Below are 92081 nucleotides of genomic sequence, written 5' to 3'. Positions count from 1 at the left end.
TATAATGATAAATAACAAAAAAAAATATCTTTACAAAGAAAAGTCAAAAAAAATAATAAAATATTTTGATAAATGACTTTTTTGTAATATGATCCTATTAAATTTTCTTTTTTGTAAAGAAGTTTTAATATAATAAAAAAGTGATTTAAAAACATAGAAATTAATTAAAAAATTGATGAATAATCACAACCAATAATGACAAAGTTGTAATAATTAAACTTATAATATCATTATTAAATTTGTCTAGGGAATATAAGGAATAATTAAGATGAGAAATGGTCTTAATTTAAAAATTATCTCAGCTTTCGTAATCGCAATTTTAGGATTGCATAGTGCTTATGCTAGTGATCCGGATGCATCTTCGAATGCTATCGATAGCAATAAAATAATAGAATTAAAAAATGGTACTAAAGCTCGAGAAATGATTAACAATCAGCAGCGTAGTCTTTACCAAATTGCTTTGTTGAGTAGTATTTCTATTTCTGAATTACGTGCGATGAATGCTGGTCGTCTTGATAAAAAAGATGTTGTAGACGTTGGTGAGCGTTTAGTTTTACCTGAAAATTCTCCTTTATTACCTGCTATTAAGATTGATAATGATAAACAAGATAAACATGCTAATTTACCTAAACTAAGTTCTGATAATAATTATAACGTACAACAAGATAAAGATGCTTTAGCTACTCAAGTTGCTTCAACATTACAAACACTCTCTACTCAAGATTGGAAAAAGATAACTTCTTCAGACAATGGTGGTATATCAGGCCATTTAAAGGATAAGGGTAAAGACTATGCTGAAAGTTATGTACGAAATGGTGTTAAATCTCAAGTGGTTGATCCAGTTCGTAATGCTGCACAAGATTTTTTAGGGCGTTTCGGTACGGCACAATTACAGTTTGACTTAAGTGATAAAGGTCAATTTAACAACGTAAATTTAAAATTATTTAGTCCTTGGATTGACACCGAGGATATGTTGATATTTAGCCAAATTTCATTCCAAGAATATGAACATAATCGTCGCATAGGTAATATTGGTATTGGTCAACGTTGGGATATTGCTGATAAGAAATGGTTACTTGGATATAATGTGTTCTTCGATCATGACTTTCAACGTGCACATAATCGATTAGGTATTGGTGCAGAGGCATGGAGCGATTACATGAAATTTGCAGCTAACTATTATCATCCTTTATCGGACTGGAAAGATTCAAGAGATTTTGATGATTACTTAGAAAGGGCTGCTAAAGGTTTTGATATACGTTTTCAGGGCTATTTACCGCAATATCCTCATCTAGGCGCATCATTGATGTATGAACAATATTTTGGTGATAAAGTTGCATTATTTGGTAAAGATAACTTACAAAAAGATCCTAGAGCTGTAACTGTTGGCTTTGATTACACTCCAGTTCCTTTATTTACAATTAAAGCTCAACATAAACGAGGACAAGATAACAAGAAAGCAACAACTGCAGAATTAACTATGAATTACCGTATCGGTACTCCTTTAAAAGACCAACTAGATCCAGATATGGTACAGACAGCACGTTCATTAAAAGGCAGTCGCTATGATTTAGTTGATCGTAATAACTATATAGTTCTTGAATATAAAGATAAACGAATGACTGTCGATTTAGGCTTAGAATCAGTTAAATTGATAGAAGGCTCAATATCTAATATTACTATAGGACTTCACAATGCCAAAGGAGTGGCTAATTTAGAATGGTCTGGTAATATGCAAGATATAGACAATGGAGGTGGTTTCTTATGCTCTACCATTGGTACATGTATATCTTCTTCATGGGCTAATCCCGCAAATGATATTAATAATTGGAAGATTGTCGCTCCTAGATACTTAGATGTAAATGGACAAAGACAACCTGTAAGTACTAATGGTGTTTATTCATTATCTGTGACTGTTACAGATAATAGCGGTAAATCCGCAACATCTAATTCTGTTTCGTTTGAAGTGTTACCAAACACGGAACTTCGTAAAGTTGGCGTTTGGGCTATTGATAAACTTGGTAAACACAGTGTTGAAGTTGAGGCTCCAGCTGATGGTCTAAGTGCAGTGACAGTATTAGCAACTTTAGTAATGCCAAAAGATGGAATAAGTAATAGAGGTTTAGCTGATGATTATGTAGGCTTTTCTGATGACAAACTAATGGATAGTATTGCTAGTACATTTGAATCATCGGTTACAAACATATGGACAGCAACTAGTAATGGTAAATCAGTGAATTTAATTGATGGAACATCTGGGAATATAAAAGCTTGCCCGTCACAAGATCCTTGTGTAATTGTTAAATCATTTGAAAAAGTAAAGAAGGGTCAGCAGTTATCTAGTAATGCGACAACGGCTGTTGGCACTGAAGTGATTGGTGATACTTACACTATTGATGTTGCTTCAAATATTACAGGTGTAGTGGATTTTTCTGCTAAATTAGAATCATATAATCAATCTTTTAACCGTGCAAAAGTTTATTTTAGTGGTGGCCAAGCGGGTAAAATTGAAGTTTATCGAAGTGATAATGTATTAGTGGCTAGTCAAAAAGGTTCTTATCTTGTATTTAGTCCAAATGGTCCGAACGAATGGAGAGTGGGTGAGGAATATTTTGTCAGAGCTTATACACTAGATGGAAACGAAATCCCTGACCCATTCGTTGTATGGTCTCTAGTTGGTTCTAATAATTTGGCTTGCCCTGATTCAGAGACGGTCTTACCTAGCTTCCAAGATGCTCCTGATGGACCATGGTTTAACGTAAGTATGGGGGAAAATGCACATTATAAGATTAGAGCAATTAGTACAGATAGTTATGCATATTTAGGTACAAGTATAGATAAGGATGAAAAAGCGCCTTCATATGTAAGATGGGAACCAATAACTGCCTCACCAAAAGCATGTGCAGGGGATCAAGGCTTTAAACTACAAGTTATTGTTAATTAAAAATTGAAAGGTTTTGATTATTTAGGATGATTTATCTTAAATAATCATGTGGGAACACCAACAAAAGTGGTGTATTTATATAAATACAACATATTAATTTATTAAAGAAAATAGGAAGTTAAACATGAAAAATTTAACAGTAAAAAAAATTGCAATAGGCTTATTTTTAGCCGGCTACGCTGCAAGTGGTGCTTATGCAGGATTAAATCCTACAACTACGGCGGAATCAATATTAGGTAATGCTCCTAGTATTTATTCAAGCGATAAAGATGATGCCGTAGAACATACTGTATCCCTTAAAATTACTGGTGATTCAGCTGCTAACTCAGTAGCTAAAGGTAAGGATAAAAAAGCTGTAGTTGGTGATTATGTTCATATTTCTTATGTGTTAAAAGATCTTGATGGCGATACGGATCCAGATAACGTAGTTGGAAAAACAGTAAGTGTTTGGGTTCAAAAATCTAGACCAAAAGCAGGAGAGAGTTGGAGTACAGTTGACTGGGAAAAAGTTGATGATGTTGTTATTACCACAGATAACACTGGTGAGAATGGACATTTCTACTTCAGAATTACACAATCAATGGCTGGTGCTGAAAGAGTAGGTATACAACTTCAAGAAAAAACTAAATTTGGTAATCCAAATGCAAACCAGTGGTTAAATATAGCTGATATTTGGAGTAATAAAAATCCAGGAACAGATGACAAAAAACCAGACAACCCTGGTGGTGGTGATGAAGGTCCTGGTAAGACAGATCCTGACAACCCAATAGGGCCGATTGAGTCTGATGCTACATCTATTGGTATTTTCAAAATGGATAGTGAAGGTAAGGTAGATTGGACTGTAAACTTAGCAGCACCTAAAACAACGGATGAACTAGCTAAGAAAACGCCTAAATATGGTGATAAGTTAACTGTAACCGTATGGGAGAAGAAAGATGAACATTCTACAGCAACAAGTCCTGATTGGAGTGCTGGCGATTTAGATAAAACTGATTCTCACGTATATACTTGGACGTTAGAGGGTACTGCTGTAACCAATGATGATGGCTCAAGTAGTAATGACCCGGCAACAGCGACCGACGTAGTTACGGTAGGTCTAGACAGCAGTGATGCTACTCATAAAACAATTTTCTTGGGTAGTAAAGATGCCGAAGTAAAACACAATAGTGTATATAGTGAGATGCATAAAGATCAAGGTGGGTTCAAAGCTGGTATCCAAGGCTTTAAACTTAAAGTTAGTGCTGATGTTGAACAAAGTAACAATAATAACAATAATAACAATAATAACTAATTTATCTTTAATTAGTAGATTAAAAAACCACTCAACAGAGTGGTTTTTTTATTAAATCAACAAATGTGAATTAATATATAGTAGCAAATTAAATTGAAAAAAAGTAAATAATTTTCAATCAAATAATATTTGGTATATTATTTATTATTGCTATTTAAGAGATAAGTAACAAATAAAATTGACTATAAAAAATAAAAATGATTATTCCTTGGCAAGCAATTGAACCACATACATTGAATAACCTGATCGAGTATTTCGTATTACGTGAAGGTACAGATTATGGAGAGGAAGAAAAGAGCCTTGAAGACAAAGTAAATGATGTAAAACTTCATTTAATTAATGGTTCCGCTGCGATTTTTTGGTCTGAAATCCATCAAACAATTGATATCAAATATACTAAATAATGATTAAAATCGTTTTAGTGAGTATATGATTTATTGTGTAACTTTGTTATAGTGTTATTGAAGTTAATTCAATGGAGAGGAAAATAATGATTAGTAAGCAGCAATCAGATACAACATTAGAATGGTTTTTATCTCATTGCCATATTCATAAATATCCAGCTAAAAGTACCCTTATTCATCAAGGTGAAAAAGCTGAAACTCTCTATTATATTTTAAAAGGAACTGTTGCTGTACTCATCAAAGATGATGAAGGTAATGAGATGATTTTATCTTATTTAAATCAAAATCAATTTCTAGGTGAATTAGGTCTTTTCGAAGAGGGCACGGAGCGTAGTGCATGGGTAAAAGCAAAAACAAGTTGTGAAGTGGCTGAAATCTCCTATAAAAAATTTAAACAACTTGTTCAAGTTAATCCAGATATCTTAATGCGACTTGCTAGCCAAATGGCAAGTAGATTACAAGTGACATCAGAAAAAGTAAGTAATTTAGCTTTTCTAGATGTTGCTGGGCGTATTGCGCAAACCTTATTGAACTTAACCAAACAGCCTGATGCAATGACACATCCAGATGGCATGCAAATTAAAATAACTCGTCAAGAAATCGGTCAAATTGTAGGTTGTTCACGTGAAACAGTTGGAAGAATTTTAAAAATGCTTGAGGACCAACATTTAATTTCAGCACATGGAAAAACAATTGTGGTTTATGGTACCCGTTGATTATCGAAATTATAATTAACATGATTGAGATATAACGAGATTTTAGATGATACAGCAAAAATACATTCCGAATCATGTGGCTATTATAATGGATGGTAATGGTCGCTGGGCTCAACAACGTAATCAATTAAGGACAATTGGTCATCGAGCTGGCTTGAAAGCAGTGCGAAAAATTGTCATACATGCAGCAAAGATAAATATAAAAGTTCTTACCTTATATGCTTTTAGTAGTGAAAATTGGAAGCGCCCATTGAATGAAGTTTCAGCTTTAATATCACTTTTTATTTATGCATTAAATCGAGAAATCAGAAGTTTGAATAAACATAATGTTCGCTTGAATATTATTGGTGATATATCAAAATTTAATAAAAATCTCCAAGAACTCATTATTAATGCTCAGTGTTTAACACAAAATAATACTGGTCTTATTCTTAATATTGCTGCTAACTATGGCGGTCGTTGGGATATAGTAGAATCAGCAAAAAAAATGACAACTAAAGTTTTAGAAGGAAAAATAAAACTTGAAGATATTAATGAAGACTATTTTGGTTCGATAATTTGCATGAGTGATTTACCGGAAGTTGAATTAATTATTCGAACAGGTGGGGAATTTCGGATTAGTAACTTTTTATTATGGCAAAGTGCCTATGCTGAATTATATTTTACCGATACACTTTGGCCTGATTTTAACCCAATATCTTTGGATGAAGCGATAAATACTTTTAACACTAGAGAACGACGTTTCGGTAGTGTACAAAATGAGGAACTTTCATGTTAATTTACCGTGTTTTAACTGCAATAATACTTATTCCACTGGTAATTATTGCACTATTTTTCGCACCATTATCGTTATTTTCCTATTTGATTATTGTTGTTTGTGGACTGGCTGCGTGGGAATGGACTAATTTTCTCGCTATGACTAAACCAGTAAATAAAATTATTTTTACATTTTCTGTTGTGATGTTATTAAGTTTTCTTTATCTAATTCCAAATACAGAATTAATAAAATATACATTATTCAATTATATAATTTGTTTATCGATAATTTGGTGGTTAGTTGCATTTTTAATGGTTATTGGTTATCCAAATTCAGCAAAATACTGGTCTAATTCATTGCTTATTAAATTACTATTTGCTTTTTTTACACTGGTCCCATTCTTTGTAGGTATGATTGAGCTGCGATCAATTAATTACACATTTAATGCTTATACAGGTGCTGTTTGGTTGCTATATGTATTTGTGTTAGTATGGGCCACCGATACCGGTGCATATTTCGTTGGTAGAGCGTTAGGTAAACGAAAATTAGCAGCAAAAGTATCACCTGGTAAAACGATAGAAGGCTTTTTAGGTGGAGTTGGATCTGCTATTTTAATTAGTATATCTGTTTATTTAACTGGTTATTTTCAATTGAGTTTCATTACCTTTATATTGAGTTCGTTATTGGCTATTTTGGTTTCAGTATTGGGTGATTTGACTGAAAGTATGTTTAAAAGAGAAGCTGGTATTAAAGATAGTGGTAATCTAATACCTGGGCATGGTGGCATTTTAGATCGGATTGATAGTTTAACTGCGGCAGTTCCAATGTTTGCGGCACTATCTTTGTATTTACTTTAAAAGGTTATTGATTTTGCTCTGGTCACTGTTGTTATTTATTATTACTATCAGTATATTAGTCACTGTACATGAGTTTGGGCATTTTTATGTGGCTAGGTTATGTAAGGTTCAGGTGGAATGTTTTTCGATTGGTTTTGGTAAAAAAATATGGGCGCGTAAGTTTTCAAGTGGAACTGAATTAGTTATTGCTATGATTCCACTAGGTGGCTATGTTAGAATGCTTGATAGTCGAGCTAGTGAATTAGGGCCTAATTTTGAAAAATTTGCTTATGACAAAAAGAAATTGTGGCAAAGAGCAGCAATTATATTTGCTGGTCCATTTGCCAATTTTGTTTTAGCAGTGCTTATCTATTGGATTATCTTTTTGATGGGAGTAGTAGAGTACCCTGTTAAAGTCAAAAATGTTATACCTTTAACCCCGGCTGCAACCTTGAATATTCCAGCTGATTCAGAGTTAAAAATGATAGATAATGCAAAAATTGATAGTTGGAATGATGTGAATATTGCATTAATTACTGCGTTAGGCAACCAAAATGTTAATGTTAAATATATAAATAGTTCTAATGGTGATAGTAACCAAAAAGAAATCAGTAAAAATGTTGATATTAGAGATTGGTATTTTGATATTGAAAAAGATTCTGCTATAACAGCTTTTGGTTTTATACCTAAACAGTTGGAAATTTATCCAATTGTGAGTAAAATTGTGACAGATTCAGCAGCTGAACAAGCAGGGTTGCAAATTGGTGATAAAATTATAAGTTATAATGATCACTTATATACAAATTGGAATGATTTTGCTGATATAATAAAAATTGCTGAAATTATCACTTTGAAAGTGGATCGTAATGGTAAAATTATAAATTTAATTCTGGTACCAACAAAAAATAAAAATGGAGAGGGTGTTGCAGGATTTTATCCGACATCTGATTCAATAGTTAAACAGTATAGTTTTTTTGATGGATTTGAAAAAGCGGTCGAGCAAACTATTGTAACAACAAAGTTGACTGTTCGATCTCTTTATCAATTAGTAACAGGTGTTATTGGCCTTAAACATTTATCAGGACCAATAACAATAGCAAAAAGCGCAGGGCAAACAGCAAGTTATGGTTTTATTCCTTACTTATATTTTCTAGCTTTTATTAGTATAAGTTTAGGTGTAATCAATCTTGTTCCATTACCAATGTTAGATGGTGGGCAGCTGTTTTTTTTATTATTTGAAAAAATAAAAGGAAATGCCTTATCAAATAAAGCACAAGAGCGTTTTTTTCGTATTGGATTTGTTTTATTAATGGTAATAATGGGAATTGCACTATTTAATGATATTTTACGATTGTAATGGGATGAGGTTATAAATATATACGATGAAAATAAATAATTTACTTATAGCATCTTTGCTGTTTAGCACTACAGCAGTATATAGTTCCAATGCATTTTGTGTTGATGATTTTGTAGTTAAAGATATTAAGTTTGAAGGACTACAACGAGTAACTGTTGGTGCAGCTATGCTTGAAATGCCAATTCAAGTTGGTGACTATGTGAATGAAGCTGACTTAGGTCGTATTATTAAATCTCTTTACTCAAGTGGTAATTTCGATGATATTACTGTATCAAGAGATGGTGATAGACTAATAGTACACGTAACTGAACGCCCTACTATTGCGAGTATAACTTTTTCCGGCAATAAATCTGTTAAAGATGATATGCTGAAGAAAAATTTAGATAGCACGGGCATTAGGGAAGGTGATGCGTTAGATCGAACAATGCTTTCAGGTATTGAAAAAGGTTTAGAAGATTTTTATTACAGTGTTGGTAAGTACAACGCTCAAATTAAAGCGGTGGTTACACCATTATCTCGAAATCGTGTTGATCTAAAATTAGTTATTGCTGAAGGTAAATCGGCATTAATTGATCAAATCAATATTGTTGGTGCCAAAGCTTTTTCATCTGAAGAACTTATTTCTCGTTTTACATTACGTGATGAAGTGCCTTGGTGGAATATGCTTGGTGACCGTAAATATCAAAAACAAAAATTAGCATCCGACTTAGATGAATTGCAAAGTTTTTACTTAAATCGAGGTTATGCGCGTTTTAATATCGAATCTACACAAGTTAGTTTAACACCAGATAAAAAAGGTATTTATGTAACTATTAATATTCATGAAGGCGAACAGTATAAATTATCCGAACTAGATTATAAAGGTAACTTTGCTGGGCACAAAGAGGAAATAGCCAAAATAGCCAAAGAAAAACTGACTGTAGGTGATCTTTATAATGGTAAAAAAATTACAGACATTGAAGACAAAGTAAAACGTTTATTGGCTAATTTTGGATACGCTTATCCTCAAGTATCTATTCAACCTGAAATCGATGATACATCGCATACAGTTAAGCTAATTGTGTTAGTTGATGTTGGTCAACGTTTTTATGTTCGTAATATTAAGATTGTCGGAAATACAATTACTAGTGAAAGTGTCGTTCGTCGTGAACTTCGTCAAATGGAAGGTTCATGGTTAAGTAATGGCTTGGTTGAACTTGGAAAAGATCGTTTAAATCGACTTGGATTTTTTGATAATGTTGAAGCAAATACTGAACGCGTTCCAGGTGTAGACGATCAGGTAGATATCATCTATAAAGTTTCCGAACGAAATACAGGTAGTATTAAATTTGGTGTTGGTGTTGGCTCTGATAGTGGTGTTAGTTTTAATGCTGGTATTTCACAAGATAACTGGTTAGGTACTGGTAATAGTGTTTCTTTTGATATTAATACTACTAGCAATGACAAAACAGCATCAATATCGATTGTTGACCCATATTTTACGGTTGATGGTGTCAGTTTAGGCGGTAGTGTTTATTATAATACTTATAAAACTGATAGCGATGATGATGAGTCAGAATATTCAAGTAAAACTTGGGGCGCTACAGCAAATTTAGGTTTTCCAATAAGTGAAAATAATTTTGTTCGTTTTGGAACAGAATATGCTAATCATAAATTAACCGATATGAAGGCTCAATATAATATGTGGCGCTATTTTGAATCAATGGGTGAAAATATGAAAAATAAAGATAATTCATACTCATATGATACAAATGATTTATTATTAAGCGCATATTGGACATATAATTCTTTAGATCGAGGTTATTTTCCTACAGATGGGTTAAAGATTACAGCTAATTTAAAAGCTACTGCGCCAGTTTTTGATAATAGATTCTACAAAATGGTGAGTGATGCTTCATATTATTATCCGATTGATTTTGATCATAAATGGGTATTTTTAGCTCGTGGCCGATTAGGCTATGGTGGTGGATTTGGTGGTAAAGAGTTACCATTTTATGAAAACTTCTATGCAGGAGGTTCAACCGTTTTACGTGGTTTTAAGTCGAATACTGTTGGACCTAAAGCGGTATATTTTAACAAAAATGGTTGTCGAACTCTAAATGATACATCGGGATGTGAAAAATCTAAAGATGCTATCGGGGGGAATGCTCTAGCATTTGCCAGCACAGAATTGGTTGTCCCTACTCCATTTGCCAGTGAAAAATATGCCGATAGTATTAGAACATCAGTATTTTTTGATGCCGGTACTGTTTGGGATACCGAATGGGATCTAAAAGGGAAAAATATTCCTGATTATAGTTCGCCATCGGATATTAGAATGTCAGCGGGTCTTGCTGTTCAATGGATGTCTCCATTAGGCCCATTGGTATTTTCTTACGCACAACCACTTAAGAAATATAATGGTGATTCAGCACAACAATTTCAATTTAATATAGGTTCAACATGGTAATACCAAGTTGTGAATAAGTAATATAAATATAGGTGATAAAAGTGAAAAAGATTATATCTGTTCTTGGAATTAGTTTTGCATTATTTTTTGCTGGCATTGCAAATGCAGAAGTTAAAATTGGTGTGATTGATGTTATGTCAGTATTACAAAGAATGCCTCAAAGAGAGACAGTTGGTAAAGCTTTAGATAAAGAGTTTGAGGCGAGAGCCAAATCCTTACAAGAGGAAGAGAAGAAAGCTAATGATGCGGCAGCACGTTTAAAGAAAGATGGTTTAACTTTATCGTCTTCTGAAAAAACAAAATTAAATAAAATAATTTCTGATTTTGAAAATAAAGCTAAAGCATTTTCTAATGATTATCGTAAAAGAGAAACAGAAGAAGCGAGTAAACTATTAACTGAAATCCAAGAAGTAGTTAAAAAAATTGTTGAAGAAGAAAAATATGATTTGATATTAAAGGCTGAAGCTACACTATCTGCTTCAAATGCTGTTGATATTACAGATAAAGTTTTGGAAAAGGTTAAAAAATAATGTTTGCTTTTCGTTTAAAGCAATTGGCTGAACAATTAGGTGCTACTTTATACGGTGATGGTGAATTAATCATAACAGGGGTAGCATCTATGAAAAGCGCTAAGCAAGGTCAAATCACCTTTTTGTCTGATAAGAAATTCGAAAATAATTTATCAACCTGTGGTGCAACAGCAGTTGTCATTACAGAAGATAGTCTTAAATATTGGAATGGAGCTGCTTTAGTCGCAAAAGATCCTTATTTATGTTATGCAAAATTAGCCCAAATTTTAGATACTACTCCTTTACCTGCTGAAGATATAGCCGATTCAGCAATTATCGCTACAACTGCACAACTAGGTAAAAATGTTTCTATAGGTCCCAATGCTGTTATAGAAAGTGGTGCAATTCTTGGTGATAATTGTTGTATTGGTGCTGGTTGTTTTATTGGTAAGGATACAGTTATTGGAGCAGGCACTAAACTATGGGCTAATATATCTATATATCATAACTGTGTTATTGGTGAAAATTGCTTAATCCAATCAGGAACTGTAATAGGCGCAGATGGATTTGGTTATGCTAATGATAAAGGTAAATGGATAAAAATACCTCAGTTAGGGCGAGTGGTAATTGGTAATAATGTTGAAATTGGTGCTTCAACAACAATCGATCGTGGCGCTTTAGATGATACTGTCATCGGTAATGGTGTTATTATTGATAATCAATGTCAAATTGCGCATAATGATGTTATCGGTGATCATACAGCAGTCGCTGGTGGAGTTATTATGGCTGGTAGTTTAAAGATTGGACGCCATTGCCTAATCGGTGGAGCTAGCGTCATTAATGGACATATGGAAATTTGCGATCAAGTTACAGTGACAGGAATGGGAATGGTTATGCGCCCAATTACTGAACCAGGTGTATATTCATCGGGAATCCCATTACAACAAAATAAAGTATGGCGTAAAACAGCTTCATTAGTATTACATATTGATGAAATGAATAAGCGTTTGAAAGCACTTGAGAAGAAGCAGTTAAATATCTCGACGTAGCCGATTACGGTCGGTATAATGCTTTCCTATTTTGTAAAATTAATTAGCTCAATTATTGTTTATAATATGATTATGAGCGAGTATATTTAATAATTTCGAGGTATAAAGATGCAAGTTTCGGTAGAAACAACACAAGGTTTAGGTCGTCGTTTATCAATTACAATTAAATCAGAAGATATCACTAAAGCGGTTAATAAAGAACTTTTAAATACTGCTAAAAAAGTTCGTATCGATGGTTTTCGTAAAGGCAAGGTTCCTTTAAAAATTGTTGAGCAACGCTATGGTGCTTCTATTTTACAAGATGCTTTAAGCGATTTAATGCAACGTAATTTTATCGATGCTATCATTCAAGAAAAATTAAACCCAGCTGGTGCACCAGTATATACTCCAACAGAATATAAAAATGGTGAAGATTATACTTTTACCGTTGAGTTTGAAGTTTATCCGGAAATCAAGATTAAAGATTTAGATAAAATCGAAGTTGAAAAACCTATTGCCGAAGTTGTTGATGCAGATGTTGACACAATGATTGAAACTTTGCGTAAACAACAAGGTTTTTGGAAAGTTGTTGAACAAGAAGCTAAAGAACAAAACCGTGTTACTCTCGATTTTTTAGGTAAAGTTGACGGTAATGAATTTGAAGGTGGTAAAGCTGATGATTTTGCTCTTGTTTTAGGACAAGGTCGTATGATTCCTGGTTTTGAAGATGCAATTATTGGTCATAAAGCGGGTGATCAATTTGATATCAATGTAACTTTCCCAGAAGATTATCCTGTTGAAAACTTAAAAGGTAAGCCTGCGGTATTTGCTGCTACACTTAAGAAAGTTGAAGGGCTTGAACTTCCAGAACTTACTGAAGATTTGGTTAAAAGATTTGGTATTGCTGATGGAACTATTGAAAGTTTACGTGCAGAAGTACGCAAAAATATGTTACGTGAACTTAATGCTACAATTCGTAATAAAATTAAATCACAAGCTATTGATCATTTAGTTAAAAATAACGATACAGAAGTTCCTGCCGCTTTAGTTGATCGTGAAGTTGATGTGTTACGACAACAAGCAATTACTCGTTTTGGTGGTAATTCTAAACAAGCAATGGATCTTCCTAAAGAGTTATTTGAAGCAGAAGCTAAACGTCGCGTATTAGTTGGATTACTATTTAGTGAAATTATTGAAAGCAATAAATTACAAGCTGATGATGCTAAAGTTCAATCGTTGATTGATGAAATTGCAACAGCTTATGAAGATCCAAAAGAGGTAGTAGATTATTACCGTAAAGATAAGAAAGCAATGGATAATATCCGTTCAGTTGCACTAGAAGATCAAGTAGTTGATTTATTATTAGCTAGTGCTAAAGTAACAGAGAAAACCTATTCGTTTTCTGAATTAATGAATCAGCAAGTTGCATAAGCAGTTTGTTATTTTATTTAATTAAAAAAATTTTTATAAAGCCCAAATAAGGATTAACTGTTTGGGCTATTTTGTTTAATTAGGAGATGAAAATGCCTTTAGAACCATGCATGAGTGTGATTCCAATGGTTGTTGAGCAAAGCTCTCGAGGAGAAAGGGCTTATGACATTTACTCACGACTATTAAAAGAAAGAATTATATTTTTGACTGGACAAGTCGAAGATAATATGGCGAATCTAATAATAGCTCAGATGCTTTTTCTTGAAGCAGAAAATCCTGAAAAAGATATTCATTTATATATTAACTCTCCTGGTGGAGTTGTAACCGCTGGTATGGCTATATATGACACGATGCAGTTTATTAAACCGGATGTTAGTACTATTTGTTTAGGACAAGCATGTTCAATGGGCTCTCTACTTTTGACAGCAGGAACTAAAGGTAAACGTTACTGTCTACCGAATGCTCGTGTTATGATTCATCAACCTTTGGGTGGTTTTCAAGGCCAAGCATCCGATATTCAAATTCATGCTCAAGAAATTTTGCAAGTTAAAAGTCGATTAAATAATATCTTGTCAATGCATACAGGGCAGGATATAAGTGTGATTGAAAAAGATACAGATCGAGATAATTTCATGTCAGCTGAAAGAGCGGTTGAATATGGATTAGTTGATGCCATATACAATAAGCGTTCTTAAATATTAAATAGGTGGTAAAAGTGGATAAAGAAAACTTAGAAAAATTACTCTATTGTACTTTTTGTGGCAAAAGTGAGCATGAAGTCCGTAAACTAATTGCTGGGCCATCATCTATTTATATTTGTAATGAATGTATTGGTTTGTGTAATGATATTTTAAAAGAAGAGAGTAAAAATTTTCTATCTCATGAAGAATTCATAAGTAAACCATTGCCAACTCCTCATGAAATTCGAACCCATCTTGATGAATATGTTATTGGTCAAGAGCGTGCTAAAAAGGTGTTATCCGTTGCTGTTTACAATCATTATAAACGGTTACGTAGCTATTCTAATCGAAGTGATGTTGAATTAGGCAAAAGTAATATTTTGTTAATTGGTCCGACAGGTAGTGGGAAGACATTATTAGCTGAGACGTTAGCTCGTTTTTTGGATGTTCCTTTTGCCATGGCTGATGCTACGACATTGACAGAAGCAGGATATGTAGGAGAGGATGTTGAAAATATTATACAAAAATTATTGCAAAGTTGTGATTATGATGTAGAAAAAGCGCAACGTGGAATAATTTATGTCGATGAAATAGATAAGATTTCAAGAAAATCAGATAATCCTTCTATCACTCGAGATGTTTCAGGCGAAGGTGTTCAGCAAGCCTTATTAAAAATTATCGAAGGTACTATTGCTTCTGTTCCCCCTAAAGGTGGACGAAAACATCCTCAACAAGAATTTTTACAAGTTGATACCTCGAAGATTCTTTTTATTTGTGGTGGTGCGTTTAGTGGCTTAGATAAAGTTATTGAAAATCGAGTTTCTACTAATACAGGTATTGGTTTTGGTGCAGATGTAAAAAGTAGCAAAAATAAAGCAACAGAGTCTGAATTACTAGATCAGATTGAGGCAGAAGATTTGGTCAAATTCGGTTTAATTCCAGAATTCATTGGTAGACTACCTGTCATTGGTACTTTATCAGAACTAGATAAAGATGCTTTAGTCAATATATTGACAGAACCTAAAAATGCCTTAACTAAACAGTTTAATGCATTATTGGAATTAGATGGTGTAGAACTAGAATTCACGAAAGAGGCTTTAGAGGCAATTGCCATAAAAGCTATGAAACGTAAAACAGGTGCTAGAGGATTACGTTCAATAGTAGAAAGTATATTGTTAGATACAATGTATGATTTACCATCAATGGATAATGTAAAAAAAGTACTTGTTGATAAAGAAACTGTCGAACAGTTGCAATCACCTAAATTAATTTATAGTCGAAATGCAGAATTGTCAGCTTAATAGGTAAACTAATATGTCTTTATAAATAGACAAATCGCAGTTAATATTCAGCTCGTTAAGATACGGATGTGCTTTGAAAGAGCACTTACTGTATTAAAACATCAAAGGATAAGCTTGAATATCTTAAAATGGCCCCAATATAAGACAGATAAGTTTGTACTACCGAGAGAAGAGAATAAAATGAAGACAAAACAAACTAAACAAATGATTATGCCTATTTTACCATTACGTGATGTGGTTGTATTTCCTCATATGGTGATTCCTCTCTTTGTTGGTCGTAATAAATCAATCCGTTGTTTGGAAAGTGCAATGGAGATGGATAAGCAAGTTTTTCTTGTAACACAAAAATATCCTTCGCAAGATGAACCTAATGTTGATGATTTGTATGAAGTCGGGACTATAGCTAATATTTTACAATTACTTCAACTACCAGATGGAACAGTAAAAGTTCTAGTTGAAGGTGTTATGCGAGCTGAAGTAGGTGATATTCTTGAAAGAAAAGAAGATGATTTTTTAATTGCAAACATCAAACAATTACAAGAATCTAAAAAGGATGATAATATTAGTCAAGCAATGATTAGAGTTTTGTTATCTAACTTTGATGATTATGCCAAGCTTAATAAAAAAGTCACCCAAGAAGTAGTTGATTCAATTCATCTAATTAAAGAACCATCACAATTAGCAGATTCAATTGCTGCTACCTTATTTATAAAAGTTGAACAAAAACAAGAAATTTTAGGGACTGCTGATCTAGAAAAACGTTTTGAATTGCTTATTTCATTAATGGAATCTGAAATTGACTTGTTACAAGTTGAAAAAAGTATCCGTCAACGTGTTAAACAACAAATGGAAAAAGCGCAAAAAGAATATTATCTCAATGAGCAAATTAAAGCGATCCATAAAGAGTTAGGTGACATAGACAATAAGCCTGATGAATTTGAAGAGTTAAACTTAAAAATTACTAAGGCAAAAATGCCAAAAGAGGCAATGGAAAAAACACTATCAGAGCTTAATAAACTCAAAATGATGCCTGCTATGTCAGCGGAAGCAACTGTCGTTCGAGGATATATTGACTGGATGCTACAAGTTCCTTGGAATAAACGCAGTAAAGTAAAAAAAGATCTCCATAATGCTCAAAAAGTTTTAGATAAAGATCATTATGGGCTTAATCGGGTAAAAGACCGAATTTTAGAATACTTGGCTGTACAGGGGCGAGTTAATAAAGTTAAAGGTCCAATTTTATGTTTAGTGGGCCCTCCAGGAGTAGGTAAAACCTCTTTAGGTCAATCAATTGCCAAAGCTACTGGAAGACAATATGTTCGTATGGCTTTAGGTGGCGTTAGAGATGAAGCTGAAATACGAGGACATCGAAGAACTTACATTGGATCAATGCCGGGTAAATTAATTCAACGTATGGTTAAAGTTGGTGTTAAAAATCCACTATTTTTATTAGATGAAATTGATAAAATGGCTTCTGATATGCGTGGTGATCCTGCATCGGCATTACTGGAGGTTCTTGATCCTGAACAGAATAACGCATTTAGTGATCATTACTTAGAAGTTGATTATGATCTATCTGATGTAATGTTTGTTGCTACTGCTAATTCAATGAATATTCCTGCACCATTACTTGATAGAATGGAAGTGATCCGGCTTTCAGGTTATACCGAAGACGAAAAATTAAATATTGCTAAACAGCATTTAATCTCTAAACAGATCATTAATAATGGTTTAAAAGCAAATGAAATCGAGATTCATGAATCAGCTATCCTTGGCATCATTCGTTATTACACTCGTGAAGCAGGAGTACGAAGCTTAGAAAGAGAAATTGCTAAAATTTGCCGTAAAATTGTTAAACAGCTTGCTTTAAATAAACGTTTGCGTAAAGTAAGTGTAAGTCAAGATAATCTAAAAGATTATTTGGGTGTAAAACGTTTTGATTATGGTAAATCAGAGAGTGAAAATCGGATCGGTCAAGTTAATGGTCTGGCATGGACAGAAGTTGGTGGTGATCTACTGACTATTGAATCAATGAGTGTTGTTGGCAAAGGCAAATTGATTTACACTGGTTCGCTTGGTGATGTCATGCAAGAATCCATTCAAACCGCTCTTACAGTTGTTCGTTCACGTGCCGAAAAATTGGGCATTAATAACGATTTTTATGAAAAACGAGATATACATGTACATGTTCCTGATGGAGCCACACCAAAAGATGGTCCAAGTGCGGGGATTGCCATGTGCATTTCATTGGTATCGACATTAACTGGTAATCCTGTACGTTCTGATGTTGCGATGACAGGTGAAATCACTTTACGAGGCGAAGTATTACCAATAGGTGGGTTAAAAGAGAAATTATTGGCAGCTCATAGAGGTGGAATTAAAACTGCTATAATTCCTATTGATAATGTTAAAGATCTAGAAGAAATTCCTGATAATGTTAAATCTGAAATTGATATTAAACCTGTTAAATGGATTGATGATGTATTGACTATTGCATTGCAAAATAATCCATTTGGTATTGAGCCAATTAAGAAAAATGTAAAAATAAGGCAACCGGTTAAAAAAGGGCTTAAAAAAATTAAAAATGAAGTTAATGTTTCAGCTCGATTGAACTAAATTAGACAACTCAAAAAGCCAACCTTGTGTTGGTTTTTTTTTATCGACTTTCAATTAGATAATAGCCAATTTTAGCAAATATGCTATACTTGCGAAATTCAAATTTAGGTGTGTGGAGAATGGCAAGCTATGATGGAAACAATTAGAAAAGCAGCAAACAGTCTTGTTGTGAAAATAATCTTTGCAATTATTATTTTATGTTTTATTTTTACTGGTGTAGGTTTTTTAGGATTTGGTGGTAGCAGTAATACTTCCAATGATGAGAAATTGTATATCGCTAAAGTTGATGGTGAAGGTATTAGTCGTGCAGCTTTTGAAGCAAAAGTTCAGCATGAAACAACAAATTCGATTGGAGATCCATCTTTTACTAAAATGATTCGTCGAAATATTTTAGCTCAGCAGATTGATAATTATTTAGCGTATAAATTTTCGGACAATATTCATGCTACTATAAGTAACGAACTTGTAAAAAATTATATCAAACAACAAAAATCTTTTTTTACAAATGGCAAGTTTGATAACGATAAATATTTAAAACTATTAGCTGAAAATGGCTATACACCTGATAGCTATGCAGAAATAATAAGAACCGCTTTACAACAGCAACAAGTTATAGATGCATTAATCCAAACCAGTTTTGTATTACCCTCTGATTCCGAAATTGCATTACTAGAAAATCAGACTAGAGATATTTATGCTACTTTAATAGATTCTTCAATTGATGATATGAATGATATTAATATTACAGAAGAAGATGAGAAAAAGTATTATGATGAACATAAGAAAGAATTCTTTAGAAAAGAAAGAGTTAAGTTAAAATATATTTTTAATTCTAGAGATACTATTGCTGAATCTATTAAATCTATTAAGGTTAATGAAGATGAAATCAAGAAGGAATATGAAAAAAATATAACTAAATATTCTTACCCACCAAAAAAGGCTTTTAGTGTGATCTTTGTCGCAGATAAACCACAAGCTATTAAAATTATCAAAGAATTATCTTCTGGTATTAGTTTCAGTGATATAGCAAAAAATCTTAATTCAAGTACAGATATTTCTTTAAATAATTATGGTAATAATGGTTCATTAGGTTGGTTTGCTGATGATGATTCCTTACCTGATTTTTTAAAAAATGCTAAATTGAAAAAAGTTAACCAAATTTCTTCACCTATTCCAATCGATGGTGGATTTTTAATAGTTAAGTTAGATGATAAGCAACCTGCAAAAATTATGGATTATAATTATGTTAAAATTCAAATTGAAAATGAGTTGATTAAACAAAAAATACAAGAAGGTTTTAATGCAGTAGAGGAAAAAATTAAAATTGCATTAACTAAATCTCCTACTTCTGTTGATGAACTAGCGGAAAATACTGGTCTTGAGTTAAGAACAACTGATTGGACGACCTACAAAGACCCATATACAATTATGTATAATCCAGAAATCAGTGATCTAGTTTTTAGTGAGGAAATGATAGCTGATGGACAATTGACTCATAAAATATCAGAAATGATACCAATTGAGAGAAATTATGGTAGTTATGATTTTGTCATTCAAGTTATTGATTACCGTCCTGAAGGAATAGCTCCATTCGATGAAGTAAAAGAAACAATTAATAAGAAACTATCTAGGGATATAGCTGATAATCGTTTTAAAGCAACGATTGATAACTTATTAACTCAATTAAAAACTACTGATGATTCGGATAAAATAAATTTCAGTCAACGATACGAGTTAAAAAGAAATACTACTAACTTAGATAAAGAAGTTATTGATATGGTGTTCGATTTAGAACAACCTATAAAAGGAACAAGATCTACATCTTATGGTGCTAAATTTTTAGAAAACAATACTGCTTATATTGTTGCACTGACAAAAGTAAATACACCAACTGAATATAAAGATATTTCGTCAGAATTACTGCCATTAATTATTAATAACACTTATTATTATTTTAGTGATGATATCCGTTCTAAATCAAAAATTGAAATAATGCCAGATGCAAATATGTGATTGAGATCGAAATAAATTTATATTCGCTGTAATTAAAGTAAAGCCACTTAAGTGGCTTTTCGCATTTCTATTATAAGTAAAATTCATTTTATTAACGTAGTGAGATAGTTAACTTGCAAGTTTAGTTGCATAATTATTTTGGAGTTAATCAAATGAAAATTTTTACAATATTATGTTTTTTATTTTCAAGCTTCTTTTTTTCAACTTTCAGTTTTGCTGAATCAAAATCAGAAACCTCTACCATACAGATACAAAAACAAGTTGTTCAAGTTAATATCAATACCGCAACAGCTGAAGAGTTAGTTAAAGGCTTAATTGGTATTGGTATGAGTAAGGCTCAGAATATTATTGAATATCGAGAAAAATTCGGTCCTTTTATTTCTATAGATCAGTTAAAAGAAGTTTCAGGTATCGGTCAAGCAACACTGGATAAGAATATAGGAAGAATTACATTATAATTTTATTATCTTCCAACAGTTCACCTGTTGGAAGAGATCTTTAATTATCAATCGGATCAACATCAATACTCCATCTTACTTTTGATGCATCATTCCACTGCGTAATGGTCATAAGAAGATTATCTAATATTTGCTGTAATAATTGTCGGTTACTATGTTGCAAGAGTAGTTGCCAACGATTATAGCCCGCTTTTTTCGGCTGGCTTGCAGGCATAGGGCCAAGTTGCCATAAATTTTGATCATAATTTGCTTTTAACCAATCATGAATATGTTGTAAAAATTTTGGTGCTTGCTGGTTATTACGATCAGCAGCACGAATTAATACTTGATAGCTAAATGGAGGTAATAATGTTTGCTTGCGTTCTTGTAAGGTTTGTTTGGCAAATGCTTGATAACCTTCAGTTAGTAATATATTCAATAATGGGTGTTCTGGATGATAGGTTTGTAGAATAACTTCACCAGCTTTTGTTTCCCGACCTGCACGTCCTGACACCTGAGTATATATTTGAGCAAATCTTTCTGTGGCCCTAAAATCACTTGAAAATAGAGCTCCATCAACATCCACTATTCCAACTAATGTAACATCGGGAAAATGATGTCCTTTAGCCAGAATTTGCGTACCAACTAAAATATGAGCACCGCCTTTTTGGATGTCATGTAAATAAGTGTTTAATGCCTCTTTTTTGGTTATTGTATCGCGATCAATACGAGTGATTTTTATATTCGGAAATAATATATTGAGTTGTTTTTCTAGTTGTTCTGTTCCAAATCCAATAGGTAATAATTGTGTTGAACCACATTTAGGACATTGTTGGGGAATGTCTCTAGGTGTATCACAATAATGACAAATTAGTCTATTTTGTTTTTTATGAAAGGTATAAGGTCGATCACAACGTGGACACTCGGCAATCCAACCGCAATCATGACAAATGATTAATGGCGCAAATCCCCTACGATTAAGAAACAACATAACTTGATTATTATTATTTAAATGTTCTTTTATCTGGGCAATTAATGGCTGGGAAAGTCCAGAAGCCAGAACCATGCCACGAATATCTAAAATAGATTGTTTAGCTAATCTGGCATTGCCAGCCCGTTGTGTAAGCTCAATTTGCTGATACTTATGGCTTTGGGCATTATTAATGGTTTCAAGAGAAGGGGTCGCCGAACCTAAAACTATAGGTATATTTTCAATTTTAGCTCGGATAATTGCTAAATCTCTGGCATTGTAACGCCAGCCTTCTTGTTGTTTGTAGGAACTATCATGTTCTTCATCAATAATAATGATACCTAAATCTTGAAATGGAGTAAAAAGTGCTGATCGTGTACCTACGACGATAGCATTGTCACCAGTTTTACTTCTTAACCAAACTTCAAAACGTTCCTTATCAGTAAGGCCTGAATGTAAAATATCAGTTGGTGCATTAAAACGTTGTTTAAAACGTTTGATAGTTTGTGGAGTTAAACCAATTTCAGGTACTAATACTAAAGCTTGTTTCCCTTGCGCTAAAACATCAGAAATGATATTTAGATAAACTTCCGTTTTACCAGAACCTGTTATACCATCGAGCAAAAATACACCAAATTGTTTGTTTTGTTTATTAATAGTTGTGATTGCATTTAATTGTTCGTGATTTAATTGGAACGGTGTTTTGTTGGTTGAATAATTTGTATGCCAACAAATTTTATCAGGTTGACGATAAACAAGCTCAATAAGCTGTTTTTTCTGTAATTCTTGATAGATATTAGAACTAAATTCACTTTCATTCAAACAGTTGTTTCTGAGTGAAGATATTAATAATTTCTGTTTTGGTGTTCGTGATAGTAGGTTTAAATCAATTTGTTGCCCTTTCGGTGTTAATTGCCAATATTTTATGCCATCTTTGATGGCTGGGCGACCTTGCCTTAACAGGATCGGCATAGCATGAAATATTACTTCACCAATTGGGAAGTGATAATAACTGGTTGCCCAATTTAATAATTGCCAGACTGGTTGAGGAAAGAGGTTTTTTGTATCAATAATTTCTATAATAGGTTTTAAATTTTCGATATCAAAAGTTGTTTGCTGATCAATCTTAACGATGATTCCAATCATTTCTCGTTTACCAAATGGCACTTTAACCCGCATACCAATTCCAGCTGGCGTAGTAAGTGTATAATCAAACAGTTGATAGAGAGGTACTGGTAAGGCTACATGGGCAATCAGCATTAACAATCACTATTACAGTTATAAAAATTGCTATTGTACGCAGATTTTATTTAACTCGCAAAAATTACGCAGATTAATTAATTATTTCAAAATTAAATATCCAAAACTTTATGTATACGCTAGTAGTATACATAAACAAAATTTGTTATCTTGAGTGACAAATTAAAATATAATGTTTAAGGATGTTTAAAAATGTCAGCGTCATTTTCACATATTAATCAACGTGGTGATGCTCATATGGTGGATGTTTCAGAAAAACAGATAACCCATCGAGAGGCTAGGGCAGAATCAATAGTATTAATGAATGCAGAAACATTTAATATGATTATTGAAGGAAAACATCATAAAGGTGATGTGTTTGCGACAGCTCGAATTGCAGGAATTCAAGCTGCGAAACGGACTTGGGAGTTAATACCACTTTGTCATCCATTACTTCTGAGTAAAATAGAGGTTAATATTGAAACTTTATTTGAAAATCATAGTGTAAGAATTGAATCAATCTGTAAGGTAACAGGTCAAACAGGTGTGGAAATGGAAGCATTAGTTGCTGCTTCTGTCGCTGCATTAACTATATATGATATGTGTAAAGCTAGTCAGAAAGATATGATTATCAATCAAGTTAAATTATTAAATAAAGTTGGTGGTAAATCAGGCGAATATAATTTAAACAAAATAGAATAATAAAAGTATGAATAAAATTTATTTTTTTGCACAAATTAGAGAGTTGTTAGGCGTTGAATCTTTGGAATTAATGGTAGATCAAATCTCAATAGCTCAACTTTTAGAACAGCTTAGTTTACGGGGTGACAAATGGTCATTAGCTTTAAAAGAAAAAACCGTATTATGTGCGGTAAATCATACTTTAGTTGATTATCATCATATAATTCAACAGAATGATGAAATTGCTTTTTTTCCACCAGTAACAGGTGGGTAATAATATGAATATTATTGAAATTAACCAATCAGCTATTGATATAAATTCATTAATAACATGGCTCTATGAGTTACCTCAAGATGGAGCAGTAGTCACTTTTATTGGGAAAGTACGTAGTTTAGAAAACCAAGTGATTAGTTTAACATTGGAACATTATCCTCAAATGACGGAAAAAGTGTTCAGCAACATTATTCATCAAGCCAGAGATAGATGGTCAATTAATCGAGTTGCATTAGCCCATCGTGTGGGCAAAATTAATGCTAATGAGAGTATTGTTTTTGTTGGTGTTAGTTCGGCACATCGCAGTGATGCTTTTGCCGCAACTGAATTTATTATGGATGTATTAAAAAATGAAGCACCGTTTTGGAAGAAAGAACAAACTACTAGTGGTGAAAATTGGGTAGAGGCTAAGCAGTCTGATGTAAATGCCTTGAAGAAATGGTATTAATCCATATTTAATATATAATAAGGTTGTTATGTTATTTTTATGAGAGGAAAGAGATGTCAAGTTATACTCCTAATGGTTCAATTATAGAACGAGCTAATAGCCGTATACAAACATACATGAGTCAAGTGTATGGTTGGATGGCTGTTGGTTTACTTTTAACTGCTTTTGTTGCTTGGTTCGCATCAACTAGTTATGAGTTTCTCATTTTATTATCACGAGTAATGTGGGTACTTTTAATTGCTGAAATCGGATTGGTATTTGTTATTTCAGGAATGATTAATCGTTTGTCTGGTGCTGCAGCAACAACTTTATTTATGCTTTATTCAGTAATAAATGGTTGTACTTTTTCTATATATTTTATTTATTATACGTCATCTTCAATTGCCAGTGTCTTTTTTATTACCGCTGGAATGTTTAGTGCGTTAGCATTTTATGGTTATACGACTAAACGAGATTTATCTGGTTTTGGTAGCTTTTTATTCATGGGATTAATTGGTATAGTTATAGCCTCTCTAGTTAATCTATTTTTGCAAAGCGAACCTTTAATGTGGACGGTAACCTATATTGGCGTATTCGTTTTTGCCGGATTAACTGCTTATGATACGCAAAAGCTTAAACAACTGGGACTCAACTTATCGCAAGATGATCAAAATATGTTTAGGCGTTATGTAATATTAGGTGCATTAACACTCTATCTTGACTTTATCAATTTATTTATAATGTTACTGCGCATATTTGCTGATCGAAGATAACCATTCAAATATTAAGAGGGCTCTATAATGAGCCCTTTTTGTTAAGTTTGTATCAATCTCTACACGTTTATTGTTTTTTTGTTATAAATTTTGCGGAAAGCCCTAACTCAAAATAAAAAAAATATTATTATTAAAAATTTCAGCATCTTACATAATGGATTTCTATGAAAAAACTTTATCTGTTCTTGTTAGTAAATATTTCAATTTCGTCAATAATAGCAATCCGATATTTTTGGTTACCTGGTTCTTCGTTTACTTGGGATGGAAGCTTTTTTGCATTTATTGCAGTTTTAGGTCATTTTTTTTCAGCTTATTTGTTAATTTTTGTTTTATCCATTCCTATCCTTTGGATAAATAAAAAAATAACTAATATCTGCTTAGCACTTATATTCAGTTTATTACAAATTGTTTTATATATAGATACTATTGTTTTCCAACAATATCGATTTCATATCAATGAATCGGTATTATCAATGGTGTTTTCTGGTCAGGTTGTAGATTTTTCAGCTATGACTTATATATTAATATCTTTATTAATATTCGTTTTTTTAGCAGTGGAATATTTAGTCCTTTATCTGCTTGACAAGAAATTTAATCATAAAACTATTCGACCTAAAATATTAATTATACCGACGGTTTTTCTTGTTAGTTGCTTGGTTATCAGTCATTTGATACATATGATTGCTTTTTATTACGCCTATTCTCCGATTATGGTTGTCAAAGAATATATTCCTTTATATCGTCCATTTACCTCAAAAAAGATAATGGGATATTTTGATAAATCAGGGCAACGTAAAGTGCTTATTGAAATGGATAATCAGCATGCAAGTATCTATTACCCTAAAAAAGATCTTATGATTAATCCAGATAACCAAGCAACACCTAATATTATGTTTATTGTGTTAGATTCTTGGCGGTATGATACTTTTAGTCAACAAATTTCTCCTAATACCTACAATTTTGTACAACAGAATAATGGAATAATTTTCAATAATCATTATTCAACAGGCAATGCAACTAGAACTGGTATTTTTGGACTTTTTTATGGTATTCCCGGCACGTATTGGGATGCTTTTTTAAGAAACCGGATCCCATCGTTATTTATAACCACTTTGCAAAAAGAAAATTATAATATTGGTATATTTACTTCAGCCAAAGTTACCGCCCCTGAATTTGATCGTACGGCGTTTTTGACTATCAAAAATTTAAGAATTAGTAGTAGAGATGGTAAGGCATCTAGTCGAGATAAACAGTTAACGGAGGATTGGCTAAATTGGTATAAAACTAGAGATCAATCTAAACCGAGTTTTTCATTCTTATTTTTTGATGCTCCACATGCTTATGATTTTCCTAATAACTTTGACATAAAATTCCAACCTGTCGGTGAACTTAATTACATGACATTAAGTAACGATACTGATCCTGAACCAATTTTTAATCGCTATAAACAAAGTGTCTATTATGATGATTTTTTATTGCAAAAAGTCTATGATGAACTCAAACAGTCTGGTTCATTAGATAATACCTTGATTATTATAACCGGTGACCATTCACAAGAAATGAATGACAATAAACTAGGTTTTTGGGGGCATAATGGTAACTATACTGATGCACAAACTAAAGTTCCTTTTATTATTGTTGGGGCAAAAGAGCTTCAACACATGACCGATAATATAGATAAATTTACTAGCCATGAAGATGTAGTACCAACAATAATGCGACATTATTTACATGTCGAAAATGATATTAGTGATTACTCGACAGGCTATGATTTGTTTAGCCCGATATTAGATCGAGATTGGTTATTAATGTCGAATTATAGTTCTTATGCTGTTCGAACCAAAGATAACATCTATTTTGTTAATCGTCTTGGTATTAGCCATTATTATGATTGTCATAATAATCAAGTAGATCAGACACCTAATTATAAAACGATTCAAATGGCTATAGATAATATGCGTTATTTTTTCCAGACACAAAAATAAAAAAAATCCACCTTTGAGGTGGATTTTTTATTATCTAATATCGGCACAATTTAAACAGTATATATAACGGTTTTGTACATCTTTGAATTTATCCCATACTGAGATTTGTTGCTTAATTTGTTTTACTTCTGGGATCTGTTCAAAAAATACCTCAGCTGTTGATTTTGGCATCATTGCAATCATATCTGAATAAAGCGCATTGAACCAACTTCCTTCCGGTTTTTGCCAATCTATTTGGTAATCAGAAATATTGGCTAATGTTGCAGCCATATCAATAGCATCATCAAAATCACCTAACTTATCCACTAAGCCATTTTTACTTGCTTCGGAGCCTAACCAAACTTGGCCTTGAGCTATTTGATCGACTTGTTCAATCGTCATATTACGGTTTTTTGCTACTAAGGAGATAAAAGTACTGTAACCATTATCGATATTCATTTGAATAAATTGTTCCATTTCAGCAGATAAACTTTGTGTTAAGCTACTATTTGCCAATGGAGATGTTGAAACACCATCATTATAAACCCCGATATGTGAAAGTGAATTCTCAAAAGTTGGTATAATGCCAAAAATTCCAATTGAACCCGTAATCGTATTTGGGCTAGCAACGATATAATCAGAAGCGGTTGATATCCAGTATCCACCTGAAGCAGCCATTCCCCCCATAGAAACAACGATAGGGATCTGGTATCGATGTAAAGTCTCTAATTCACTACGAATTGCTTCGGAAGCATCAACGCTTCCTCCCGGACTATTTACTCTAAGTACTACAGCTTGTATGTTATTTTTATTTAAGTTCTTGCGAATATCTCTTAGTTGTTTAACAATATCTTGGCTACCGGCTATATTACTATTATTAGCACCATCGGTAATGGTACCATTTACGAATACAACAGCAATTTTAGGTTCTTTATTTGATTCTTCGACTTCTTCCTTAAGCTGATAATTGTATATGCTGACTTTGTGTTTTATTTTAACGTCAAGTTCAAAATCAAATTCAGAAGTTATCGCATCAATTAATCCATTTGTTAAAGCATATTGAGCCATATTGCCGTTAACCGATTTTAGTTCGGATAACATTTTATCGGCCGGAGGAACTAATTGTGTCGCTGCTTTCTTTCGCTCTGTGGAAATGTCATTAAGGTAGTTATTCCACATTAAATTCAACCATCGAGAAGCGTTACCTCTCGCTTCTTCTGACATATTATCTCGGATGAATGGTTCAATAGCTGATTTGTAAGTTCCGACACGGAAAACATGGGTGTTAATCTTTAAATTATCTAATAATGTTTTGTAGTATAAATTATTTGCTGATAATCCAAATACATTAACAGCCCCTAATGGGGTGAGATAAATTTTATTGGCATAGCTAGCCAAATAATATTGGCTTTGGTTGAAGTTGGAACCAATAGCGTAAATAGGTTTATTTGCTGCTTTGAATTTATCTAAATATTTACCAATATATTGCAAAGTGCTCATATCTGCACCAACAAAATTGTCTAATTTTAGCACCATGTTGTTAATATTTGGATCAGATGTCGCTTGTGATATCTTTTGCACTAAATCAAATAAACTATTTTCACGTGATAGATTTACTCTTTTACCATATATTTTATTTTGTAATTCGTACATCTCATCACTATAAAGCGAATTATCAACAACCACCCCTTCAATATCCATAACTAATGTACCATACTGAGGTATAATGTCTTGCTTTTGTGATTCTTTAATTAAGGCAATGCCACTAAAAATCAAAAGGATAATAACTAAAAAAACAAGGTTAAGAAAAATTTCTCTGATTAAGTTGATAACTTTCCAAATTGATTTAATAACAGATAGTGCAGACATAATAAAATAACCTTTAAATTGTTTTGTTATTTTTAACTTTTAGTTTCCATATTTTTCTTTTTGAAGTATTTTTTATCTTCAAAACGCAAACATGTCAATTTCCCACCCCAGCAACATCCTGTATCGAGTGCGTAAATATTTTCAGGAGTACCTTTGCCATTTAGCGCAGCCCAGTGGCCGAAAGCAATACTATAATCTGAAGAAATTTTACTGGATAATGTAAACCAAGGCTTTAATTTTGAAGGAGCTTCATCTGGTTGATTTTTACAGTAAAAATCAAGCCTTCCATCTTCGTAACAATAACGCATTCGAGTTAATGCATTGGCAATATAACGTAATCGGTCTAATCCTTGTAACTCTGCTGACCACTCATCAGGAAAATTGCCATACATTTTGTCGAGAAAAAGGGGATATGAGTCACTGCTTAACACTACATGGAGATCAAGAGCACATTTTTTTAATGTTTCCAAATCCCATTGGGGCGAAATTCCGGCATGAGTCATAATAAGTTTTAGTTTTTCGTCTATTTGGAGAAGCGGTTGTTTACGTAACCAGTTCATTAACTCATCAAAATCATCTGCGTGAATTAATTCATCAAGGTTATCCTTCTTTTTAGAAGGAGTAACATTGGCATAAATCGATAATAGATGTAAGTCATGATTACCTAAAACCAACCTAATTTGCTCACTGTTGTTTTTTACAAATCTTATAACTTCAAGTGATTTTGGCCCTCTAGCAACTAAATCGCCAGTTAACCATAAAGTATCTGATGACGAAAAACTTGCTTTTTCAAGTAGTCGCATTAACTCATCATAACAACCATGAATATCACCAATTATAAGGTTTGCCATAAGGTTATTTCCAAGCGTTTGTTAATAGACAATACTGTTCTACTGTCAAATTTTCGGCGCGTAAATTAGGATCAATACCAAGTTCACTAATTTGCTCAGCAGTAAATAAATTACCTAAGCTATTGCGAATGGTTTTACGTCTTTGATTAAATGCTTCAGTAGTAATACGTGACAGCACTTTAATATCATTGACTGAATATGGTTTTTGTTTGTAAGGTATTAGTTTAACTACAGCTGAATCAACCTTAGGTGCCGGTTTAAAAGAACTAGGTGGTACTTCTAAAACAGGAATAATTTGACAGTAGTATTGTGCCATGACACTTAAGCGACCATAATCTTTACTGTTAGGCGCAGCAACTAAACGAGTAACAACCTCTTTTTGTAACATAAAATGCATATCAGTGATGATTGAAGCATATTCGAATAATTGAAACATCAATGGTGTTGAAATATTATAAGGTAAATTACCAAATACTCTTAATGGCTGACCTAATGTATCGGACAACTGATTAAAATCGAAGCTTAAAGCATCTTGTTCAATCACACTGATTTTATTTTGTAAAAAAGGATTTTCAACTAATCGACTAGCTAAATCTCTATCAATTTCAATAACAGTAAGATGATCGACAAATTTACTTACAGGTATTGTCAATGCAGCAAGCCCAGGACCTATTTCAACTAAGGCCTCACCTTGTTTAGGTTGTATGGCGGCTACAATACTTTCGATAATATAATTATCATGAAGAAAGTTTTGACCAAATCGCTTACGAGCAAAATGCCCTTGATGAACACGATTATTCATTCTTTCCTTCACCTGTAATTTTGATATATGCGTCACCTTTTAGCTCTTGAATCCAAACCTGTGCTTCTTCAGCAAATTTACGATTGAAAATAAGTCGATAAGCTTGATCTTTTTTAACTATATTGGTGGCATCAGTCTGTCTAGTGTCAATTAATTGAATTAAATGCCAACCATAAGATGATCTTATTGGTTGACTTATTTCTCCTTTTTTTAATTGCAGTAACGCTGATCTAAATCCATTATCATAAACGTCTGGTCTGTTCCAACCTAAATCTCCACCATTATCTTTAGAACCTGTATCTTCTGAATTAGCTTTTGCAGCAGCAGCAAAAGTCGTTGAACCATTAATAATGGCTTTACGAATATCAGTTAATTTTTGTTTAGCGACTTGGTCTGTAACTAATACATTGGTTTTAATTAAAATATGACGAGCATTAAATTCTTGTAGTGTAATTTTTTGTGGTGCTTCAGAGTGAGTATCGTCAACTTTTAATATATGAATTCCAACACCCGAACGAATTGGTCCTATTATACTACCTTTTGGTGCTCGGATGAGTCGTTCTTCAAATATTGTAGGTAGTTCATTTATCTTCTTCCACCCCATTGAGCCACCTTTTAATGCAAGATCATCATTAGAATATGATGTGGCTAATTTAGCAAAATTTTCACCTTTATTAGCTCGATTAATGATATCCATCGCTTTGTTTGTAGCTGTGTCTATTTGTAGTTTAGAAGCTTTTTCAGGAATAGCGATTAAAATATGACTGATTTTGACATCAATATTGTTGGTAGGTTGGTTAGTTATTGTTTTAGTCAAATGTTCAACTTCTCGAGGAGAAATTTTGATTCTCGGTCTAACCTCATGCATACGCGTTTGATCAATTAATATGTCATTATGAATTCGTTCTCTATAAGTACTATAACTAATGCCCATTGCTGATAATTTGCTTCTCAGTTGATCGATGGTCATACCATTATCAGCTGCAATTCCATCAATTGCACCGGTTACTTCATCATCACTAATAGTAATTTTAGCTTTTGCTGCTTTTTGTAAAATCAAATTTTCAACTATTAGACGCTCGATGATTTGGTGCCTAAGTACTTTGTCACTAGGTAATGTTCTAGGATCGGCACTTGCCTTAATTGTTTTTAGCATATCATTAACGTCACTTTCTAAAATGACATTATTGTTAACAACAGCAGCAACTTGTTCTATAACTTTAGGAGCTGCATAAGTTGAAAGTGGTGTTAGTGCTACATTAATACTTAAGTTTAATGCAATAAAAAGTTTTAATAATTTCATAGTTATTTAACTCATTTTATTGTTGTGATATTAATTTTATCACTATAAATTAATTAGTTAGTTTATTCAAATATTGATGTATAAGGTAACTTTCCAAAGTCTAACATTTTAGCTTTGGTATCACGATTATTCCCTAAACCTTGTAATTCAAAGTTAATTGAAAGTTTATTTTTGTATTTGCTAACATGTGTTTTGTTATCCCAATCTGTTAGCTTCCGACCATATTGCATAGTCACTCCCCAGCAACAATCACTATAATGTAAGCCAACAAAACTATCTGCGATTTGATTAAATTTAATATCATAATAATAAGAACCCACAGCACTAATTGTATTTGATAATGGCCAACTAGCCATAATACCTGCTTGAGATAGATCTTGTTTATAACGTTTATCTGAAGAGTTCTTGTATCTGTCATCTACGGTAGCAATATAATTATGATTGGCATATCGATAAGATAATTGCATTAATTTATTACTATTAGGTCGATATTCAAAAGTAGTGTTGGCCAAAGAAAAAGTATCAATCCGTGTATCATATTGAATGCCACTGCGAAAAATAATATCATCATTGATGCGCCAAAAGTTATCTGTTGCCCACGTAATACTGCCAGTATCTGAATTTTTATCTAATTCATTATTATGTTCACTGGTTTTAGATTTAGTGAAATAAGTAATTTGACCAAGAGACAAATTGAATTTTTCAATTCTATTAGAATCATAAAAACGTGTTGTTACACCAGTCGCAAGCTTGTTTGTCGATGCTATACGATCTAGACCACTATATGGTTGATCTCTAAATAATCCTATATAATCATCCTGTAAAAAACTTGAGTCATAGTTATTTATATTGGATTGATTGCGATAGGGGATATAAGTATATTTAATGCGAGGTTCAAGAGTTTGATTGTAACCATTCATAAACTCAATGGCACGTTCGAAAATAACTTTACCATCCAGACTAAATTTAGGCATAAAACGATTTACATTACTATCTAATTTTTTATCTAAATTTTTATTTATTCTATTATATCTTTTAAGATTTTGTTGATTATAATGAGTCGCCATAAAGCCTGTTTCTGTTGCTAATGAAGCCCAAGAATTAGTTACTGTATAATTAAGTGTTGGTTCAATGTGAGTTCGCCATGCATTAGGCTGGTTTTTTTCCGAATTAATAAAATGGGATACTTGATAAAATGTCTTGAATTTTAGTGCACCCAAATCGTAATTATAGTAGTTAATATCCAACTGTGGTTGGGTCTGATAGAGATAATTATAATAAAATGGTTGAAAATGTTTGTAACCTAAAGCTACATCCCAATTTTTATCATTATAGGCTAATTTATAAAATTGTGTTAAATATCCAGCTGTTTGAGAAACATATTTAGAGTTCAAATCATTTAAATACTGCTTATCACTAACCCGTGTAACATCAGTAAATAAGCGCCAATTATAATTTATTAATTCCTCATTCTTCCAATGGAATAACCATCGATTATTATTATCATCATAATTATTGCCATTTAATAATGTTTTTCTATCTTCTTGGTATTTTTTATCATGTTGTAACCAACTAAAAGCGATAGTTCCTAATCCTAAATGATTTAAATAGCGAAATTCAGTTTGTAATTGTACACCACGATGTTGTAATACTCTTGGTGTTAATGTTGCATCATAATTTGGTGCAATGTTCCAATAAAAAGGTAATGCGAAATCAATTCCATCATCACTATCATATCCTAAAATAGGCATTAATAAACCTGAACGTCTTTTATTGCCAGTTGGTAATTGTAAATAAGGCGAATATAGAACGGGTACTTTACCAATACTAAAGACAGCATTCCAGACTTCGAGTAATTGTTCTTCATTATCATGAATTACCGTAGTTCCTTTAATATTCCACGTACTATCATCTACGGGGCAAGAAGTGAAACTACCATTTTTTAGAATGATATAGCGATTTTTTTCTAGCTTCATTTCATCAGCTTTACCGCGTCCAAGTCGATCAACTAAATGATACTCACTGGGATGCATATTCGAATCATTATTGTTGAGATTTATCGCCGCATGATCACCTTTCATTTTTATTAGATTATCTTGATAAGTGATGCTTCCATCCAATATTGCCATGCGGTTATTTGTATCTTTAGAATCAATAGTTACTTTATCTGCTAGAACGGTGCGATTACCTTGTTCAACATACACGTCGCCACTGTAAATAGCTAAATCTGGATAAATTGCTTCAAATTCATTAGATTCTGCATTAATCGGTAATGTATTTATATCACCATTTACAATTGGTCGCTCAAATTTTGGTACATTAATAAGACACTGAGGATTGCTAGTATCGTTTTCAGGTATGCCAATTGCATAGCTATTACTATCATAATTATAGAAAGAAAATGTAACAGCTATAGCAATAAGAGAGAGTGATAATTTTTTCATCAATGATTAGAGTGTAATTATGATTATTTTAATTAAAACATTATAGCGGTTATTTATAAAAGTGCGAATGAAAATTAACGTTTAGTGCGTCGTTTATTACTTTTACCAAGTTGTTTAACCATAGATATTTTTCTTTCGGTGGATACATGTTGAAATTCATCCCACCATTTGGCTAAATCTAACAATTCTCCTTTTTCAATAGATGATCGCATTTCTAACAAATCATAGGCAGCGCGAAATTTTGGATGTTCCAAAATCACAAAGGCACGTTTTCCTTCTCGTTTTTTCATTCTTAATTGTAAACGCCAAATATCACTCATTATATTTGTTAATCGTTTGGGTATTGCGATAATTCGGCACTGTTCGCTTAATACATCATTTATAGCCATAGAAAAAGAATCATAATACTGAAGGCCGCTTTCAATACAATTAATCTGAGTTTGTTCTATAATTGGATACCAAAAAAAGACAGCATATAAAAATGCAGGATTGACACGTTGCTCATTTGCTATTCGATAATCAGTATTTTTTAATACGTGAGCAATAATTTTCTCTAAATTGCCATTATTATTGTGTACAAATAAGCGTTCAACTACCGGGAAAAGTTGTTCAAAGAGTTGGTACTGTTTTAATAAGATATAAGTGTTGTAACCATGACCGTATTGCAATAATTTTAATGATTCATCAAAAAGTCGTGCCGATGGAATATTTTTTAGCAATGGGGCTAGCGTTTTAATGGGATCAGCCGTTGCTTGATCTATTTTCATGTTAAGTTTGGCGGCAAAACGAATTGTCCTTAACATTCTAACTGGATCTTCACGATACCTTGTTTGTGGATCGCCAATTAATCGAATAACGCCATTTTTTAAATCATTTAATCCGCCACAATAATCACGGATAGTAAAGTCTTTAACATTATAATAAAGGGCGTTCATCGTGAAGTCCCGTCGGATAGCATCTTGTTCAATCGTACCATATACATTGTCACGTAATAGCATGCCAGATTGCGATCGTTTAGAGATATTGGCCTGTTCACTTTGATCATCATGATCACCACGAAAAGTGGCGACTTCAATTATCTCTTTACCGAACATAATGTGTGCTAAACGAAAACGTCTTCCGATCAGGCGACAATTACGAAACACCTTTTGAATTTGTTCTGGAGTAGCATTTGTGGCAATATCAAAGTCCTTAGGTTTTTTACCTAAGAGAAGATCTCTAATACATCCACCAACTAGATAAGCTTCATATCCTTGTTTATTTAAGCGATAAAGAACTTTTAGGGCATTTTCGCTTATATTTTTACGAGAAATATTATGTTCATTGCGAGAAATGGAGACATAGTGCGATTTTTGCTGTTCTTCATGCTGAAACATTTTACGATAAAAGCGAGAAACTTGTTTAAAAATAGCGCACCTCAAATTAATAATAGTCTATATAGCAATCTAGCGCGCGATTATATCGCAATTACTTTTAACTTTCCATTTTTCTTAATATGACTATGGTAAGTAGAATGATGGGATTTAGTTTATAATCATCAAAGATTCTATTTGATTTTTTAAACATAATTATCAACAATAGCAATTTATATAGTACAATTAATAAAGTTAGCCTATTAAGCATCAAGAAATTATGCATAACAACAGATTTTATCTGTATTTAAATGACTAATTAATTTTACTGAATTTGATACTCTTATTTTATAAATGATTTTTATACAAAAAACAGTAGTATTTTATATCTATTTATTATATTTCTGAGTATATAACCATTAACTGATAATTTTTTGGGGACACTATGAATATTCGTGATTTGGAATATTTTGTATCGTTAGCTGAATTTCGGCACTTTCGTAAAGCAGCAGATGCTTGTAATGTTAGTCAACCAACATTAAGTGGTCAAATCAGAAAACTTGAAGACGAATTAGGTGTAATGTTACTTGAGCGAACTAGTCGCAAAGTGTTATTTACCCAAACCGGTATGATGCTTGTTGAGCAAGCCAAAGAAATTTTACGTAATATACAAATTTTAAAAGAGATGGCTAGTCGTCAAGGTGAAGAGATGTCTGGTCCGATGCATATAGGTTTAATCCCAACGATTGCACCCTATTTATTACCGCATGTAATTACCGTTTTACACGAATCTTTTCCTCAATTAGAACTTTATTTGCATGAAGCTCAAACTGCCAATATTGTTGCTCAACTTGAGAGTGGAAAACTAGATTGTGCGATTATTGCCCAAGTAAAAGAAACTGCGCAATTCATCGAGCTTCCTCTATTTAATGAACCGATGTTTTTAGCTGTTCCAGCAAATGATGAATTAGCAAGTAAACAAACGGTCAAACTTTCTAGCTTAAAAGGCCAGAAATTTTTAATGTTAGAAGATGGTCATTGTTTGCGTGAACATGCAATGGGATATTGTTTTCAAGTCGGAATTGATGAAGATAAACAGTTTAAAGCAACGAGTTTAGAAACATTGCGTAGCATGATATCAGCAGGGCGTGGAATTACTTTATTTCCTGAGTTAGCCGCACCAAATGAACGTACTCGAGATAATATTTGTTATATTCCGTGTACAGACCCTGTTCCAACACGTAGTATCGCCTTAATTTATCGACCTGGTTCTCCATTACGTTCACGTTATGAAACTATTGCGAAAACTATTCGTGATCACATGCCGAAAGTATTTGCTGAAAAAGAACGCCTATTAGGTCAAAAGTAATATATTTTTTTATTGCAGAATTAAAAAAATGAAAAATGTTAAAACCTATGGGGTTAGAGCACTGCAAAAAGAGAGAACTCGACGAAGTCTTATTGATGCTGCGTTTAATCAACTTAATGCAGAACAAGGTTTTGCAAGTTTGAGTCTACGAGAAGTTGCTCGTGAAGCAGGTATTGCTGCCACCTCATTTTATCGACATTTTCGTGATATGGATGAGTTAGGTTTAGCAATGGTTGATGAGAGCGGATTAACACTTCGTCAATTATTACGTCAAGCCCGAAAGCGTATTGAAAAAGGTGGTAGTGTTCTTAGAACTTCGGTAACGACATTTATTGAATTTATTGATAAAAATCCTAAAGTATTCTTGTTATTACTGCGTGAAAAAGCCGGAACATCTTCTGATTTTCGATCAGCGATTGCTCGTGAAATTCAGCATTTTATCGTCGAACTCGTTGATTATTTAGATAATGCTAATCAAATGCCACATCATTATAATGAAGCCCAAGCAGAAGCTATGGTTACTATTGCTTTTAATGCTGGAGCGGAAGCTATTGATTTTGATATTATTCAACGTCAAAAATTAATAGAAGATCTTATTTTTCAACTTCGAATGGTTTCTCGCGGGGCTTATTACCTTTATCATAAAGAACAAATAAAACTTGAAGATCATTGATCGTTTTTCTCATTTTATATTTATTTCAAAATTGTAATTTATATATTCAATAATGATTTTAGTTCATTTCTTATTTAGATTATAATAAAAATACCTTGTTAAGGATAATGGATGGTTAAGCTTCTTTTTTGTGTAATTAATTTATTTATTTTACTTTTTCCTCTTATTTCCAACGCATCAGAACATATTGGTTTCAAGCGAATTCACTATGATAAACAAGATGGCAGACCGCTTGATATTGCTGTTTGGTATCCTACTAACAATAACCATGACGCTGTTACTATAGCTGAAAATGCTATTTTTTATGGTCATGAAGTTACTCCTGATGCTGAACCGAAAATCAGTACGACTAAATATCCATTAGCTTTGCTTTCACATGGTTATGGTGGAAGTTGGCAAAATCTAAGTTGGCTTGCTAATGAACTAGCTTTAAAAGGTTATATTGTTGCGGCTCCCAACCATCCAGGAACAACAATATTTGATCGTAATATTGAACAATCATCTAAACTATGGTTACGTCCACAAGATTTAAGTAAAACAATTGATGCTTTGATTGGCAATCAAACATTTTCCAATATTGTTAATTTTAATCAGATTGTCGCTATAGGCCATTCGTTAGGTGGTTGGTCAATAATTGCACTTTCTGGCGCTAGATTTAATACTGACACTTTCAATGAGGATTGTAAAAAGTATTCATATTTAAAAGGTTGTCATTTGATGTCAGAACTTGGTTTAGCAAATCCAGAACTGAATAAAAGTATGTTAGACCCTAGGATAAAGGCATTCATATCTTTAGATGCTGGTTTGACAAGAGGATTCACAGTAGATAGCTTAGAAAAAATTAAAATTCCTGCTCTTATTATTGGAGCTGGAATAGATATAGATGATACGGATGCTAAACTTGAATCAGGTTATGTACAAGAATTTCTACCAAAATCGTCCTCAAATTATATTATTATTCCAGATGCAATGCATTTCAGTTTTATTCAAATTTGTAAATCCAATGCATTAGATATCTTAAAACAAGAGAAACAAGATGAAAGTATTATTTGTAAAGATGGTGGTTATCGTGCGAGAGGGGAGATACATCATGAAGTTACAGATCTCATTATTGGCTTTTTATCTAAAACATTCAAAAAATAAAAATTGTCATTAAACAAACTGCGACTTAAGTCGCAGTTTGTTTTTATTTTTAATGGTTACATTATTATAAATTTTGCAACACTTTTTCAACACTATCTTTAGCATCACCAAATAACATGTAGCTATTTTCTTTAAAGAATAGTGGGTTTTGCACGCCAGCATAGCCGGTATTCATAGAACGTTTTGAAATAATGACAGTTTTTGCTTTCCAAACTTCTAGAACTGGCATTCCTGCGATAGGGCTATTAGGATCTTCTTCTGCCGCCGGATTAACTGTATCGTTAGCACCAATTACCCAAACAACATCTGTATCAGGGAAGTCATCATTGATTTCATCCATTTCTAATACAATATCATAAGGGACTTTTGCTTCAGCTAATAATACGTTCATATGGCCAGGTAAACGTCCTGCAACTGGGTGAATACCAAAGCGAACTTCTATACCCATACCACGAAGTTTTTCAGTAATGTTACTTACTGCACCTTGAGCTTGAGCAACGGCCATACCGTAACCAGGTACGATTATTACCGAGCGAGCTTCTTTTAAGGTTTGCGCAACTTCTGCTGGTTGCATTTCACGGTATTCACCTTGTTCTTCTTCTGAAGAGCTTGATGAACTGCCATCACTACCAAAACCACCGGCAATTACGCTGATAAATGAACGATTCATTGCTTTACACATAATGTAAGAAAGAATTGCACCAGAAGAACCCACTAACGCGCCAGTTACAATTAGAAGATCGTTTTGTAACATAAAGCCTGCCGCTGCTGCCGCCCAACCAGAATAGGAGTTAAGCATTGAGATAACAACAGGCATATCCGCACCACCAATTGATGCTACAAGGTGGAAACCAAACACTAATGCAATAATTGTCATGATAAGTAAACAAACTAAGGCTCCTGCGCCAGTTTGTACATTAATAAATATAAACATCAAGATAACTGATACAACTATTGCTGCTAGATTTAGGTAGTGTTTATATGGGAGAGATAATGGTTTTGAACTAATTTTACCATTTAACTTTCCAAATGCTACAACTGATCCTGAGAAGGTAACAGCACCGATAAATACACCTACAAAAATTTCAACTAAATGAATTGTTACTTCATTCGGTGCAATCATGTGCGGATCTAAGAAGCTGTTTATACCAACAAGAACGGCCGCCATACCAACAAAACTATGGAGAAGCGCAACCAGTTCTGGCATTTGGGTCATTTCTACTTTTTTAGCTAGATAAAGACCGATAGCGGCACCAATAACCATAGCAATAATGATCCAGTGTAGTCCACCTTTGATACTAGCAACAGCAGCAATAAGTGCAATTGCCATACCGATCATGCCATAAATGTTTCCAGATTTAGCTGATTCTTGATTTGATAGGCCTCGTAAACTAAAGATAAATAGTAATGCAGCAATAACATAAGCTGCTTGAATGATTCCATGACTTAACATTATCAATAATCTCCTTTACTTGCCACGTTGAAACATTTTTAGCATTCTTTGGGTAACAAAGAATCCACCAAAAATATTGATACTAGCAATCAAAATAGCAACAAAGGCAATCGCCGTAGTTAAGCCATTATCATCACCGACTTGTAATATTGCACCGACTAATATAATACCCGATATAGCATTAGTAACAGACATTAGTGGTGTATGTAATGAATGGGTTACATTCCATACTACGTAATAACCAACAACACATGATAAAGCAAATACGGTAAAGTGACCTAAAAAGCTCTCAGGCACAGAGTTTGCTAACCAGAAATAGGCAATAATTAATAAAGCAAGAATGCTATATTTTTTGGCTGGTGACATTGGTTTTGGTTCAGGTTTAGCCACAGGCTCAACCGCTTTTTTCTGTGGTTGTGCTGAAACTTGAATTGGTGGAGCAGGCCAAGTTATTTCTTTGTCTTTAACTACAGTTACACCACGAATCACTACATCATCAAAGTTGATGTCAATATTACCATCTTTTTCTTTAGCAAGTAGTTTTAATAAATTAACAATGTTAGTACCGTATAATTGTGATGCTTGTGCAGGCATACGGTTAGCTAAATCGGTATAACCAACAATTTTAACATTATTATCAGTTTCGAATACTTCACCTGGTTTAGTTAATTCGCAGTTACCACCAGTTAAAGCTGCTAAATCAACAATAACACTGCCTGGTTTCATTGATTCAACCATCTCTTTTGAAATAAGTTTTGGTGCAGGTTTACCTGGAATTAATGCTGTAGTGATAATGATGTCAACATCTTTAGCTTGTTCAGCAAATAATGCCATTTCTGCTTCAATAAATGCAGCAGACATTTGTTTAGCATAGCCATCACCAGAACCGGCTTCTTCTTCGAAATCTAATTCTAAGAAGTCAGCACCCATACTATTAATTTGTTCTGCAACTTCAGGTCGTGTATCAAATGCACGAACAATAGCACCTAAGCTAACTGCCGCACCAATTGCAGCAAGGCCCGCTACACCCGCACCAATTACCAACACTTTTGCTGGTGGTACTTTACCTGCAGCAGTAACTTGCCCAGTAAAGAATCGACCGAACTGATTTGCTGCTTCAATAACTGAACGGTAACCAGCAATGTTAGACATTGAACTTAATGCATCAAGTGATTGAGCTCGTGAAATACGAGGTACACAATCCATTGCCATTACAGTGATATTTTTAGTTGCAAGTTTTTCTAGAAGATCTTTATGTTGAGCAGGATAGATATAGCTGATAAGCGTTAATCCCTCTTTCATTAGAGCGATTTCTTCATCAGTTGGCGCATGAAATTTTAAAATAAGATCATTTTGCCAAATATCCTTCGTACTTTGAATAGTGGCTCCAGCATCAATAAAAGCTTGGTCTTCGAAATGAGCAGCATGCCCAGCACCTTGTTCTACTGAAACTGTAAATCCTAGTTTCAACAGTTGTCCAACGGTTTGAGGTGTTGCTGCAACTCTAGCTTCATTGGCTAACCGTTCTTTTGGTATACCGATATGCATTGCGTTACATCCTTATGTTAAGAAAGATTATTTATGTTTTGCGATTTTAGCATAAATTAGCGACAGTGCGAGTACGGAATTAATTTTTTATTATCGAAATTAGATTATTACTTTTATGATAACTTGATATAGCGTTATGAGTTATAGCAAAAGTATAGTTGTTTTGCTAATAGTTATTACTAATATATGTGACAGTAATAAAATGAATAGTTTTCATTAAATTTTATTATTTTTAAAGCAGTCGAGTCCAATCTATCTTAGTTCCGTTTGCTTCTGTTTTATCTCATAAGTTATGATTATTATCACTCTTTTAATGATTTAATCCAGCTATACTTTTATTTAATCATCAAGAGGTTTACTTTATGTTCTTAGAAGAAAGACAAAAAGCTATCTTAGCTTATTTAGATAAACATGAAAGAGGTAGTGTTCAATATTTTTCGGAAATATTTAAAGTATCTAAAGAGACTATTAGAAAAGATCTCTCTACACTGGCGAAACAATTATTAGTTATTCGTTGTTATGGTGGAGCCATGATTAAAAGGCATAGATTAGTAAGCAATATTACTGATAAAGAGTGTATTACCTCATTAATGACAAGATATGATAAACAGAAATTTAAAAAACGAGGAGACAGAATGAACGGTAATGTTTGTATTTTAGGTTCATTTAATGTTGATATTGTTGCACAAGTGGCAAGATTTCCTAAAGGCGGCGAGTCAATTCTAGCGCAAAAAAGTATGATTGGTCCAGGTGGAAAAGGTGCTAATCAAGCACTTGCTGCAAGTCATGCCGATGCAAAAGTTCATTTTGTTGCAAAAGTTGGAACCGATCAATTTAGTCAATTTGCTCATGATCATCTTTCTTCATCGAAAATTAACTCATTTACTTTGTATCAGTCAGATAAAGAACCTACTGGCAATGCTGTCATTTATGTTTCTGAGGAGAATGGTGAGAATATGATTGCCATCTATCCTGGTGCAAATTTAACAATTACTAATAAAGAAATTGTAATGTTAGAAAGTTATCTTAAACAATCTGATATTCTATTAGTTCAACTTGAAAATAATATTGATGCTGTTTTAAATGCAATGAAATTAGCTAAAGCAATGGGGGTTAAAGTGGTATTAAACCCGGCGCCTTATTCTAAAGATATTCAGCAGTTATTGTCTTATATCGATATTGTTACTCCGAATGAAACTGAAGCAAGTTTAATGTCAGGAGTTGAAGTTAATGATTTCGATAGTGCTAAGCTTGCAGCAGAAAAAATTTATTCATTGGGGATTCAAACAGTCATTATTACTTTAGGTAGTAAAGGTTCTCTTATCTATGATGGAAAACATCATCAACATATTAAGCCTTTTTTAGCTGTTCCTGTTGATACAACTGGTGCTGGCGATGCTTTTAATGGAGCTTTTTGTGCTTCATTGGCTAAAGGAGAAACACTTTATCAAGCAGCAGTTTATGCTTCAGCTTTTGCATCTTTAGCCGTTGAGCGCGAAGGTGCATCAAATATGCCATCGCATCAAAATGTGCTTAAACGAATGGCAAATATATAAATTTACTTGAGGAACCGATTTATGATAAATCAGCCAAAAAAAATTATCCTTGATTGCGATCCCGGTCATGATGATGCTATCGCACTTTTATTAGCTCATGGTAATCCAAATATTGAATTGCTAGCGGTAACTACGGTTGTTGGTAACCAAACATTAGAAAAAGTAACTCGTAATGCATTATCTGTTGCACGTATCGCTAATATTACAAATGTACCTTTTGCTGCAGGAGCGGTAAGACCTTTAATTAGAAATGTAGAAGTGGCACCTGATATTCATGGTGACTCTGGACTTGATGGCCCCGTTTTACCTGAACCGGCAATTCAATTAGATAAAAGGCATGCTATTGATTTAATCATTGATACCATCATGTCACATCCCCCTAAAACAGTCACATTGGTTCCAACAGGCGGTTTAACTAATATTGCAATGGCGGTACGTAAAGAGCCGAAAATCGTTGAGCGAGTAAAAGAAGTTGTTTTGATGGGTGGTGGGTATCATGTTGGCAACTGGAGTGCTGTTGCTGAGTTTAATATCAAGATTGATCCAGAAGCTGCTCATATAGTATTTAATGAAAAATGGCCTGTTACTATGGTTGGATTAGATCTTACCCATCAAGCATTAGCTACACCAGAAGTAATTGAAAAAATATCTGCAATAAAAACAAAACCAGCTAAATTTGTTTTGGAAATGCTGGAATTCTTCGGAAAAATGTATAAACAAGCTCAAGGTTTTACTTATCCGCCAGTGCATGACCCTTGCGCTGTTGCTTATGTTATAAATCCTGAGTTAATAAAAACTAAACGAGTGCCAGTTGATATTGAATTGACAGGTACATTAACTTTAGGAATGACCGTGGCTGATTTTCGTTTTCCTCCTGATGATAGTTGTCATACTCAGGTTGCAACTGAACTTGATCATACTGGTTTTTGGGATTTAATTGTTGACTCCCTAGAACGAATAGGTGAGGTTAATCTATGATTGAAAAAAGTAAAGGTAAATCCAGTGTATTTACACTGATGATGGCTTTACTTGCTGCATGTGTTGCTTTCCAACTTAATGCTAGTATGTTAAGCCCTGTATTAGTAACCATAGCAAAAGAGTTAGGAACTAATGATGCTGCTGTTGGGCTATCGCAAACCTCGTTTTTCACAGCAGCAGCTTTATTTTCATTATTTTTACCAAGATTAAGTGATATAAAAGGGCGAAAAAAAGTCTTAACTGCTATGTTATTAATCATGACATTAGGTACAGTTTTAGCTGCTGTTGCACCAAATATTGAAGTGTTATATGCCGCGCGGATTATTCAAGGTGTCTCTGGACCAGTCGTACCGCTATGCTTGTTAATGTTAAGTTTTGAAGTAAAAGATGTTAAACAATATGGTATGTTAATGGGAATAATAACAGCAGTAAATGGTGGTATTGCTGGTGTTGATGCGATAGCTGGTGGTCTACTTGCAACTTATTTCGGTTTTCGTTCTGTATTTTGGGTTATAGCTATAGTGGCTGCAATTTCCACTTTATTTGTTCACCGTTTTGCCTCCGAATCCAAACCATCGGCAGGCACTAAAATGGATTGGTTAGGTGTTTTGCTAATTGTTCTAACCATAGCTGCGCTATTACTCGCGCTTAATGAAGCGGGTAAACTGGGTAATGCAAATTGGTTGATTGTGGTAGGATTAACACTGTTTGCTATCTTATGTTTTATTCTATTTTGGCATGTAGAAAAAAGAAATAAACAACCACTTGTTACCACCAATCATTTGAAAAAACGTGCTACATGGGCTCTATTATTAACAACAACTTTAACCATGACAGGTATTTTCGCCATTGTTAATGGTTTGGTCATGTCAATTGCTCAAAATCATGAGATTGGCTTTGGATTAGAAGCGGATTGGGCTTCACTCATTTTTCTTACTCCTTATGCTTTAATTGGTTGGTTTGTGGGACCATTTTCCGGAAGGTTGGCACCAACAATGGGTTATAACAATGTGTTAAAATTAGGTCTTGTGGGCTGTGTTATTGGCATTTTAGTTATTATGTTTTATGGCATTCATTCTCTACCTATTTTATCGGTAGGGGTTATTGTGCTAGGTATTTTCTACGCAGGCATGGCCAATATTATCTTAAATGGCTTAGGTGTTGTTTTATCACCTAGCGAAAACCCAGGTTTTCTACCAGGAATGAATGCCGGTGCATTTAATTTAGGCGCTGGCTTAAGTTTTGCTTTATTACCAGCAATTCAAATGATGAATGGTAGTTCAATTGATGGTTATTTTAATGGCATGTTACTTGGATTAGCGATTACGGTATTAGCTCTAATTTGTAGTTTTCTTATACCTCGTCCAATTAATGCTGAAGTTTAATCAGATGATTAATAGGAAACGGGATAATAATCCCGTTTTTTATATATAAATTAATCTTGTGTCGCTAATTGGTTATTTTTTACTAGAAAGTCAATTTTAATCCAATAACATTTGAACTTTTATTTGGTATAATAGTTGCTTATCCTTTATCATTGGATTTTTCTGTTTTATCTAAATTATTAACTACATCAACAATGACAGAAGTACTGGTCAGCAGTTTACCCTCTTTATTTTCAGTAATTGATAAATTGTTATTGCGCTTCAATTCTGTTGGATTTATAGAAGGCACAAGTTGTAGGTTAATATTCTTTTATTTTTTTATCTATAGAAGCCAATTTGATTAAGGGAGTAAAAGTCATTTAGGAAAATGGAATATAGTATATTACATCTAATAATAAATCCTAAACTTAGCTATTTTTAACTACTACAATTTGTTATATAATCGATAAAATTTTGTCCATAACACAATATATTGTGTTTCTCATATTATTTTAAGATGTCAGGCTTGCTGAACATCCTTAATTAAGGAATCACTATGATGGATTTTTCCCAATCAGTGCCAGAACTGGTCTCTTGGGCAAAAAAAAATGATTTTTCGATTGCTTTGCCTGTTGAGCGATTAGCCTTTTTATTGGCAATAGCTGTATTAAACAGTGAACGCTTTGATGGCGAAATGACTGAATCTGAATTAATCGATGGTTTTCGACATGTCTCATACATTTTTGAGCAAAGTGAAGATACTATTACTGTCCGTGCTAATAACGCTATTAATGATTTAGTACGCCAGCGTTTAATCACACGCTTTGCTAGCGAAATGACCGATGGTTATTCTATTTATCGATTGACACCTTTGGGAATCGGTATTTCTGATTACTATATTCGTCAACGTGAATTTTCGACCTTACGTTTATCAATTCAGCTTTCAATTGTTGCACAAGAGTTAAAACGTGCTGCAGATGCTGCTCTTGAAGGTGGTGATGATTTGCATTGGCATCGTAATGTTTTTGCGCCTTTAAAATATTCAGTAGCTGAAATCTTTGATAGCATCGATATTACTCAGCGAGTGATGGATGAACAACAAGCTGATGTAAAACAAAATATTTCTGCATTATTAAGTCAAGATTGGCAGGCGGCAATTAGTAGTTGTGAGGGTTTACTGACAGAAACCTCGCAAACGTTACGAGAATTACAAGATACATTAGCAGCGGCTGGTGATAAGTTACAAGCTAGTTTGCTTTTAATACAAGATGCGACTTTGGATAATCCTGAGTTAGATAAAATTAATAACGTGGTTATTGATTTACAAGGTAAATTAGACCGAATCATCGGTTGGGGACAAAAAGCAATAGACCTATGGATAGGTTATGATAGGCACGTTCATAAATTTATTCGTACTGCAATTGATTTAGATAAGAATCGAGTTTTTTCTCAACGATTACGCAAATCGATCCAAAGCTATTTTGATTCACCATGGTCACTTACTTTTGCGAATGCTGAACGTTTACTGGATATGCGTGATGAAGAATTGGCATTACATGAAGCGGAAGTGACTGGAGAATTACCTTCAGAACTAGAATTTGAAATGATTGAAGAAATTCAAGAGCACATAGTTGCACATATTGAACAAAATCTATTGATCTTTAAACAAGAAAATAAACCACTTGATATGAGTATTGCTATTCATAGTTATTTAGCACAGTTCCCACGAGAACAGCATTTTGATATTGCAAGATTGTTTATTGATCAGGCTATTCGATTAGGTATTGCCGAAAGTGATTTACTTGGTATTCCTGCCGAATGGAAACCTATTAACGATTATGGAGCTAAGGTACAAGCACATGTCATCAACAGATACTAAAGATATAGAAATGGAACAAACTGCTCATCATCTTGATGAAGTCATGGGACGTATTGCTGCAAGTTCTCAAGCGTCTATAGATAAATATATGCCAGTCAAATTGGCTCAAGCTATTGCCAATCCAATTTTCCCTGAACTAGATAGTTTATTACGCTCAGGTCGCCATATTGGTATTGATGAACTGGACAATCATGCATTTTTGATGGATTTTCAATTTGAACTTGAACAGTTTTATCAACGTTATAATGTTGAGCTGATTCGTGCACCAGAAGGCTTTTTTTATCTCCGTCCTCGTTCAACCACTTTAATTCCCCGTTCAGTTCTTTCTGAATTAGACATGTTAGTGGGTAAAGTATTGTGTTATCTCTATTTAAGCCCAGAACGATTAGCGCATGAAGGTATCTTCACTTTGCAAGAACTTTTTGATGAGTTAGTTTCCTTAGCGGATGAAAGTAAATTGTTGAAATTAGTTAATCAACGTTCAACGGGATCTGACTTAGATCGTCAAAAACTGTTTGATAAAGTAAAAACCGCATTAAATCGCTTACGTCGACTAGGCATGATCTTTTTTATTGTAGGTAATGACAGTAGTCGTTTTCGTATAAATGAATCTATTTTCCGCTTTGGCGCTGATGTTCGCAGTAGTGATGATGCACAAGAGGCGCAATTACGCTTAATTCGTGATGGTGAAGCGATTAAAATAGAATCATCACTTATTTTGGATGATGATAATAGTGAAGAACAAGATGAAGATGTTAATGAGGAGATTGAATAATGATGATGGGACACGGTAAATTTCACTCATTAACCTTAATTAACTGGAACGGTTTTTTTGCTCGAACCTTTGAGCTTGATCAGCTGGTTACCACGCTTTCAGGTGGTAATGGCGCGGGTAAATCAACGACTATGGCTGCATTTGTCACAGCGCTAATTCCTGATTTAACTTTATTACATTTTAGAAATACCACTGAAGCGGGTGCAACTTCAGGTTCTCGAGATAAAGGTTTACATGGTAAGTTAAAGCCTGGTGTTTGTTACTCAATGCTAGATGTTATCAACTCTCGTAATCAGCGAATTATCTGTGGTGTACGTTTACAGCAAGTAGCAGGGCGTGACAAAAAAGTAGATATTAAACCTTTTTTAATACAAGGTTTACCAGTCAATATTAGTCCAACAGAATTGGTAACGGAACGTTTAAATGATAAACAGGCTCGAATTTTATCACTACCAGAATTAAAAGATAAAATTGAGTCAATGGAAGGCATTATTTTTAAACAATTTAACTCTATTACCGATTATCATTCAGTCATGTTTGATTTTGGTATATTACCGAAACGGTTACGTTCTTCATCTGACCGAAGTAAATATTATCGCTTGATTGAAGCTTCTCTATATGGGGGGATTTCAAGTGCTATTACACGATCATTACGTGATTATTTGTTGCCGGAAAATAGTGGTGTCAGAAAAGCCTTCCAAGATATGGAAGCAGCATTACGTGAAAATAGAATGACACTTGAAGCTATTCGAGTAACACAATCGGATCGTGATTTATTCAAACACCTTATTACTGAGTCTACAAACTACGTTGCTGCTGACTATATGCGTCATGCTAATGAACGTAGAGTCCATATCGAATCGGTTTTAGGATTGCGTCGTGACATGTTTAAGACGCAAGATCTGCTGATTAGTAATCAATTCCGCCAAGTTGAAATGGCAAAAGAATTAAAAGAATATCAAGATGCTCAAAGTGACTTAGAAACGGATCTTCAGGCAGCCAATGATCATCTTAACCTTGCGCAAACAGCTTTACGTCAACAAGAAAAAATAGACCGTTATCAAGCGGACTTAGATGATCTGAATTTAAAACTTGAAGAGCAAAATGAAGTTGTCCTCGAAGCCAATGAACAGTATCAAACTTACCGTGATCAGGTTGAACATACTGAGCAAGAAGTTGATGAAATAAAAAACCAATTAGCTGATTATCAACAAGCTTTAGATGTGCAGCAGACTCGGGCAATCCAATACCAACAAGCTATCCAAGCTTTAAAAAATGCTCAGCAACTATGCCAATTACCAAAATTAGGTGTAAGTAATGTTGAAAATCATTTTGAAATCTTTGAAGAAAAACAAAAAGAAGTTACTGAACAACTGTTAGAATTAGAGCAAAGACTAAGTGTTTCTGATGCCGCCATTAATCAATTTGATAGAGCTTATCAACTAGTTGTTAAATTAGTAGGGGACGTAGTGCGCAGTGATGCTTGGAGTGCCGCTAGAGAAGCATTAAAGCAGTGGCCTTCACAATGTTACCAAGCCGATCAAGCAGAACATTTACAACTGCAATTAGATGAATTAGAGCAACGCTTTTTTGAACAAAAAGAAGCTGAATCATTATTAACTCAATTTTGTAAGCGTTTTGGTCATCAACTTAATTATGATGAGCTTGATGAATTCAAACAAGAGCTAGAAGTTCAATTAGACCAAAATGCTGAGCTTGCCAATGAATCAAGTGAAAAACGTATTGAATTTAAGCAAGAGCTTGAGCAAATTCAAACGCAAATTGGTGCTTATCGACAAAAAGCACCAGTATGGCTAAAAGCCCAAGATGCACTTATCGCATTGCAAGAACAAACAGAGCAAACGTTTACTAACAGTCATGCTGTCACGCAACATATGCAACAATTGCTTGAACAGGAACGCACTTTAGTTACACAACGTGATCAAATAAACTTCAAACGCAATCAACTTGATGCACAAATTGAACAACTCAATCAACCAAGTGGTGTTGATGATGGTCGTTTATCGACATTAGCGGAAAGGTTTAATGGTGTATTACTTTCTGAAATTTATGAAGATGTAACCATTGATGATGCGCCTTACTTTTCAGCATTATATGGTCCATCAAGACAAGCTATTGTGGTACCTGATTTATCACTGGTAAAAGCTCAACTAGAAAGCCTGACAAATAGTGAAGAAGATTATCCAGAAGATATCTATTTTATCGAAGGTGATCCATCTTCATTTGACGATAGTGTTTTTGATTGTGAAGAGATGACGAAATCCGTATTGGTTAAAACTGGTGATCGGCAATGGCGTTTTTCCAGCTTTCCTAAGGTACCTTTATTTGGCCGAGCAGCACGTGAAATTCATCTTGAAAAATTATCGGCAGAACGTGATGAACTACATGAACGTTATGCAACAATTTCATTTGATCTGCAAAAATTACAACGTATTGAGCAAAATGTTGGGCAGTTTATTGGTGAATATCTATCTGTAGCATTTGATATCGATCCAGAAGCCGAAGTGCAAAAGTTATCGACAAGACGTAATGAAATCGAACGTCAGCTCTTGGCACAAGAAAGTATTGATAAACAAAATCAACAACAAGTTGCAAATTGTAAAGAGCAGTTAATCACTGTAAATCGATTGGTAGCTCAAATGCATTTATTGGCTGATGATGATTTAGCAGATCGGGTTGATGATCTCCGTGAGCAAGTTGCTGAAGCGCAAGAGGCCGCGCAATATGTTAGTCGTCATCGCCATACTATTGCCGAACTTGAACCAATTGTTGCAGTATTGCAAAGTGATCCTGAGCAGAATGAATCATTACGTGAGCAGTACAATACTGTTAAAGCTCAGCAGCAAACCATTCGCCAACAAGTTTTTGCTTTAACGGAAGTGATGCAACGTCGTGCTCATTTTAGCTATGAAGATTCAGCTGGTATGTTGAATGAAAATAGTGATCTCAATGAAAAATTACGTACTCGATTAGAAGTTGTTGAAGGACAACGAGGTGAAGCTCGTCGTCAAATGCAACAGTATCAAGATAAATATAATCAATACAATCAAACATTAGCATCACTTAAAAGTGCATTTGAAACTAAGCGAGACATGCTTAATGAATTGCATAAAGAGATCGAACAAATTGGTGTTAAAGCGGATGCAATCACTGAAGAGCGAGCACGTATCCGTCGTGATGAAATTCATCAAAAACTCAATAGTAATCGCCAACAATGCACGTCTTTGGAAAAACAACTTATTATGTGTGAAAGCGAAATGACGCAAATGCAAAAACGCTTAACACAAACACTGCGTGATTATAAACAGTTACGTGAACAAGTTGTTGAAGCAAAAGCTGGTTGGTGTTTAGTGTTACGACTCGTTAAAGAAAACAGTGTAGAACGACGATTACATCGACGAGAATTGGCTTATCTCAGTGCTGATGAACTACGTTCTATGTCGGATAAGGCTCTTGGTTCATTGCGTTTAGCGGTAAATGATAATGAACACTTACGTGATGTATTAAGATTATCCGAAGATCCGAAAAGACCAGAACGTAAAATCCAGTTTTATATTGCGGTTTATAAACATCTACGTGAACGAATTCGCCAAGATATCGTCAAAACTGATGATCCGATTGAAGCTATTGAACAAATGGAAATTGAGTTGTCACGATTAACTGAAGAACTTACTTCACGAGAACAGCAATTGGCTATTAGTTCAAAAAGTGTGGCTAATATTATTCGTAAAACTATACAACGTGAACAAAACCGTATTCGTATGCTTAATCAAGGATTACAAGCAGTGGCATTTGGTCAGGTTAATGGTGTTCGTTTGAATGTTAGTATTCGTGAGGCACACTCTTCATTATTAGCTGCATTAGCTGATGATCAAAATGAACATCAGGATTTATTTAGTAATAATCGTATTACCTTCTCAGAAGCGTTAGCGAAACTTTATCAACGTTTGAATCCACATATAGATATGGGGCAACGAACTGCACAAAATATTGGTGAAGAGTTGCTAGATTATCGAAACTATTTAGAGATGGATGTGGAAGTTAATCGTGGTGCTGATGGTTGGTTACGTGCTGAAAGTGGTGCTTTATCAACGGGTGAAGCGATTGGTACAGGTATGTCTATTCTACTAATGGTTATTCAAAGTTGGGAAGAAGAGTCTAAACGTCTGCGCAATAAGGATATTTCACCATGTCGCTTATTATTCTTAGATGAAGCGGCACGTCTTGATGCTAAATCGATTGCGACACTCTTTGAGCTTTGTGAACGATTAGAAATGCAACTTATTATCGCCGCTCCAGAAAATATCAGCCCGGAAAAAGGTACCACCTATAAACTAGTTCGTAAGGTTATCAATAACCAAGAACATGTTCATGTCGTTGGCTTGAAAGGCTTTGCTTAGTTATTACTGACTAAAAACAGTTTCGCCGGCAAATGCCGGCGAAATTGTTATTTAATGTTGATTAATTATGTAAGCAATGGTTAATTTCAACTAGCCTACATCATTAATGAATATCCAACACGGCATGAAAGGCCTCTTGAGGAATATCAACACCGCCAAATTTACGTTGTCTAATTTTATTTTCCTTAATATTTTTAGCTATCTTTTTCTTTTTCGATGCTGAGCCGGAATAGCCGCGCCCGGTAACACTTTTGCGTAATGGTGGAATATCTTCGCGTGCAATAACTTTATTCTCAACTACCGATTGCACCGGCATTGGGTAGAGTTTGCGTGGAATGACATGTTTCATCTTTTGAACAATTTGTTTACCTCGTTCAAAACTTTTATCTCGAGGTAAAATAAATGAAAATGCATCAACAATTTCATCATTCAACCAAATATCCATTTTTACCAAATCCGATGCAATATAGCTTCTATCACGATAATCTATAGATGCATAGCCATGAGTAATCGATTTAAGTGAATCATAAAAATTGTATGCAATTTCTGAAATTGGCAGTTTAAAGGTCAACTCTGCCATTTTATTATTCAGATAAATCATATCGACGTATATACCTCGTTTTTCCTGACAAAGTTCCATAATTTCGCCAATATTTTCCATAGGAATGATAATAGCAGCATCTATAAATGGTTCTTCAATATAGTCAATTTTTTCAAAACTCGGTAACAACATAGGATTATTAACATTGATGATTTCACTATTTTTTAATGTTACACGGTATTCAACACTAGGAAAGGTAGAGAGTATTTCGATACCATATTCTCTTTCAAGTCTTTCTTGAATAATCTCCATATGTAAAATTCCTAAAAAACCACAACGGAATCCTGCGCCAAGGGCCATTGAGTTTTCTTGTTTATAAATAAATGCAGAATCATTTAGGGATAATTTTTCAACCGCATCTTTAAGTTTTTCTTGGTCTTCATTTTTTATTGGAAATAATCCAGCATAAACCATAGGTTTGACTTCTTTATAACCAGGTACTGCTTTGGTATTTGGGTGATTAGGATCAATTAGGGTATCACCGACTTTGACATTTGCGACGATTTTAATATTAGTCGAAATATATCCAACTTCACCTGCATCAAGTACATCAACAGTTTTCATTGCTGGTAAAAATACGCCAGTTTGTAATGCTTCAAATTCAATATCACTTTTGAGCATTTTAATTTTCATTCCAGTATGAATAGCACCGTTAAAAACGCGTACATGTAGCACGACACCGCGATACACATCATAATGAGAATCAAAGATTAACGCTTGCAGTTGCCTATCTTTATTAGCTTCTGGCGCAGGAATGTTTTCAACGATTGATTCTAAAATATTATCAACTCCTACGCCGGTTTTAGCTGAAGCTAAAATAACTTTATCTAAGTTAATGCCATCTAACTCTTCGATTTCTTTAATCACGCTGTCAACATCCGCATTTGGCATATCGACTTTATTGATAACTGGAATAATAGTTAAATTCTGCTCTTGAGCCAGTTTTAAATTAGCGATTGTTTGTGCTTGTACGCCTTGGGTTGCATCAACTAGCAACAAAGCTCCTTCACAAGCAGCTAAACTGCGCGAAACTTCATAATTAAAATCAGTATGCCCAGGGGTATCGATTAGATTAAGCTCATATTCAATATTATTTGAAGCTTTATAGTACATGCGTACCGTTTGTAACTTAATTGTAATACCACGTTCTCTTTCAAGATCCATGTTATCTAATAATTGCTCTTTCATATCACGTTCAGAGACAGTATTGGTCATTTCAATTAACCTATCTGCTAGCGTTGATTTACCGTGATCGATATGGGCAATAATACAAAAATTTCTTATATTATTTGGGTTCATGTTAATTTCTCCCATACTTTTCTTAACTGTTGGCGTGAACTATAATGGTTAGAGTAACTCTAAGTCAAGTTTAGTCAAATTGTCATACTTGCTAATCTATTTAATTGATTTTTATGAAAACATGGGTATAAATATGGTAAATATAAATGATTGTATTGCATCAATTGCACAAAATGGGGAACTAAACCAAACACCTAAATACTCTGTGACTAAAGCAGCTAAAATGTTAGGCTTATCTGTGCATACATTAAGGTATTATGATTCATTAAATTTATTTCCATTTTTGCAACGTGACCAGAATGAAAAACGACTTTTTTCTGATGCCGACTTACAGTGGGCAAAGCTAATTGAATGTTTACGTAACGCGAATATGTCAATTAAAGATGTTCAACACTATGTCAAGCTGTGTCTTAAAGGTGATGAAACATTGGATGAGCGCCTAACTATCATTAATCAACAAGAAAAGATATTAATCGATACTATAACTCAACTAAATGAGCAATTGGCTTTATTGAGATTTAAAAAACAATACTATAAAGCAGCTCATCAAACAACAAATAACTAAGCTTTTCCAATGAAAACTTTTCCTATGAAAAAATTTTGAGGAAAGGGGTTTTTGCTTCTTTCCCCATTCCGGTTTATTTTATAACCGTTATCTAAAAGCAATTAGAGAATTAACTGCTAAAAATTGTGAAGAATTTGGAACGAATACTATTAGTATTAAATTAATATGGTAATAGAATAAAGCTACTTTTATTAAAGTAGCTCAGGAAGCTTAATTCCTAATTTGTAGATATTAACATAGCCTGATTCTTTTTTTAGTTTTTGTATATTAGACTTAGGTATTTCATTTTGATCATCTAAAATAAAGTGGTTAATCGTAAAATCTTCATCGCTCTTCTGATGAGAATATATAATTAAACAATCGATATTTTGTCGATAATCTGTTACTTTTAATTCTTTATAGACTTTTTCAATTCTTGCATAACCACTTATTTGTCTAATGTCATCAATAATTACTGATTGATTGTGGTATTTAGGTTTATATTTAGTATCAATTACAAATTTGAAATCTGCTTGGTTGGTAAATTTTAAGATAAAATCTAATTCCTGATATTTTGCTTTATAGTGATATTTTACTTCCTTTGATGTAAATATATTTCTCAGTTTTTTATAGACATATAATTCAAACAATTTACTCATATCAATCCAGAAAGGTGGGGTCATGATTCGTTGTTGTTCGGTATTACTAATATTGTAGGCGTAACGTTTCAAAATCAGTAATGCTAATTTGATCGCTTGATCATACTCTTTATATAACGGATTACTTCTGAAGGTTTTTATTTTTGTTATATCAATATCATCAGATACCTGCTCAAAAGCAGGGTGAATGTAATTAATCCACTGCAATAATGGTGTTTTATCAAATCCGTTTTCAAATTTTTGAATGACGCGTTGGGAAAAACGATAGGCTTTTTTTAGAATTTTATTTTCATCACAATTAACGCCAAATTCTTGATATTGGCAGATTGCGTTAATTTTTTTACCACTAACTAAATTCTGTTTGATATTTCTACTGACAAGAATTTTTCCTTTCACGCGGGCATTAAGATTTTCGATTTTAGAATAATAAGATTTTTTTAAGCCTTTTTTTACAATTTGTTTCATAACTTTAAGAAACAGGGCTATTAAGAACGGAGAAAGTAAATCTTGCTTTTGTGTTATTGGGATATGAGGTTTATCAAAATAAATATATAACAAATCATCTAGATGCTTTAGATTTTCGGGCTCTTCAATCGCATCTAACAACATTCGCATATAATCAATCTGCGTTGATTCATTATTTAATTTTGGTTGTATATATATTGGGAGTTTATTTTCAACAATCCAATTGATTCCAACAAAATAAGACGTTTTGAAATAGAATAACTCTTTCTCGCAATTTATTGAGTAGCAGGACTGTTTTTCACCTTTTCGCAGAACTTGGTATTCGTATGAGTCTTTTTCCTTTAAAATAGCAATATAATTGTCACACGCATTAATACAGTGATCTTGTTTTAAAAGTCCATCATACTGTTCAAAAAGTTCAATCATGGTTGATTCGAGTATTTAGTTTCGATTTCTTTAATTTTAGTTTTTACACCATCGACATCTTTAAAAATGCCATCCTTTATATATTCCTTCAAAATAGGAATTATTTCATATTGAAGGCGTGTTTGAGTTATATCCTTTTCATCTTTACCATTTATTATAAAGTAGCTTTGCCCTAACCAAACATCTTCAACTCGAAATTCATCAGACAAATATATTGATGGATTCAATATTTTATTTTTTTCATATTCTTCATAACTTTTAATAAATAATTCAGAAATATCTATGAATAAATCCTTTTTAAAATTGGCTTGTAAAGATGTTGGTAATATGTCAATAAATGCAAAACGACGACGAATAGCATAATCAATCTGTCCAACACTGCGATCAGCAGTATTCATTGTGCCAATAATATAAAGATTAGGAGGAATGGTTAGCCTATTATCATCATTAACCGCATACATACTTTCGACTTGTTCGCCGCGATACTCTAGTGCATAAATTAATTCGCCCAATACAGCAGGAAGATTTGCTCGGTTTATTTCATCAATGATCAAAATATATTTTTTTTCAGGATCAGCCGATGCTTTTTTAGCCATTTCTATAAATAGTTTATCTCTCGTAATATATTGAGGTTGGCCATTTTCTGTTTTTACTTCAATTCCTCGCACAAAGTCTTCATAGGTATAGGCAGAATGAAATTGGATGAGTTTAAATTGTTCATGAGATTGTAAATTAGATGCTTGCTCATTTTTATCTGAAGAGACCTCGCCAAAAATAAGCTGTTTAGCAATATTTTTTGCTGTATAGGTCTTTCCAGTTCCAGGAGCACCTTGAAGGATAATTTGTTGTTTATTTTCGAGTAACTCAATATATTTTTTTAAATCATTCATATCATTAACGTTTTCTATATTTTCTTTAAATAGATAATTTAATATACATCCGGGAATAGTTTGTGACTTAAATAGTGTCTCCAAAGGCGGCCATATAGTTTCTGGTTCAGTAATCTTTAAGTCCGAAGATTTAATATACTCATTTTTAGTAGCATCATAGCTAAGCCAAGCAACATCTACATAGTGTGAATAGAAACAACGGTTATTTTGTTCATCTTCTCCTGCAAAATGAATATTTTTTTTATATCGGTAGGAAGATAGCGCAACACCAATACCCCATAATCCATGATTATTGTTTGTAGTGCAAATTATATCGCCATATTTGATATCTTTTATATTTTTAAATGCTTGAATTGCTGGTGATTTTTCCGGATAAGAATTTTTTATTTCTTCAGCTGTAGAATTAGAATAATCTTCATCTTTCCAACCAATAGCCATAATCTCATTGTTCAAAAAACTATTCCATGCTTTTTTTTTGAATTTAGGACAATGAGTCGGAGAAATAAAATAACAAGCGCTATTAGCATTTAAATCAGAAAGGTCAATATTATTTGGTACAAAGAATTTTGTTTTCTCTATTTCTTTTTGCATAAATGGGCTAATAAATTTTTGAAATTGATTAATTAAAAATTCATTATCCTCTATTTTTGAATAAAGTAATCGTTTTGATAAAATTTTATTTGTCTGCCTGCCATCTTTATTCTTATTATTTTTATGGATTTCAATGGAATTGTTTTTATAACCTACGAAACGGCTTGGTCCAAAAAATAGTCTGTTGCCAATTTTTTCAACAGCAAACCATTCCCCCCTACTATAAAGTTTTAAAACGTCAGTTTTGTTATTGCCACTAATCAAACTGTGATAAAGGGTTAGAAAATTTTTGATAACATCACTTCTTTTTTCTACGAATTCTTCTTGCATAGCATCTGGTCTTCAACAGTTAGGAAACAATATCGAAATTTATATAATCTTATATATGATTATATAAGAATAAGATTGTTTATAAGCAAAGGCAATATTTTTGTGTAGTTAATATAATTTTGTATCTTGAGAGGATTTAGACTTCATTTATGGGATGTAAATTATTAGTAAATTGTAGATAGGCTATACTAATTCATACCAGTTTTATAACGTTATTCTTATGATAAATTAAAAATAAAAAATTGGTTTGTCTTGAACAATAATTTATTTGCATTGTTAACCACGGTATTAAAAATGAGACTGTATTTATTTTTTTATTCTAAATAAAGAAAAATATAAATAAAAAAACATGATAGAGAGTATACCAAAACTAATACCTCATAATTTTAGATAGGTAGAAATATTCTCTAAAGAAGACCTATTTATTTCTAATAACCTTAAAGAATATGTCATCCCTATAATAATTCCTTCATTTTGAAAAAGTCTTAACAAACTTCCAATGGTGGATTGTTTATCTTTTTTTGAACCATTGCTATCTGAATTAATGAACTTTGAAACAGTCCTCCACCTAAACCATAGCTCATAGTAGCTATAACATAATTAAAGACTGAAATATTAAAACTTATAAATAAAAGTAAGGCGAAAGCAAATAGCATAAACGGTAAAGCATAAATTAGTATTATTTTATTACCACTTGAATTTATGATTTTTTGGGCAAAGACATTTAACTGTTTCTTATTTATTATTTAAGGGTTGTTCTTCCTAATCATATAACTAAAAATTACTGATAGTAAATGTATCTTACTGGTGCTTAATGAATAACAAAATAGGCTTTAAGCCTTGTATTTGTTAGTTTTGATGTGTTTTAAAGGATTTAAAAGAATATTAATGAATATTGAATTGGTGGAGCTGGCGGGAGTTGAACCCGCGTCCGAAATCTCTACATCCTTGGTACTACATGCGTAGTTTGTCTTTAAATTTCGCTTACCCGCTGCGGACAAACACGCCACTGATAAACTAGCTTGATTAAATTTAATGCTTCCGCCCCAAGCAAGGCTTCCACACGATCTCGTTTAGGTTTGACTCCTCTTGATCCCCGTCCTACGAGCGGAGGCTAGGGAGAGAAGGCTCTATACAGGTTATTAAGCTGCTAGTGCGTAGTTTTCGTCGTTTGCGACTATTTTTTTGCGGTTTATTTACGAGGCCTACCGCACCTCGGCATGCACCTTGGGTTTCGCAAATCCCGTCGAATCCAGAATCAGCCCCAATTGTGATTGGTGTTTATAGACAATATTGGGGCATTATAGGTGAATTCAAGCAGTAATACAAGTTAACCGACTTCAGGATTTACCCAATTTTCAGTTGGTTGTTCTGGTTTTAACGCAGCAATAATGTTATCAACAGCGCATTTGGCCATGGCATACCGAGTTTCAGTGGTTGCAGAACCTACATGTGGTGATAATAAAACATTATCAAGTTTTAATAATGGCGAATCTTTGGCTAATGGTTCAACTTCAAAAACGTCTAAGCCAGCAGCCTTAATTGTTTTATTTTTTAATGCTTCATAGAGCGCTTGTTCATCAATTATCGCACCTCTAGCGCCATTGATAAGGATAGCTGATGATTTCATTAACGCTAATTTTTGTTTAGTAATAAGCCGTTTTGTTTGATCGGTTAGCGGTAAAATGATAACAACAAAGTCAGCTTGTTTTAGGACATCATCTAGTTCAAGACGTTTAGCATGATAGGCTTGTTCAACATGGGCATTGGCTGAACGATTATAATATATGATGTTCATATCAAAACCACAATGTGCTCGTTTAGCTATGGCTTGACCAATACGGCCCATGCCTAAAATACCAATGGTTTTACCATAAATATCTGTACCAAAGTATTCAGGTGTGATGCTTTTATTCCAACCACCATTATGAATAAGATTAGATAATTCAACGGTTCGGCGAGCGGTAGCCATGAGCAGGGTAAAAATGAGATCAGCGGTACTTTCAGTGAGAACTTTCGGAGTATTCATTAATCGGACGCCATGTTTTTTCAAAGCAAGCAAATCATAATTATCAAAACCGACTGAAATTGTCGCCGCAGCTTTTAATTTAGGGGTGTGTTGCAAAAAATCATCATCAATTCGAGTTGGAATATTAGATCCAATCATACCGTCAGCATTGGCTAATGTTTGGATAAATCCACTAATATCGGTTTTAGGATCACCTTGAAATAGTGTTAGATTGAAAGCTTGCGCTAGTCTTTCTTGCTGATCAGCTGGAATTTTACTAAATAAAACAACATTCTTTTTCATAAATACTCCTATATAGCTATATAGACTATTTTTAGCGCAGTATAGCGTTAGATTATTTAAATTTGCAATAAAATTAAGTTTTAAGCAAATTAGTTTTTATGTGCTGAAAAATGAAAAATATTTATATTTTTTTAAATATTTTTCAAAATAATTATTTATATAAATCAATATAATAGAATGTTTTTAGAAAAATATTAAATTTTTTTGAAATTAATTGGAACTTTTTGTGATTTAGTCTGTCTATATATTCAGATTACGTTAATTCATTTTTTTGCCCTCCACTCATTTTTGAGTGGATTTTTTTTGCCTACAATTTTTATTAGTGCTAACTAGTCCTGCTATAGAATTATATAATCTACATAAATAATCGATATATTAAAATATATTGAACAATTATTAACAGCAAGTTAATATTTAGCGATTTTCATTATTCTAATAAATAGTGTTATTTTTATTATTATCAAGCCTTTTATCTATTCTCAATTTATTTGGTATATTTAGTCTGGTAACTAAGTAATAAGGTAATGGATGGTGCTTAAATACTAATAAGTGAGCAGAGAGAATTTTTATGTTATTTTCATCAAGGACAAAAGGCCACCTAATCGCACTGATGACAGTGTTTATTTGGGGAATCACTTATATTGCCACCAAAGTTTTACTGACAGATTTTAAACCGATTGAAATTCTCTTTTTTCGATTTACCTTAGGTTATGCCACGCTTTGGTTATTAGCCCCTCGCTTTTTCGCCTGGCAGGGGATTAAACAAGAGTTGATGTTCCTTGGCGCTGGATTTTGTGGTGTCACTTGTTATTTTCTCTGTGAAAATATTGCGTTAACCTATACCACAGCATCAAATGTTGGTGTGATCACCACACTAGCTCCAGTCTTTACTGCTATATTGGCCATCTTCTTTCTCAAGGCCGAAAAACCAGCGAAAGTGTTTTATATTGGCTGTCTATTCGGCATGATAGGTATAGCCTTAATTAGTTTCAATGGTCAGTTTGTATTATCGGTTAATCCACTTGGTGATTTACTGGCGGTGTTTGCTTGCCTATTTTGGGCGTGTTATTCAATTTTAACTAAAAAAAGTAGTAACTATGGTTACAATATTATTTTGCTGACGCGAAGATTCTTTTTTTACGGTCTAATGTTTATGCTACCCGCACTGTATTTATTTGGTTTTGAATGGAATTTTTCTCGATTTGAGCAACCAATAAACTTAATGAATATCTTATTTTTAGGCGTCGGAGCTTCAGCTATCTGCTTTGCTTCTTGGAACTATGCTGTAAAATTAGTGGGGGCGGTTAAAATTAGCATCTATATCTATTTAGTGCCAATTTTGACAATTATTAATGCAGTATTAATTTTAGATGAACCTTTTACATGGATTGCGGCAATAGGTACCTTATTTACTCTTGGTGGCGTATTCTTATCAGAAGGGAAAATCAAACTTAAAAAGCATTAATATTTTTATAATTTTTTATTAATGCTTTTATTTTAAAAATAATACCTAAAGTGCCACATTTATTGCATACGTTTGTCGATAGCTTGCATAATAATTTGCCCTAAGTGCGGATAATTTTCATCAAAATGATGGCCACCCGGTAGTTGAAATGCTTCGCCTTTCATCTCTGGTTGTAGGCAACCGCTATCGTCTTTCTCTTCTGCACCATAGATACAGAATAATTTCTTTTCCGGAATCTGCGCAACCTCTGGTGCTGTTTTCATTTCATCACCTGATTGCCCCAGCCAACCACTAACTTCTATTTCAAAATTAGCATCTTTAGAAAAAGCAATCATGATCAATGCTTGAACGCTTTGTTGATCTACTTTAGATAAACGATTATATAGTGCTGGTAAGATGTCACCACCAAAAGAATAACCTGCTAGTACAAATTTATTCACTCCCCATTTATCACGGTATTCTTGCATTAAATAGGTCAGATCTTTAGCACTACGTTCAACCGAGCGATGTTGCCAAAAAAGTTTAAGCGCATCGACACCAACCACCGAATAACCATGTGAAGCCATATATTCTGCTGAAACTTTATCTAAATCTCGCCAGCCACCATCACCTGAATAATAAAAGGTAACACTATTCGGATGTTGTGGATTACCTTTAGCTGGCAATTCAATCACAGGTAATGGTTCATGTTCACCAAATAAAATAGAGGATAAATGTAAACTTAACAGTTCGGTGGGTGACGCTTGATATTCACCAATTGACGTGGTTACTTTAATCTGTTTTTGTTGGCGAGGGAAAATTGCAACTTGTTCATCAGGAGGATTGTTCCAAATAACCTGCCATGTTCCATGGCTGGCCTGTGCTGGTAAAGGTGTGTCGCAATCTTTATGATCTAAAGTAAACTCAATGGATAAAGCTTTAGCATAATCATCTTGTTGTTTGCTTAACCAACGATAAGCGAAAGCCGCACCTTCTTGCATGCCGGCAACAATAAATTTATCCTCATTTAAGATTTTCTGCGCTTGTTCAAAGCGTGTTTGTTGTTCGGCACAACTTCCTTGTGGTTGTAATTCAAATTGCACCAATTTAGCACCCATTGATTCAGATAAGGTTAATAATTGATTAGCGGTAAAGTGATTATCTCGTGTCGCAACAATTATTGCTGAAGCTTCTGCTGACTGTTTGGGGCTAGCAGATAAAATAGTAAAGTTTTGATTAATTGTAACAGTTTTAACCGAAGCTGTTCGTTGGTTTTTATAGCTGTACCAACCTATAACAATACAAAATGTAATGAATACTAAAATAATGAATAATAAAACATAAAGTATGATTTTTTTCATTTGATTAGTTCTTCTGGTTAGTTAATGTTGTTTTGCCACCTGAAATTAACATAGTGGTATCAATTAAAGCAACCAAGGGGTCAAGTCCGGCAGGAACCGCCATATAACGAGGTTGCCAATGCGTTGCAAATTTTTCTTTAAAACGACGTAGGCCTTGGAAGTTATAAAAACGGCCGCCTCGGCGAAAGACTAATGCACCTAAGCGTTGGATCATTGGTGCACCACGTCTTCTTTGCATGCCGGCAAGTGGCACCATTCCCAAACTAAAATACTGATAACCTTTTTCTTGATAATGTAAAATTAAACCAACCATTAAAAACTCCATGGTCGATTTTGGAATATCTTGTAAAACTCGCATTAGATCAATACTAGCACTATAGTTTTGTTTGGTTTCTAATAAATTCACAAAAGCAATAATTCGCCCTTGATATTCAATTGCGGCAATAGTGAAATTATCTAAATAGGATTTAGAAAAAGCCCCTAATGAGAATTTTTTCTCCTTGGTGTGTTTGTTTTTTAACCATGCATCAGAGACTGATTTCAATTCATCAATTGGTGCTGTACCCGGTGGATAAAATCTTAAACTAAGCCCATCCCGTTGCCCACGATTCCAAGTATATCGAAGATCTTTATATCCCTTAGAAGTTAAATCAAACTCTTTTAAATTAACTAAGGCTTCTTCACCAAGTTTGACAATTCGAAGACCGATATCCATATAGAATGGTAAATTGTTTGCTTTAACTTGGTAAAAAACTGGACGTAAATGGTGTTGATCACAAAGATCCCTAAATGCCCAGATTAAATCAGCCCGAGCAGCGCTATCATTGCCAATAGGATCATATAGCGCAACCATGCTTCTTCCTCGTCTTGCATACATAATGAAAGCAGTATGTGATTGATTGAAGAGCAGTGACTTATCACCACTCATCGCTAATCCGCCTTCAGGTTGTTTTGAGTTAAGCATGATTTGATAGGCTTCACTTAATTCCTCTTCAGTCGGAATCGTTAAGATAGGTAATGCTGGTTTAAATGACCAAAATAACATTACGCCACTCAATAAGATAAAACTACCTAATGCTGCGCGTAATGCTCGGGGAACTCGGCTATCTAACTCAAATTGCCACCATAAATCATGGCTATAAGGAATATCTTGATAAATAAATAAGATTAGCCAAACAAATAAGGCAATTAAACCAAAACTGACTACAAAGGATTTTAGTGAGAAAGGTAAAATACTTAATCGGCTTTTACGATAAAAAGCATGTCTAAAATTGATTAATAGTATGGCTATTACTAATAATGTCGCTGCTTCGATCCAGTGTAAACCTCTTAGCAACGAGCAGATACTGCCTAATATCAACAAAATAACCGATACTCCCCATGCCGAATAAAGTCTGCGACGTAATCCTACCGCCATTAGTAGGCATAAAACTCCGATTAAACTAGCGGTTAAATGAGCAAAATTGACAATTTTTTTCGGAAAAAAAGTGCTGACAAAATCATGATTAAAGCCAGGTGTAACACTTGAAAACATCATGACTACTCCGGCAAAAAATACCGTGGTTGCCATAATCGTTGCCGCAATACCGGTATCGGTTTCCTTAACTTGTGGCGCGGTTAACAAGTGTTTTCCTTCGTTAATTAGCAGTAAAATTCCAGCAGGAATCAATGGTAATATGATATAAATTAAACGGTAAATGACTAAAGCAACCGTTAATGATGCAGTATCAATTTGTGATGAAAATGCCGCTAATATAACCGCTTCAAATATGCCAACTCCACCAGGGACATGACTAAGTACCCCAGCTACTAATGCCAAGATATAAATCATAATAAAGGTAATAAAGTTTGGTTGATTCGGGAGTAAAAAATAGAGAATAGCACCGGCTAAAATGGCATCGATTAAGGTAATTAAAAATTGTCCACAGGCTAATTGCCAGTTGGGTAGACGGATCTTCCAATGGAAAATTTGAAATAACCGAGTATATTTATTGGGTTTTTCTACTAATCGGTGTGTATGTAAAAATAACAAAACACCAACATAAATGAACAATACTGCACTAGCGATTATCTCGATAGTGATTACCGAGATATGTAGCGCTAGCATGGTATTTTGTATATGTATTAATGCAGCAATTGTGGCGATTAAGGGTAATGTAAGGCCTAACGAAAGGCTAACAAAAATCGACATGCGAGCAACATCTATGGTGGTTAATCCATATTTAAAATAGAGCCGACAACGAATTGCACCACCGGATAGGGCGGATAACCCGACAGCATTACCAATGGCGGAGGCACAAATTGCACCAGTAGCTATTGTCGATAGTTTTAAATCAACGCCTGCATATCGTGCAGCTGACCACTCATAACCCATCAACATAATATAACTTGCTATCGCCGATAAACATGCTAGTAAAATTGCATGGTAAGGTAGTTTATGCAGAGCTGATTGTAAATCGCTTAGATTAATTGATTGTAATAAATGCCAACACACTATCAGTGCGATACAAAAAATAGTGAGTCCAAATAGTAGAGCGATAAATTGACGATATCGAGTGAAACATTCTATAAGTTGCCAAGGCAAAACTTTGCGTGCTGATATTTTCACTTAATCAACTCCAGTTATTTGCATTGATAATAAATTGTGATTAGAGCATTCTACCTTTCGGAATTAGTGAAAACAATCGAAAGAAATTAAAAAAAATATAAAAAAAACATTAAATGCAAGGAATTTTTTGGTAAATTAGCGCAAATAATCATCAATAAAGATGTTAAATATGATTTTTAACTTATTTTAAATTGATTTTATTGGTTTTATGCAAGAATAAATATCTAGCTGATAAAGTGCTAATTAAAACCATCAATAGCGATTAGATTTTAACTGCGGTAATATACATAATATTTCGATAAAATATAATCTATCATTACCATTTTTAATTAAGCCTAATAAAATGACCAACCGAATAACTGCCCAACAACAACTAATTCTTAATTCGATTAAACTATTTGTTCAACAAAAGCTTTCACATGATTTTTCCGGCCATGATATGGCGCATATTGAACGAGTTGTAAAATTAGCCGAAAAAATCCTTAATGATCAGCTACAAGCAAATGCATTTATTGTATTGATGAGCGCTTACTTACATGATGTCATTGATGAGAAAGTGGTTGAGAATGTTGATAAAGCAATAATTGAATTGCGTGATTATCTGCAATTATTAAAGGTAACCACTAACGAGATTAATGCTATTTTTGCTATTATCGAAAATATGTCTTATCGGAAAAATCTTTCACAAAAAAACGAGTTATCTTTGGAAGGACAAATAGTTCAAGATGCTGATCGTCTTGATGCTATTGGCGCAATAGGTATTGGCCGTACTTTTTATTATGGTGGTAATAAGCATAATATTATGCACGATCCAAACATTCCACCTAGAATGCAACTTAATGAAGACAATTACAAACAGCCAAATACAGTAATTAATCACTTCTATGAAAAGTTATTTTTACTTAAAGATATGATGAATACTGACACAGCTAAACAGATTGCTGAACAACGGCATAAAATTTTAGTTGAATTTGTTAGTCAATTTGAGCAAGAGTGGCTGAGTAACGATTAAGTTTTATCAAAACTAAATCCTGACGTTTAATCAGGATTTAGCTAGCAGATTTTAAAGTATCTATGATGCATCGCTTCTATTTAAAAGGGAATTGGTGCACCAACCAAAGAGAGAACGATTGGTAGTGTAATTAAACTCAATAAAGTACTGACTAAAGTAGCACTTGATACCAGTGCTGGGTTAGTATCAAATTGAACTGACATTAGTGTGGTATTGGCAGCACTTGGCATTGCTGCTAGAACAATAAGGATTTGTTTTGCCATTGGAGTAATAGGCATAAAATAGACCATTGCATAAGCGACCAGCGGTGATATAACCATCCTCGTTACTAAAGCAAAAGAAAGTTTTGGATAATCAAGTTGTTTAATTTTGATTTTGGCCAATTGCATGCCCAAAATAATCATAATTATCACAATGGAAGAATCACCGATCATACTAATCGAAGTCATAATCGATTTTGATAATGGTATTTGACACAGTTGGAAAAGAATACCAGCAAAGGCACCATAGGCAACCGGCATTCTAATTACTTTGTTAATGACATCTTTTTGACTGACAATATCACTATGTGTGCTACCTTTGGCTGCATAATAGATGCCAACAGTGCTCATAACAAATTGTTGTAACACCATCATTATGACACCTAGATCAAAACCGATCGTGCCAAAAAAAACCAATAATACAGGTGTACCATAATTACCATTGTTCATAAAACACGAACTCAAAATCATTGCACAGCGTTGTTTGACAGAATATTTCATTATCATTGACCAGACGCTGACAATAACTACTAAGGAAAAACAGAGACCAATGAGATAAGCAATATAGATTAAATAATCGCTGGTTAAGGTATGCGTATAAAATGTTTTAAATGCCAAAAAGGGCGATAACACATATAGCGACATTTTTGAAAGATTAGCGACATCAAAATTAAGAATCTTTTGACCAATAAATCCAACAATAAAAATACAAAAAATAGGAAACAAAATAAGGAAAAATTGCATAATTTTAACTTTAACTTTTTGGTTGATTAATTTATTGAATCAATAGCCTTAACTATCGACTCGGTTAGTTTTTGACAGGTGTTATCATCAAGGGCTTTATTGTGTTTATCGGTTAGAATAAACAGATCTTCAATATGTTCGCCAATTGTAGCTATTTTAGCACTGCTTAGCGATAAGTCTAATTTTGCAAACACTTCGCCAACGCAAGCAAGTAAACCCGGTTTATCAAGGGCAATGAGTTCCATATAAGTTTGATTTTCGTTAAATGACGAAATAAAGTTGACTTGTGTTGGTACAGAAAACGAACGTAGTCGCTGTTTAGCGGGTTTTATTGTTACACCTTTGTAGATAGATTGATGTAGTACTTTATTCAGTGCATGGATAATATCTTGATGTCGATTTTCTGGCACAATTTGCCCATTAGGTTCAAGCACAATAAAGGTATCTAATGCGAATCCATTTTTATTAGTAATAATCAATGCATCATGAATACTCAAATTTAACATACTTAACGCATTACATGCTGCAGCAAATAAAAAAGGCCTATCAGATGAGTAGATGATGATTTCAGTACCACCATGATATGGATTGGGATTAATCGAAACTAATGTTTGACTCAAATCATGATTTAATAATAGTTGAGCGTGCCAAACGATCTGTTCAGCGCTATAGCGCAAAAAGTAATCGACACGATAATCTTGCCAAAGTTTTTTTATCATTTGCTCGTCGTAATTCTGTGCCAGCAATTCAGTTAGTGCTTGCTGTTTATGTTGACGAGCAACACTTCGTTGTTCTGGTATTTGATGAATACCAGAATCAAATGATCGTTTAGCGGTTAAGTAGAGCTCACGCATTAAGCTCTGTTTCCAACTATTCCATAAGGTTTCATTAGTGGCACAAACATCGGCAACAGTTAAACAGAGTAAATAATGTAAACGGCGTTTGCTTTTTACTAATTGAATAAATTCGCGAATAACATCGGGATCTTGGAGATCTCGACTTTGCGCAGTTACCGACATCAATAAATGATAACGAACTAACCAAACAATCAAATCGGTATCTTTCGCATCGAGTTCATGTAATTGACAGAAAGATTCGACTAATTTAGCGCCTATTTCCGAGTGATCACCATCTCGACCTTTGCCAATATCATGGAATAATCCCGTTATTACCAGTAATTCAGGTTTAGATAGCTTGGCAAATACTGTTGAACTATTAGGATGTTTTTCTTTACCCACTTCGGTTTTTAAACGGTCGAGTTCTAGCAATAAGCGAATAGTATGTTCGTCGACCGTATAAGCATGAAACAGATCAAATTGCATCATGCCTGAGATTTGTTGCCAACCAGGTATATATACCGCCAAAATACCATATCGATGCATTGGCAAAATGGCTTTTTTAATTGCATCTGGATGTTTGATTATTTTCATAAACAATGTTCTTGCTTCTGGTATTTCACTAAGTAAATAAGTGAGTTTTCGCCTTGCAGAACGAAGTTGCCTGATCGTATTCGAATATAATCCTGTAACTTGCGGATTAAGCAAAATTGTATAAAACAGATTAAGGATCATAAGAGGATTATCATTAAACACGCTGTTGTGTTTAACATCAATTAGGTTGTCCCTAACTTGAAAATGTTGATCAATATCATAGGTGTTTTGTGATGAATAACGTTTTAATAATGACTCATCAAATAGTTGTAAAAGCATTTGGTTGAGTTCGGTAATATTATGCGCAACACGATAATAATCATGCATCATATTTTCAACCGGTGTATTACCTTCACCACTATAGCCTAACATTTTAGCGATACTTAGTTGACGATCGAATAACAAACGATTGTCATAGCGGTTGATAACGCAGTGAAGCGCAAAGCGCATGCGCCATAAAAATTTACGACAAGTCTTAAATTCGGCCACTTCTTCTGGCGTTAAATAGTCAAACTGGGCAATTTTTTTTAAAAACTCTCCACCAAAATGTCGGATTGCAACCCATTGGATGATTTGCATATCACGTAAACCACCTGGACTATTTTTTAGATCTGGCTCTAAATTATAGGTAGTGCTGTGATATTGTTGGTGTCTTTCTTGTTGCTCCTGCATTTTGGCTTGATAAAAAGCTGGAGAAGGCCAGATTTTATCGCTAAAAATTTCACTGCGGAGCTTATTAAGTAATGACTCACTTCCGGCAATTAATCTTGATTCAATTAAGTTTGTCATGATAGTGATATCATTTTTAGCTTCTTGCAAGCAGGTTTTTAACGTTCTAACGCTGTGGCCAATATCAAAATGCAGATCCCAAAGTAGACGGACTAAATCACCAATTTGTTTTTCCAGTTCTTTGGTTAGTGAGTTATCACTTAGTATCAAAATATCAATATCGGATAATGGATGAAGTTCTGTTCGACCATAACCACCAACTGCAATCAGAGCAATGCGATTTTTTTTAAACAGCGATGAAACTTGTTCGGGGATTTGATAATAATGCCATAATCGTTGAAGTAGCTGATCAATAAAATGACTGCGCAGATGAACCAAGTCATCAATATCGGCGTTATTTTTAAACTGAGTCACTGACCATTGTTGAAACGCATTTAGTTGCTGTTTTAGATAGGGGACAGTTATTTGTTCATCACTAAAATCAAGCGGAGAGATAGAATAAAACAAATGCGCATCAGTCATAGTTATCATATCAAATTAGCAAAATTGAATTGTTATATCGTCCACCGATTTTAAAGCAGTGTCAAGTTTAAGTAGTTACACTTTTTCCTTAAATACTCTTGAAGATTTTAAACACTGATTATTTGATATTTCTGTAAAAATAATTAAGGAGTTTTTACCTCCTTCTGGTGTTTATTAAGAAGAAATAGTTGGCTTAATTAATCTAAAATAAATACCAAGTAAACAAATTATTCAAAATAATTATCAAAAAAAGTTCGAGAAAAGGGGGATGATGTAGAGATTGGGTTGATTTTAAATTAATCTTTTAACAAAACTAGCGTTAGTTAACATGATTTATGGTTAATTACACAACTTTATCAACAATAATATTTTTCGCGGTTAGATACTTTTCATCTTCAATTTTAATTGTCTGATCAGTGATTACCCGATGAATGGCTTCGAGTGGTGATAGTTGATATGGTTGTTTTTGACCAAATTTTGATGAATCCGTGATAATAATGTTTTCACTTGGTTTAGTTAAAATGGTATTAACTAATTCTGTACGCATTTTGTTTCGGCCGGAAAAACCAGTGGAGGGTAAAAATCCATCAATACCGATAAAAGCTTTATCAAAATGTAAATGTTTTATTGCTAGACAAGCTAACTCACCGACTACACTTTCACTATTTTTTTGATATTCGCCACCAATCAAAATTACTTTTAAATCGTTATTTTTCAATAGTTGAGCAATGTAATAACTGGATGTTATTAAAGTTATACGGCGAGTATAGGCTAAATGTCTGGCGAGTAGGGCATTGGTACTTCCACCCTCAATAAAAATGTGCTCATCATTATTGACAAGTGACGCTGCATATTCGGCTATTTTTTGTTTCAGTGGGAACTTGATTTTCATACGAGCATCGAGATTATCACTATCTACTGCAACGGCATAACCATGTTCTCGTTTTAAATAACCGTTTTGTTCCAAAAAATTAAGATCATGACGAATGGTCACAACAGAAACATTAAATTGTTCAGCTAAATCATTGACACTAACTTGATTGAGTTCATTAACTTTATAAATAATCTCTTGTTGTCGTTCATTCATTAAATACAGCATAATTACCTGTTATAAACATACTCATCTTTTATAAAATCGCCATATCCATATATCAATATCGATATAAACACGTAAGTAAAGATAGTAATGAATTACATGGCATTTGTCATTATAAAAGTGGCAAAACAAAAAAGATGCCTATCGGTTTTTGGATAGATATATAAATTCGATTTTATTTTGGGATTAATCTTATTTACTGTTTCTGTTGTTCCTACCTCAAAAAACAATTAATAATCAGTGGCAACAAACACAAAAGTCACGATATAGAAATTGTATTGTGGCATATCAATTAAAAACGATTAAAATGGCTAAAAAATAAAGGATCAATAATAAGCATTATTAATAATTTCGAGTCGAAAAGATATATTGGGAATGAGAATACAATGAGGATAGTTCAATGAATAAAAAAATATTAGTTCTAATCATGTTGTTTATCTGTCACTTTGCACAAAGTGCTGAAGTCACTTGGGATCTAAATTTTGATGACAAATATAATTTACCTTTAATCATGATGGATTTTCAAAGTGAAAAAATTACCATGACCTTGGATACCGGTTCGAAAATAGCTTTACATCTACCCATGGATTTAATTAATAAGATTCCTAATAAAACGGAAAACTCTGAAAAAATCAAAACAATTGATCTTTCTGGGGGTGTCACAGAACTTAAATCATTTATTGTCAACAAGTTAGAATTAAATTCTTTTATCTTTAATAATGTGCAAGTGGTTGAATATAAAGACTGGGGATTATTTATTTCGAGTGATCCGATGGATAATGATAATAGTGAGGATAGCAGTGCATTTAAAGCTGTTATTGGCCTTAAATTGTTTGATAATTATGTATTAACTATCAATTATCCTGAAAGTAATTTAACAATATCCGATGATACTTCAACCGACTTAAATCCAAATTGGGTTGCTATCCCCTTTGATTTAAATGATGAAGGTTTGGTCGTAACTCTGTCTGACGGTATCAAGAATTATAAAATGGTTTTAGATACCGGGGCAACGGTATCACTTATCAAAGAACAATCACTTTCACCAGAATCAATAAAAATAAGCGATCCTGAAGATAATTTTAAATCTATATCACTTGATGTGAATAATGTCGCGAATGATAGCGTTCTGCCAATAATAATTGATTCATTTCCTAATGAATTTCAATCTGACGGATTATTAGGCGCTGACTTTTTAAGTAAAAACAGAGTTAAAATTGATTTTAAAAATAAGCAAATGTGGATCCAACCGGTTGTGACAAAATAATTTTATCTTAAATTTATATTGATGATTAAACGATAAAAAAGACCTACAAGAGTAGGTCTTTAAATTTCTGAGGTTTATAAATTAGCTATTAATTAGATAACGTGTTCTGTTCTGGCGATAATATCATCCTGAGTATCAGGTGATAAGGCAGTAAAGAATGCTGAATAACCAGCAACACGGACAACTAAGTCACGATATTGATCCGGATGCGCTTTCGCTGCAAGTAATGTATCACGTGAAACAACATTATATTGAACATGCCATCCTTTATGCACTTCAAAGAATGTTCTTAACATCATCATCAGTTTTAACTTATCACGCGGATTGTCTAAAGTGGATGGGTTGAGTTTTTGGTTTAACAGCACGCCACCAAGAATTTTATCCGTTGGTAATTTACCTAATGAGTTAAATACTGCTGTTGGTCCTAAGGTATCTGTACCGGATGAAGGGCTGGCACCTTCGGCTAACGGTGTCCATGCTTTACGACCATCTGGTGTTGCCGCAGTTTGGGCACCAAATGGCACATTGGCAGAGATAGAGGAAGTACCAGCATAATAAGTACCACCAATTGGGCCACGGCCATAGCGAGGGTTGCGATAATTTTTTAACTCATCAATATAGTAGTTATATAGTTCAGCTAAAAGATAATCTACTTCATCATTATCATTACCATATTTTGGTGCACCATTGAGTAGACGTTGACGTAATTGTTCACCCGCAGAACCTGCAAAGTTTTCCGCTAATGCTTTAGCTAAATCGGACTGTTTGATGGTGTGCTCATCAAAAATCAATTTTTTAACCGCTTCAAAGCTGTTAGTGGTATTAGCCAGTCCGACTTGTAAACCGGATACCCAATCATATTTCGCGCCACCTTGTTTAAGGGTTTTACCGCGTTCGATACAATCATCGACTAATACTGAGCAGATAATGTCGTGAGCATTTTCTTCTAGGATAGTATCAATTACATACTCAATTTCGATTGATTTTCGCGTATAGTAGCGAATTTGTTTATCCCACTGTGCTTTGACTTCGTCAAAACTTTTGAAGTTATTTTTACTTAAGGCTTGTTCTTGTGGTAAATAAACCACACCACTGGTTGCATCTTTACCACCTTCTAATGTCGCTAATGTCACACGTGCAAAGTTAATAAAGCTCATTCCTGTACAGCGATAACCCCATTTACCCGGTACTGCTGTTTCAATACAACCGATTGCTGAATATTCATAAGCATCTTGGCGTTCGACACCGAGTTTAATAAATTCAGGAATAACGATTTCATCATTATTAAACGCCGGCATACCAAAGCCACAACGGATAACTTGTATGCAAACATCTAAAAAGTCATCACTCATTCCGGCATGATAACGGACACTTAAGTTAGGTTGGGTGGATTTTAAACGTCCACAAGACTCTAAAATAGCATAAGATAATGAGTTTACTGCATCAACAGGCACATCCTCGACCAGTTTTTGCCCACCAATTGTCACGTTTTGATACATTGGGCTACCGGCTGAGCTTTTAGAGTGTGAACCAGAACGGATTTTATTGACTTCTAACAGTTTCAACCAACAGCTGTGTAATAACTCAATTGCCGCTTCGCGAGTTAATGTTTTATCTTGCTCAACATCTTTTTCATACCATGAAGAGAGATATTGGTCCATGCGACCAAATGATACTGAGTGACCATTTGATTCGATTTGTAACAATAACATGACAAAATAGCATAATTGAACAGCTTGCCAGAATGTTTCTGGTGGTCTATGAGCAATAACCTCACAGTTTTTAGCAATCTGTAATAGTTCATCTTTACGCCATGAACGTTCTTCTTTAGTTGCCATTTCACGGGCTAATTGAGCATAACGTTCAATATATTTACTCATAGCTTGCATGGAGATTTCTGATGCTTTTAGGAAGTGATCTTTATGGAAATCATCAAAATCATTGGTATTAATGCGACTACGACGTTCCTTAATTTTATCAATAATACCATCAATGCCTCTTTCCAAAATAAATGGGAAGTTAACGGCAAGATGAGCATCACCAGAATTCATATTCCCTTCAGCTTTAATCATCACAGTATCGAGTAATGATTTGTGTTCATCACTGAATAGCGCATAACAGCGATCAAGTACGGTTTGACCATGCCACCACGGACAAACTCGGTATAAAACTTCCTTGTCATGTTCGGTCACTTCGAACCCTGCGCCTGGGCGATCACCTAATGCATCAATTTCTTTTTCAACCCAACCAACAGTATATTCGGGAAATATGGGTGCCGCTCTTGGTGAACTGGCTTGGTTACCAACAATTAATTCATCATGTTTTATCCAAATTGTTTTTTTATTTAGGTGATTGGCTAAAGCATAAGCACGACGTAATACCACGGGTTGAGCCAAATGTTCTTGGTAAGATTCGGTATAATGCTCTGCGCGTTCTACACAAATCGGTGGTTTAATAATATGAATCAATGCATTTTTATGTGCTTGTATCCTTGGTGTGACAGTAGTCAGGTCTAGAGTAGACATAAGGTTCTCCTTGGTTATCCTCGTAAAACAGCGGTTAACTGTTTTTGTTGGGCGTAATGGGTTGCAAAATCGATGATATTTGCGTCGTTTAGTGGCTCTTTAGGTGCATGATATGGCAGATCGAGCATTTTATATTTGTTGATACCTAATGTGTGATACGGTAAAAAATGGATCTCATCTGTCGGTATTTCGTTAGCGACAAAATCAACAATACTTTTTATCGATTTCTCATCAACATTAAATCCTTGAATTAATGGTACTCGGACAGTGATCTTTTTGTTTGTCTTTGCTAAGTGCTGAAAATTTTTTAAAATCCGTTTAGCTGAACCTTTGGTCCAAGCATAAAAAATCGATTCGTCAGTATGTTTTAAATCCGCCAAGAAAAGATCTAAATATGGCAATGACGCTTCAATATTTTTCCATGGCACATGCAAACACGTTTCAACCGCAGTGTGATAGCCTTGTTGTTTGCAAGCAGCAAGTATTTCTTGGCTTAATTTAGGTTGCATAAAAGGTTCACCACCCGACAAAGTTACGCCACCACCGGTACGTTGATAAAACGGACTATCCCTATCGATAGTTTGCATCACATCCTGTACTGATAGTGATTCACCACATACAGTTAATGCTAAGCTAGGACAAACGTTTTGTATTTTTTGATAATCAGTTTGTTCGGCTGCTTTTCGATTAATCTGAATGTGTCCATTTGATTTTTTGATTAAATTTGGGCAAGATGCAGAACAAAGATCACAATCACTAATGCAAAGCCTTTCATCAAACAGGATTTCTTGCTTAGCCGATTGGCTTTCTGGGTTTTGACACCAAAAACAGCCTAAAGAACAACCTTTCAAGAAGACAACTGTTCGTATTCCGGGTCCATCATGAGTGGAATATCGTTGTAAATTAAAAATCATACATTGCTCCCTTATCTTTGCTACATAATAATAACTTTCGAACGAAAGTATCTGTGATCTAGATCGCAAATTTGATATGAAAATTCATGTGAATTGTTATAAATAATTTTGATGAAATAAGTTTTTTAGGAAAAATCTATTTTGATCTTAATGTATGAAATCACTACTTAAGACAAGAAATAGTCGTCTCAACTTTTATAAAATTTCAAAATAGAGATGGGCGTTGTTGCTAATTAAATTTTAAACCAAAAGGAACCCATTTAGGTTCCTTTTGATAAATAATTGATGAAGGGTAGAGTGAATATTTTCTATTATTCTTGATTTGGTGTATTAAAATTACGAAGAACTTTGTATTTTATATATTGATTTGTAGCCTCAATGACTTGAATGACAGCCCCTTTATATCTAATTGTTTTTGAACTAGATAAATCATATTCAGCATTATTTGAGAATGCAGGCCTTGCTATATCATTATTAAATTCTCGGTAACTAATATTAATTTTGCTTCCAACTTTGCCATTATAAATTAATATTTGTTGGAAAGTGTCTTGACTAGTTAAACTAACTTTTTTGAAACTATAATGTTTATTGTTGTTACAAAAATCAGTTCCAGTTATAAAAGAAATACATACTTCATTATTAGCATTATCTTTTCGTACTCGAATACCAATAGGTGCAGCTGGTGTAGTATATGTTTTAACAATTGCATTACCATTGGCACTTTTCGCTGCAAAGAATAAGTGAGTTTTATCTTCCCCTAATTTAGGATAATCACCGGCATCAATGATGTAAGAATGGTTAAGTCTTGTAACTTCTGTGGTATTGGCAAAAGAAATCGCATCCATTATTTTAACCTTATCCTGACGAACTAGATCATCACCAATATAGGTTGTTGTTACAACATTGAGTTCTGGATAGCTTTTTTCAACCACCTCGGCTGTATAGTTATATTTGATATCACTAACACAACCAAACAAGACAAAAGGAATAGTAGTCACAATTATCTTTTTCATTTTATTTCCTTTCAATTTTTGAATTCTTATGAATAGTAAATTAGAGTGTAAATATATCAAGAAAAATCTAATTTGTATCCTAATAAATAAATTGATAATTTCCTGAATTTAGCGAATTTTTAACAAAAAAGGAACCCATTTAGGTTCCTTTAGCAAAAAGTTAAGGAGAGGGATTTTTTCGGGAGATAATTATAATGTGAAGTCGCTTAAATCGTCTTCACTGATTTCGGCGTCAATTTGTCCAACTAGATATGAGCTCATTTCAGCTTCTTGTGGAGCAACCTGTACGTTGTCGGAAACTAGCCAATTGTTGATCCAAGGAATTGGGTTGGATTTTACTTCAAAGGGTAATTTAAGGCCAACCGCTTGCATACGGATATTGGTAATGTATTCAACATATTGGCAAAGGATATCTTTGTTTAAGCCAATCATTGATCCACCTTCAAATAGATACTCAGCCCACTCTTTTTCTTGATTGGCTGCTTGTAGGAAGAGGTCATAGCAATCTTGTTCGCACTCTTTGGCGATTTCTGCCATTTCAGGATCGTCCTCACCGCTTCGTAGTGTGTTGATCATAAATTGGGTGCCGGTGAGATGAAGGGCTTCATCACGAGCAATCAGTTTGATTATTTTAGCATTACCTTCCATTAACTCTCGTTCTGCAAAGGCAAATGAGCAAGCAAAACTCACATAAAAACGAATAGCTTCAAGGGCATTAACACTCATTAGGCATAGGTAGAGTCGCCTTTTTAGTTCACGCAAGTCGATCGTGATTGTTCGATTATTGACAATGTGTTTACCCTCACCAAGTAGGTTGTAATAGCTGGCGTAGCTAATAAGATCATCATAGTAACCTGCAATATCACCAGCGCGTTTTTTGATCTCTTTATTCGTCACAATATCGTCAAATACCACTGAAGGATCATTAACGATGTTACGAATGATATGGGTATAAGAACGTGAATGGATAGTTTCTGAAAATGACCAAGTCTCTACCCATGTTTCTAGTTCTGGAATCGAAATTAAAGGGAGTAAAGCGACATTTGGGCTTCGACCTTGAATGGAATCAAGTAATGTTTGATATTTTAAATTACTGATAAAAATATGCTTTTCATGTTCCGGCAAGGCAGCATAGTCGATACGATCTTGGGAGACATCGACTTCTTCAGGACGCCAAAAGAAGGAAAGTTGTTTTTCAATTAACTTTTCGAACATTTCATATTTTTGCTGATCATAACGAGCAACGTTAACCGGTTGTCCAAGGAACATCGGTTCTTTCAGTTGGTCATTGTGGACGTGTGAGAAGGTGCTGTAATTCATACTCATAATTGAACTCCTAAATTTGGTGGCTTTTCATGAAATATTCAGAAAAAGTAGCTATAGTAGGGATAACTAATTGGTTATCCACTATATTTAGTTTAGTGTTAAGCCGGGCAATTAAATTTTGCATGCTCCGCCTTCACAACCATCATCACTTGATGCGGGTTGAATATCCCCTTGAATATCTTCAGCACCATCGCGGGTGTTATGGTAATAAAGGGTTTTTACACCATATTTATAGGCTGTTAGTAAGTCAGCTAATAGTTGTTTCATTGGTACTTTGTCATTCGGGAATTTGGTTGGATCATAATTGGTATTCGCCGAAATTGATTGATCAATGAACTTCTGCATAATGCCAACTAAATGCAAATAACCGGTGTTATTTGGTATTTGCCAGAGTAACTCATAGAGATCTTTTAATTTGTTATATTCAGGCACCACTTGTTTCAAGATGCCATCTTTCGATGCTTTGATACTGATATAACCGCGTGGTGGTTCAATACCGTTGGTGGCATTAGAGATTTGTGATGAGGTTTCCGATGGCATTAATGCCGATAAAGTTGAATTACGTAAACCATAGGTTTTAATTGATTCACGAAGCGATTCCCAATCGTAATGGAGCGTCTCTTTTGTGATATTATCCAGATCTCGCTTATAGGTATCGATAGGTAAGATACCTTGTGAGTAAGTGGTTTCATTAAATAGTGGACAGGCACCTTTCTCTTTAGCTAAGTTATTGGAAGCTTTTAATAGATAATATTGCATTGCCTCAAAAGTACGATGAGTAAGGTTGTTAGCACTGCCGTCAGAATATTTAACGCCATGTTTAGCTAAATAATAGGCATAGTTAATCACCCCAATGCCAAGGGTACGACGATTAAGCGAGGAATTTTTAGCTGCCGGTACAGGATAATCTTGATAATCAAGTAATGCATCAAGAGCGCGAACCGTTAAGTCAGCTAGCTCTTCAAAATCATCAAGCGATTCAATTTTTCCTAAATTGAAGGCGGATAGGGTACAAAGCGCGATTTCGCCTTTTTCGTCATTAATATTATTCAATGGTTTGGTTGGTAACGCAATTTCCATACATAAGTTGGATTGATGTACCGGCGCAACTTGTGCATTAAACGGGCTATGAGTGTTACAGTGATCGACGTTTTGTATATAAATTCGCCCAGTTGATGCGCGTTCTTGCATTAATAATGCGAAAAGTTCGACTGCTTTAACCACACGTTTGCGAATATTCACATCTTGTTCATATTGATGATAAAGTGCATCAAATTTGTCTTGGTCTGCGAAAAAGGCATCATAAAGTCCCGGTACATCAGAAGGGCTAAATAGTGTGATGTTTTCATTTTTAATTAGACGTTGGTACATTAATTTATTGATTTGTACGCCATAATCTAAATGTCGTACTCGGTTTTCTTCAACACCACGGTTATTACGTAGTACTAATAAACTTTCAACTTCTAAATGCCAGAGTGGATAAAATACTGTAGCTGCGCCACCACGAACACCACCTTGTGAACATGATTTAACTGCAGTTTGGAAATATTTATAAAATGGGATACAACCAGTATGGAAGGCTTCACCGCCACGAATTGAGCTACCTAATGCTCGTATACGACCTGCATTAACGCCAATTCCAGCTCGTTGTGAGACATATTTTACAATCGCACTAGCTGTGGCATTTATAGAATCTAAGCTGTCATCACATTCAATTAATACACACGAGCTAAACTGGCGAGTCGGTGTACGAACCCCAGCCATTATTGGTGTCGGCAATGAAATTTTAAATGTCGAAACGGCATCATAGAAACGTTTGATATAATCTAAACGGTTCTTTTTTGGATAGTTAGCAAACAAACACGCAGCAACTAAGATATATAAGAATTGAGCACTTTCATAAATTTCACCGGTTACGCGATTTTGAACCAGATACTTACCTTCAAGTTGTTTGACGGCTGCATAGGAAAAATTCATATCGCGCCAGTGGTCGATCATTTTATCCATTTGCTCAAATTCTTCTTGAGTATAATCTTCAAGAAGGTGTTTGTCATAGCGTTCGCTGGCAACAAGTTTTTTTACATGTTCATAAAGTGATGGTGGGGTAAATTGATTGTAAGCTTTTTTACGTAAATGAAAGATAGCTAAACGGGCAGCTAAATATTGATAATCAGGCGCATCTTGAGAGATAAGATCAGCTGCTGCACGGATTATAGTTTCATGAATGTCCGAAGTACGGATACCATCATAAAATTGAATATGTGAACGTAATTCAACTTGAGAAACAGATACATTATCTAATCCTTCCGCTGCCCAAGTGATTACTTTGTGGATTTTATCAAGGTTGATGGATTCTTTTTCGCCATTACGTTTGGTTACCAATATTGATTTGTTCATTTTTCATCCGTTCATCTATTTTTAATATCGCTTATAATAATTGATATTTATCAAAATATACAATATATAGTACCTATTAATTATTTTATTACTATATATAGTGTGTTTAATAAAAAGCAATTTCAAATTTATTAACGAAAATCAATGATTACAGCTATATATTAGCAAATGGCATGAATTTTATAAAAAACGATAAAAGCAGGTAGTAGCAGTAGAAAGTAATAATTGTGGATGATAAGTTTTACCTATGAATAAATAGAGTTCGAATATAAATGGCAAAGTTAATGTGTATTGACTTATTTACACAAGCTATTTTTATCTAGGTTCGCATTGTTGCAATAGTGTTTGTTATCATATAGAGCAGTAAATCACACTATCGATTAATTGTAGTATCCAAGTCTAAATTTGAAATATTGGCGTTATCTGTTAATTAGTTATATTTAAGACAATCACTCGTTTATTCTAGGTACAACAACATCTTTACCCTTATTAAAATCCTTATTCCCAAAGAAGAACTAGTGCTCTTAGATAAGTTGAACTCTTAAAAAGAACAAAGCCAATTTATAAAAATTGGCTTGTTATTTTATATTGATAATTTACTATCAAATCGATTTTATTGACAAATATTAAATAACTCGATCCACCTATTAGGCGAAGTATTCGTATGAAATAAATCAAAATATTTTTGTTCTATTATTTTCATATTTTCCAAAGAATTAAGTAGATTTTCAGTTATTGTTAATTACTTATTGTCCTACAAAGTGGTTATTTAGAATCAACGTATTGCAGTGCATAAGCCATTTTTTAAACCACTTTCAGCGACACAGTGATAAACGGCTTGATAAGTATGCAAATCACAATATTTTTGTTTATCAGGATCATATAGCCAAATTCTTTTATATCTAACATCTTGTTTATCATTAGCCGCCCAAGAATTTGGGTATGCTTTTTGACTAGGGTCTCCCCATTCACTGAAAAGCGTACCTATCTCTCGAGTATATTTAGCTTTAGTTGCCTGTAAGCTGGAATTAACCACTTCATTAGTATAACTTATACGATACTTTCCACCGCCAGCTAGTGCGTTACAGCTTTCATCCACTTTGGGTCCCGTTGTAATAGAAGCTCCGGGTTCACCAATTTTATTTTCATCCCAACCGGTAAACCATTTAACGAGGGTAAATGAATATTGAATAGAGGTATTTCTTTTGGGATTTTTTCCTTCAACAATAACCGTATATCCATCACCAGATCCCATTATATATTGCCAAGCTTTTGCTGGATCTTTAGCATCTGGCATATCAAATGATACCGTAACAGCTTGAGTTTTGTCGTCTTTGTTAACTTGTACTAATTCACCACCTTGTTTAATTGACCATTCATAATCTTTGGCAATTTGTTCATTAGTCAAAATTAATTGAAATTGCGCACCATAAAAACCAGTAGAAGGAAAGTTTTTACTAGGATCATTTCTCGATTGTGGTAAAAAGCCATTATCACTATCCCATTGTGATTGTGCATTTACGCCAGATTCTTTTGGTTTTAGTTCTGGTTTTGCATAACAAATTCCAACATCATCCATAATGGTATAAGTTTTAGATGGTTTTTTTGTTATATCATCATTAGGGTATTGATAATAGTTAGGGGTGCCGTATTTAGAAAATAGCGTTATAAAATCAGATGATAATTTTATTTTGAATGGTGCGTAAATATTTTTTTTACCTAAATTACAGAACGTGTCTGTATCGTTTGGTTGAAACTCAACTTGTTTTCCATTTGAATCGGTAAAATACCAAGTCATTTTAATTTCTGGACTTTCAGTAAGAAATAATAATTCATCACCATCAGCATCTAAATATTCTTGCTCATTTGGTTGTTTTAATGGTGCTATTTGAATTTTATTTTTAAATGGGTAATTGCTAGTAATTGGTAATTTATTAACTTCTTCACCATAATAATTTTGGTTGTAAATTTTTAAACCAAATAAGTTCAAATTATCGATAGTTAATTCTAATGGTAATGATAAATGTGGTGGTGTCCCTTCAATTACTTTAGCTGTTGTTTGCGATAGACTTGCGAAGGTCTGTTGAGTATATATAAATAATAATAAATAAAACCAATGTATTAAATATGTATTGTTCGAAAATTTGTTCACTTTATATTCTCTATATTTAATTTTTATCTTTATCTTTGATTATTCTAATTATTTATTATGAAAAAACGGTTAAATATATGTTGTATCGTTAATCATTATAACGTAATTGATAGTTTATAGTGAATGGTTTATTTAAAACGATTGTTAATTCATTATAAAAATTAACTTAATGTTAAATAACTTGTTGTTAATTAGGGAATTTAAGAATTTGATTTATATCAATTTATGCATAAACTTTTTTATAATGATTATTAAATTAATAGCTAATAACTATTAATTTAATTTAACTAGAAGATAACTATAGTTATTCTCATCTATTATTTAAATTTAATAAACTGACTTAATTATTTAAGATTTATAGCGTTGGATAAGGCTGGTTTTATTTTGATCTTCTAACCACGCTAATTTTTCAGCGTAATTTTTTTCAGCCCCTCGTTGGCTGGGATAATAGTATTTAGTTGCCGCTATTTCTGGTGGGAAATAGTTTTCACCAGCGGCAAAGGCATTAGGTTCATCATGGGCATAACGATATTGAGCACCGTAACCTAAATTCTTCATTAATTGGGTTGGTGCATTGCGTAGATGTTCTGGTACATCATAATCTGGCTGAGATGTGGCATCTTTCATTGCTTGATTAAATGCAAGATAAACAGCATTACTTTTCGGTGCACAAGCAAGATAAACGATTGCTTGGGCGATAGCTCGTTCGCCTTCAGCTGGCCCCACTCGGGTAAAACAGTCCCAAGCAGCTAGTGCTACTTGCATTGCTCTTGGATCGGCATTTCCAACATCTTCTGAAGCTATTGCTAATAATCGACGGGCAACATAAAGTGGATCCCCACCAGCCGAAATGATTCTGGCATACCAATAAAGTGCAGCATCAGGTGCAGAGCCTCTAATTGATTTATGTACAGCTGAGATTAGATCATAAAAACGATCGCCTTGATTATCAAATCTTGCACTACGCTCGCCAATGACTTCTTTTAGTAATTCTGGTGTAAGGGCTTGACCATCGGACATATCGACCAATAATTCAAGTGTATTTAATGCCCTCCTTGCATCACCACCAACAAACTCGGCAATCTGTTGTTTAGTTTGTTCAGGTAATGTGATATTTAAGTTACCATAACCCCGATCAGTATCATACATAGCTTGTTGTAAAATTTGCTCAATATCATTATTGGTCAGTGATTTTAGTAAATATACTCTCGCGCGAGACAAAAGTGCTGAATTTAATTCAAATGATGGGTTTTCAGTTGTTGCTCCGATAAAAGTTACCGTACCATTTTCGACATAAGGTAGAAATGCATCTTGTTGACTTTTATTAAAACGATGGACTTCATCAACAAACAAGATGGTTCTAACACCAGATTGCTGATTTATTTTTGCCCTTTCTATTGCCTCTCGAATATCTTTTATGCCAGAAGTAACCGCTGAAATACGTTCAACTTTAGCGTTGGCATGATGGGCAATAATTTCTGCTAAGGTGGTTTTACCTGTACCAGGCGGTCCCCACAAAATCATTGAATGCAGATGACCCGCCTCAATGGCTTTAGGTAGAGGTTTATCTTTACCCAGTAGCTGGCTCTGACCAATGTATTCCGATAAATTGCGTGGACGCATCCTTGCAGCTAAAGGTTTAAATTCATCTGTACCAAATTCAAAAGAGAGACTAGGCATGGTGCACTATATACCCGTAATTACAAAATATGGTTATTATATACCGCTTCACTAATAATAGTGAAAAAGAAAAGAAAATATCTTCCACAGCTAACAGAAAAACGGTAATATTTTGAACTAAATTAGTTATTAAAATAAATGATTGTTGAATATATTTTATTACACAAAATACATAAGGATTGGTAATGAAGAAGTTTTTAATGTTAATTGGGTTACTTACGAGTCTTTTTGCATGGGCAGGCGATAAAGAGGTGTTACAAGAACGATTAGCTAAAATTGATGGATTTTACGCCCGTTTTTCACAAGATGTGAAAACTGCTGATAAGCAACCAGTTCAACAAGGAAAAGGTGATTTATGGGTGACAAGACCCTATTATTTTAATTGGACAATGACTGAACCTGATGAAACTTCGATTATTTCTGATGGAACTAATATGTGGGTCTACACTCCAGCCGTTGAGCAAGTAAGTGTAATGAGTTTGAAAAAAGCGGTAGATAATCGTTTAATGTTGCTAATTACTGATAGCCATAATCCAATTTGGAATGCCTATAATGTTACACGTAAACAAGATTCTTTTACCTTAAAACCGACTGATGGTTCTAATCAAGATTTTGTTATTTCGGTTTTACCAACCGGCATGATTTCGAATTTTACGATTATTGAAGAAGATGGTCAGCATAGCTTCTATGATTTATCTCGTCAAACTTTAGGCAAAGTGGCGATTGAAAAATTTAAATTTACTCCACCAGTTGGGGTGACTGTTGATGATCAGCGTTGATTGTATATAAAAATGATTTTGGAGATATACAGTTAGTTACATCTCCAATTTAATTCATTTTTTTGTGTTTTTGCTTTTTTGAGGCGTTATTAATAAAGTTAATAATGAGTGTAATGAAGTTGAATGTTTTTCGATAATAATATCAGATAAATTATTGTCATTATGTGAATGAGCATTTTTTATCTGAACTTTATTATATTCATTTAACTCACCAGCTGTAATCATTAAGTATTTTTTTAATGTTGTTTCCAGTTTACCTTCTTTAAAATTAATCTGCTTAGCATTAAAATCGAAAGATTTAGGTTTAAAAAATAACAAGGATTCACTATTGCCTAAGCTATCAAGAAAAATGAACTGCTTACTTTCTAGCTTGTCAGAATAATTTTCAATCATTCTAATCCCGTATTGATTTGAGCAACCTCCATCAAATAATACAAAAGCAACTTTCTTTTTTTGATATTTATCCATTTTATTAATGGTATTTAACATAACCAAAATACTTGAAGTATTACAAACAAAATTCTTTTTATTAGAAATACCTTTTTTAAATTTCAAAATAATATAGAAGGCTGATAGGGTAACGATAGCAGATAATACACCAGGTATACTATAAATCCCTGATAGTTCAATGTCGGGGAGAAAAATAAATAGGTTTAATGTAATAGCTATTGCTAATAGTATAAAAATTGGGATAATGCCCAAAAAGTAACGTAATTTATTAAAATGTTGTCCAAATGCAAAAATTTTTGTGAAATTAAAGTAATTGACTCCTGTATCATAATAAGTACAAACAATAACCTCAGCATTATCTAAATCTCCAATATAAGCATTGTAATAGTTTTCATACTTTTTTTTAGCTAATTGCAATTTAGCTATTTTTGCATCAACATAATAACCTAATTGGATCAATTCCTTAGAAATAACCCTGAGAAAACTTATTTTTTCTCTATAAGAAAATCGTTTACCAAATAAAACACAATATCGAAATATTAAATCTTTTAAGCTATCCATATTTACTTATTACCATTCAATTACAAAAACTAATAAAATATTAAAATGACTGATAGCATTTTGACTACTATCAGTCAGTATTAGTAATAACCGAAGTTAAATTATTTTATTTATTAATAATCGTCACAATTTACATCCTTTTTTGACGATTTGTGTTCTGTAATTACATCCTTGATATCTTGTTTTCCAGCTTCAATCACCTCTAGGGTTAAATCTGTTACTGTAGAGAAATCACGATTACAAATTGCTGTAATCGTCATAGGTAAATTCATACCCGAGATCACCCGTGTATCTATACCTTCTTTTTCCCATTCCGGAATGCATGCCATTGAAGCATTGTATGGAGATGCCCCATACAAATCGACTAAAATAATTACGCCTTTACCAGAATTTAATAACTTAGATTTTTTTAGAATATTAGCTTTTAACTCTTCAGTGTCTTGTCCGGGAATTAATTCCAATGTTTCAAATTGTTCAACATCACCAACAATCATTTTTACACTGTCTTTAATGCCCTCAGCCATTTTTCCATGACTTACTAATAAAATTCCAATCATGTTAACTTCCTAGTATCTATGAAAATAATTTAATGGCTTCGGCTAGAGTCACTTTTTTTAGTGAAGGCGTTGCCTGGAAGAAAATATTCATATTAGGATAACTATTCTGTAAGTCCACTAATAGATCTAATTGAGACTTAGTTATTGCAACTTGACTAATCACAGGTGTTGTTCCAGGAGACTGTGGTATTCCTCCAAGATTCAGATTTTCAACTGGCACACCACCTTTAATAATTTTATGCATAACTTCGATACTTTTAGTAATTAGCATCACGTTGAAATCATCATATTTTCTGTCATTCCAATATCTCACAGCACCATCTTCTTTTAGTACTCTGATTTTGTAACCAGTACGTGATGCAGCACCCAAAATGATATTTTTTGTAAACTCATCGTGTGCAGATACATCATCAGCAACAAAGAGAGCATTTGCACCAACCGATTTTGATACATTTGTTGCAACCTGTCCATGAATTAGACGACTATCGACACGAGCTAAAACAACTTTACCCATAATTTAATTTCTTCCTTTTTTATAATAGTTTAAATTACAAAATTCCTACTGCTGCTAACACACCTAAAATTATTGTCAGACCAATTAATGCATTAGTAACTTTTAAACCTTTTTTAGCGAAGTAAAAATATAATCCACTAACAACAACTAACGGTAAAACTCCTGGTAGAATTTTATCTAACGTTTCTTGGATAACGAAATTTTTACCTGAGAGTTCAAAAGATAAGCTTGATGTTACTTTTATATAATTAGCGGCCAAAATCCCCATCATGAATAATCCAAGAATAGATAGCCCCTCAATAAGCATTTGCATGCTATTACCAACTACTTCAGTTGCTGCATTTCTGCCAAGCTTAAAGCCTAATTGACTGAAATAATAACCAATCAATATTTGATACAATGAAAATGCAATGAATGGGAATAAAGCACCTATTGCCATACCTTCTTGTGCCCATGGTAATGCGATTGCAATAAAAATATATTGCATAGTTCCAGAGTCTATTGAGTCACCGATTCCTGCTAATGCTCCCATCAGACCAGCTTTAGTGTTATATAACAAATTATCATCGATACTAAGTGGTTTGCCTTCATAAGTATCATTAGCGCGCACTGATTCAAGCGAAGCCATGATACCAGTAATAGTACCTCCCCCCCATGCTAATTGTGTGTTAAAAAATAATAAATGTCTTTGATAAGCAGCAACTAAGTCATTTTTATCTTTATAAAGCTTTTTCAGAATGGGAATTAATGCCCATAAAAGTGAAGCCGCAATGTATCGATCAAATGCATGTGGAATTTCATTAGCATAATAAAATCTTAACCATGCAATCACGACATCTTTTTTTGTGATTTCTTCTGGTTTTAAATCTATACTTTTTTGTTGAATTTCTTTCATTGTATATACCTTCTAAATTTTGCTTATTAAGCTAATACTATTAATAATCATCTTCGTCTTGGCTAGCACCTGATCCTACGCCACCTGAACCAAAACTATCTTTAATGGAATTAAATGTTTCAGATTTTGCTAGAACAAAGATGAAAGCAATAATTGCACCAAGAATTGCATAAGTAACCATCGTAATATTTAGTGGTTTAGCAATAACAGCAACAAAATATGCTAATAAGAAGAAAATAATATAACTGCGTTTACCGATAACATATACTGTTACAGCTATCCCCACAGCTGCCAAACCACCGCCTATAACATTAAGAATATGGAATATAAAACTACTTGAATTAGTTTTGATTAGATCAGCTATGAACGGTGCACCATAATATAAAGCAGTAAACATAAATGGTATAAAGATAATGAAAGCGATGATGATCGGAATACCAATAATAGAGAAAGTTAATCCAGAACTACTACCTTTAGATGCATATTTATCTGTAAATTTTTGCATAGCAAATGTATTAGCAAAAAACCTTAATTGATATAAATATGAGCCTAAAAGACCTACAGGTACAGCGACACCAACAGCCGTTTCAGGTGACATATTACCAAGTAATGTGACAGGTACGGCTATTGCAGTTGCAATTGCAGGTTCTGATGGCATTTGTCCGCCAGGTGAAAAAACACCCATATAAATTAGCTGAATAGCAGCAGTAGCAATCATTGCATTATGAACATCATTAAATACTATACCCACTACTAAACCGGTCATCATTGGTGAAAATCTAAGAGTTGTAGTAGCACCGCCAAGAAAAGCCCTTGACATAACTAGTGCTATCCATATAGCGACTAGTAATGCTTGAAGAAAAGTTACATGCATATGTTTATTCCATTGTTTAAATATTTATTCTGAGAAGTTGATTTAAAAAACACTTAACAGAAATAGATAACTAAAATTTATTAATGTTCCTATTAATCCTATTATGCTAAATCTTGGGCGCCTTCAACCGCTTCTCTAGCCAGTTTAGTTATTTCTGCGAAATTTCCATATTTAATTAAATCCGTTGGGACAAACCAAGAACCACCTACACATATTACGTTTTTAAGTGCAAGATAATCACGGTAGTTTTTTATGTTAATTCCACCAGTTGGGCAAAATTTTGCATCTGGAATTGGACCAGAAAATGCTTTAAGAGCTGCTGTTCCGCCATTTATTTCTGCTGGGAAAAATTTAAATGCAGTTAACCCAGCTTCCTTAGCTGTCATTAACTCCCCAATTGTTGCAATACCTGGTATTACGGGTACAGAACCTTCAACTGCAGTTTTTAGAATAGATGGAGTTAACCCTGGAGTGATAATAAACTCGACTCCGGCTTTTGTTACTTCTTTGAGTTGTTCAACCGATGTGACTGTTCCCGCTCCTACGACAGCTTCTGGGACTTCTGCAATAATTTTTTTAATTGCATCAAGCCCACAAGCTGTACGTAAAGTAACTTCTAATACTTTCACTCCTCCTGAAATTAATGCTCTTGCTAGTGGTACAGCATCTTTTATATCTTCAATTACAATTACCGGAACCACTGGTCCTAAAGATAAAATTTCTTCTGCTGATCTTTTCCAATTTTTCATGTTACTAACCTCTAATAATGAATAAAATATTTTTAGACTTATATAAGAATCATCAATATTGAATGTATCGATTGTTGATTCTAAATTTTATTGACTTACTGAATGTAAGGGTTTATTGCCGTCAAGTACTCTGACGACATCTTCAGCCGCCATAACTAACGTTTTTACAATTGCATCTTGGGTAAATGCACCTGTATGTGGTGTTAAAATGACATTTTTATGATTAAAAAATCGTGAATCGGTGAAAGGTTCCTCAGTGAATGTATCGAGTCCAACTCCTCCTACATAACCACTAACTAATGCTTCGTAGAGATCATCATTATTAATTAAATCACCTCTAGCTGTATTGATGATGTAAACTCCTTTTTTCATTTTATTAATACTTTCTTTATTAATCATTTCTCGAGTTTGTTCTGTAGCAGGAAGATGAAGAGAAATAAAATCTGCTAATTCGAATAATGGTGCCATAGAATCATAATATGTCACTCCATATTTTTCTTGAAGTTCTACATTTGGATATAGATCATATGCAATAACCTTCATACCAAATGCAACACAGCGGATCGCAAGATTTTTACCAATTGAGCCTGTTCCGAAAATAGCAATAGTTTTACCATTTAATTCAACACCATTCTCTCTTTTCCATGACCCAGAACAAACACTCGTGTCCATAACATGTATTTTTCGAGCTAAGCCTGTAATAAATGAAAATGCAAGTTCACAAACTGATAAACTATTTGTACCAGGAGTGATTGTAACTTCAATATTATTTTTTTTAGCAGTCATTAAATCTACACGATCATACCCTACACCATTACGGGCAATGATTTTTAAATTTTGTGCTGCATTGATAACTTGTGGAGTTATAAAATCCAGACCAGCTATAAGTGCATCAATATCTTTTACTAATGGTATTAATTCTTCAGACTTTAATGGTTTATCTGGAGTCACAATACGAATCTCGTGTCCTGCGTCCTTTAAAACTTTTTTTGCAGCATCACATGTTGCAAATGCTCTAGCGGTTGTTAAAACTACTGCCATTGGTACTACTCCTATCATCTACATTTAATCGATTTATTTTTGGTTGTTTAGAAAAATAACTATTAGAAATAACTAGAAATTTCCAATGAAACCGGTTTCTTTTTAAAAGAAACCGGTTTCATTAATTATTTACATTCTTGAAGTATATTAAATAGTATGGAAGAAATCTGTAGATGAGATCACATTTT

General features: G+C 33.7%; 68 protein-coding genes and 1 other RNA gene. 35 read left to right on the top strand and 34 right to left on the bottom strand.

Annotated features, from left to right (window positions below):
- Positions 1-268 precede the first annotated feature (268 nt).
- The 16 genes from B6C99_RS06490 (at position 269) to B6C99_RS06415 (ending at position 20790) form a co-directional block, all read left to right on the top strand.
- Entirely contained in the window at positions 269-2944 is a 2676-nt protein-coding gene (locus B6C99_RS06490) for an inverse autotransporter beta domain-containing protein (protein ID WP_086359099.1), read from the top strand.
- Positions 2945-3068: 124 nt separating this feature from the next.
- A complete protein-coding gene (locus B6C99_RS06485) occupies positions 3069-4235 on the top strand; it encodes a hypothetical protein (RefSeq protein ID WP_086359098.1) in 1167 nt (388 codons plus the stop codon).
- 197 nt (positions 4236-4432) lie between these two features.
- Entirely contained in the window at positions 4433-4639 is a 207-nt protein-coding gene (locus tag B6C99_RS06480) for a YheU family protein (protein ID WP_086359097.1), read from the top strand.
- Positions 4640-4725: 86 nt separating this feature from the next.
- Entirely contained in the window at positions 4726-5355 is a 630-nt protein-coding gene (crp, locus tag B6C99_RS06475; RefSeq protein ID WP_371265827.1) for a cAMP-activated global transcriptional regulator CRP, read from the top strand.
- Positions 5356-5401: 46 nt separating this feature from the next.
- Positions 5402-6133: an isoprenyl transferase gene (locus tag B6C99_RS06470; RefSeq protein WP_086359096.1), complete on the top strand. Its 732-nt coding sequence runs from the start codon at positions 5402-5404 to the stop codon at positions 6131-6133.
- A complete protein-coding gene (locus B6C99_RS06465; protein WP_086359095.1) occupies positions 6127-6969 on the top strand; it encodes a phosphatidate cytidylyltransferase in 843 nt (280 codons plus the stop codon). Before B6C99_RS06470 ends, B6C99_RS06465 begins: the two co-directional genes overlap by 7 nt.
- A 13-nt stretch (positions 6970-6982) precedes the next feature.
- Positions 6983-8305 carry an RIP metalloprotease RseP gene (gene rseP, locus B6C99_RS06460; RefSeq protein WP_158092451.1) on the top strand — a complete coding sequence of 441 codons (1323 nt, stop codon included), beginning with the start codon at positions 6983-6985 and terminating at the stop codon, positions 8303-8305.
- 25 nt (positions 8306-8330) lie between these two features.
- The gene (bamA, locus tag B6C99_RS06455) at positions 8331-10754 is read left to right on the top strand and encodes an outer membrane protein assembly factor BamA (protein ID WP_086359093.1); all 2424 of its coding nucleotides are present in this window, start codon (positions 8331-8333) and stop codon (positions 10752-10754) included.
- 41 nt (positions 10755-10795) lie between these two features.
- Positions 10796-11284, top strand: a complete 489-nt coding sequence (locus tag B6C99_RS06450; RefSeq protein WP_158092450.1) for an OmpH family outer membrane protein — start codon at positions 10796-10798, stop codon at positions 11282-11284.
- On the top strand, positions 11284-12312 hold the full coding sequence (gene lpxD, locus B6C99_RS06445; protein WP_086359091.1) for a UDP-3-O-(3-hydroxymyristoyl)glucosamine N-acyltransferase: 1029 nt from the start codon (positions 11284-11286) through the stop codon (positions 12310-12312). Before B6C99_RS06450 ends, lpxD begins: the two co-directional genes overlap by 1 nt.
- Positions 12313-12420: 108 nt before the next feature.
- A complete protein-coding gene (gene tig, locus B6C99_RS06440) occupies positions 12421-13722 on the top strand; it encodes a trigger factor (RefSeq protein ID WP_086359090.1) in 1302 nt (433 codons plus the stop codon).
- Between the two features lie 92 nt (positions 13723-13814).
- Positions 13815-14417, top strand: a complete 603-nt coding sequence (gene clpP, locus B6C99_RS06435; protein ID WP_294882269.1) for an ATP-dependent Clp endopeptidase proteolytic subunit ClpP — start codon at positions 13815-13817, stop codon at positions 14415-14417.
- Positions 14418-14437: 20 nt separating this feature from the next.
- Positions 14438-15703: an ATP-dependent protease ATP-binding subunit ClpX gene (gene clpX / locus B6C99_RS06430; RefSeq protein ID WP_173795334.1), complete on the top strand. Its 1266-nt coding sequence runs from the start codon at positions 14438-14440 to the stop codon at positions 15701-15703.
- A 180-nt stretch (positions 15704-15883) separates the two neighbouring features.
- Positions 15884-18319, top strand: a complete 2436-nt coding sequence (gene lon, locus B6C99_RS06425) for an endopeptidase La (protein WP_086359088.1) — start codon at positions 15884-15886, stop codon at positions 18317-18319.
- A 129-nt stretch (positions 18320-18448) separates the two neighbouring features.
- A complete protein-coding gene (locus B6C99_RS06420) occupies positions 18449-20332 on the top strand; it encodes a SurA N-terminal domain-containing protein (protein ID WP_086359087.1) in 1884 nt (627 codons plus the stop codon).
- Between the two features lie 152 nt (positions 20333-20484).
- A complete protein-coding gene (locus tag B6C99_RS06415) occupies positions 20485-20790 on the top strand; it encodes a helix-hairpin-helix domain-containing protein (protein ID WP_086359086.1) in 306 nt (101 codons plus the stop codon).
- Positions 20791-20830: 40 nt separating this feature from the next.
- Here the strand turns inward: B6C99_RS06415 and priA are convergent, their stop codons facing one another.
- Positions 20831-22999, bottom strand: coding sequence for a primosomal protein N' (priA, locus tag B6C99_RS06410; RefSeq protein WP_086359085.1), 2169 nt, complete (start codon positions 22997-22999; stop codon positions 20831-20833).
- Positions 23000-23191: 192 nt separating this feature from the next.
- On the opposite strand from priA, the gene moaC reads away from it, so the two are divergent.
- The 5 genes from moaC to B6C99_RS06385 all read left to right on the top strand — a co-directional run bounded on the left by moaC (position 23192) and on the right by B6C99_RS06385 (position 27118).
- Positions 23192-23680 carry a cyclic pyranopterin monophosphate synthase MoaC gene (gene moaC, locus B6C99_RS06405; RefSeq protein WP_086359084.1) on the top strand — a complete coding sequence of 163 codons (489 nt, stop codon included), beginning with the start codon at positions 23192-23194 and terminating at the stop codon, positions 23678-23680.
- Positions 23681-23687: 7 nt separating this feature from the next.
- A complete protein-coding gene (gene moaD, locus B6C99_RS06400) occupies positions 23688-23933 on the top strand; it encodes a molybdopterin synthase sulfur carrier subunit (protein WP_034904250.1) in 246 nt (81 codons plus the stop codon).
- Between the two features lie 4 nt (positions 23934-23937).
- Complete coding sequence (gene moaE / locus B6C99_RS06395; protein ID WP_086359083.1) at positions 23938-24381, top strand: molybdopterin synthase catalytic subunit MoaE; 444 nt, start codon at positions 23938-23940, stop codon at positions 24379-24381.
- A 53-nt stretch (positions 24382-24434) separates the two neighbouring features.
- Complete coding sequence (locus tag B6C99_RS06390) at positions 24435-25133, top strand: Bax inhibitor-1/YccA family protein (protein ID WP_086359082.1); 699 nt, start codon at positions 24435-24437, stop codon at positions 25131-25133.
- Between the two features lie 164 nt (positions 25134-25297).
- Positions 25298-27118 carry a sulfatase-like hydrolase/transferase gene (locus B6C99_RS06385; protein ID WP_086359081.1) on the top strand — a complete coding sequence of 607 codons (1821 nt, stop codon included), beginning with the start codon at positions 25298-25300 and terminating at the stop codon, positions 27116-27118.
- A 30-nt stretch (positions 27119-27148) separates the two neighbouring features.
- On the opposite strand, the gene sppA is transcribed toward B6C99_RS06385, so the two are convergent.
- From sppA to pcnB, 6 genes are all read right to left on the bottom strand, one after another.
- A complete protein-coding gene (gene sppA / locus B6C99_RS06380; protein ID WP_086359080.1) occupies positions 27149-28966 on the bottom strand; it encodes a signal peptide peptidase SppA in 1818 nt (605 codons plus the stop codon).
- A gap of 32 nt (positions 28967-28998) precedes the next feature.
- Positions 28999-29817 (bottom strand): bis(5'-nucleosyl)-tetraphosphatase (symmetrical) ApaH, encoded by an 819-nt coding sequence (apaH, locus tag B6C99_RS06375; RefSeq protein WP_086359079.1) that lies wholly within the window; start codon positions 29815-29817, stop codon positions 28999-29001.
- Between the two features lie 4 nt (positions 29818-29821).
- Positions 29822-30619 carry a 16S rRNA (adenine(1518)-N(6)/adenine(1519)-N(6))-dimethyltransferase RsmA gene (gene rsmA, locus B6C99_RS06370; RefSeq protein ID WP_086359078.1) on the bottom strand — a complete coding sequence of 266 codons (798 nt, stop codon included), beginning with the start codon at positions 30617-30619 and terminating at the stop codon, positions 29822-29824.
- Complete coding sequence (surA, locus tag B6C99_RS06365) at positions 30612-31922, bottom strand: peptidylprolyl isomerase SurA (RefSeq protein ID WP_086359077.1); 1311 nt, start codon at positions 31920-31922, stop codon at positions 30612-30614. The genes rsmA and surA overlap by 8 nt, the downstream gene beginning before the upstream one ends.
- 62 nt (positions 31923-31984) lie before the next feature.
- Positions 31985-34366, bottom strand: a complete 2382-nt coding sequence (gene lptD, locus B6C99_RS06360; protein ID WP_086359076.1) for an LPS assembly protein LptD — start codon at positions 34364-34366, stop codon at positions 31985-31987.
- A 74-nt stretch (positions 34367-34440) separates the two neighbouring features.
- The gene (pcnB, locus tag B6C99_RS06355; RefSeq protein ID WP_216819406.1) at positions 34441-35742 is read right to left on the bottom strand and encodes a polynucleotide adenylyltransferase PcnB; all 1302 of its coding nucleotides are present in this window, start codon (positions 35740-35742) and stop codon (positions 34441-34443) included.
- Between the two features lie 421 nt (positions 35743-36163).
- Here pcnB and oxyR point away from each other — a divergent pair, with 421 nt between their 5' ends.
- The 3 genes from oxyR to B6C99_RS06340 all read left to right on the top strand — a co-directional run bounded on the left by oxyR (position 36164) and on the right by B6C99_RS06340 (position 38903).
- Complete coding sequence (oxyR, locus tag B6C99_RS06350) at positions 36164-37087, top strand: DNA-binding transcriptional regulator OxyR (RefSeq protein WP_086359074.1); 924 nt, start codon at positions 36164-36166, stop codon at positions 37085-37087.
- Positions 37088-37115: 28 nt separating this feature from the next.
- On the top strand, positions 37116-37760 hold the full coding sequence (fabR, locus tag B6C99_RS06345) for an HTH-type transcriptional repressor FabR (protein ID WP_086359073.1): 645 nt from the start codon (positions 37116-37118) through the stop codon (positions 37758-37760).
- Between the two features lie 111 nt (positions 37761-37871).
- Complete coding sequence (locus B6C99_RS06340; RefSeq protein WP_086359072.1) at positions 37872-38903, top strand: hypothetical protein; 1032 nt, start codon at positions 37872-37874, stop codon at positions 38901-38903.
- Positions 38904-38967: 64 nt separating this feature from the next.
- Here the strand turns inward: B6C99_RS06340 and pntB are convergent, their stop codons facing one another.
- Together pntB and pntA are read right to left on the bottom strand one after the other, a co-directional pair.
- On the bottom strand, positions 38968-40356 hold the full coding sequence (gene pntB / locus B6C99_RS06335; protein ID WP_086359071.1) for a Re/Si-specific NAD(P)(+) transhydrogenase subunit beta: 1389 nt from the start codon (positions 40354-40356) through the stop codon (positions 38968-38970).
- A gap of 15 nt (positions 40357-40371) precedes the next feature.
- Positions 40372-41904 (bottom strand): Re/Si-specific NAD(P)(+) transhydrogenase subunit alpha, encoded by a 1533-nt coding sequence (gene pntA, locus B6C99_RS06330; protein ID WP_086359070.1) that lies wholly within the window; start codon positions 41902-41904, stop codon positions 40372-40374.
- Positions 41905-42266: 362 nt separating this feature from the next.
- Between pntA and rbsK the strand changes: the two genes are divergently transcribed.
- From rbsK to B6C99_RS06315, 3 genes are read left to right on the top strand one after another with little or no spacing between them, the layout of a single operon-like run.
- Positions 42267-43460, top strand: coding sequence for a ribokinase (rbsK, locus tag B6C99_RS06325; RefSeq protein WP_086359069.1), 1194 nt, complete (start codon positions 42267-42269; stop codon positions 43458-43460).
- Between the two features lie 21 nt (positions 43461-43481).
- On the top strand, positions 43482-44438 hold the full coding sequence (locus B6C99_RS06320) for a nucleoside hydrolase (protein WP_086359068.1): 957 nt from the start codon (positions 43482-43484) through the stop codon (positions 44436-44438).
- Entirely contained in the window at positions 44435-45823 is a 1389-nt protein-coding gene (locus B6C99_RS06315) for an MFS transporter (protein ID WP_086359067.1), read from the top strand. The genes B6C99_RS06320 and B6C99_RS06315 overlap by 4 nt, the downstream gene beginning before the upstream one ends.
- 139 nt (positions 45824-45962) lie before the next feature.
- On the opposite strand, the gene B6C99_RS13185 is transcribed toward B6C99_RS06315, so the two are convergent.
- On the bottom strand, positions 45963-46112 hold the full coding sequence (locus B6C99_RS13185) for a hypothetical protein (protein WP_158092449.1): 150 nt from the start codon (positions 46110-46112) through the stop codon (positions 45963-45965).
- A gap of 246 nt (positions 46113-46358) precedes the next feature.
- On the opposite strand from B6C99_RS13185, the gene mukF reads away from it, so the two are divergent.
- Genes mukF through mukB form a run of 3 tightly spaced genes read left to right on the top strand, consistent with a single transcriptional unit; the run spans position 46359 to position 52877 of the window.
- Positions 46359-47681 carry a chromosome partition protein MukF gene (mukF, locus tag B6C99_RS06310; protein ID WP_065577695.1) on the top strand — a complete coding sequence of 441 codons (1323 nt, stop codon included), beginning with the start codon at positions 46359-46361 and terminating at the stop codon, positions 47679-47681.
- Positions 47682-47724: 43 nt separating this feature from the next.
- Positions 47725-48456: a chromosome partition protein MukE gene (gene mukE / locus B6C99_RS06305; protein WP_081298793.1), complete on the top strand. Its 732-nt coding sequence runs from the start codon at positions 47725-47727 to the stop codon at positions 48454-48456.
- Between the two features lie 2 nt (positions 48457-48458).
- Entirely contained in the window at positions 48459-52877 is a 4419-nt protein-coding gene (mukB, locus tag B6C99_RS06300) for a chromosome partition protein MukB (protein WP_086359102.1), read from the top strand.
- A 103-nt stretch (positions 52878-52980) separates the two neighbouring features.
- Here the strand turns inward: mukB and lepA are convergent, their stop codons facing one another.
- Complete coding sequence (gene lepA, locus B6C99_RS06295) at positions 52981-54777, bottom strand: translation elongation factor 4 (RefSeq protein WP_086359066.1); 1797 nt, start codon at positions 54775-54777, stop codon at positions 52981-52983.
- A gap of 133 nt (positions 54778-54910) precedes the next feature.
- On the opposite strand from lepA, the gene B6C99_RS06290 reads away from it, so the two are divergent.
- A complete protein-coding gene (locus B6C99_RS06290) occupies positions 54911-55342 on the top strand; it encodes a MerR family transcriptional regulator (protein WP_158092448.1) in 432 nt (143 codons plus the stop codon).
- A gap of 191 nt (positions 55343-55533) precedes the next feature.
- On the opposite strand, the gene B6C99_RS06285 is transcribed toward B6C99_RS06290, so the two are convergent.
- The 4 genes from B6C99_RS06285 to B6C99_RS06270 form a co-directional block, all read right to left on the bottom strand.
- On the bottom strand, positions 55534-56871 hold the full coding sequence (locus B6C99_RS06285; protein WP_086359064.1) for a hypothetical protein: 1338 nt from the start codon (positions 56869-56871) through the stop codon (positions 55534-55536).
- Positions 56868-58682 carry an AAA family ATPase gene (locus B6C99_RS06280; protein WP_086359063.1) on the bottom strand — a complete coding sequence of 605 codons (1815 nt, stop codon included), beginning with the start codon at positions 58680-58682 and terminating at the stop codon, positions 56868-56870. Before B6C99_RS06280 ends, B6C99_RS06285 begins: the two co-directional genes overlap by 4 nt.
- 901 nt (positions 58683-59583) lie before the next feature.
- Positions 59584-59948: a transfer-messenger RNA gene (gene ssrA / locus B6C99_RS06275) on the bottom strand.
- Positions 59949-60012: 64 nt separating this feature from the next.
- Positions 60013-60993 carry a D-glycerate dehydrogenase gene (locus tag B6C99_RS06270; protein WP_086359062.1) on the bottom strand — a complete coding sequence of 327 codons (981 nt, stop codon included), beginning with the start codon at positions 60991-60993 and terminating at the stop codon, positions 60013-60015.
- A gap of 568 nt (positions 60994-61561) precedes the next feature.
- Here B6C99_RS06270 and B6C99_RS06265 point away from each other — a divergent pair.
- On the top strand, positions 61562-62458 hold the full coding sequence (locus B6C99_RS06265; protein WP_086359061.1) for a DMT family transporter: 897 nt from the start codon (positions 61562-61564) through the stop codon (positions 62456-62458).
- A gap of 59 nt (positions 62459-62517) precedes the next feature.
- Here B6C99_RS06265 and B6C99_RS06260 read toward each other — a convergent pair whose 3' ends face one another.
- Complete coding sequence (locus B6C99_RS06260; protein WP_086359060.1) at positions 62518-63798, bottom strand: virulence factor family protein; 1281 nt, start codon at positions 63796-63798, stop codon at positions 62518-62520.
- Between the two features lie 4 nt (positions 63799-63802).
- A complete protein-coding gene (gene mprF, locus B6C99_RS06255) occupies positions 63803-66406 on the bottom strand; it encodes a bifunctional lysylphosphatidylglycerol flippase/synthetase MprF (RefSeq protein ID WP_216819403.1) in 2604 nt (867 codons plus the stop codon).
- Between the two features lie 343 nt (positions 66407-66749).
- On the opposite strand from mprF, the gene B6C99_RS06250 reads away from it, so the two are divergent.
- Entirely contained in the window at positions 66750-67418 is a 669-nt protein-coding gene (locus B6C99_RS06250; RefSeq protein ID WP_086359059.1) for an HD domain-containing protein, read from the top strand.
- An 80-nt stretch (positions 67419-67498) separates the two neighbouring features.
- On the opposite strand, the gene B6C99_RS06245 is transcribed toward B6C99_RS06250, so the two are convergent.
- From B6C99_RS06245 to B6C99_RS06235, 3 genes are all read right to left on the bottom strand, one after another.
- Positions 67499-68422 carry an AEC family transporter gene (locus B6C99_RS06245; protein ID WP_086359058.1) on the bottom strand — a complete coding sequence of 308 codons (924 nt, stop codon included), beginning with the start codon at positions 68420-68422 and terminating at the stop codon, positions 67499-67501.
- A gap of 26 nt (positions 68423-68448) precedes the next feature.
- The gene (gene glnD / locus B6C99_RS06240) at positions 68449-71103 is read right to left on the bottom strand and encodes a bifunctional uridylyltransferase/uridylyl-removing protein GlnD (RefSeq protein WP_158092447.1); all 2655 of its coding nucleotides are present in this window, start codon (positions 71101-71103) and stop codon (positions 68449-68451) included.
- 343 nt (positions 71104-71446) lie between these two features.
- Positions 71447-72190, bottom strand: a complete 744-nt coding sequence (locus tag B6C99_RS06235) for a DNA-binding transcriptional regulator YciT (RefSeq protein WP_086359056.1) — start codon at positions 72188-72190, stop codon at positions 71447-71449.
- Between the two features lie 409 nt (positions 72191-72599).
- Between B6C99_RS06235 and B6C99_RS06230 the strand changes: the two genes are divergently transcribed.
- A complete protein-coding gene (locus tag B6C99_RS06230) occupies positions 72600-73466 on the top strand; it encodes a hypothetical protein (RefSeq protein ID WP_086359055.1) in 867 nt (288 codons plus the stop codon).
- 92 nt (positions 73467-73558) lie between these two features.
- Here the strand turns inward: B6C99_RS06230 and B6C99_RS06225 are convergent, their stop codons facing one another.
- From B6C99_RS06225 to B6C99_RS06195, 7 genes are all read right to left on the bottom strand, one after another.
- Entirely contained in the window at positions 73559-75991 is a 2433-nt protein-coding gene (locus tag B6C99_RS06225) for a formate C-acetyltransferase/glycerol dehydratase family glycyl radical enzyme (protein WP_086359054.1), read from the bottom strand.
- 14 nt (positions 75992-76005) lie between these two features.
- Entirely contained in the window at positions 76006-76905 is a 900-nt protein-coding gene (locus B6C99_RS06220; RefSeq protein ID WP_086359053.1) for a glycyl-radical enzyme activating protein, read from the bottom strand.
- 311 nt (positions 76906-77216) lie between these two features.
- Positions 77217-77918 (bottom strand): hypothetical protein, encoded by a 702-nt coding sequence (locus B6C99_RS06215; RefSeq protein WP_086359052.1) that lies wholly within the window; start codon positions 77916-77918, stop codon positions 77217-77219.
- 189 nt (positions 77919-78107) lie between these two features.
- Entirely contained in the window at positions 78108-79238 is a 1131-nt protein-coding gene (gene nrdB / locus B6C99_RS06210) for a class Ia ribonucleoside-diphosphate reductase subunit beta (RefSeq protein WP_086359100.1), read from the bottom strand.
- A 117-nt stretch (positions 79239-79355) separates the two neighbouring features.
- The gene (gene nrdA, locus B6C99_RS06205) at positions 79356-81641 is read right to left on the bottom strand and encodes a class 1a ribonucleoside-diphosphate reductase subunit alpha (protein ID WP_086359051.1); all 2286 of its coding nucleotides are present in this window, start codon (positions 81639-81641) and stop codon (positions 79356-79358) included.
- A gap of 775 nt (positions 81642-82416) precedes the next feature.
- On the bottom strand, positions 82417-83793 hold the full coding sequence (locus B6C99_RS06200; protein ID WP_086359050.1) for a hypothetical protein: 1377 nt from the start codon (positions 83791-83793) through the stop codon (positions 82417-82419).
- 348 nt (positions 83794-84141) lie between these two features.
- Entirely contained in the window at positions 84142-85473 is a 1332-nt protein-coding gene (locus B6C99_RS06195; protein ID WP_086359049.1) for a replication-associated recombination protein A, read from the bottom strand.
- A gap of 185 nt (positions 85474-85658) precedes the next feature.
- On the opposite strand from B6C99_RS06195, the gene lolA reads away from it, so the two are divergent.
- Positions 85659-86252 (top strand): outer membrane lipoprotein chaperone LolA, encoded by a 594-nt coding sequence (gene lolA, locus B6C99_RS06190; protein ID WP_086359048.1) that lies wholly within the window; start codon positions 85659-85661, stop codon positions 86250-86252.
- Positions 86253-86306: 54 nt separating this feature from the next.
- Here lolA and B6C99_RS06185 read toward each other — a convergent pair whose 3' ends face one another.
- The 7 genes from B6C99_RS06185 to B6C99_RS06155 form a co-directional block, all read right to left on the bottom strand.
- Entirely contained in the window at positions 86307-87263 is a 957-nt protein-coding gene (locus tag B6C99_RS06185; RefSeq protein ID WP_086359047.1) for a hypothetical protein, read from the bottom strand.
- A 113-nt stretch (positions 87264-87376) separates the two neighbouring features.
- The gene (locus B6C99_RS06180; protein WP_086359046.1) at positions 87377-87820 is read right to left on the bottom strand and encodes a PTS sugar transporter subunit IIA; all 444 of its coding nucleotides are present in this window, start codon (positions 87818-87820) and stop codon (positions 87377-87379) included.
- 16 nt (positions 87821-87836) lie between these two features.
- On the bottom strand, positions 87837-88334 hold the full coding sequence (locus B6C99_RS06175; protein ID WP_086359045.1) for a PTS sugar transporter subunit IIB: 498 nt from the start codon (positions 88332-88334) through the stop codon (positions 87837-87839).
- Between the two features lie 34 nt (positions 88335-88368).
- Positions 88369-89229 (bottom strand): PTS system mannose/fructose/sorbose family transporter subunit IID, encoded by an 861-nt coding sequence (locus B6C99_RS06170; protein ID WP_086359044.1) that lies wholly within the window; start codon positions 89227-89229, stop codon positions 88369-88371.
- Between the two features lie 40 nt (positions 89230-89269).
- Positions 89270-90103 (bottom strand): PTS sugar transporter subunit IIC, encoded by an 834-nt coding sequence (locus B6C99_RS06165; RefSeq protein WP_086359043.1) that lies wholly within the window; start codon positions 90101-90103, stop codon positions 89270-89272.
- 101 nt (positions 90104-90204) lie between these two features.
- Positions 90205-90852 (bottom strand): bifunctional 4-hydroxy-2-oxoglutarate aldolase/2-dehydro-3-deoxy-phosphogluconate aldolase, encoded by a 648-nt coding sequence (locus B6C99_RS06160; protein ID WP_086359042.1) that lies wholly within the window; start codon positions 90850-90852, stop codon positions 90205-90207.
- Positions 90853-90939: 87 nt separating this feature from the next.
- Positions 90940-91893, bottom strand: coding sequence for a phosphoglycerate dehydrogenase (locus B6C99_RS06155; protein ID WP_086359041.1), 954 nt, complete (start codon positions 91891-91893; stop codon positions 90940-90942).
- Between the last annotated feature and the right edge of the window lie 188 nt (positions 91894-92081).

The sequence above is a fragment of the Gilliamella sp. N-G2 genome (assembly GCF_002142215.1).
Taxonomy (GTDB): Bacteria; Pseudomonadota; Gammaproteobacteria; order Enterobacterales; family Orbaceae; genus Gilliamella.
Note: the sequence above shows the minus strand (reverse complement) of the source record. Positions and strands in the feature narration are given on the sequence as shown.

What these genes read in the sequence shown, in the direction of transcription:
- B6C99_RS06490 (WP_086359099.1), top strand. Translation starts at nt 269, where the DNA reads ATGAGAAATGGTCTTAATTTAAAAATTATCTCAGCTTTCGTAATCGCA.
- B6C99_RS06485 (WP_086359098.1), top strand. Translation starts at nt 3,069, where the DNA reads ATGAAAAATTTAACAGTAAAAAAAATTGCAATAGGCTTATTTTTAGCC.
- B6C99_RS06480 (WP_086359097.1), top strand. Translation starts at nt 4,433, where the DNA reads ATGATTATTCCTTGGCAAGCAATTGAACCACATACATTGAATAACCTG.
- crp (WP_371265827.1), top strand. Translation starts at nt 4,726, where the DNA reads ATGATTAGTAAGCAGCAATCAGATACAACATTAGAATGGTTTTTATCT.
- B6C99_RS06470 (WP_086359096.1), top strand. Translation starts at nt 5,402, where the DNA reads ATGATACAGCAAAAATACATTCCGAATCATGTGGCTATTATAATGGAT.
- B6C99_RS06465 (WP_086359095.1), top strand. Translation starts at nt 6,127, where the DNA reads ATGTTAATTTACCGTGTTTTAACTGCAATAATACTTATTCCACTGGTA.
- bamA (WP_086359093.1), top strand. Translation starts at nt 8,331, where the DNA reads ATGAAAATAAATAATTTACTTATAGCATCTTTGCTGTTTAGCACTACA.
- lpxD (WP_086359091.1), top strand. Translation starts at nt 11,284, where the DNA reads ATGTTTGCTTTTCGTTTAAAGCAATTGGCTGAACAATTAGGTGCTACT.
- tig (WP_086359090.1), top strand. Translation starts at nt 12,421, where the DNA reads ATGCAAGTTTCGGTAGAAACAACACAAGGTTTAGGTCGTCGTTTATCA.
- clpP (WP_294882269.1), top strand. Translation starts at nt 13,815, where the DNA reads ATGCCTTTAGAACCATGCATGAGTGTGATTCCAATGGTTGTTGAGCAA.
- lon (WP_086359088.1), top strand. Translation starts at nt 15,884, where the DNA reads ATGAAGACAAAACAAACTAAACAAATGATTATGCCTATTTTACCATTA.
- B6C99_RS06420 (WP_086359087.1), top strand. Translation starts at nt 18,449, where the DNA reads ATGATGGAAACAATTAGAAAAGCAGCAAACAGTCTTGTTGTGAAAATA.
- B6C99_RS06415 (WP_086359086.1), top strand. Translation starts at nt 20,485, where the DNA reads ATGAAAATTTTTACAATATTATGTTTTTTATTTTCAAGCTTCTTTTTT.
- priA (WP_086359085.1), bottom strand. Translation starts at nt 22,999, where the DNA reads ATGCTGATTGCCCATGTAGCCTTACCAGTACCTCTCTATCAACTGTTT.
- moaC (WP_086359084.1), top strand. Translation starts at nt 23,192, where the DNA reads ATGTCAGCGTCATTTTCACATATTAATCAACGTGGTGATGCTCATATG.
- moaD (WP_034904250.1), top strand. Translation starts at nt 23,688, where the DNA reads ATGAATAAAATTTATTTTTTTGCACAAATTAGAGAGTTGTTAGGCGTT.
- moaE (WP_086359083.1), top strand. Translation starts at nt 23,938, where the DNA reads ATGAATATTATTGAAATTAACCAATCAGCTATTGATATAAATTCATTA.
- B6C99_RS06390 (WP_086359082.1), top strand. Translation starts at nt 24,435, where the DNA reads ATGTCAAGTTATACTCCTAATGGTTCAATTATAGAACGAGCTAATAGC.
- B6C99_RS06385 (WP_086359081.1), top strand. Translation starts at nt 25,298, where the DNA reads ATGAAAAAACTTTATCTGTTCTTGTTAGTAAATATTTCAATTTCGTCA.
- sppA (WP_086359080.1), bottom strand. Translation starts at nt 28,966, where the DNA reads ATGTCTGCACTATCTGTTATTAAATCAATTTGGAAAGTTATCAACTTA.
- apaH (WP_086359079.1), bottom strand. Translation starts at nt 29,817, where the DNA reads ATGGCAAACCTTATAATTGGTGATATTCATGGTTGTTATGATGAGTTA.
- rsmA (WP_086359078.1), bottom strand. Translation starts at nt 30,619, where the DNA reads ATGAATAATCGTGTTCATCAAGGGCATTTTGCTCGTAAGCGATTTGGT.
- surA (WP_086359077.1), bottom strand. Translation starts at nt 31,922, where the DNA reads ATGAAATTATTAAAACTTTTTATTGCATTAAACTTAAGTATTAATGTA.
- lptD (WP_086359076.1), bottom strand. Translation starts at nt 34,366, where the DNA reads ATGAAAAAATTATCACTCTCTCTTATTGCTATAGCTGTTACATTTTCT.
- pcnB (WP_216819406.1), bottom strand. Translation starts at nt 35,742, where the DNA reads ATGTTTCAGCATGAAGAACAGCAAAAATCGCACTATGTCTCCATTTCT.
- oxyR (WP_086359074.1), top strand. Translation starts at nt 36,164, where the DNA reads ATGAATATTCGTGATTTGGAATATTTTGTATCGTTAGCTGAATTTCGG.
- fabR (WP_086359073.1), top strand. Translation starts at nt 37,116, where the DNA reads ATGAAAAATGTTAAAACCTATGGGGTTAGAGCACTGCAAAAAGAGAGA.
- B6C99_RS06340 (WP_086359072.1), top strand. Translation starts at nt 37,872, where the DNA reads ATGGTTAAGCTTCTTTTTTGTGTAATTAATTTATTTATTTTACTTTTT.
- pntB (WP_086359071.1), bottom strand. Translation starts at nt 40,356, where the DNA reads ATGTTAAGTCATGGAATCATTCAAGCAGCTTATGTTATTGCTGCATTA.
- pntA (WP_086359070.1), bottom strand. Translation starts at nt 41,904, where the DNA reads ATGCATATCGGTATACCAAAAGAACGGTTAGCCAATGAAGCTAGAGTT.
- rbsK (WP_086359069.1), top strand. Translation starts at nt 42,267, where the DNA reads ATGTTCTTAGAAGAAAGACAAAAAGCTATCTTAGCTTATTTAGATAAA.
- B6C99_RS06320 (WP_086359068.1), top strand. Translation starts at nt 43,482, where the DNA reads ATGATAAATCAGCCAAAAAAAATTATCCTTGATTGCGATCCCGGTCAT.
- B6C99_RS06315 (WP_086359067.1), top strand. Translation starts at nt 44,435, where the DNA reads ATGATTGAAAAAAGTAAAGGTAAATCCAGTGTATTTACACTGATGATG.
- mukF (WP_065577695.1), top strand. Translation starts at nt 46,359, where the DNA reads ATGATGGATTTTTCCCAATCAGTGCCAGAACTGGTCTCTTGGGCAAAA.
- mukE (WP_081298793.1), top strand. Translation starts at nt 47,725, where the DNA reads ATGGGACGTATTGCTGCAAGTTCTCAAGCGTCTATAGATAAATATATG.
- mukB (WP_086359102.1), top strand. Translation starts at nt 48,459, where the DNA reads ATGATGGGACACGGTAAATTTCACTCATTAACCTTAATTAACTGGAAC.
- lepA (WP_086359066.1), bottom strand. Translation starts at nt 54,777, where the DNA reads ATGAACCCAAATAATATAAGAAATTTTTGTATTATTGCCCATATCGAT.
- B6C99_RS06290 (WP_158092448.1), top strand. Translation starts at nt 54,911, where the DNA reads ATGGTAAATATAAATGATTGTATTGCATCAATTGCACAAAATGGGGAA.
- B6C99_RS06285 (WP_086359064.1), bottom strand. Translation starts at nt 56,871, where the DNA reads ATGATTGAACTTTTTGAACAGTATGATGGACTTTTAAAACAAGATCAC.
- B6C99_RS06280 (WP_086359063.1), bottom strand. Translation starts at nt 58,682, where the DNA reads ATGCAAGAAGAATTCGTAGAAAAAAGAAGTGATGTTATCAAAAATTTT.
- B6C99_RS06270 (WP_086359062.1), bottom strand. Translation starts at nt 60,993, where the DNA reads ATGAAAAAGAATGTTGTTTTATTTAGTAAAATTCCAGCTGATCAGCAA.
- B6C99_RS06265 (WP_086359061.1), top strand. Translation starts at nt 61,562, where the DNA reads ATGTTATTTTCATCAAGGACAAAAGGCCACCTAATCGCACTGATGACA.
- B6C99_RS06260 (WP_086359060.1), bottom strand. Translation starts at nt 63,798, where the DNA reads ATGAAAAAAATCATACTTTATGTTTTATTATTCATTATTTTAGTATTC.
- B6C99_RS06250 (WP_086359059.1), top strand. Translation starts at nt 66,750, where the DNA reads ATGACCAACCGAATAACTGCCCAACAACAACTAATTCTTAATTCGATT.
- B6C99_RS06245 (WP_086359058.1), bottom strand. Translation starts at nt 68,422, where the DNA reads ATGCAATTTTTCCTTATTTTGTTTCCTATTTTTTGTATTTTTATTGTT.
- glnD (WP_158092447.1), bottom strand. Translation starts at nt 71,103, where the DNA reads ATGACTGATGCGCATTTGTTTTATTCTATCTCTCCGCTTGATTTTAGT.
- B6C99_RS06235 (WP_086359056.1), bottom strand. Translation starts at nt 72,190, where the DNA reads ATGAATGAACGACAACAAGAGATTATTTATAAAGTTAATGAACTCAAT.
- B6C99_RS06230 (WP_086359055.1), top strand. Translation starts at nt 72,600, where the DNA reads ATGAATAAAAAAATATTAGTTCTAATCATGTTGTTTATCTGTCACTTT.
- B6C99_RS06225 (WP_086359054.1), bottom strand. Translation starts at nt 75,991, where the DNA reads ATGTCTACTCTAGACCTGACTACTGTCACACCAAGGATACAAGCACAT.
- B6C99_RS06220 (WP_086359053.1), bottom strand. Translation starts at nt 76,905, where the DNA reads ATGATTTTTAATTTACAACGATATTCCACTCATGATGGACCCGGAATA.
- B6C99_RS06215 (WP_086359052.1), bottom strand. Translation starts at nt 77,918, where the DNA reads ATGAAAAAGATAATTGTGACTACTATTCCTTTTGTCTTGTTTGGTTGT.
- nrdB (WP_086359100.1), bottom strand. Translation starts at nt 79,238, where the DNA reads ATGAATTACAGCACCTTCTCACACGTCCACAATGACCAACTGAAAGAA.
- nrdA (WP_086359051.1), bottom strand. Translation starts at nt 81,641, where the DNA reads ATGAACAAATCAATATTGGTAACCAAACGTAATGGCGAAAAAGAATCC.
- B6C99_RS06195 (WP_086359049.1), bottom strand. Translation starts at nt 85,473, where the DNA reads ATGCCTAGTCTCTCTTTTGAATTTGGTACAGATGAATTTAAACCTTTA.
- lolA (WP_086359048.1), top strand. Translation starts at nt 85,659, where the DNA reads ATGAAGAAGTTTTTAATGTTAATTGGGTTACTTACGAGTCTTTTTGCA.
- B6C99_RS06185 (WP_086359047.1), bottom strand. Translation starts at nt 87,263, where the DNA reads ATGGATAGCTTAAAAGATTTAATATTTCGATATTGTGTTTTATTTGGT.
- B6C99_RS06180 (WP_086359046.1), bottom strand. Translation starts at nt 87,820, where the DNA reads ATGATTGGAATTTTATTAGTAAGTCATGGAAAAATGGCTGAGGGCATT.
- B6C99_RS06175 (WP_086359045.1), bottom strand. Translation starts at nt 88,334, where the DNA reads ATGGGTAAAGTTGTTTTAGCTCGTGTCGATAGTCGTCTAATTCATGGA.
- B6C99_RS06170 (WP_086359044.1), bottom strand. Translation starts at nt 89,229, where the DNA reads ATGAAAGAAATTCAACAAAAAAGTATAGATTTAAAACCAGAAGAAATC.
- B6C99_RS06165 (WP_086359043.1), bottom strand. Translation starts at nt 90,103, where the DNA reads ATGCATGTAACTTTTCTTCAAGCATTACTAGTCGCTATATGGATAGCA.
- B6C99_RS06160 (WP_086359042.1), bottom strand. Translation starts at nt 90,852, where the DNA reads ATGAAAAATTGGAAAAGATCAGCAGAAGAAATTTTATCTTTAGGACCA.
- B6C99_RS06155 (WP_086359041.1), bottom strand. Translation starts at nt 91,893, where the DNA reads ATGGCAGTAGTTTTAACAACCGCTAGAGCATTTGCAACATGTGATGCT.